The following is a 115343-nucleotide window of genomic DNA, read 5'->3' as shown; positions in this document are numbered from 1 at the left end:
CGGGGCCGAGGGTGATGTGCACGGCCTGCTGGTCGGTGTAGAAGTCGATCGAGCGGTAGCCGCCCTCGTGGCCGAGGCCGGAGGCCTTGACGCCGCCGAACGGGGTGCGGAGGTCGCGGACGTTGTTCGAGTTGAGCCACACCATGCCGGCCTCGATGGCCTGCGAGAAGTTGTGGGCGCGCTTGAGGTCGTTCGTCCACACGTACGCGGCGAGGCCGTACTTCACGCCGTTGGCGAGCTCCAGCGCCTCTTCGTCGGAGTCGAACGGGGTGATCGCGACGACCGGGCCGAAGATCTCCTCCTGGAAGATGCGGGCGTCGGGTGCGACGTCGGCGAACACCGTCGGACGCACGAAGTTGCCGCCGTCGAACCCGTCGGGGCGACCGCCGCCGGCCACCAGCCGCGCCTCGCCCTTGCCGATCTCGATGTAGCTCATCACCTTGTCGTAGTGCTCGGGGTGCACGAGCGCGCCGACCTCGGTGGCGGGGTCGTGCGGGTACCCGACGACCACGCGCTCGGCCTGGGCCGCGTAGCGCTCCACGAACTCGTCGTAGACGGCGCGCTCCACGAGGATGCGCGAGCCGGCGGTGCAGCGCTCGCCGTTGAGCGAGAAGACGCCGAAGATGGTCGCGTCGATCGCGGCCTCGAGGTCGGCGTCGGCGAACACGACGGCCGGGCTCTTGCCGCCCAGCTCCATCGACAGGCCCTTCAGGAAGGGGGCGGCGTTGCCGAAGATGAGCTGACCGGTGCGGCTCTCGCCGGTGAACGAGATGAGCGGCACATCGGGATGCTTCACCAGGGCGTCGCCGGCGTCTTCGCCGAGGCCGTTGACGAGGTTGAAGACGCCCTGCGGCAGCCCGGCCTCCTCGAAGATGCCCGCCCACAGCGAGGCCGACAGCGGCGTGAACTCGGCGGGCTTCAGCACGACGGTGTTGCCCGTCGCGAGCGCGGGGCCGAGCTTCCACGACTCGAGCATGAACGGCGTGTTCCACGGCGTGATGAGGCCGGCGACGCCGATGGGCTTGCGGTTGACGTAGTTCATCTGGCGGCCGGGCACCTTGTAGGCGTCGTCGGCCTGCGCCACGATCAGGTCGGCGAAGAACCGGAAGTTCTCGGCGGCGCGACGCGCCTGCCCGAGCGCCTGGGTGATCGGCAGCCCCGAGTCGAACGACTCGAGCTCGGCCAGCCGGGCGTCGCGGGACTCGACGATGTCGGCGATGCGGTGCAGCACGCGCGAGCGCTCGCGGGGCAGCATCCGCGGCCAGGGCCCCTCGGTGAACGCGCGCCGTGCGGCGGCGACGGCCCGGTCGATGTCGGCCTTCTTGCCGGCGGCGGCCTGCACGTAGGTCTCGTTGGTGACGGGATCGAGCACGTCGAACGTGTCGCCGTCGGCCGAGTCGACGAACTCGCCGTCGATGTAGTGCTGGATGCGGGTGGGGAGGCCCTCGGGCAAGTGCCGCGTCGCCGCGGCGGCGTCAGGCGCTTCGCTTCCGGGACGGGTCGTGGTGGTGTCGGTCATTGCTTGCTCCTTCGTCGGAGGTCGTGGTCCGGATGCCGGGGGCGCCGGCATCCGGAAGGTTCAGAACGCCGGGAGGCCGAGGGCCTCGTCGGGGTGCTCGTGGATCATGTAGGCGTCGAGGGTCGCCGAGCGATGGCGTCGCGCGGCCTTCTCGATCTCGCCGAGGGGAGCGCCGGTCTCGATCAGCTGCAGGATGTTCTCGTGCTCGCGCACCGACTCGGCGGCGCGGCCCGGCACGAAGCTGAAGGTCGAGTCACGCAGGTGGCCCAGCCGGCCCCACTCGGCGTCGACGAGCTCGAGCATCCGCGGGTTCGCGCACTTCGTGAACAGCGCCGCGTGGAACTCCTGGTTCAGCCCGGTGAACGCCCGCGGGTCGAAGTGCTCGAGGGTCTCGATCATGAGCTCGTTGATCCGCCGCGCCGCGCGGATGTCGTCGGGCGTGAGTCGGCGCGCCGCCAGCGCGGTGGCCGCTCCCTCGAGGATCGACAGCGCCTGCATGCTGAACCGGTACTGCGAGTCGTCGACCATCGACACCCGCGCGCCGACGTTGCGCTCGAACGTGACGAGTCCCTCGGCCTCGAGCTGGCGGATGGCCTCGCGCACCGGCACGACGCTCATGTCGAGCTCGCCCGCGATGCTGCCGAGCACCAGCCGGTACCCCGGGGTGAACACCTGGTTGGCGATCCGCTCCTTCACCCAGCGGTACGCGAGCTGCGACTTGCTGAACGTCGTGGCGGTGTCGGGAGTCATCGTCCGGCCTCCCGGTCTTCGACCGCTGCAGTTGCCTGCGGCCGCTGCGTCTGGGTCGCCGGGCGTTCGCCGGAAACTGCCGCGCTCGCCTCTCGCGACGCCTCGAACTGCGCCCGCCATTCGGCGTTCATCGGGAAGAGCCCGTCGACCGGATGCCCCTCCGCGACGCGCTCGGCGATCCACGCGTCCTCGTCCTCCTGGGCGAGCGCCGCGTCGACGACCTCCTCGACGATCGCGGGCGGGATCACGACGACCCCGTCGGCGTCGCCGACGATGACGTCGCCGGGCTGCACGGTCGTGCCGCCGCATGCGATCGTCAGGTCGGCGTCCCACGGGACGTGCTTGCGGCCGAGAACTGCGGGGTGCGCGCCGGACGAGTACACCGGGATGCCGACTGCCGCGACGGCTGCGGCATCCCGCACCCCGCCGTCGGTGACGATGCCGGCGGCGCCCCGCGCATGCGCGCGGATCGCCAGGATGTCGCCCAGCGTGCCCGACCCGGCCTCGCCGCGTGCCTCGATCACGACGACCTCACCGTCGCCGACGGCGTCGAACACGCGCTTCTGCGCGTTGTAGCCGCCGCCGTGGGCGGAGAACAGGTCCTCGCGGTTGGGGACGAAGCGCAGCGTGCGCGCCGTGCCGACCAGCTTGGATGCCGGATGCAGCGGCCGCACGCCGTCGATGTGCACGTTGTTCAGCCCGCGCTTGCGCAGCTGCGCCGAGAGCCCGGCGACGGGAACGGCTTCGAGCTTCGCGCGCAGCTCGGGGGAGAGCCCCGCGGTCGTTGAGCGAGCTTGCGAGTCGAAACGCGCTTCGGCTCGGTCGTTCGTCGGTTCCGCGCGGGCTCCGGTCGTTGAGCGAGCTTGCGAGTCGAAACGCGCTTCGCCTCCGTCGCTCGTCGGCTCGGCGCGTTTCGTCTCGCTCGTTCCTCGCTCGCTCAACGACCGCGTCCCTCGCTCGCTCAACGACCGGGCGGCGGCCTCGCGCGAGCCCCACGCCTCGGTGCGCTGCAGGTCGTCGGCCTCAGGGAGCGAGCCGAGGTCGGCGTCGAAGTCTGCGACGCCCTGGACGACCGTCGTCACCAGCCGGCCGGAGGACGGCCCGCCCGGGACGTCGACCTCCACTTCGACGACGTCGCCGGGCTGCGCGACGGACGAGCCGGCGGGGGTTCCGGTGAGGATCACGTCGCCCGGCTCCAGGGTGAAGTGCTGCGACAGGTCGGCGACGAGCTGCGCCAGCGGGAAGAACATGCCCGCGGACGTGTCGTCCTGGACGAGGTCCCCGTTGAGCCAGGTGCGCACGCGGAGCGCGTCAGGGTGCACGAGGCGGGCGTCGATGAGCGCCGGGCCGATCGGGGTGTAGCCGTCGCCGCCCTTCGACCGCACGTTGGAGCCCTTGTCATTGGCGCGCAGGTCGTACAGGCCGAAGTCGTTGGCGGCGGTGACCGCGGCCACATGCGACCAGGCGTCGGCGAGCGCCACGTGCCGGGCCGCCTCGCCGATCACGAGCGCGATCTCGCCTTCGAAGGCGAGCAGCTCGGTGCCGGCGGGGCGCTCGATGGTGCTGCCGGATGCCGCGACCGAGCTCGACGGCTTGAAGAAGTACGACGGATGCTGCGGCCGGCGCCCGCGCTGGTCGGCACGCGACGCATAGCTGAGGTGGACGGCGACGATCTTTCCCGGGCGCGCGGGGAGGGCCGCGAACCGCGGATCCGCCGGGGGATCCGCCGCACCCGACGGGGCGGCATCCGTGATCTCGTCCATTCGAGCTCCCTCACTCTTGCGTCGTATCCGAAATCGTATATGATCGTGCAGCATCCGGCAACCAACCCCGAAACACCGCCGGAGACGACGACGTCAGCCCCCGACACAGGAGTCACCATGAGCACATCGCAACCCGAGGCGGGGTTCACCCCCACCGGAACCATCGCCGCATCCGTCGACCGCCGCCGGGTCGTCTTCGCGACCGTCGTCGGCACCACCGTCGAGTGGTACGACTTCTTCATCTACGCCACGGCCGTCGGCCTGGTCTTCGGTCAGCTGTTCTTCGCGCCGCTCGGTGCGAACAGCGCGATCGTGGCCTTCGCCACCGTCGGCGTGAGCTTCCTGTTCCGCCCACTCGGCGCCTTCCTCGCCGGCCACTTCGGTGACAAGTACGGTCGCAAGGTCGTGCTGATGTGGACGCTGATCCTGATGGGCGCGGCGACCGCGCTGATCGGGGTGCTGCCCACCTACGAGGCCATCGGCATCTGGGCGCCGATCCTCCTGGTGCTGCTGCGCATCCTGCAGGGCATCTCGGCCGGCGGCGAGTGGGGCGGCGCGGTCCTCATGGCCGTCGAGCACGCGCCGCGCACCCGCCGCGGCGCCTTCGGCGCATCGCCGCAGATCGGCGTTCCCCTCGGCCTGCTGCTCGCCTCGGGCGTCATGGCGCTCATGGCGATGATCGCCCCGGGCGACGCGTTCCTCGTGTGGGGCTGGCGCGTGCCGTTCCTCCTCAGCGTCGTGCTCATCCTCGTCGGCTACTACGTGCGCCGCCGTGTCGAAGAGAGCCCCGTGTTCGCCGAGCTGGCCGAGCGCAAGGAGAAGGCGCGGATGCCGATCGTCACGCTCTTCCGCAAGCACGCCCTGCTGGTATTCATCGCCGCGCTCGTGTTCGCGGGGAACAACGCGGTCGGCTACATGACGACGGGCGGCTACATCCAGGGATACTCGACCAACCCCGAGGGTCCGCTCGCGCTCGAGCGGGGTCCGGTGCTCTGGGCCGTCGCCGGCTCCGCGGTGACGTGGCTGCTGTCGACGCTGGCCGCCGGGTTCGTGTCGGACCGCATCGGCCGGCGGACGACGTACATCATCGGCTGGATCATGCAGCTCGTCGGCGTCTTCCTGCTGTTCCCGCTCGTGAACACGGGGAACATCTGGCTGCTGTTCCTCGGCCTTGCGATCCTCACTTTCGGCCTCGGCTTCACGTATGGACCGCAGGCGGCGCTGTACTCCGAGCTCTTCCCGGCATCCATCCGCTTCTCGGGGGTCTCGATCTCGTACGCGATCGGCGCGATCCTGGGCGGCGCGTTCGCCCCGACCATCGCGACGGCGCTCGTGCAGGCGACCGGCTCGACGCTGTCCGTCACGTGGTACCTCGCCGGCATGACGGTCGTCGGCCTGCTCGCCACGCTGCTGCTGCGCGATCGCTCCGGCATCCCGCTCGGCCCCGACCACGAGGCGGAGCAGTCGGTCAGCCCGATCTACGGCATGGCGAAGGCCTGACCTTCTCCGTCCCACTGCTCGCCTGTCACGAAGTGCGGCCCACGCCCACCATTCGTGACAGGTGAGCGGTTGGGCCTCGGGCCGGGCGTCAGCGGGTGCGCATGCCGTCGAGGGCGACGGCGACCACGTCGTGCGCGAGGCGGTCGCGGTCGACCGGGCCGGTGGGGCGGTACCACTCGACGATCGAGTTCACCATGCCGAAGAGCAGGCGGGTGGCGACGGCGCCGTCCACGTCGGCGCGCACCTGACCCGCGCGCTGAGCCTCGACGACGAGCGCGGTGACCCGGTGGTCGAATGCGCGCCGCCGCTCGAGCGCGGCGCGCTCCACGTCGCTGTTGCCGCGGACGCGGAGCAGCAGGGTGACGTGGGGCAGCTTGTCGACGAGCACCCGGACCGCACCGCGCAGCACCGCACCGAGCCGCTCGGCGGGGTCGTCGACGGCGGCATCGGGGGCGTCGAGCACTCCCTCGAGCCCGTCGAGGGCCTCGTCGAGCGCAAGGGCGAGCAGCTGCTCCTTCGAGTCGAAGTGGTGATAGAGCGCCGATTTCGTGAGGCCGAGCCGTGAGGCGAGGTCGGCGACCGACGTGGCGTCGTAGCCCTGCTCGTTGAACAGCGTCACGGCGACCGTCAGCACCTGGTCGCGGTCGTAGCCCGGGCGCCCGCGGCGGGCGGGGAGGGGCTCGGCGGTCGCGGACATGCGCCCAGTCTGGCACCGGTCTGCACAGGATCCGCGCAACGGAGGGATATTACTGAACGATCGGTCAAGTATTATGGTCGCGACCGCGATGGAGCGGATCGAGAGGATGCCGATGCCAGCGTCGAGTGCAGGGCCGCTGCAGATCCAGCGCCGCGCGGACCGCGTCGTCGCCACGCTGACGCGACCCGAGGTGCGCAACGCCATCGATCAGGACATGATCGACCGGCTGCACGAGCTCTGCGGCGAGCTGGAGCGCGAACCCCGCACCCTGATCCTGACCGGCTCCGACGGCGTGTTCGCCTCGGGAGCCGACATCGCACAGCTGCGCGAGCGCCGCGCCGCCGACGCCCGCCGCGGCATCAACACCCGCGCGTTCCAGCGGGTGCGCAGCCTCCCGATGCCGGTGATCGCCGCGATCGACGGCTACGCGCTGGGCGGTGGGGCCGAGCTCGCCTACGCGGCCGACATCCGCATCGGCACGCCCGCACTCCAGATCGGCAACCCCGAGACCGGCCTCGGCATCATCGCCGCCGCGGGTGCCACGTGGCGCCTGCCCGAGATCGTCGGCGAAGCGCGGGCAGCCGAGATGCTGCTGACCGGACGGATACTGGATGCCGGCACCGCCGTCGCCTGGGGACTCGTGTCGTCGCTGTACGAGCCGGCCGATCTGCTCGCGGCCGCCCACGCGATCGCCGACCGCATCGCGCGCAACGATCCGCTCGCGACGCGCTACACGAAGACCGCCCTGCGGGCGCCGCGCACCGCGCACCCCGAGATCGAGCTCGAACTGCAGGCGAAGCTCTTCGAGAGCCCCGAGAAGGAGCGGCGCATGGCCGCGTTCCTCGAGAGCCGCAAGCGATGAGCGTGCCGGAGCGCGTCGGCGTGATCGGCGGCGGCCGCATGGGCGCGGGCATCGCGCACGCGTTCGTCCTCGCCGGCGCCGAGGTCGTCGTGGTCGAGCGTGACGCCGAGGCGGCGGCTGCGGCGTCCGCTCGCCTGCTCGACACGGTGCGGCGCAGCGTCGAGCGCGGCGCAACCGACCGCGACGTCGACGCGCTCGCCTCGGCGATCGGGACGGCGACGGATGCCGCAGCTCTCGCCGGCTGCCGGCTGGTGGTCGAGGCGGTGCCGGAGGAGCGCGACGCGAAGGTCGCGGCCCTCACGCGCGCGGAGCAGGTTCTCTCGCCCGATGCCGCGCTCGCCACCAACACGTCGTCGATCTCCATCGACGACCTCGCGTCGGTGCTGGCCCGGCCGGAGCGCTTTCTCGGGCTGCACTTCTTCAACCCCGTGCCCGCTTCGCAGCTCGTGGAGGTCGTGACCGGGGCCGCCACCGAGCCGGACCTCGTCGACGAGGCGAGGACGTGGATCGAGGCTCTCGGCAAGACGCCGATCGTCGTCCGCGACAGCCCGGGCTTCGCGTCGAGCCGCCTCGGCGTCGCGCTCGGCCTGGAGGCCATCCGGATGCTCGAGGAGGGCGTCGCCTCGGCCACCGACATCGACGCGGCGATGGAGCTCGGCTACCGGCATCCGGTCGGGCCGCTGCGCACGACCGACCTCGTCGGCCTCGACGTGCGGCTCGGGATCGCCGAAGAGCTGCACCGACGGCTGGGGGAGCGGTTCGCGCCGCCGCTGCTGCTGCGGCGCCTCGTCGCCGAGGGACATCTCGGCCGCAAGAGCGGCCGCGGCTTCTACGAATGGAGTGAACAGCGATGATCGAGCAGACAGGGACCGTCGAGCGGCCGGGCGCCATCGAGCCGTCCCCGACCGGCATCCTTCCCAGCTATCTCCGCGACGAGTGGTGGAGTCCCGACACCGGCGACGATGCGACCCCGGTGCTCGATTCGTCGACGGGTGAGGTCGTCACGTATCTGAGCACGCAGGGCGTCGATCTCGCGGGCGCGATCGCCCATGCCCGCACGGTCGGGCAGGCGGGCCTCGGCGCGCTGACGTTCCACCAGCGGGCGCTGCTGCTCAAGCAGTTCGGCATCGCGCTCACCGCGCGCAAGGAGGAGCTGTACGAGCTCTCCAAGCGCGCCGGCGCCACGGTGCGCGACTCGCTCAACGACATCGACGGCGGCATCGGCGTGCTGTTCACGTATTCATCGAAGGGGCGACGTGAGCTGCCCAACACGCAGGTGTACCTGGACGGCCCGGTCGAGTCGCTGTCGAAGGACGGCTCGTTCCTCGGCCGCCACGTCTACACGCGGCTGCCGGGTGTCGCCGTGCAGATCAACGCCTTCAACTTCCCGATGTGGGGCGCGCTCGAGAAGTTCGCCCCGGCCTTCCTCGCCGGCGTGCCGACGATCGTGAAGCCCGCGTCGCCGACCGCGTACGTCGCCGAGGCGTGGGTGCGCATCCTCGTCGAGACCGGACTCCTGCCCGCCGGGTCGCTGCAGCTGGTGAGCGGCGCGGTGCCCGGCCTGTTCGACCACCTCGGGCTGGGCGACCTCGTCGGCTTCACCGGCAGCGCGTCGACGGCCGAGCGGCTGCGCGCGCAGGCCGCGCCGGGGCTGCGGTTCACGAGCGAGACCGACTCGATCAATGCGTCGGTGCTCGGGCCCGACGCGGTGCCGGGCACGCCGGAGTTCGACGCGTACGTCACGCAGCTCCTGGTCGAGCTGACGACGAAGGCCGGTCAGAAGTGCACCGCGATCCGCCGCGCCATCGTCCCGTCCGACGCGGTCGCCCCGCTCGTCGAGGCGCTGCGGCAGAAGATCGCCGAGCGCGTCGTCGTCGGCGATCCCCACGCGGAGTCCGTCACGATGGGACCGCTCGTCTCCCCTGCGCAGCGCGACGAGGTGCTGCGCGCCGTCGACGCGCTCGAGGCCGCCGGCGGGCGGATCGTGCTGGGAACGACGGACGCGCCCGACGTCACGCGCGCGGACGGCTCCACGGGGCCTGCCCCGGACGGCGCGTTCGTCGGCCCGATCCTGATCGGGTTCGACGGTGAGGCGGCCGCGCTGCCCGACGCGGTCCACGACGTCGAGGCGTTCGGCCCGGTGGCGAGCGTGCTGGCGTACCGGACAGTGGAGGAGGCCGCCGACCTCGTCGGTCGCGGCGGCGGATCGCTCGTCACGAGCATCGCGACGTCCGACCCCGGCGTGGCGGCGACGCTCCTCGCGCGCACCGCCGCGTACAACGGGCGACTGCTGTTCCTCGACCGGGACGACGCCCGCACCTCCACGGGGCACGGCGCGCCCGTGCCGCACCTCGTCCACGGTGGGCCGGGCCGCGCCGGCGGAGGGGAGGAGCTCGGCGGCATCCGTGCGGTGCTGCACCACATGCAGCGCACCGCGGTGCAGGGCTCGCCCGCGATGCTGACGGCGCTCACCGGCGTCTGGCACCAGGGGGCGGCATCCCGCTCCGACCGCCACCCGTTCCGCAAGTCGCTCGCCGAGCTGGCCATCGGCGACCAGCTCGCGTCGCCGTCGCGCGCGGTCACCCTCGACGACATCGAGACGTTCGCGAACTTCACGGGCGACCGCTTCTACGCCCACATGGATGAGGAGGCGGCGGCCGCCAACCCGTTCTTCCCCGGTCGCGTGGCGCACGGCTACCTGCTCGTGTCGTGGGCGGCCGGGCTCTTCGTGGACCCGGATCCCGGTCCGGTGCTGGCGAACTACGGGCTCGAGAACCTGCGCTTCATGACGCCGGTGTCACCCGACGACGAGATCCGTGTCGTGCTGACCGCGAAGCAGATCACCCCGCGCGAGACCGACGACTACGGCGAGGTGCGGTGGGACGCCGTCATCCTCAACCAGCGCGACGAGATCGTCGCGACCTACGACGTGCTCACGCTGGTCGCCAAGACCGCGGAGGGCGCCGCGGCAACCGGAGATCCCGTACCGGCAGAGGTCGGAGCGTGAGCGAGCCTACCGACCACTTCGCCGGGGAACGGAGCATGCTGCAGCGTGACCGCGCATCGGCGGCGCTGGGCATGGTGGTCGAGCGCGACGTGCCGGGCGAAGCCATCGTGTCGATGCGCGTGCGCGACGACATGACGAACGGCTTCGCGATCACGCACGGCGGAATGGTGTTCGCGCTCGCCGACACGGCGTTCGCGATGGCGTGCAACGCCGTGGTCACGGGTGAAGAGGGCGCGGATGCCGACATCACGGTGGCGGCCGGCGCCGACATCTCGTTCCTCAAGGCGACGCGCGCCGGGCAGACGCTGACCGCCCACGCGCGCCGCCGCGCGCTCGCCGGCCGCAGCGGGCTGTACGACGTGACGGTGACCGACGAGACCGGGGATGTCGTGGCGGAATTCCGCGGGCGCTCCTTCACCACGCGGCCGTCGGGCTCCGACCGCCCCGGCGCCGCCGGCTGACGGTGGCCGCGGTATCCGTCCTGGGTTAGACTTACTGAACGAACGGTCTGTAATCCTTCGACAGGCTCAGGAGCCGCGGAGGACAGGCTCACGAACCGGAACGGAGTCGATGATGACGACCGATGTGCTGATCGACGAGGCTGCCGAGCAGGCGGCCTTCGACGCGATCATCGAGGCGGATTCGCGCATCGAGCCTCGCGACTGGATGCCGGCCGCGTATCGCAAGACCCTGATCCGGCAGATCTCGCAGCACGCGCACTCCGAGATCATCGGCATGCAGCCCGAGGGCAACTGGATCACCCGTGCGCCGAGCCTGAAACGCAAGGCGATCCTGATGGCGAAGGTGCAGGACGAAGCCGGTCACGGGCTGTATCTGTACTCCGCCGCGCAGACCCTCGGCATCACCCGCGACGAGATGACCGAGCAGCTCATCGAGGGCCGCGCGCGCTATTCGTCGATCTTCAACTACCCGACGCCGACCTGGGCCGACATGGGGGCGATCGGCTGGCTCGTCGACGGCGCGGCGATCTGCAATCAGGTGCCGCTGTGCCGTGCCTCGTACGGCCCGTACGGCCGGGCGATGGTGCGCATCTGCAAGGAGGAGTCGTTCCACCAGCGGCAGGGATTCGAGATCCTGCTGACGCTCATGCAGGGAACGCCCGCGCAGCGACGGATGGCGCAGGATGCCGTCGACCGCTGGTACTGGCCCTCGCTCATGATGTTCGGGCCTCCCGACGACGAGTCGCCCAACTCGGCGCAGTCCATGGCGTGGAAGATCAAGCGGTTCTCGAACGACGACCTGCGGCAGCGCTTCATCGGGATGCTGGTGCCCCAGGCCGAGGTGCTGGGCGTGACGCTCCCCGACCCCGAGCTGCGGTGGGACGAGAAGGCGGACCGCTGGCACACGAGCGAGATCGACTGGACGGAGTTCCACGAGGTGCTCGCCGGCCGCGGGCCGATGAACGTCGAGCGCATCCGGCACCGCCGGACCGCGCACGAGGACGGCGCCTGGGTGCGCGAGGCGGCCGCCGAGTACGCGCGCAAGCAGGCCGGCATCCGGTCGTTGAGCGAGCGAGGAACGAACGGGAACGAGGTGGCGCGATGACGACGTCAGGCGCCTCGCCGCGCGAGTCATGGCCCCTGTGGGAGGTGTTCGTCCGCGCCGGACGCGGCCTCAGCCACGTGCACGCGGGCTCGCTGCACGCACCCGACGCCGACTTCGCGCTCCGCAATGCCCGCGATGTCTACACGCGCCGGAGCGAGGGCACGTCGATCTGGGTGGTTCCCGCCGATGCGATCACGACGAGCGACCCCGACTCCAAGGGCGCGTTCTTCGAGAGCCCCGCCGGCAAGAACTACCGCCACGCCACGTACTACACGGCGTCCGAGGGGGTGCCGCACCTGTGATCCACGTGCATCCCGACGGGCGGGGAGTTTCGTCTCCGCGTTTCGACTCGCAGGCTCGCTCGACGACCGCAACACCGCCGGTCGTTGAGCGACCGAGGAACGAGGCAGACGAAACGTCGCGACCCGATCTCCGAGACGACGCGCACGGCGAGGTGACCGTCGAGCGCGTGGAGCTGTCGGCCGAGCTCGCGGGGGGTGAGGGCCGCGCCGCCACGCCTGACGTCGCCGAGTACGCGCTCTGGCTGGGCGACGACGCGCTGATCCTCTCGCAGCAGCTCGGCGTGTGGATCGCACGAGCCCCCGAACTCGAAGAGGACGTGGCACTCGCCAACATCGCGCTCGACCTGCTCGGACACGCGCGCTCGTTCCTGCGCTACGCGGGCACCTACGACGACCGCACCGAGGACGACCTCGCGTACTGGCGCGAAGAACCGGAGTTCCGCTGCGCCTGGCTGTTCCAGCAGCCCAACGGAGACTTCGCGCAGACGATGGCTCGCCAGCTGGCGGCATCCGTCTACCTCTTCGAGCTGTACACCGCGCTGCAGAACTCGTCCGATGAGACGCTCGCCGCGATCGCGGCCAAGGCGGTCAAGGAGGTCGAATACCACCGCGACCACGCCGTGCAGTGGACGCTGCGCCTGGCCGGCGGTACCGACGAGTCCCGCCGCCGCATGATCCGCGCGGTGGGCGACGTCTGGCCGTACGTCGGCGAGCTCTTCCGCGACGAGCCGCTCATCGACCGGCTCGACGACGTCGCGGTACGGCCGTCGACCCTGCAGCCGGCGTTCGACGCCGTCATCGCCGCGGTGTTCGCGGACGCGCAGCTCGAGCTCCCGTCCGCACCGATGTCGTCGGCGGGCGGTCGCCACGGTTCGCACTTCTCGACCCTGGGGTACCTCCTCGCCGAGATGCAGGTGCTCGCCCGGCAGCATCCGGGGGTGACATGGTGACCGGCTCCGCAGCTTCCCCCGCCCGCCTTGTACCGTTTGCAGGATCGGCGGGCTCGGCGGCGCGCACATCCGCGGAATCCCGCGGGTCCGCATCGGCGCCGGCGGTGGCGATCCTGCGCACGGTACGCGTGGAGGCCCAGACAGGGGGAGCCGAGGATGCCGCTGATCTCAGGGCGCGCGCGTGGGCGGTGGCGGCATCCGTTCCCGATCCCGAACTGCCGGTGCTCACCATCGAGGATCTCGGGGTGCTCCGTGACGTCGTGGTCGACGGCGCACACGCCACGGTGACGATCACGCCGACGTACTCGGGATGCCCGGCGATGGACGCGATCCGCGACGACGTCATGCTCGCCCTGACCGCGGCCGGATTCGACGACGTCGACGTGCGGCTCGTGCTCGCACCCGCCTGGACGACGGACTGGATGACGGATGCCGGCAAGCGCAAGCTCGTCGACTACGGCATCGCGCCGCCGACCGGGCGTGCCGGGGCCACCGGCCCGATCCGCCTGGCGCTGTCGGTACGGTGCCCCCGCTGCGGTTCGCTCGACACCCGCGAGATCGCCCGATTCGGCTCCACCTCGTGCAAGGCGCTGTACGAGTGCCGCGCCTGCCTCGAGCCCTTCGACCACTTCAAGGTGCACTGATGGATCGAGACCATCCGCCAGGGTCGAACCACGGGGTCTCGGCGGGGGAGAACCAGCGCATCGCCGAGACGCTGCTCACGACCGCGGTGGGCGGTCCGCGTGGCAGCCGGCACCGTGCGCGCTTCCACACACTGCGGGTGGCCGCCGTCAGGCCGCTCACCGACGCCTCGGTCGAGGTGACGTTCGCGATCCCGGAAGAGGTGCGCGGCGAGTTCGACTACCTGGCGGGACAGCACGTGGCGCTGCGCACGATGCTCGACGGCCACGAACTGCGCCGCTCGTACTCGCTGTGCCGAGCGGAGGATGCGGGCGGCGGCGGCGACGGTCCCCGCACGATCAGCGTCGCGATCAAGCGCGATCTCGGCGGACGCTTCTCGACGTGGGCGCAGACCGAGCTGCACGCGGGCGACGAGATCGACGTGATGAGCCCGCAGGGCACGTTCACCTCGAAGCTCGCCGACCTCGACGGCGCGCACGTCGCCGGCATCGCGGCAGGGTCGGGCATCACGCCGTTGATGGCGCTCGCCGCGACGGTGCTCGCGCGGTCCGACACCTCGCAGTTCACCCTCGTCTATACGAACCGCTCGAGCCTCGACGTGATGTTTCTGGACGAGCTCTCGGACCTCAAGGATCGCTACCCGACGCGGCTCGCCCTGCACCATGTGCTGTCGCGCGAGCAGCGCACCGCACCACTGCTGTCGGGCCGCATCGACGAGCCGCGCCTGCGGCGCATCCTCGAGGAGCTCGTGCTGCCCGACACCGTCGACGAGTGGTTCCTCTGCGGGCCGTTCGAGCTCGTCCAGCTCTGCCGCGACACGCTCGCCGACATCGGCGTCGATCCCGCGCACGTGCGCTACGAGCTGTTCACGACCGGCGAGGGGGAGCGGGCCGAGCCCGCGGCCGGCCGGCCGGTGGTGGTCGCCGAGGATGAACCGGTGCGTCGCATCGAGTTCACCCTCGACGGCCAGTCGCAGGCCGTCGACAGCCCGGTGGCCGCGCACGAGTCCATCCTCAACGCGGCGCTGCGCGTGCGCCCGGACGTGCCGTTCGCGTGCGCCGGCGGCGTCTGCGGCACCTGCCGCGCACGGCTGCTGCAGGGCTCGGTGACCATGACCGAGAACTACGCGCTCGAGCCCGACGAGCTCGAGCGCGGTTACGTGCTCACCTGTCAGTCCCATCCCACGACCGACACCGTCGTGGTCGACTACGACGTCTAGGAGGACGAGTTGATCGAGCTTTCCATCGCCGGCGATGTGGCCGAGGTCGTGCTCAATGCGCCTGAGAAGCTCAACGCCCTGTCGCTGCGCGAACTGGGAGAGATGGATGCCGCCTACCGCGCGGCCGAAGACGCCGGCGTGCGGGCTCTACTGCTGCGAGCCGAAGGCCGGGCCTTCTGCGCCGGTCGCGACATCGCCGGCGTCGACCCCGAGACCGACGATGTGCCCGAGTACCTCACGGGCGTCGAGACGCTCATGCGGCGGATCGCGGCGTTCCCCGCTCCGACGTTCGCGGCTGTGCACGGCGCATGCCTCGGAGTGGGGCTGGGACTCGCCATCGCGACCGACGTCGTCTACGTCGCCGACGACGCCAAGATCGGATCGCCCTTCGCGAGCCTCGGCGCGATGCTCGACTCGGGCGGTCACGCGCTCCTCTACGAGCGGCTCGGAGCGCATCGCGCGCTCGACCTGATCTATACCGGCGAGCTCATGAGCGGCGCCGAGGCCGTCGCGGCCGGACTCTTCAGCCGCGCCATGCCGGTCGAGGAGGTGTTCGACTTCACGCAGCAGCGGGCGTCGGTCGCGGCATCCGGCCCCACCGCCGCCTTCGTGGCGTCGAAGCGCCTCATCGCGCGTCTGCGGGGTGAGCGCCTGTGGGATGCCGTCTCCGAAGAAGCACGCGGGCAAGAGGCGCTGCGCACCACCGCCGACTACCGCGAGGGGTTCCAGGCCTTCCAGCAGAAGCGCCGCCCCGACTTCCGCGGTGAGTGACCCTCACGATCCGGCGTCCAGGGGGTCGCGTTGCGTGGGTTCGCTCGGTGGGATGCCGCGTGTCGTGACACCTGAGCCGCGGGACGGGGGAATCGGGGGTCGCGTTGCGTGGGTTCGCTCGGTGGGATGCCGCGTGTCGTGACACCCGAGCCGCGGGGTCGAAGGATCACGCGACGTCGAAGGATCACGCGAGGTCGGAGCTCGTCCGCTCGGCGATGAGTGCGGCAACCCCCGCCAGCAGGCGCTCGATGCCGAAATGCAGCGCTGCGTCGCGGTCGCCGTCGCGCGCGGCGTCGGCGAAGGCGGCCGACGTGCGCGGATAGTCGGCGGAACGCGCCGCCAGCACCGGCCCCAGCTGGGCGGCGAGATTCTGCTCGGGATGGGGTCCTTCCGCCTGCTGCCGCACCATCGACTGCGCATGGCCGGCCAGGAGCGCCAGCAGGTCGAGTCGCTCACCGCCGCCGAGCGGCAGCTCGCTCATCGCCTCCAGCCCCCGCTCGTACCACGCCAGCTCTCCCGGACCGGGAACGTGAGGACGCTGGGCGAGCGTGACCGCCCAGGGGTGCGCAACGGCGCGCTCATGCAACGCCAGCGTCCACGCCGTCAGCGCTGCGCGCCAATCAGCGTCCGATGATGCGGGCGGCCCGCCGAGGGACCGGTCGAGGAGCACCGCGTCGAGCTCGGTGCGTCCCGGAACGTAGCGGTACAGCGCCATCTTGGCGGTTCCGAGCCGTTCCGCGACGCGCTGCATCGTGACGGCATCGAGTCCGTCCTCGTCGGCGATCGCCGTCGCCGCGGCCACGATCGCGTCGATCGTGAATTTCGGTCGCGGGCCGCGCCTGCCCACGGCCGGCTCGTGCCACAGGAGCTGCACGGATGCCGCGACGCCGTCCTCATGGGATGCCATGCCGACCTCCTTCGAGTATTGCGTCCAGCGTACGCGAATAGATACTGTGTCTAAAGGACGCAATTAATCAGGAGTCAGGAAAGAGACATGACCAACAGGACAGTGCTCATCTCGGGAGCGAGCATCGCCGGACCCGCCCTTGCCCGCTGGCTCGGCCGCAACGGATTCGACGTCACCGTCGTCGAGAAGGCGCCGGCCGTGCGCCCCGGCGGTCAGGCGGTCGACTTCAAGGGCCGCACCCATCGTGACGTGCTGACGCGCATGGGGGTGCTCGCCGACGTGCAGGCCGCGCAGACCGCGAGGACGGACTGGCGGATGGTGGATGCCGAGGACCGCGTCAGCGCCGTCGTGCCGGGGGAGTTCATCGGCGGCGATCTCGAGATCCTGCGTGGCGACCTCAGCGGCATCCTGCACCGCGACTCGGTCGGCGACGCGGAGTACATCTTCGGCGACGAGATCGTCGCGACGACCGAGACCGCGACCGGAGTCGATGTCGCATTCGCCGGACGCGCCGCTCGGCGCTTCGACCTGGTGATCGGCGCGGATGGCGTGCACTCCGCGGTGCGACGACTGGCCTTCGGCCCGGAGGAGGACTTCGTCGAGCCGCTCGGCTGCTACTACGCCGTCGCGAGCGGGGAGGTGCCGCTCGACGGCCTCGAGACACGGCTTCCCGATGGCCGCTCAGTGGCGTACGGCTACAGCACGCCCGGGCGCCTGGCTCTCCTCGGCGGGCAGAAGGCGCCGAACCTCTTCGTCTTCCGCGCCGAGCGGCCGGACTACGACCGGCGCGACACGTCCTCGCAGCGGCGCTTCCTGACGGACGCCTACGCCGGCGTCGGCTGGCGCGTTCCCGCGGCGCTCGAGGCAGTGGCCACGGCATCCGACTTCTACCTCGACGCTCTGAGCCGTACGCGCATGTCGACGTTCACACGCGGACGCACGGCGCTCGTCGGCGACGCCGGCTATGCGAATACGCTCGGCGGGTTCGGGACGGGCCTCGCCATCGTGGGCGCCTATGTCCTCGCCGGCGAGCTGGTGGCGGCACGCGGAGACCACGAGACGGCATTCGCCGCGTACGACAGGCGGATGCGCAAGCCGACGAAGATCGCGCGGACGGGTGACGCGGGGCCCTTCCTGGCACCGACGTCGACGTGGCGCATACGCATGCGCGACTGGTCGTTCCGCAACGCGCTGATGTATCGGATGATGCTGTGGATCACCGACGCGTTCGCCACGGACGCCGGTCTGCCGGACTACGACCTGCGCTGAGCGGCGGTGGCCGGTGGCCGGTGCACGACGCGGCGGCAGGAGGCATCCGCTCTCCGCCCGCGGGAGCAGCGCTCAGGAGTTCACGCGGATGATCTCGCGCTGGTACGGCGCCACGACCGTGCCCGAGATGCGGCAGTCCAGCACCAGGAACGGGCGGGATGCCGCGGGCTCGGTGACCCACGTCGCCAGGCGCTCCAGATCGTCGAGGCCGCGCACGACCACGCCCTCGGCGCCGACGCCCGCTGCGAGGGCCGCGAAGTCCACCTCGGGGATGAGCATGGGCTCCTGCGCGAGGCCCTTGAGCCCGTAGAGGTTCACTTCGGCGCCGTACGCGGCATCGTTCCAGACGACCGCGAGTCCACGCCCGCCCGCGACCCGCACCGCGGACTCGAGGTCGGCGAGGGCCATGAGCCCACCGCCGTCTCCGGTCGTGAGCACAACGGTGGCCGACGGCTTCGCGAGTGCCGCGCCGGGGACTGACGGCCAGCCCAGCCCGATCGACTGGAACGCCGTCCCGACCATAATCATCCGATCGGGGGAGGCAACCGGCCAGTACATGTTCGCCCAGCCGATGAAGTGCCCGCCGTCCGACACGACCACGCGGTCCTCGGGCAGCAGCTCGCCGATCCGGGTCGCGACCGATCGGGGGTCGAGCCGACCGTCGGGTGCCACGCCCACGCCGGGGTCGTATGCGCGAAGCGGCATGATGTCCACGGCCTCGCGCCAGCCGCTCGGCCCGGCGCTCCGCCCCTGCAGCCCTTGCGCGACCGCGCGCGCGACCGTCGCGGCATCCCCGCGCACATATCCGCCTACGTGCGGGTGGGTCGCCGCCGGCGCCACATCCACCTGGAACACGCGCGTGCCGGGCGCGAAGAGGTCGCCGAACCGCATCGTGAACTGGTTGAGGGACGCCCCGAACACGACCGCCACGTCGGCCTCGCGCACCAGCTCCATGGCACCTTCGGCGCCGAAGCCTCCCGTCACGCCGAGGTCGAACTCGCCGCGGGGGAAGATGCCCCGGCCGAGCGCGGTCGAGGCGGTGATGGCGCCGACGGCATCGGCGACCTCACCCAGCGCCTCACCCGCGCCCGATATCCAGGCGCCGTGACCGGCGAGCAGGAACGGGCGCTCGGCCGACGCCAGTGCCTCGACGATCCGCTCGACGGCGCTCTCTGCGAACGGTCCGGCCGGCACCAGCGGCCCGGGCAGGCGGGGCTCGGGAGCCTCGGGCACCGGGCCCGCGTCGCGCGCCGCCACGTCGTACGGGATCGCGAGCACCGTCGGCACACGGTAGGTGAGCGCGTGCTCGATCGCGATGACCGTCGTGGCTGCGGCATCCGCTCGCCCGACGGTGTACGTCCGCGCGCCGACGGCCGACGCGAGGGCGATCTGGTCGACGTCCCACGGGCGCGGACCCGATGTCGGCTCGTCGCCGACGACGAGCACGAGCGGAACATGCGCCTGCACCGCCTCGGCGAGGGCGGTGAGCGTGTTCGTGAAGCCGGCGCCGTACGTCGCGGTCGCCGCCGCGAGCCGGCCCGAGGCGCGGTGGTAGGCGTCGGCGGCCACGACGCCGCCGGCCTCGTGGCGCACGGCGGTGAAGTGCACCTCGGTGGAGCGCTCGAGCGCGTCGAGGAAGTAGGCGTTGCCATTGCCCATGACGCCGAAGACGTGGTCGATGTGACGCGCTAGGGTGAGGGCGACGTGGGCCGAGACGGTGCTCATGGCGGGGGTGGCGGGCACGGCGATGCCTTTCGAGACGGAACGGATGATGAGGCCGTATGTGTCTCGCGCGTGCGCGCTGCGTGCCCATTTTTCGAGCACCGGCGGGCGTCGATGCCGCCGGACGTGTCGAGTATAGGTCTTCCGCCAAGATGGGAGTCATGAAGACGATCCAGCTGCGCCGGTACACGCTCGTCGACGGGGAGTACGACGCCTTCGTCGCCTGGTGGAACGAGTGGATGCCGAAGGTGCGGCCCGCCGCCGGTTTCGCCATCGAGTTCGCCTACGGCCTGCCCGAGACGAACGAGTTCGTGTGGGCGGTCAGCGCCCCCGGCGACGCGGAGGCATTCCTCGCCCTCGAGACGGAGTACCTCGCGTCCGAGGCGCGCGCGGAAGCCTTCGCGGGTGTGCCGCAGCGTGTCGCCGAGCACAACATCCGCCTGGTCACCGAGTACCCCACGACGGCGTAGCCGAATCCGCGGCCTCGTGAGCCCTGCCGTCCAGGAAACGCAGGTTCCGGGCATCCCGAACCTGCGAAACCTGGACCGCATTCGGGGTGTCGCGGCCTCGTGAGCCCTGCCGTCCAGGAAACGCAGGTGCCGGGCATCCCGAACCTGCGAAACCTGGACCGCATCCCCGGGATCAGCCGCCGAGCGCGTCGCGGATCGCGGTCGCCGACTCCGTCAGCCGGGCCGCGATCTCGTCGTCGCTGTGCGCGCTGGCCACGAACACGACGGCGACCGCCGCCGGTCCGCGTCCGCGCACGGCGAGCGGCACCGCGACGGCGCGCAGGCTCGGGATGACCTCGTCGTGGCTGGTCGCGAAGCCGCGGGCGGCGGCATCCCGCACCTCCGCCGCCAGCGCGGCCGACACATCGCCCGGCCACGACGGCTCGGGCAGCAGCGACAGGATCGCCTTGCCCGGCGCGCCGCGCGTGATCGGATGCCGTGTGCCCGGCCGCTGCGCGACGGGGTTCACGGCGTGCCGCGGCTCGACGCTCGAGAGCGTCACGCACTCGTCGTGGTCGAGCACGGCGAGGAAGCAGGTCACGCCCAGGTCGCCCGCGACCGCGGTGAGCTCGGGGAGGGCCTCTGCCTGCAGATCGTGCGCCACGCCCGCGGCGAGGGCGGCCATCCGCGCACCGAGCTCGACGCGGCCGGCGGGATCCCGCTCGACCAGCCCGTGATCCTCGAGCGTGCGCAGCAGCCGGTAGGCGACCGAGCGGTGCACGTCGAGCCGCTGGGCGATCTCGTCGATCGACAGCGGCCCGCGCGCCTCGGCGAGCACTTCGAGGATCCGGATGCCGCGGCTCAGGGTCTGCGAGGCGGGAGCGGTGGAGGTGGCAGGGGACACGGGGCTCGCTGTCTCGTCGCACGGCAGTCTTGCCGCGTCGACGCGGGTCGTATACGATCTGTTCAATAGTAGAACGGCGTGTTCGAATATAGAACACGGCGATCCTCAATACAAGCTCCCAGGCCACAAGCCCTCGACACCGTCGTCCGAGGAGGACACCGATGCAGTTCCACCACCACGGCTACGTCTCGGCCGACCCGCGGGTGCAGGATGCCGCCGGCACCGGCGTCGATCGCCCCGCCGCACTGCCTGACGAGGTGGACGTGCTGATCGTCGGATCCGGCCCCGCCGGCATGCTGCTCGCCGCCCAGATGTCGCAGTTCCCCGGCGTCACGACCCGCATCATCGAGCGCCGCGAGGGACGCCTGGTGCTCGGCCAGGCCGACGGCATCCAGCCGCGCAGCGTCGAGACGTTCCAGGCGTTCGGATTCGCCGAGCGCATCGTCGCCGAGGCGTACAACATCGCCTACATGAACTTCTGGGGCCCCGACCCCGAGAACCCGCGCAACATCATCCGCACCGCGCGCACCGAGGACTACGCCTTCAAGATCAGCGAGTTCCCGCATCTCATCGTGAACCAGGCGCGCGTGCTCGACTACTTCGCCGAGGCCGCAGCCCTCGGCCCCGGCCGCATCGTCCCCGACTACGGCATCGAGTTCGTCGGCCTCACCGTGCACGACAACGCAGGCGAGGGCGCCGACGCGCACCCGGTCGAGGTGCGCGTGAAGTACGCCGCGGGTGAGCGCGCCGGCGAGGAGCGCACCGTGCGCGCCAAGTACGTCGTCGGCTCCGACGGCGCGCGCAGCGGGGTGCGCGAGGCGATCGGCCGCTCGCACGTCGGAGCGTTCGCGGCACACGCGTGGGGTGTCATGGACGTCCTCGTCAACACGGACTTCCCGGACTGGCGCACCAAGTGCGCGATCAACTCCGAGGCCGGCAACATCCTCCACATCCCGCGCGAAGGCGGCTACCTCAGCCGCATGTACATCGATCTGGGCGAGGTGGCCAGCGACGACGACCACCGCGTGCGTCAGACGCCGATCGAGGAGATCATCCGCCGCGCCAACGAGATCCTCCATCCGTACACGATCGACGTGAAGCAGGTCGCGTGGCACAGCGTGTACGAAGTGGGCCATCGCGTCACCGACAAGTTCGACGACGTCGACGTCGACCAGGGCCACGACCCGCGCGTGTTCCTCACCGGCGACGCCTGCCACACGCACAGCGCCAAGGCTGGACAGGGCATGAACGTCTCGATGCAGGACGGCTTCAACCTCGGCTGGAAGCTCGGGCACGTCCTCACCGGCCTCAGTCCTGCCTCCCTGCTCTCGACGTACTCGGCCGAGCGTCAGCCCGTCGCGCAGCAGCTCATCGATTTCGACCGCGAGTGGTCGGCGCTCATGGCGCGCAAGCCCGAGGAGATCTCCGACCCGCAGGAACTCGCCACGTTCTACCTCGGCACCGCCGAGTTCCCCTCCGGGTTCATGACGCAGTACGGCCCGTCGATGGTCGTGACGGATGCCGCGCACCAGCAGCTCGCCGAGGGCTTCCCGCTGGGCAAGCGCTTCAAGTCCGTCGAGGTCGTCCGGGTGTGCGACGGCAACGCCATGCACCTCGGTCATCACGCCAGAGCCGACGGCCGCTGGCGCGTGTATGCCTTCGCCGACGCCCGGGCGGCGGGGGAGGCATCCGTTCTCTCGGACTGGGCGGAGTTCATGGCGTCGCCGCAGTCGCCCGTGCACCGCTTCACGCCGGAGGGCGCCGACATCGACGCCGTCTTCGACGTGAAGGTCGTCTACCAGCAGCGCTTCGACGACGTCGACATCTCACGGGTACCCGAGCTGTTCCTGCCGCGGACGGGACCGCTCGGACTCATCGACTGGGAGAAGGTCTACGCGGCGGCGCCCAGCGCCTGGACCACCGACGACATCTTCGAGGAGCGCGGGCTCTCGCGCGACGGCGTCGTCATCGTGGTCCGCCCCGACCAGTACGTCGCCGCCGTGCTCCCGCTCCAGGCGACCGACGAGCTCGCCGCCTTCTTCGCCCAGGTCTTCCTGCCCCAGCACGAGCCGGCGACCGTCGCCGGCTGAGTGCGTCCGCGGCGGCGAAACAACACACAGAGCTGTACATCGCGTATATCGGCCGCTGCGGCGGCGGCGGGCAGAATTGGCCCGGTAGACATCGACAGAACGGATGCCGTGAGCTGCGGCGTCCGTGAGACGACAAGGGAGTCCCCGTGACCACGACGATCACCGAAACCCGTGAGTCCGAGCTGCTGGCGTCCGTGCCCGACGGGCTGTTCATCGGCGGGCAGTGGCGCGCGGCCTCCGGCGACAGGACGCTGAAGGTCTACGACCCCGCCAGCGGCGAGGTCGTGAAGGAGATCGCCAACGCGTCGCCCGAGGACGGCAAGGCCGCGCTCGATGCGGCGGTCGAGGCGTTCCCCGGGTGGGCGGCGACGCCGGCGCGCGAGCGTGCCGAGATCCTGCGTCGCGCGTTCGATCTGCTGCAGGAGCGCAAGGAGGACTTCGCGCTGCTGATGACGATCGAGATGGGCAAGCCTTTGGCGGAGGCGCGCGGCGAGGTCGCGTATGGCGGTGAGTTCCTGCGCTGGTTCAGCGAGGAGACGGCCCGGGTGCAGGGCCGCTACGGCGCGAACCCCGAGGGCGCCGGTCGCATGATCGTGTCGCAGCATCCGGTGGGTCCGTGCTTCCTGATCACGCCGTGGAACTTCCCGCTGGCGATGGCGACCCGCAAGATCGCGCCGGCCCTGGCCGCCGGCTGCACCGTGGTGATCAAGCCCGCCGAGCTCACGCCGCTGACCACGCTGTTCTTCGCGAAGCTGCTCGAGGACGCGGGCCTGCCCAAGGGCGTCGTCAACGTGTTCACCACGTCGACCTCGGGCGCCGTGTCGGAGCCGATCATCCGCGATCCGCGCCTGCGCAAGCTCTCGTTCACCGGGTCGACGCAGGTCGGTCAGCGGCTGCTCGAGCAGGCCGCCCAGGGCGTGCTGCGCACGTCGATGGAGCTCGGCGGCAACGCGCCGTTCGTGGTTTTCGACGACGCCGATCTCGACAAGGCGGTGGACGGCGCGATGCTTGCGAAGTTCCGCAACATCGGCCAGGCCTGCACGGCCGCGAACCGGTTCATCGTGCACCGCTCGGTCGCCGACGAGTTCGCGCGCCGCGTGACCGAGCGGGTGAATGGCTTCACGATCGGCCGCGGCACTGAGGAGGGCGTGACCATCGGCCCGCTCATCGATGACCGTGCGGTCGCCAAGGCGTCGCAGCTGGTGCAGGATGCCGTCTCGCGCGGTGCGAGGGTCGCCACCGGCGGCAATGAGATCGACGGGCCGGGGACGTTCTACGAGCCGACCGTCGTCACCGACGTGCAGCCGGGATCCGACATCCTCCGCGAGGAGATCTTCGGACCGGTGCTCGCCATCATCCCGTTCGACACCGAGGACGACGCCGTGCGCCTCGCGAACGACACCGAGTACGGTCTCGTCTCGTACGTCTTCACCGAGAGCCTCGCCCGCGGGCAGCGCATGATCGAGCGCCTCGAGACCGGCATGATGGGCCTGAACATGGGCGTCGTCTCCAACGCCGCCGCGCCGTTCGGCGGCTGGAAGATGTCGGGCCTGGGCCGCGAGGGCGGCGCCGAGGGCATCCACGAGTACCTGCAGACGAAGTACACCCTCACACCCAACCCGTTCTGACCCCGCCTGAATCGAAGACACGAGATGAGCGGATGCCCGGGGAGGGGCATCCGCTCATCTCTCTGTTCGCTTCGGCGCGTGGGGCGTGAAGATCGGACGCCGCTGAGCCGTCCCGTGTCCAGGCCTCCGACTACCCTGGGCGCAGACAAGCGAAGGAGCTCCCATGGGCGAGTCGACGAGCGGATCGGGCTGGATCACCCCGGCCGAGTTCCACCGAGCGCCGGGGGTCTCGGACTGGCGCGTCACAGGCAGAGGCCCCCAGGCCGTCTTCACCTCGACATCGCTGTCCCACGCGGCAGGGCTCCTCGCCCCGGTCATCACCGCCGCCGAGCGATTCGGGGTACTGCCCGACGTCGACGTGCGTCCCGAGGGTGTCGTCGTGCGCATTCCTCACCGCGGCCCGGAGGGGATGCCCGCGACCGCCGTGGAGTTCGCCGCTGCCGTCTCCCGAGCCGCCGCCGACCTGCAGCTGACGCCCGATCCCTCGCTCGTGCAGTCGATCGGCATCTACGTCGCCCAGCACTCCCAGGCCGATGTGCGGCCGTTCTTCACCGCCGCGCTGGGCTACGAGGCGTTCGGAGACACGGACGCAGTCGACCCGCTTCGCTGCGGGCCGCAGCTCGCCTTCAACCCGATCAGCGGCGACACTCCGGCGAGGGGCCGGACTCACTTCGACGTCTTCGTGCCGGCCGACCAGGCCCGCGCGCGGGTGGATGCCGCGCTCGCCGCCGGCGGCAGACTGGTCGACGACTCGCACGCGCCCGCGTGGTGGTCGCTCGCATCGCCCGACAACCACGGCGTCGACATCGCGGCCTGGACCGACACCCACGACTGACCTGCACCCGTCGCCGTGGAGTCCACGGCTGCCATCGATGCCGTTCCGAGCCTGATCGACCGCGCCGGCTCGGCGCTCCCGCGCGCCCTGGCTAACGCGCTCCTCGAAGGTCGGAAGGGAGGCCGCGCGATAGTACGCGCCGTCGCCAGCCGTGTCCATCCCGGTGCCGACGTCGGATCAGGACCACAACGTAGAGGCCACGTCCACGTCGGAAAGGAACCTCATGTACTTCCACCTCCAGAATCTGATCAACCCCATCGAGCAGGACGAGCCGGATCCCGCCGCGGCGAACGCGCTGCAGGAGGGTCTGGGTGGTCAGTTCGGCGAGATGCGCACGATGATGCAATACCTGTTCCAGAGCATCAACTTTCGCGGCACCAGCGCGAAGCCCTACAAGGACCTCATCCAGGGCATCGGCACCGAGGAGATCAGTCACGTCGAGTTGATCGGCACGACGATCGCGCGGCTGCTCGACGGCTCTCCTGCATACCAGGGTCAGAAGGGGGACCCGCTCGACCTACCGGGTGCGGGCGGCGCGACCCCGCTGAGCATCGCGCTGGACCACGGCAACATCCACCACTATCTGGTCGGCGCTCAGGGCGCGCTGCCGGTGGACGCGGTCGGAAACCCGTGGAGCGGCAGCTATGTCTACAACTCGGGCAACCTCGTCCTTGATCTGCTCTACAACCTCATGCTCGAATCCACCGGTCGCCTGCAGAAATGCCGGCTGTACGAGATGACTGACAACAAGACCGCGCGATCCACGATCTCGTACCTGATCGTGCGGGACCAGGCGCACGAGAACGCCTACGCCAAGGCCCTCGAAACGCTGGGCGTCAACTGGAGGAGCACCCTTCCGATCCCCAAGACCAACGCCGAGCGCTTCCCCGAGGTGAAGCGGCTCCTCGACCTGGGCCTTCAGAGCAAGCAGTTCTCCTTCGACCTCGGGGACCAGTCGCAGGCCGGAAAGATCTTCCAAGGCATGTCGCCGTCCGGAGACGGCACGAACCTCGACGCCAGCGAGCAAGCGCCCGAGGGCGTGCCCATCGAGATCGCGCCGGAGCGGCCCGAGGAGTTCTCTCCCGGCGCCGACCAGGACCTCATCGCGCTCATCGAAGCGACGGCGGCGATGGAGATGGCCGACATCGATGCCACCTTCGGCCGACTCGGCTGAGCTGGGCGCTTATTCAGAGCGAGGAGAGCGGATGCCGCGAGCCGCGCATCCGCTCTCCCGCATGTCATCGGGGATCAGAGCACGACGAGGAAGCCCAGCACCGCACTGGCTGCCGAGAGCACGGCGAGGACGATCGACGGCGTCGCGTTCTCCTTGCGACGGGCGTGGACGACGATCGCGCCGACCATGACGATGGTGAGCGCCGCGGCGGCGATCGGGGTGAGGATCGGCGCGATGCCCGTGAGCAGCGGGAGGATCAGGCCGAGGCCGCCGATGAGTTCGGCGGCGCCGATGAGCTTGACGGTAGGGTCGGCGAAGTCGTCGGCCCAGGTCATGCCGCTCGCGACCAGGGCGGGCTTCGGACGGGCGATCTTCATCGAACCGGCCGCGATGAACGCGAGCGCGAGCAGGCCGTTGAGGATCCAGAGGGCGATGGTCATGGGTGCTCCAGGGAGAGATCGTGGGGTCTGTTACTGTTTGTAAGCAACCCCATGATGCGTCACTCGAAAGACGCGTACAAAAGGCACACGGATGTAAGTAGGTGACATCGGATGGCGAAGGCACTCACCGTCGAGGTCGCGGGTACGCCCGCGCTCACCGGGTACGAGCGTTCGTGTGAGGGTGACCCGTCCGGCACGGATCACGGGCGCGCGATCCGCGATGTGCTCGACCGCATCGGCGACAAGTGGTCGCTGCTCGTCATCGGCACCCTGCGCGGCGAGCGTCTGCGGTTCACCGAGCTCCAGCGCCACATCCCGGGCATCTCGCAGCGCATGCTGACGCTCACGCTTCGCCAGCTCGAGCGGGACGGGCTCATCACCCGCACCGTCCACGCCGAGGTGCCGCCGCGCGTCGAGTACGAGCTCACCGAGCTCGGCGGCACCCTCATCCAGCACGCCAGGGCGCTCGCAGACTGGGCGATCGAGAACCAGTCGAGCATCGAGGAATCCCGAGCGGCCTACGACGACGCACATCAGCGCTGACCACCCGATCGCGGACACCGCACGTCCGCGGCCTGCGCCATGATGGGCGGATGGACGCAGCCTCGACCACGCGCGACAAACGGCTCCGGTCCCATCGGCTGAGCGCTCCCGCGCGGAGCGTCGCGGACGCCGCGCGCCACATGCTGGCGACGCAGGGCCAGGAGTTCTGGGGCGGGCGCTGGGCGCTGGCGGCCCGCACGAGCGGCCGGACCACGATCCGCGACGTCGACGCGGCGTTCGACCGCGGCGAGATCGTGCGGTCGTGGACCATGCGGGGGACGATCCACGTCATCCCCGCCGAAGACCTCGCGTGGGTGCTGTCCATCACGGCGGAGCGGCAGCGTCGGCAGGCGGCGGCGGTGCACCGCGCCGAGAGCATCGACGGGCCGGAGCTCGACCGCGCCGAGGCGTCGGTGCGCGCCGCGCTCGGCGGCGGCAACCGCCTGACGCGCAAGGAGCTCTTCGAGGTGCTCGAGCTCGCGGGTGTCACGACCGCCAAGCAGCGCGGCTACCATCTGCTCGTCGCGCTGTCGCTGCGCGGAGTGGTGTGCCAGGGACCTGTCGTGCCACGCGAGAGCGGTCCGACCCGCGAGCAGTACCTCGTGCTCGTCGACGAGTGGGTGCGCGAGCCGGCGACGCCGGCGGATCCGCTCGCAGAGTACTTCTTCCGCTTCATCGCCTCGCACGGGCCGGCAGGCGCCCGGGACTTCGCGTGGTGGTCGTCGCTGCCGCTCGGGACCGCCCGCAGCGCGGCGGAGGCGGCATCCGATCGCCTGGTCGTCGTGGGCGACGAACCCGAGCCGCAGTACATCATCGCGGGCAAGCGACCCCGGCTCGTGCCGACCGCGCCCCAGGTCGTCGCGCTCCCGCCGTTCGAGGAGTACTACATCTCGTACGCCGATCGCACGGTCCCGTGCGCGCCGGAGTTCCTGACCGCCATCGGTCCGAGCATGAACGGGATCGTGCGGCCGATCATCGTGGCCCGCGGCCAGATCGTGGGTGTCTGGACCCACTCGGTCGCCGTCGGACGCCACGCCGACGATCCGATCCCCGAGCTGTTCACCGCCGAGCTGTCGACCGACGAGGAAGTCGCGGCCGCGCTCGACCGCTACCGCGACTTCATCACCGCCTAGCGCCCTTCGACAGGCTCAGGGACCGGGTTCCCGTCAGGCGTGGCGGTCGAGGAAGTCGTAGACCTCGTTGTCGTCGACGCCGGGGAACGCCCCGCGGGGGAGCGGCGAGAACATCTGCATGTGCACCCGCGCGCTCGGCCATGCCTTGCCCGACCAGCGCTCCGAGACGTCCGAGGCGACGCGTCGACAGCACGACTCGTCGGGGCAGGTGGAGGTGGCGCGCTTCTGCGTCTCGCGTCCGCGGAACCACCGCGCGTCGTCGAAGGGCACTCCGACGGTGATCGAGAACTCGCCCGCCGAGGTGCTGCCGGTCTGCGTCGAGCACCAGTAGGTGCCCGCGGGGGTGTCGGTGTACTGGTAGTGCTCGGTCGTGCGGTTCTGCTCCGAGAACGCGGCGCGCGCCGAGAACCTGCGGCAGGCGATCTGCCCGTCGACGGCGCCGGTGACGTCCATCGGCAGGGGCAGGTCGTCGTTCTCGTAGACGCGCGAGATGGCTCCCGAACCGTCGACGCGGAGGAAGTGCAGCTTGATCCCCAGGTGGTGCGTCGCGAGGTTGGTCAGGCGCATGCCCGCCGCCTCGTGGGTCACACCGAACGCGTCGCGGAAGTCCTCGACCGCGAGGTTGCGGTCCTTCTTGGCCTGCTGGAGGAACGCGACCGACGCGGTCTCGGGCATGAGGCAGCACGCCGCGTAGTAGTTGATCTCGAGCCGCTGCTGCAGGAAGTCGGCGTAGTCGGTCGGGCGCTTGTGCCCGAGCAGGCGGTGGGCCATCGCCTGAAGCGCCATCGATCGCAGGCCATGACCGCCGGGGATGGATGCCGGGGGCAGGTAGATGCGGCCGTGCTCGAGGTCCGTCACCGAGCGGGTCGAGTGCGGCAGGTCGTTGACGTAGATGAGCTCGAAGCCGAGCTTCTCGGCCATGATGCTGACGGTGCGGTGGGTGAGCGCACCCGAGACGTGCCCGGCCGACTTGAGCTGCTTCTCGGCGAGCTTCTCGATCTCGGGCAGGTAGTTGTCGCGCGCGCGCATCATGAGACGCAGCTCGGTGTTGGCGCGACGCGCCTCTTCGGGGGTGGCGATGGCCTCGCGCTCCCGGCGCTGCAGCTCGCGGTGCAGGCCCAGGACCGACTCGAGCGTGTCGTCGCTCATGCCCTTCGACACCTTGATCGGCGGCACGCCCAGCTGGCGGAAGACCGAGCTGGTCTGCGCGCGCTCGAGCTCGATCTCGAGCGCCGCCCGCCGGTTCGGCGGCTCGGTCGACAGGAGCTCGGCCACATCGACGCCGGTGGCGGTGGCGATCGCCTGGAGGAGCGAGAGCTTCGGCTCGCGCTTGCCGTTCTCGATGAGGCTGAGCTGGCTTCCGGCGACGCCGACCAGGGCTCCGAGCTCATCCAGGGTGTAGCCGTGGGCCAGACGCTGATGGCGGATCCGGTGGCCCAGGGTCGACAGTTCCAGGGAGGTGGGGGGCATTCCTTGATCGTAGCGAAAGAATCGCGACTCTTGACGCGAGGTTTCGTGGGAAGAGGCATCCATCAGGGTCGAAAGTAGAGGAAGAGCACGAATCTGCATCGTCGAAACCATCCGACGGTCGAATCAACGAGGAGCGACACCATGGCCCTTGCCGACATCTTCACCCGGACCGAAGGCTCCGCTTCCACCGCGCATCCCACTGCCACATCGAACGGCACCACGCGGACGTATGGCGAACTGCCGACCGTTCAGGGCGAGGGCATGGTCGCACTGCGCGCCTGGGTCGACGAGATCGCCGCGCTCACCCGGCCCGCCCGCGTGCACTGGGTCGACGGTTCGCGTGCCGAGAACGACGCGCTGCTGCGCGAGATGGTCGACGAGGGGAAGCTCATCAAGCTCAACCCCGAGTGGCGCCCGGGCTCCTACCTCGCACGGTCGCACCCCAGCGACGTCGCTCGCACCGAGGGGCGCACCTTCATCGCCTCCGAACGCGAGGAGGACGCCGGCCCGACCAACAACTGGGCCGCGCCCGACGAGATCCGCGCCACCATCACTCCGCTGTTCGAGGGCTCGATGGTCGGCCGCACGATGTACGTCGTGCCGTTCTCGATGGGCCCCGTCGGCGGGCCGCTCTCGCACATCGGCGTGCAGGTCACCGACAGCGCCTACGCCGTCACCTCGATCGGCATCATGACGCGCGTGGGCACCGACGTGCTGCGCGAGATCGCCGGCGGAGCCCCCTGGGTCAAGACGGTGCACTCGGTGGGCGCGCCGCTGCAGCCCGGCCAGGCCGACGTCGCGTGGCCCTGCAACGACGAGAAGTACATCGTGCACTTCCCCGACACCCTCGAGGTCTGGTCGTACGGGTCGGGCTACGGCGGCAACGCGATCCTCGCAAAGAAGTGCTTCGCCCTCCGCATCGCCTCGGTCATCGGCCGCGACGAGGGCTGGCTCGCCGAGCACATGCTGCTCATCCGGGTGATCGACCCGGCAGGACGCGCCTACCATCTCGCCGCAGCCTTCCCGTCGGCATGCGGCAAGACGAACCTCGCGATGCTCCGCCCGACGATCCCCGGCTGGCGCGTCGAGACCCTCGGCGACGACATCGCGTGGCTGCGTCCGGGTGAGGACGGCCGCCTGTGGGCGATCAACCCCGAGGCGGGCTTCTTCGGCGTCGCGCCGGGTACCGGCGCCTCGACCAACGTGACCGCGGTCGAGACGCTCTGGGGCAACACGATCTTCACCAACGTCGCGCTGCGTCCCGACGGCGACGTCTGGTGGGAGGGCCTGACCGACGAGCCGCCGGCAGAGCTCACCGACTGGGAGGGCAACCCGTGGACACCGGCATCCGGTCGCCCCGCCGCCCACCCGAACTCGCGCTTCACCGTCGCCGCCGCGCAGTGCCCGCAGATCGCCGACGACTGGGACGCGCCGCAGGGCGTGCCGCTCGACGCTATCCTCTTCGGCGGGCGCCGCGCCACCAACGTGCCGCTCGTCGTCGAGGCCACCGACTGGACCCACGGCGTCTTCATGGGCTCGAACGTCTCGTCCGAGCGCACCGCGGCCGCCGAGGGCACCGTCGGCGAGCTGCGCCGCGACCCGTTCGCGATGCTGCCGTTCTGCGGCTACAACATGGCCGACTACTTCGCGCACTGGCTGAAGGTCGGGCAGAAGCTGCGGTTCGACCGCGCGCCGCGCGTGTTCCAGGTGAACTGGTTCCGCAAGGGCACGGACGGACGCTTCCTGTGGCCGGGCTTCGGCGACAACTCGCGCGTGATCGACTGGATCATCCGTCGCATCGAGGGTGAGGTCGGCGCCGTCGAGAGTCCGATCGGTCGCCTTCCGCGCGCCGAGGACCTCGATCTCGAGGGCACCGACGTGTCGAAGGCCGATCTCGACGAGCTCTTCGCCGTCGACCCGCAGCTGTGGTTGCAGGAGGCCGACCTCACCGAGGAGTTCTACCGCACCTTCGAGGGACGCGTCCCCGCTCCACTGTGGGCCGAGCTCGCCGCCCTGCGGTACCGCCTGCAGCGCGCCTGACCTCGGCGGACTCCCGCTCCACGAAGAGCGGATGCCCCGGCCTCACCTGTGCGGTGGCCGGGGCATCCTTCGTCGTGCACCTCTACCGAGCTCCCCGCGCGCTCGGTCCGTGTTCACTTGCGCTGAACGTACGTCGACACGCGGTCCGGGCGTACGTTCAGCGCAAGTGAACCGGTTCATGTGGGCGCCGAGGGGGGCGGCGATGAGCAGCGGGCCGCGACGGTGGTGGCAGGATGACGCACATGGCCGATTCCGAGATCATCCTGTGCTGCCTGCTCTGGGCTCACCCCGGTGCTGAAGACGCGCTCGTCGCCTACGAGGACGGCGTGCTCGCTCTGCTGCCCGACCACGGGATCGTGCTCGACGTCCGTGCCGTCGGCGACGGGATGCAGGGCCGCCCGCTCGAGACCCAGGTCTACCGCATCCCGAACCAGGCCGCGCTGGACGCTTACCTGGCCGATCCTCGCCGCACCGCGAACGCCGCCGAGCGCGACCGCGTCATCGCGCGGACCGAGCTGTTCCCCGTGACGCTGCGCTGAGGCTCAGACCAGCAGCTGGTGCTTCGCGAGGTCGCGGTAGAGCGGCGTCGTCCGCACCAGTTCGGAGTGCGTGCCCTGCCCGACGACCTGGCCGTGGTCCATGACGACGATGTGGTCGCTGTCGACGACGGTCGAGAGGCGATGGGCGATCACGATGAGCGTGCGGCCGGCGGCGACCGCGTCGATCGCCTCGCGCATCCGCTGCTCGTTGAGCCCGTCGAGCGACGAGGTCGACTCGTCCAGCAGCAGGATCGGGGGAGCGGCCAGCAGCGCCCGCGCGATCGCGAGACGCTGGCGCTCGCCGCCCGAGAGCATGACGCCCGACTCGCCCACCGGAGCGTCGACGCCGAGCGGGTTGCGGTCGAGCACGTCGCCGAGATTCACGGCGCGCAGCACCGCTTCGCACTCGGCATCCGACGCCTCGGGCGACGCCAGTCGCAGGTTGTCGCCGATCGTCCCGGCGAGGGTCGGGGCGTCCTGCTCGACGTAGCCGAGCTGTGCGCGCAGCGCGTCGCGGTCGAGAGCGCGCACGTCGGTGCCGTCCAGCAGGATGGCGCCGTCCGTCGGGTCGTAGAAGCGCTCGATGAGCGCGAGGGTCGTGCTCTTGCCGGCGCCCGACGGGCCGACGAGCGCGACGCGCGCACCCCGCGGCACCGAGAACGACACGCCCCGCAGCACGTCGGCATCGGCGGAGGCGGATGCCGCGGCATCCGTCCGTCCTTCCGCGTGAGCCACCGCAGACTCGTCGCCGAGCGCGATGGTGGACGTGTCGACGTGGGCGCTCTCGAGCACCGCGCGCGCCTCGGACTCCGCCTTGCGACGCGCCTCGACGACGTTCTCGGGGTAGCGGAACCGTACGTCGCGGAACTCGATCGCCGCCTCGGCGGCGGCATCCGAGCCAGACGGCGTCTCGGCCGCGCGCACCCGTGCAGCGACCTCGGCGTCGCTCTGCGACTCGGTCGGCAGGTCCAGCACCTCCTGGATACGGCCCAAGGCGCCGAGCGCCTGGCTCACCGACGTGATCGCGCCGAAGAACGAGCCGAGAGGCGCGATCAGCATGAACAGGAACATGATGAAGGTCACGAGGCTGGCGATCGACAGCGCACCGGTCGCGACGCGGAAGCCGCCGAGACCGATCACGACCAGCAGCGAGACCTGCAGCGCGATGCCGGCGATCGGCACGACGAGCGCCGACACCTTGGCGATGCGGACGCCGACGGTGTAGGCATCCGTCGCCTGCGCGGTGACCGACTCGACCTCGCGGTCCGTCGCACCCGACGCGCGCACCGTGCGGATCGACCCGACGGCGCGCTCGACACCCGAGGCGAGCGCGCCCACCTTCTCCTGCTGCTCGGTGGACGCGGTGCGGATGCGGCCGCTCAGAGTCACGACTCCGAGCACCGAGATGCCGATCACGAGCACGATGATCCCGAGCAGCACCGGATCGATGAGCGCCATCGCGATCAGGGCGCCGGCGAACAGCAGTGCGTTGCCGATGGAGTCGGCGAGGCCCTGGGTGAGCGCGGCGTAGAGGAGGGTCGTGTCGCTGCCGACGCGCGAAACGATGTCGCCGGTGCGACGCGCGTCGAACTCGCTGATCGGCAGATGCAGGATGCGGGCGATGAGCCGGCGTCGGCTGGAGTACACGACGGCAGTGCCGGTGCGCTGCAGCAGGTAGTGCTGCCAGCCCGAGATGAGCGACGAGAGCAGCACGAACCCGACGAGCGCCCAGATCAGAACGCCGAGGTCGAGATTGTCCTGCACCCGGGTGATGACCTCGCCCACGAGCAGCGGCTGCACCAGCGACGTGCCCGCGCTCAGGATGCTGAGCACGACCACCACAGCGAGAGTGCGCTTGTGCTCGAAGAGGTAGGGCAGCAGCTGCGCGAAGCTCGCGCGCGGGCCTTCCTGGTTCTTGCCGCGCCGCCCGCGTCCGCGCGATGGGCGCGGCGAGGACGCCGCGGGGGATGCGGCGGCGGGGGCTTCGTCGAGTTCGGCGGAGGGCATGGGTGTACCTCGTTCGTGAAGGGGGCTTACCTTCGACCGTACTTCTTGTGGACGGCCTGTCTGCTCACGCCCAGGGCGCTCGCGATCGCCTGCCACGAGAAGCCGAGGTTGCGGGCCTTGCGCACCTGCACCTCTTCGGCGCGAGCGAGCTCGCGGCGGACCTCGGCGAGACGGTGCAGTTCGGCGAGCGGCTCGCGCGCGTCCGATGCGCCGATCAGGGTGCGCAGGTCGTCACCGCTCATCGCATCGCCTCTCTGGTGGCCGCCCATCGGAGGATGAGCTGTCGGGTCACGGACGCTGCGGGTGCGGCATCCGTCGTCAACCGTAGTTGACACGTCTCGCGACGTCAACTCACGTTGACGCATCCTGCGCCGTCCGTCCCGGCCTCACCATCCCGGTTCACTTGCGCTGGACGTACGCCGCGCGCGGCGGGTCGCGTACGTATAGCGCAAGTGAACGGGTCGGTGAGGGGAGCAGTCGGCGCGCTGTGCGGTGTCGGAGCGGGGGGTTAGTGTGGTGCGGTGCCTGCCCCCGTGATCACCGCTGAGAACCTCGTCAAGGCCTACAAGGTCAAAGGCAAGCCCGACTTCCTCGCCGTCGACGGCCTGTCGTTCGAGGTCGCGCCCGGAGAGTCGTTCGGCCTGCTCGGCCCCAACGGCGCCGGCAAGTCCACGACGATGAAGATGGTCGGCGCTGTCTCGACCCGCACGGGCGGCGCGCTGTCGATCCTCGGGCTCGATCCCGACCGCTACGGACCCGAGATCCGCTCGCGCCTGGGAGTCGTGCCGCAGCAGGACAACCTCGACGGTGAGCTCAACGCGCGCGAGAACCTCTACATCTACGGCCGCTACTTCGGGCTGCCCGGCAAGGTGTGCCACCAGAAGGCCGACGAGCTGCTGGCGTTCGCCCAGCTCGAAGACAAGGCGAAGAGCAAGGTCGAGCAGCTCTCCGGCGGCATGAAGCGCCGCCTCACGATCGCGCGCGGCCTCATCAACGACCCGCGCATCCTCCTGCTCGACGAGCCGACGACGGGCCTCGACCCGCAGGCGCGCCACGTGCTGTGGGACCGCCTGTTCCGGCTGAAGGAGCGCGGCACGACGCTGGTGCTCACGACGCACTACATGGACGAGGCCGAGCAGCTCTGCGACCGGCTCATCGTCGTCGACAAGGGCCGCATCATGGCCGAGGGCACCCCCGCCTCGCTCATCCGCGAGCACTCCAGCCGCGAGGTGCTCGAGGTGCGCTTCGGCTCGGAGCGCAACGAGCAGGTCGCACCGCAGCTCGAGGGCATCGGCGAACGCGTCGAGGTCCTGCCCGACCGCATCCTGGTCTACGCCCACGACGGTGAGGCGGCCCTCGAGACGGTGACGCAGCGAGGGCTGACGCCGATCACGTCGCTCGTGCGGCGCTCCAGCCTCGAGGACGTGTTCCTGCGCCTCACCGGAAGGTCGCTGATCGAATGACCTCCGTTCCCGAAGACGCTCCGCCCGCCGGCGAGCCAGGCGAGTCACGGATGCCGCGGCCCGGCGGCGCGCCGGCCGCCACGTCCACGCAGCTCTCGCTCGACGAACTGCGCGCCGAGGCGATGCAGTGGGGACGCAAGCCCCGCGCATTCGGCACGTGGTACGTCACCGAGCACATGGTGCGCGCGATGCGCGCATACGGCTGGACGATCGTGGTCGGCGCCCTCGGGCAGCCGATCCTGTACCTGCTGGGCCTCGCGGTGGGACTTGCCGCCCTCATCGACGCGCCCATCTCGCAGAACGGCGTCGAGGTGTCGTACCTCGTGTTCGTCGCGCCGGCGCTGCTGATGACTGCGGCGATCTCGGTGGCGTCCGAGGAGTTCTCGTACCCGGTGATCGCCGGTTTCAAGTGGCGTCGCTACTTCTTCGGCTTCAGCGCCTCGGCGCTGTCGCCGGGGCAGATCGCCGGCGGCGTCGTCGCCGGCGCGTCCGCGCGCATCATCGTCGTCGTGGTCGCCTACTACCTGTTCCTGTGGCTCTTCCAGGCCGTGCCGGACCCGGCGACCGGCTGGCTCACGATACCGATCGGACTGCTCGCGGGCCTCGCCTTCGGCATCCCGTACATGGCCTACGCCGCGTCGATCACCGACGACAAGGGCCAGGTCGCGCTCGTGCAGCGCTTCATCTTCATGCCCATGTTCCTGTTCTCGGGCACCTTCTACCCGCTGGCCACCCTGCCGCTGTGGCTGCAGTGGATCGGTTGGGTCTCGCCGCTGTGGCACGCGACCGAGCTCGGCCGCATCGCCACCTACGGCATGCCGGTCGATCCGTTCGCGATCGTGATCCACGTCGGGTATCTGCTGGTGCTGTCGATCGGCGGGTACGTCATCGGTCGCCGCATCTTCCAGAGGAGGCTCGGCGCATGACCGTCGCGACCGGAACCGAGACCGCGGTCACCCGTGCCGGCGGCGTGCGGGCGCTCTGGGCGGGCAACCCGCAGTCCGTCGTGCAGCGCGGTCTCATCGCCGCGCGCTCGTCGAGCTGGGCGGTCGTGCTGTCGGGCTTCTTCGAGCCGGTGTTCTACCTCGCCTCGATGGGGATCGGTCTCGGAGCCCTCATCGGCGACGTGCAGACCTCCAGCGGCATCGAGGTGCCGTACGCGGCCTTCATCGCACCCGCTCTGCTCGCCGTCTCGGCCATGAACGGCGCGATCTACGACTCCACGTGGAACGTGTTCTTCAAGCTCAACTACGGCAAGCTCTACGAGGGCATGCTCGCGACCTCGCTGGGTCCGCTCGACGTCGCGCTGGGAGAGATCCTCTACGCGCTGCTGCGCGGTCTGCTCTACGCGACCGGCTTCATGATCATCATGCAGATCCTCGGGCTGAACCTGGCCTGGACCGCCATCCTCGCGCTGCCCGCCGTGCTCCTCATCGCCTTCGGTTTCGCGAGCCTGGGCATGGCGGTCACGAGCTACATGAAGACGTTCCAGCAGATGGACTGGATCAACTTCGTGCTGCTGCCGATGTTCCTTTTCTCGGCGACGCTGTACCCGATCACCATCTATCCCGAGTGGGTGCAGCACATCATCATGGCGTTCCCGCTGTGGCACGGCGTCGAGCTGGTGCGCGGCCTGACGACCGGCATCCTCACGCCCGAGATGTGGTGGCACGTGCTGTACTACGTCGTCATGATCGCGATCGGCCTCGTGTTCACGACGAAGCGCCTGCGCGCCCTGTTCCTCGACTGAGGTACACAGCCCCGAACGACGGATGCCGCAGCCCACGTGGGCTGCGGCATCCGTCGTCTTGGGTACCGAGGTCAGAGCGAGCCGGTCGCCCCGACGCCGAGGTCGGCGTCGTAGTCGATGTCCTTCGTCTCGGGCGCCAGGATCAGCGCGATGAAGGTCAGCACACTCATCGCCGAGAGGTAGAGACCGACCAGCACCGGGCTGCCGCCGGCGGAGGCCCACAGCCACACCGCGACGATCGGCGCGAGCGCGGCACCGAGGATCGACGACACGTTGTACGAGATCGCCGAGCCCGAGTACCGCACGTTCGTCGGGAAGAGCTCCGGGAGCACCGCACCCATGGGTCCGAAGGTCGACCCCATCAGCATGAAGCCGAACACGAGGAACGCCTGCACCAGCGCGCCGGTGAACTTCGGGTCGACCTGCGGCAGCAGGAAGATGTTGAAGGTGAGACCGAACACGATGATGAGGCCGGTCACCCACAGCAGCAGCCGTCGACGCCCGATCGCGTCGGCGATCGGGCCCGACAGCAGCGTGAAGATGCCGAAGAACACGACGCCGATGATCTGCATCACCACGAAGTCGGTGTAGCCGAAGCCCAGACCCGGGTAGAACTGCGCGGCGAAGGCGGTGGCGTCGAACGGGTTGCCCGCGGCCTCGGCGGCGGCCTGCGCGGCGGCGGACGCCGTCTCGAGGTCGGCAGCCTTCGTGCCGTACGAGAGCGTGAAGTTCGTCATCAGGTAGAAGAGCACGTAGGTCGCCAGCATGATGAACGTGCCGAGGATCAGGTGCCACCAGTGATGGCGGAGGACGGTGGCGAGGGGGAACTTGCGGATCGCGCCCTTCTCCTCCGCCTTGACGAAGGTCTCGGACTCCACGAGGCGCAGTCGCACCCACAGGCCGATGATGACCATGACGGCCGAGAACAGGAACGGCACGCGCCAGCCCCACGCCAGGAACTCCTCCGATCGCTGCCCGGCGCCGTCGGGGTGGGGGAGCAGGTAGTTGATCGCGAGGAACACCGAGTTGGCGATGATGAAGCCGAGCGGCGCGCCCAGCTGCGGGAATGTGCCGTACCAGGCGCGCTTGCCCTTCGGGGCGTTCTCGGTCGCGACGAGCGCCGCGCCCGACCATTCGCCGCCGAGCGCGAAGCCCTGCGCGAGGCGCAGCACCAGCAGCAGCACGGCCGCCCACACGCCGATCTCGTTGTAGGTCGGCAGGCACCCGATGAGGAAGGTCGCGATGCCCATCGTGAGCAGCGACGCGACGAGGGTGGCCTTGCGGCCGAAGCGGTCGCCGAAGTGGCCGAACACGATCGCGCCGAGCGGGCGGGCCACCATCGCGGCGCCGAACACGCTGAACGACAGCAGCAGCGACGTGGTGTCGTTCCCGGTGGGGAAGAAGAGGATGGGGAAGACCAGGACGGCGGCGGTCGCGTAGACGTAGAAGTCGTAGAACTCGATCGTCGTGCCGACGAGACTGGCGAGGATGACGCGGGAACGGGGATTTGCGGGGGCCGCGGGGATCGCGGTGGTGGTGGGGGAGGTCAATTTTCACCTGGGCATGCGCGGAGCGGGGCATCCTGGTGGGATGCGGCGGTGGGCGTCCGCATGGCGCAGGGTGACGCGTCAGGCGGCACTGCACTGGATCACCGTGAGCGCGGACGGTGTCGCCCGGCACGGAGAACCAGCCTACTCCCGCAGCGGCGCACCGAGACCCGGATACGGAAAGCGGATGCCGCGGCCGGGGCCGCGGCATCCACTATCGACGTTCTCAGGGCGTGCGTCAGCGCCAGATCACGGCGATCGCGGCGTTGGTGAGCGTCAGCACGCCGACAGCCCAGAACATCGCCGGTGGGAGCGACCCGGTCTTGCGCTGGCGGCCGCGGCCGATGCCGAGGAGGGCGCCGATCACGAGCAGGATCACGAGCTTGACGCCGAGCTTGACGTAGTTGAGCTCGTACTCGATGCCCCACGGCGCGGCGAGGATGAGTCCGGCCACCGCGGCGATCGCGAGACCCCAGTCCATGACCCGGGTGAATCGCCGCTTGCCGTTCACCGCCTCGACCACCCAGGCGCCGAACAGCACGGCGAAGCCGACGAGGTGGATGAGCACGACGATGTGGCGAAGGATCTCCATGCCATCAGTCTAGCTGAAGGTCAGCCGATCACCAGGCGTTTGGTCTCGCTTCGCTCGCCCAACGACCGACCTGCGTCAGCCCCGAAGTTCCCTCAGCACGAGGGCGGTGCGGATCGCCGCATCCGCCGCCTCGAAGCCCTTGTCCTCCACCGAGCCCTCGAGGCCGGCGCGGGCGATGCCCTGCGCCTCGTCGTCGAGCGTCAGCACGCCGAACCCGACCGGCTTGCCCGTGTCGAGCGCCACGCGCGTGAGCCCGTCCGTCGCCGCGTTCGAGACGAACTCGAAGTGAGGCGTCCCGCCGCGGATGATGACGCCGAGGGCAACGACCGCGTCGGCGCCGGCATCCAGTGCCGCCTTCGCGACGACGGGCAGCTCGAACGAGCCGGGCACCCGCACGATGCGATGCGAGGCACCGGCGGCCGTCACGGCGCGCTCGGCGCCGGCGATGAGGCCGTCGGTGATCGTCTCGTGCCACGTTCCCGCGACGACGACGACATCGAGTCCCGTGCCGTCGACCGTTCCGGTGACCAGGGGCGCGCCCTTGCCGCTCATCGTTCTGCTCCCTCGTGCATCTGGGCGAGTGCGTCGGCGAGGTCCGCCTCCGCGATGAGGTGACCCATGCGGTCGCGCTTCGTCGCCAGGTACTGGTGGTTGTTCGGGCCGACGCCGACCAGCAGCGGCACCTGCTCGACGATGTCGAGACCCAGTTCGCGCAGCTGGTTCACCTTGTCGGAGTTGTTGGTCAGCAGCCTCACGCGCTCGACGCCGAGATCCGACAGGATGCCGGCGGCGGCCGCGTAGTCCCGCGCGTCGGCCGGGAGGCCGAGCGCCAGGTTGGCGTCGACCGTGTCGAGGCCGCGCTCCTGCAGCGAGTAGGCGCGGAGCTTGTTGATGAGTCCGATGCCGCGGCCCTCGTGACCGCGCATGTAGATCACGACGCCGCCGTCCTGCTCGATGGCGTCGAGGGCGGCCTCGAGCTGCGGGCCGCACTCGCACTTGAGCGACCCGAAGGCCTCGCCGGTCAGGCACTCGGAGTGCACGCGCACGAGCGGCGCGTCGCCGAGCTCGCCTGAGACGACGGCGATGTGGTCGGTGCCGGTGACGCGGTCCTTGTACGCCAGGAACCGGAACGCGCCGTGCGAGGTGGGCACGTTCGCCTCGGCGCGCAGGCTCACGCGGCGCTTGTGGGCGCCCCGGATCGCGGGGTCGCAGGGGGCGTTCTCGTCGAGGTAGGCGATGAGGAGCTCGATCGTGATGACCGGGATGTCGTACTCGGCGCCCAGCTCCTGGAGCCCCGGCAGCCGCATCATGCTGCCGTCGTCGGCGACGACCTCGCCGATGACGCCCACCGGTGCGAGCTCTGCGAGCTTCATGAGCTCGACCGCGGCCTCGGTGTGACCGGCGCGCTCGCGCACGCCGCCGTCGACGGCGCGCAGCGGCAGGATGTGGCCAGGCCGGATGACGCTCGTCGGCGTCGACTCGGGGTCGGCGAGCACGTTGAGCGTGTGGGCGCGGTCGACGGCGCTGATGCCGGTCGAGATGCGGTCGGCGGCGTCGACGCTCACCGTGTAGGCGGTGCCGCGCGCGTCCTGGTTGTTCTCCACCATCGGCGGCAGATCGAGTCGGTCGGCCCAGTCCGAGGGCATCGGGGCGCACAGGAATCCGCTCGTCCAGCGGACCGTCCAGGCGACCCACTCGGGAGTGGCGAGCTGGGCCGACAGGATGACGTCGCCCTCGTTCTCGCGATTCTCATCGTCGGCGACGATGACCGGCCGCCCGGCGCGCAGCGCCTCGAGGGCCTCGGGGATCGTGGAAAGGCTCATTTCGAGCCTCCTTCCGTCGGTGCGGACGCGTCCGCGGGGAGTTCGGGTGCGGCGTCCGGAGCCGCGAAGGCAGCCTCGCGGAGCGCGGGTGCGTCCGGAGCTGCGACTGCAGCCTCGCGGAGCGCGGGTGCGGTCGGAGCCGCGACTGCAGCCTCGCGGAGCGCGGGTGCGGCCGGAGTCGCGAAAGACAGCAACCGCTGCACGTGGCGCGCCAGGATGTCGGTCTCGAGGTTGACGCGGTCGCCCGGCACGCGGGCACCCAGGGTGGTGGCCGCGAGCGTCTCGGGGATGAGCGACACCTCGAACCAGGCCTCGGTCGCGGGAGCGGGGCTCGCGGCGCTGACGGTGAGCGAGACGCCGTCGACGGCGATCGAGCCCTTGTCGACGACCAGGGGGGCGAGCTCCGCCGGAAGCGAGATGCGCAGCACCTGCCACTGTGCGCCGGGGCGCACCTCCAGGACGGTGCCGGTGCCGTCGATGTGGCCTTGCACGATGTGCCCGCCGAGGCGGCCGTGTGCCGCGGTCGCGCGCTCCAGGTTCACGGCTCGGCCGGCGGCGACGCCGTCGAGCGTCGACATGTCGAGCGTCTGCTTCATGACGTCGGCAGTGAACCAGCCATCGCCCTGGCCGACGACGGTGAGGCAGACCCCGCTGACCGAGATCGAGTCGCCGTGTCCGGCATCCGACACGGCCTTCGGCCCACGCACGGTCAGGCGCACGCCGTCGCCCGAGGGTTCCACGGCGGTGACCTCGCCGATCTCCTCCACGATTCCGGTGAACATCACTCGTCTCCTTCCGACGACGGTTGATCCACGCGCGCGGGTGCTCGCAGCGCGTCGGCGGCGGCGGGCGGCGTGGGGTGGGCGACGTACAGCAGGTCGTCGCCGAGTGGGGTGACGGATGCCACGACCAGGCGCTTCGCCTCGCCGATGGTCGTGACGCCGATGTCATGCAGCGCCAGGCGGTCGCCGCCCAGGAGCACCGGTGCGACGTACACGAGCAGCTCGTCGGCGAGCCGCTCGCGCAGGAACGAGGCGGCGACGGCGGGACCGCCCTCGACGAAGACGCGCTGGACACCGCGCGTGCGCAGGTCCTCGAGCGCTGCGGCGAGGCCCCCCGACGCTGGATCGCCCGGGTACTGCAGGAACGGGTGGGGATGCCGGCGCAGGGTGGCATCCTCGGGCACCGGTCGCGCGCCGACGACGACGGGAACCGGCTGGTGGGACAGGAGCGTCCCGTCCTCGGCTCGCGCGGTGAGCGCCGGGTCGTCGGCCAGCACGGTGCCCGTGCCGGCGACGATCGCGTCGGCCTCCGCGCGCCGGCGGTGGACGTCGGCGCGCGCCGCCGGTCCGGTGATCCACTGGCTGGTGCCGTCGGGTGCCGCCGCGCGGCCGTCGAGGCTCTGCGCCCACTTGACGGTGACGTGCGGACGGCCGAGGCGCTGGACCGTGAGCCACGACTCGAGGAGCGTCGTCGCCTCATCGGCGAGAAGGCCCGCCTCGACGTCGACCCCGGCGGCGCGCAGCCGCGTGCCGCCACCGGAGGAGTGGTCGCCCGGATCCGCGATGGCGTACACGACACGCGTCACGCCCGCGGCGATGAGGGCCTCGGAGCAGGGGCCGGTGCGGCCGGTGTGGTTGCAGGGCTCGAGCGTGACGATCGCCGTCGCTCCACGCGCCTCACCCGGCGCGAGCTTCGAGAGGGCGTCGACCTCGGCGTGCGGCGTGCCCGCGCCGCGGTGCCAGCCTTCGGCGATGATCGAGCCGTCGCGGCCGAGCAGCACAGCGCCCACCTGCGGGTTCACACCGCGCGGACCGCGCTGTGCGATCGCCAGTGCCCGACGCATCGCGTCGTGTTCCGCCGTGCTCGCCATCCCGCCCCTCGTCTCGTCGTTCTCGACGCTCCGGGGCAGGGGAAGCGGCGACGCCTGTGGCGTCGCTGGTGTGCTGCCTCCCATCCGGACTAGCGACCGCGCTCCCGAAGGAACCCTGTCGCATCACCGTCGGTTCCGGAATTCCACCGGATCGGCCGCGGCGTCATCCGTCACGGATGCTGAAGCCTTGGCTCGCGGACTGTCACCGCCGGTTCGGATTCTCACCGACCCCGGAGCACGTTGATGCTCTCGAGTGTAGTCAACGCGGCATCCGGCCATTCATTCCATGTCTTCGCATGAACCCGCGCCCCGTGCGCACCGGGCGTCGCTCGGCCCGATGTCGTGGCACCGACGTAGCCTGGGAAGGGATGGTGAGGCGATGAACACGGCGGGATCGATGCGGGCATTCGAGGAACTGGCGGCGCGGCCTTATGCGGACGTGCTGATCATCGGCGGCGGGATCAACGGGCTCGCGACGTTCCGTGACCTCGCCATGCAGGGCGTCGACGTCGCGCTCGTGGAGCGAGACGATTTCGTCAGCGGCGCGTCGGCGGCGTCGTCGCACATGATCCACGGCGGCATCCGCTACCTCGAGAACGGCGAATTCCGGCTCGTTCACGAGGCGGTGACCGAGCGCAACGCGCTGATGCGCATCGCCCCGCACTACGTACGGCCGCTGCAGACGACGATCCCGATCTTCTCCACCTTCTCGGGCGTGCTGTCGGCGCCGCTGCGCTTCCTGCGGCACGGCGGGGGCAAGCCGCGCGAGCGCGGCGCGGCGCTCATCAAGATCGGGCTCGTGATCTACGACTCGTTCTCGCGAGGCGGGGGAGTGTTCGGCGGCGGGACCGTGCCGCGTCACACCTTCCATGGACGCAAACGGTCGCTCGCCCAGCTGCCGCTGCTCAACCCCGCCGTCCGATACACGGCGACCTATTGGGACGCGTCGCTGCACGACCCCGAGCGGCTCGCCCTCGACGTGCTGCGCGACGGCCGGACGGCGGGCCGCGACCGGGCGCGCGCCGCGAACTACACCGCGGCGGTGGGCATCGATGCGGGCCGGGTGGTGCTGCGCGACGCGGCCACCGGCGCAGAGACGCCGTTCGCGGCATCCGTCGTCGTGAACGCGAGCGGTCCCTGGACCGATGAGACCAACCTCGCGCTGGGGGATCCGACCCGCTACATGGGCGGCACGAAGGGATCGCACATCGTGCTCGACCACCCGCAGCTGCTCGGGGCGACGGGCGGCAGGGAGCTGTTCTTCGAGAACGAGGACGGCCGGATCGTACTCATCTATCCGCTCAAGGGCCGGGTTCTCGTGGGCACCACCGACCTCGAGCACGACCTGGGCGAGCCGATCGTGTGCACCGAGGCCGAGGTCGACTACTTCGTCGAGCTGATCGGCCAGGTCCTGCCCTCCATCCCGGTGGAGCGCTCGCAGATCGTCTACCGGTTCGCCGGCGTACGTCCGCTGCCCGGCCATGGCGAAGTCTCGCCGGGGTTCGTCTCGCGCGATTACCGCGTCGAATCGGCGCCGCTGGTCGGCGGTGACACCACGGTGCTCAGCCTCGTCGGCGGCAAATGGACGACCTTCCGCGCGTCGGCCGAGCACCTCGCCGACCTCGTCCTGGAGGCGCTCGCCCTGCCACGCCGTCGGTCGACGCGAGGTGTGCCGATCGGCGGCGGCCGGGGCTTCCCGACGACCGAGCGCGCGCGCCAGCAGTGGATCACCGCGCACGCCGTCGATGTGCCGGCCGCGCGCGTCGCGACGCTGCTCGACCGCTACGGCACGGTGGCCGAGGCCGTGGTCGACGCGATCGCCGCCGATCCCGAGGACGCCCCACTGGAGCACCTGCCCGGCTACAGCTCGGGGGAGCTGCGTCACCTCGCCGCGACAGAGGATGTGGAGCACCTGGACGACGTGCTGCTGCGGCGCACTAGCATCGCCTTCATCGGCGCCGCGACAGACGAGGCGGTGGCGGAGGTCGCCGCGGCGATCGCCCCCGTGCTCGACTGGGATGCCGCACGCTCGGCCGTGGAGGTCGCACGCGCGCTCGAGCGCGTCCACGCCGCCGATCCCACGTGGGCGCCGGCGTCGGCGCGATAGCCTGACCGCACCCGGGCGCAGCCCGCGGCACCGAGGGCGATGCCGCCCACCGACGAAGGAGACGACGTTGCCCGACCACGTGCTGTCCATCGATCAGGGCACGACTTCGACGCGTGCGATCGTGTTCGACGCCGAGGGCGCGGTCGTTGCCGTGTCGCAGCGCGAGCACGAGCAGATCTTCCCCCGCGCGGGATGGGTCGAGCACGACCCGGTGGAGATCTGGACCAGCGCCGAATGGGTGATCGCGTCGTGCCTGACGCGCGCCAGGATCAGCGCCGAAGAGGTGGCCGCCATCGGCGTGACGAACCAGCGCGAGACGGCCATCGTGTGGGAGAAGCGCACCGGCCGACCTGTCCACAACGCGCTCGTCTGGCAGGACACACGCACCCAGCCGCGCATCGACGAGATGACCAGCGACGGCGGCGCCGACAGGTTCGCCGACACCACCGGCCTGCCGCTGGCCACGTACTTCTCGGCGTCGAAGGTCGAATGGATCCTGGATCACGTCCCCGGCGCCCGCGCCGCGGCCGAGGCGGGGGAGCTGCTGTTCGGCACTCCCGACACCTGGGTGGTGTGGAACCTCACCGGCGGCGCGCGGGGCGGCATCCACGTGACCGATGTGACCAACGCGTCGCGGACGCTCCTGATGGACCTGCGCACTCTCGACTGGTCCGACGACCTCCTGGCCGCCTGGCGCATCCCGCGGGCCATGATGCCCGCCATCCGCTCGTCGTCCGAGGTCGTCGGGCACTCGCAGCTGCCGTCCGTCCTCGACCGCGTCCCGATCGCCGGCATCCTCGGCGACCAGCAGGCGGCGACGTTCGGGCAGGCCGCCTTCGACGCGGGCGAGTCGAAGAACACGTACGGCACCGGCAACTTCCTCCTCGTGAACACCGGCACCGAGATCGTGCGCTCGGGCAGCGGCCTCATCACGACGGTCGGCTACCGCATCGGCGACGAGCCGGCACGGTACGCGCTCGAGGGGTCGATCGCGGTCACCGGCTCGCTCGTGCAGTGGCTGCGCGACAATCTCGGCATCATCCACCGCTCGGAGGACGTCGAGACGCTGGCCGCCAGCGTCGACGACAACGGCGGCGCCTACTTCGTGCCCGCTTTCTCCGGGCTGTTCGCTCCCTACTGGCGGCCGGATGCGCGGGGTGCGCTCGTCGGACTCACCCGCTACGTGAACAAGGCGCACATCGCCCGCGCCGCGCTCGAGTCGACCGCCTTCCAGACCCGCGACGTCATCGAGGCCGTGGTCGAGGACACCGGACGCACGCTCGACGAGCTGCGCGTGGACGGCGGCATGACGCGCGACGACCTGCTCATGCAGTTCCAGGCCGACATCCTCGGCATCCCGGTCGTGCGTCCGAAGGTCGTCGAGACGACGGCACTCGGCGCCGCCTACGCCGCCGGGCTCGCGACCGGTGTCTGGGGCGGGCTGGACGAACTGCGCACGCACTGGCGCGAAGACGTCCGCTTCGAGCCGCGGATGCCGGAGGACGAGCGCGAGCGGCGCTACCGCCAGTGGCGCAAGGCCGTGTCGAAGTCGCTCGACTGGGTCGACGACGACGCCCGCCTGCTCATGGGCACGACGAGCGACTGACGCGTTTCGGGCGTGAGCCAACGTCCCGCCGGTGCGGACACCGGTCGTTGAGCGAGCGAGGAACGCGGTCGTTGAGCGAGCTTGCGAGTCGAAACGCAGAGACGAGACGCCCCGAGCGCTCCGATCTACTTCAGCAGCCGCGACAGGCGCCGGTCGGCGAGGATCTTGCCGCCGGTCTGACAGGTCGGGCAGTACTCGAGTGAGTTGTCGGCGAAGAAGACGCTGCGCACCTCGTCGCCGCACACCGGGCACGTCTCGCCGCGGCGTCCGTGCACCTGCATGCCCCGTCGTTTGGCGTCCTTCAGCTCGGCCGGCGGCTTGCCGGATGCCTCGGCGACGGCATCCGTCAGCGTCTCGGTCATCGCGTCGAAGAGCCGGGTGACCTCGTCGTCGGTCAGCGAGGTCGCGAGGGCGTAGGGTGACATCTTCGCCGCGTGCAGGATCTCGTCGGAGTAGGCGTTGCCCACCCCCGCGATCGTCGCCTGGTCGCGCAGCACGCCCTTGATCTGGGTGCGACGGCCCGCCAGCAGCCCCGCCAGCGTGTCGCGTGTGAAAGCCGGGTCGAGCGGGTCGGGCCCGAGTCGTGCGATGCCGGGCACGTCGGCGGGGTCGCGCACGACGTACACGGCGAGCGACTTCTTGGTGCCCGCTTCGGTGAGGTCGAACCCGGCGCCGTCCGACAGGGCGACGCGCAGCGCGATCGGCGTCTTGCCCGGCCGGATGACCGTCTTCGGCAACTCGTCGTACCAGCGCAGCCATCCCGCCTTGGCGAGATGGAACACGAGGTGAGGGCCGGTCGTCGACAGGTCGACGAACTTGCCGTGGCGCGAGGCGCCGGTGATCTCGGCATCCGCCAGCGCCTCGATCGGCGGGTCGTACGTCTTCAGCGCCGCGATGTTGGCGATGGTCGCGCGTGCGATGCGCACGCCGGTGAGCCGCTCGCGGAGGAAGTCGACGAGTCCCTGCACCTCGGGCATCTCGGGCATGCGCTCATCCTGCCACGCAGCGGCGACACGAGGGCCGCGCCGTCACCCACCGGTCCAGCCGTCTGCGGTGGGGTCGGTGGGCGAGAACCTCCCCGCCGAAGCTGCCGGCAACGCGTTCCGTACTCAGGAACGAACCGGGCGCCGGGCGCCGGCGCCCGCGGATTTCCGCGATCAGTCTGCGGCCGCAGCATCCGTGATCCTGAGTACGGAACGGACTGCTTCCTCCCCAGGCAGGGCCCCGGCGCAGAGGGGGAGGAGTTGTGCACGGATCCGGAGCCGACGGCTGAGAAGCCGTGCGCGAACGCAGCAGTGTGACTGGTCATGTGGGAGATGCACCGGACGCGTGCGGACCTGTTCGCCGACGGAATGACTCGCCGCGGGATCACCGCTGCGGTGAGAGCGGGAGACCTCATCCGCGCCCGACGTGACCGTTACCTGGCGCCCGATGCGCCGGATGCCGTTGTCCGCGCGGTGCGAGTGGGCGGGCGGCTCACCTGCGTGTCGCTTCTGCAGCTGCTCGGAGTCTTCGTGTTGGCGAACTCGAGCCTGCACGTGCACCTCACCGCGCAGTCGAGCCGCCTGCGGTCGCCACATGATCGAAGGAAGCTACTGAGCCGCCGGCGCAGGCATGGCACATGTCTGCACTGGACAAGCCTGCCGGAGCAGCCTGGGGCGGCGACGTGCGTCGGCATCGTCGCCGCCCTCGCGCATGCCGTGCGATGCCAGGCGCCTGGTGCGGCGGTGGCATCCATCGACAGCGCGCTGAACAAGGGATTGATGGCCGTAGACCAGGTCAGCGACATCTTCGACCTGCTTCCGTCGAGGTACGGCGTGCTGCGCGGATTGATCGATGGCCGTGCGCAGTCCGGCCCGGAGACGCTCGTGCGCCTGATGGTTCGCAAGCTCGGAAGCACGGCAGAACCGCAGGTCGAGTTCGACGGTGTGGGCTTCGTCGACATGGTGGTCGACGGATGGCTGGTCATCGAATGCGACAGCAAGGCTCATCACAGCGATTGGGAGCAGCAGCTTACGGACTACCGTCGCGACCTGAAGCTTGCGCAGCGCGGCCTTGTCGTGCTCCGGCTGGCCGCAGAGGACATCATGTACGACCCGGATTCGGTGTTCCTCGCCGTACGCGGAGTCCTTGCCGCACGTTCCCGCCGCTGAAGGCGGTCGACCCGTCGGGCCCGCCGCTCGTTCCGAACTCAGGATCGCTTGATGTGCCGCCCGGGACCGCAGCGTAGTTCCGCGGATTCTCCGCCCACGTGCTCCGCGGTTCCTGAGTTCGGAACCAAGCCGAGCGTTGCTGTCCGGCAACATCGGTTCCGTACTCAGGAACGGCTCGGCGGCTGCACGAGCGCTACCGCAGAAATCCGCCTCACCGTGCGCCCGGGTGGGTTGGTGTTCCTGAGTTCGGAACGGGCGACGAGGAGCAGCAACAGCCGCGACACAAGAGGGAGCCACGACCCGCAGGACAGGTGACGCAGTGCGCCGGATGGATGCCGCGGCAGCGGCGGCGGGTTCCGTCCGACGAATCAGCGGCGGCGGGATCCGTCCGCCGACTCAGCGGGTGCGGCGGAGGAGGCCGACCTTGTCGTACACGTCGGCGAGCGTGCGGTTCGCGACGGACTCGGCCTTCGCGGCGTTCGCGGCGAGCACGCGGTCGAGCTCGGCGGGATCGTCGAGCAGCTCCAGGGCGCGCTGGCGCACCGGCCCGAACTCGTTCACCACGACCTCGGCCAGGCCCTTCTTGAAGTCGCCGTAGCCGCGGCCGGCGTACTCGTCCTCGATCGCCGGGATCTGTCGGCCCGTCAGGGCGGCGTAGATGACCAGCAGGTTCGAGACGCCGGGCTTGGCCTCGCGGTCGTAGCGCACCGACCCCTCGGAGTCGGTGACGGCGCGCATGATCTTCTTCGCCGACACGGCCGGGTCGTCGAGCATCCACAGGACGCCGGCATCCGACTCCGCCGACTTCGACATCTTCGCCGTCGGATTCTGCAGGTCGTAGATGCGGGCGGTCTCCTGCTGGATGACCGGCATCGGCACCGTGAACGTCTCGCCGAAGCGGCTGTTGAAGCGTTCGGCCAGGTCACGGGTGAGCTCGACGTGCTGCTTCTGGTCGTCGCCGACCGGCACGATGTCGGTCTGGTACAGCAGGATGTCGGCCGCCATCAGCACCGGGTACGTGAAGAGCCCGACCGAGGCGACTTCCGCGCCGTAGCGCTGCGACTTGTCCTTGAACTGCGTCATGCGCCCGGCCTCGCCGAAGCCGGTGACCGTCGACAGGATCCACGCCAGCTCGGTGTGCGCCGGCACGTGCGACTGCACATACAGCGCCGACTTCGACGGCTCGATCCCGGCGGCGATGTACTGCGCGGCGGTGCGGCGGGTCTTCTCGCGGAGGTGCTCCGGGTCCTGCGCGACAGTGATGGCGTGGAGGTCGACCACCGAGAAGAACGCGTCGTACGACTCCTGCAGATCGCGCCACTGCATGAGGGCCCCGATGTAGTTGCCGATCTGGAGCGAGTCGGCGGAGGGCTGCATGCCGGAGTACAGGCGCGGTTTGCTCATCCGGCAAGTCTATAAAGCGGATGCCGCGGCGCGCGCCGCGCGGGAGCGACCGCCGCGCGGGAGCGACCGCCGCGAGAGCCTCGCACGGAAGCCGCGGGCGGGCGGGGCTGCGCACGCCATGCCTCGCGCCCGGTTCAGCCGGCGCGCCGTTCGAGCCCTTCGAGGAGGATGTCGAGGGCGAACTCGAACTCGGTGCGGTCGTCGCACCAGCCGAGCGTTCCGGCCTCGTCGTCGTGGACGACGTCCTGCAGCATCGCCTGCACGTTCGGCATGAGCCTGCCGAGCTCGGCAGCGGCGGTGGGGTCGGGCACGCCGTCCGCACCCTGCGGATCGTCGAGGATGAGCTCCTGTGAGAAGCCGAACTGGCGGCTGCCGAGCGTGTGCATCGCGTGGTGGATCAGATCCCACGACAGCCCGCCCGACCCCATGACGGCGACATTCGTGTCGACCCAGCCGGCGAACGCCGGCGTCATCGTGCCTCGGGATTCCAGAGCGCGCGGCACCCACGGATGATCCAGGAGCACCTCGCGGGCAGCGAGGATGCGCGCACGCAGGTGCTCGCGCCACGACGACGGAGGTGGAGTCGTCGCCGCTGCGGCACGGCGCGCGACGTCTTCGAAGACGAGGTCGAGGGCACCGGTGACCACGGCGTCCTTGCCGCGCACGTGGTAGTAGATCGACATCGGCTCCACGCCGAGCTGCTGCGCGAGCCGGCGCATCGTCAGCGCGTCGATGCCGCCATCGTCGGCGAGGCGGATGGCCTCGCGCAGCACCCGTTCGCGTGACAGGGGCTCCCGGCGGGACGCCGTCGCGACCGTCGTCATGTGCCACCTCCTCGGTCCACGGTACCGCCCGTCACCGCGCGGCGGCCGCGCGGCGGCCCGAGCGGTCGAGTTCGCGGCGGGTCTGGACAGCACGCGCGAATCGGGATACCTTACGTCGTAAGTCATACAGTGTAAGGCTATGCCGATGGAGGACGACACATGAGCACGACCGAGAAGAGGGCGCTCCGTTCCGAGGGGTCAGCCGGGGGAGTCGTCGGCGACGCCACGACCATGCGTGCTGCCGTGTACGACCGCTTCGGCGGACCCGACGTGGTGTCGGTCGAACGCATGCCGCGCCCGACGCCCGCCGAGGATCAGCTGCTGGTGCGCCTGCACGCCGCCAGCGTGAGCGTCGCCGATCACCGGGTGCGTGCGCGCGACGTGCCCCGGGGGCTTCGACTGCCCACGATGTTCGCGCTCGGCTGGCGGCGGCCCAAGCACCGCGTGCTCGGAATGGACGGCGCCGGCGTGGTCGAGGCGGTGGGTGCCGGCGTCGCCGACTTCGGCGTCGGCGATCGCGTCGTCCTTCTCAGGGGTGCCGCGTTCGGCTGCCACGCCGAGTACGTCGCGGTCCGTGCCGCCGGCGCGGTCGCGCGGATCCCCGATGAGCTCGCGTTCGTCGACGCTGCGGCTCTGCCGTTCGGCTTCGGCACCGCCCAGGTGTTCCTGGAAGCGGGAGGCGTCGGGCAGGGCGACGACGTGCTCGTGAACGGCGCGTCGGGCGCGGTGGGGTCGGCCGCCGTCCAGCTCGCGAAGCGCCTCGGGGCGCGCGTGACGGGCGTGTGCAGCGCGGGCAACGCAGAGCTGGTGCGCTCGCTCGGCGCGGACCGCGTCGTCGACTACGCCCGCGAGGACTTCACGTCATCGGGCGCACGGTACGACGCTGTCGTGGAGTGCGTCGGCAATGCGCCGTACCGCCGGGCGCGTCGCGTGATCCGTCACGGGGGAGTGCTCATGCTCGTCATCGCCGACCTCGCCGGGATGCTCGGATCGAAGCTGCGACCGGTCCGCCACGGCATCCGTCGCGTGCAGGACACCGGCGGCGTGACCGGCGCGCATCTCGCGGAGTTCGCCCGACTCGCCGCGGCGGGCGACGTGCGTCCGGTGATCGACCGCGTGTACCCGCTCGATCGGATCCGCGAGGCGCATGCCTACGTCGACAGCGGGCGCAAGCGGGGGAATGTCATCGTCAGCCTGGCGGATCCGTCGTGAGGCCCCGCGGCTGACGCGTCGCCCTGCGTGCAGCTCGCGGGCCGCTCAGCGCTCAGCCCCGGGCCGCTCAGCGCTCAGCGTCCGAGCGTGTAGTCGGCGACGACGGGGGAGTGGTCGCTCCAGCGGGTGTCCCACGACGGGGCCCGTACGACGCGGTAGTCGACCACCCGGTCGCCGAGCTCGGGCGTCGCGAGGTGGTAGTCGATCCGCCAGCCGGCGTCGTTGTCGAACGCACGTCCGCGCATCGACCACCAGGTGTACGGGCCGTCGACGTCGCCGTGGAAGCGGCGACCGATGTCGACCCAGCCCAGTCCCGGGCCCCGAGATCCGTCGGCACCGGTCACCTCGGTGCCCTCCTCGCCGAAGAAGCGGTCGAAGTACGCACGCTCGCGGGGGAGGAAGCCGGCCTTCTTGACGTTGCCCTTCCAGTTGCGGATGTCGAGCTCGCGGTGGCCGACGTTGAGGTCGCCCATCACGAGCGCCAGCGGCGACGCGGCCTTCAGCTGCGGCATCCGCCTCTCCATCGCGTCGAGGAAGGCCCACTTCGCATCCTGCTTCGGGGTCTCGGCCTCGCCGGTGTGCACGTAGGCGCTGACCACGATGAGCCGCTCGCCGTCGATGTCGAAGTCGGCCTCGATCCAGCGGCCCGCGCTGTCGAGCACCTCGGCGGCGTCGTCGGCGGCCGCGCCGAGAACCCGTCGCACCTCGATCGAGGGGACGCGGCTGGCCACCGCCACGCCGGCACGACCTTTGGACAGCGCCTCGTCGTTGACGATCTCCCATCCCGGGAGGGCCGCACGCAGTTCCTCTTCGGTGGCCCGCACCTCTTGCAGTGCCATCACGTCGATGTCGGCGGCATCGAGCCAGTCGATCATGCCCTTGCGTGTGGCGGCGCGGATTCCATTGACGTTGACAGAGGCGATGCGAACACGGCGAGACACGACGGCAAGACTATCCGGCACCGCCGACACTCACTCGAACAGGCTGCCGGCCTTCTTCTTCGGAGCGGGCGGGGCGGCCGCCTCGACCTGGGACAGCTCCTGCTCTGCGTCCTTCAGTGCGCGGTCGGCCGCCCATCGCCGATACCAGGGGGCCGTGTCGCGCGACTCCTGCGCGGTGCGCAGCCGCACCCGCGCCGCCACCAGCAGCGCCGCGTGTTCGGCGGCGAGGCGCTCAGCCTCGGTCTGGGGAAGCAGCGGGATCTCCTCGTCCTCCGCCGCGACGGCGATCCACGCCGCGGCGACCAGCATGATGATGCCGATGATGCGGAACCAGAGCAGGAGGCCGACGAAGATCGCGAAGGTCGCCAGCAGGGCGTTCGTGGGCGTGTAGATGAACAGCCAGCCCGTGAAGAGCTGCAGCACGGTGATCGCGCCGCCGCCGAGGAGCGCCCCCGGCCAGATCCGGCGCCACGGCAGCTTCGTGCCGGTGAGGAAGCGGATGAGCCCTCCGAGAGCCGCGCTGTAGATCACGAAGGAGATGATGATCGTGCCGATGCTCGCGGTCGCGCCGATCCAGCTGGACGCGTTGCTCCAGCCGAAGAACGCGAACGCCCAGTTGAGCGCCCAGGTGCCGATCGACGTGGCGGCGAAGCCGACGACCAGGGCGAGTGCGAACATGCCGGCGCCCACCAGATCGCGCGCCTTGAGATAGATGTAGCTGCGGAGGTCGGGCGGCAGCCCGAAGATGTCGCGCACGGCGCGACGGGCGAAGGTCACGAACCCGATGGCGGTCCAGATGAGGGTGCCGAGGGCGATGATGCCCGTGATGCCGAGGACACCGGCGCTGCTCGTGGCGATGTCGGTCACCTGATCGGGGGTGAAGAGCCCGCCTTCGTCGGCGATGAGACCAGGGATGTAGAGGTTGATCAGGTTGATCAGCCCGTCAACGGCCTCCGCGCTGCCGCCGAGCCAGAGCCCGGTGATCGCGAACGCGACGTAGATGGCGGCGAAGGTCGCGAACAGCGCCTGGTAGCTGACGCCCGCCGCGAGCAGGAATCCGTTGTGCTGGAGGAAGTGGCGCCACACGCGCACCGGGAACCACGCCATCGTGCGCTGCGTGAGCGCGGTCGCCCTGCTGAGGGGCTGGTCGAACCGCTCGCGCAGGTTCTCCTGCGTCGCTTCCCAGCGAGCCCTGAGCGACTCCTCTTCGCGTTGCGCGGCATCCGCCTGATCGCGCGCCTCGTCGTGCTCCTGCGCACGCGCGCGGTCCTGCCTGCGCGCGTCGTCCCGTTGGCTCACGGAAGCCAGAGTATCGACTGCCGGATGCCGCACCCCGCCGCGCCGCGGCATCCGCGCGGCGAATCGGGCAGAGCGTCTACGCGCGTCCGCGCAGGACGGCCTGCTTGACCTCGGCGATCGCCTTCGTCACCTCGATGCCGCGGGGGCACGCCTCGGTGCAGTTGAAGGTGGTGCGGCAGCGCCACACGCCTTCCTTGTCGTTGAGGATGTCGAGGCGGACGTCGCCGGCGTCGTCGCGCGAGTCGAAGATGAAGCGGTGCGCGTTGACGATCGCGGCGGGGCCGAAGTACTGCCCATCGGTCCAGAACACCGGGCACGACGAGGTGCACGCCGCGCACAGGATGCACTTCGTGGTGTCGTCGAAGACCTCGCGGTCGACGATCGACTGGATGCGCTCCTTGCCGGGCTCGGGCTTCGAGTTCGCGATGAGGAACGGCTGCACTTCGCGGTACGACGCGAAGAACGGCTCCATGTCGACGACGAGGTCCTTCTCGAGAGGCAGGCCCTTGATCGCCTCGACGTAGATCGGCTGCGAGATGTCGAGATCCTTGATGAGGGTCTTGCACGCGAGCCGGTTGCGGCCGTTGATGCGCATCGCGTCCGAGCCGCAGATGCCGTGGGCGCACGAGCGACGGAACGTCAGCGACCCGTCGACCTCCCACTTGATCTTGTGCAGGGCGTCCAGCACGCGGTCGGTCGAGTACAGCTCGACGTCGTAGTCGACCCAGCGCGGCTCTTCGTCGACCTCCGGGTTGAACCGGCGGATGATGAACGTCACCAGGAACGACTGGATGCCGGTGTCGTTCGTGATCTCCTCCGCGCGGGTAGGGGCATCCGCGTCGGTGCGCTCGATGACGTCGGTGACCGAGGTCGACATCAGTACTTCCTCTCCAACGGTGGGTAGCGCAACTCGCCCGCCTCGTTCTTCGTGAAGACGACGGGTTTCCAGTCGAGGCGGATGTGGTCCTCGGAATGCGAGGACCCGGCATCGCCCGACAGGTACGCCATGGTGTGCTGCATGTACTTCTCGTCGTCGCGCTTCGGGAAGTCGTCGCGCATGTGGCCGCCGCGGCTCTCCTTGCGGTTCTTCGCGGTCACGACGACGACCTCGGCGATGTCGAGGAGGAAGCCGAGCTCGACGGCCTCGAGCAGGTCGGTGTTGTAGCGCTTGCCCTTGTCATCCACGTGCACGTTCTTGAAGCGCTCGCGCAGCTCTTCGATGACCTCGAGCACCTCGCCGAGTGACTCGTCGGTGCGGAAGACCTGGGCCTTGCGGTCCATCTCGTCCTGGAGCGTCTTGCGGAGCACGGCGATCCGCTCGGTGCCCTGGTTGTCGCGCAGGCCCTCGATGAGTCCGCGCACCTCGGCGGCGGGGTCCTCGGGGAGGGGCACGAAGTCGGCGGTCTTGACGTACTCGACCGCGTTGCGCCCGGCGCGCTTGCCGAACACGTTGATGTCGAGCAGCGAGTTCGTGCCGAGGCGGTTCGAGCCGTGCACCGAGACGCAGGCGCATTCGCCGGCGGCGTACAGGCCCGGCACGACGGTGGTGTTGTCGCTCAGCACCTGCGCGTCATTGTTGGTCGGGATGCCGCCCATCGCGTAGTGCGCGGTGGGCATGACCGGCACCGGCTCGACCACGGGGTCGACGCCGAGGTAGGTGCGGGCGAATTCGGTGATGTCGGGGAGCTTCGTCTCGAGCACCTCGGCGCCGAGGTGCGTGCAGTCCAGCAGCACGTAGTCGCGGTGCGGGCCGGCGCCCCGGCCTTCGGCGACCTCCTGCACCATGCAGCGGCTGACGATGTCGCGCGGCGCGAGGTCCTTGATGGTGGGCGCGTAGCGCTCCATGAAGCGCTCGCCCGAGACGTTGCGCAGGATCGCGCCCTCGCCGCGGGCTCCTTCGGTGAGCAGGATGCCGAGCCCGGCGAGTCCGGTCGGGTGGAACTGGAAGAACTCCATGTCTTCCAGCGGGAGGCCCTTGCGCCAGATGATGCCCACGCCGTCGCCGGTGAGGGTATGCGCGTTCGAGGTCGTCTTGAAGATCTTGCCGAAGCCGCCGGTCGCGAAGATCACGGCCTTCGACTGGAAGACGTGCAGCTCGCCGGTGGCCAGCTCATAGGCCACGACGCCCGCGATCTGCTTGTCCGTGCCCTCGCCGACCGTGATGAGGTCGAGCACGTAGAACTCGTTGAAGAAGTTGATGCCCAGCTTCACGCAGTTCTGGAACAGCGTCTGCAGGATCATGTGACCCGTGCGGTCGGCGGCGTAGCAGGCGCGGCGGACCGGGGTCTTGCCGTGGTCGGCGGTGTGGCCGCCGAAGCGCCGCTGGTCGATCTTGCCCTCGGGCGTCCGGTTGAACGGCAGGCCCATGTTCTCGAGGTCGATGACCGCGTCGATGGCCTCCTTGGCGAGGATCTCGGCCGCATCCTGGTCGACGAGGTAGTCACCGCCCTTGACGGTGTCGAAGGTGTGCCACTCCCACGAGTCCTCTTCGACGTTGGCCAGCGCCGCCGCCATGCCGCCCTGCGCCGCACCGGTGTGCGAACGCGTCGGGTACAGCTTCGAGATGACTGCCGTCCTCGCACCCGGCCCGGCCTCGATGGCCGCGCGCATGCCGGCCCCGCCGGCTCCCACGATGACGATGTCGAACTGGTGGTAGTGGACGCCGTCCTTGACGTAGCTTGCAGTGCTCTCGGTGCCGGTAGGGGTCTCAGTGCTCACGCTGGATGCTTTCGGTGGTCGATGCTCGGGGGGCGCCCGAACGCTATGCGCAGATTCCGATGATGAGGTCGGAGGCGGTCTCGGAGTCGAAGCCGATGCACGGGTCGAAGGTGAACACGACCAGCGTGCCCAGCACGATGAGGAACGCCGCGGCGAGCCACAGCACCCACACCAGCACGCGACGCGTCGTCGGGTGCGTCACGTAGTCGTTGACGATCGTGCGCATGCCGTTGGCGCCGTGGATCAGCGCGAGCCACAGCATCAGCACGTCCCACCACTGCCAGAACGGCGATGCGTACTTGCCCGCGACGAAGGCGAAATCGATGCCGTGGATGCCCTCGCCGAGCATGAGGTTGACGAACAGGTGGCCGAAGATGAGGACCACGAGCAGCACGCCCGAGGCGCGCATGTAGATCCAGCCCCACTTCTCGAGGTTGGGGCCCTTGCGCCGGACCGGGGAGTACGGGGCGCGGGGGTCGGCGATCGTGGTCATCAGTGACCTCCTCCCGGAGCGAAGGCGAGCATGAGATGACGCGGCGTGAAGCCGAGCATCGTCACGACCCACAGCCCGAGGACGCCCCACCATAGCTGGCGCTGGTGGCGGGTGGCCCACGACCAGAAGTCGACCAGGATGATGCGCAGTCCGTTATAGGCGTGGTACGCGATGGCGCCGACGAGTGCGACCTCGCCGAGGGCCATCACCCAGTTCTTGTAGGTGCCGATGACCGCGTCGTACGCCTCGGGCGAGACCCGGATGAGGGCCGTGTCGAGGACATGGACGAGCAGGAAGAAGAAGATCGCGACGCCGGTGATGCGGTGCAGTACCCACGACCACATGCCTTCGTTCCCGCGATACAGCGTGCCGCGGGGAACTCGGGAGGTGGTCTCGGATACCGACGGTGTGACGCGTGCTGGTGCAGACACGGCCGTCCTCCTTGGATCGAAACACGGTGGGGCTGACCTCTGACTGCGAGGACGGCCCCCGAAGAGGGCCCGTAACGGTGCGCTTCGGGCCGTCGGCGTCACGCGGGCGCTGCGACCATCCTATTCCCGTCGCGCTGCAGTGGGAGATTAGGTGGTCCTAACTTCTCTCGACGTCGAGAGATCTCGGAGCGCGTCGGCGGTCCCGTGGAAAACGCACCGAAACCTTTTGCCCTGCCCCAAAGCGCCGCCTAGCGTTTGTTGTACGCAAGAACATATGTGCCGCTCCGGCGATGCGTATGACCGACAACGATGTCAGGAGTTCCCCATGCGCCGATCTGTCCGATCACTTCTGGTGGCCACGGCCGCCGCTGCCCTCGTACTGCCTCTCCTGGGCGCGACGGCAGCGAATGCCGAGCCGCCCGGGTACAGCCACGCCGACAAGGACACCCTGCGCAACCAGGCGCCGCGCGATCTCGCCATCGGCAGCGCCGTCTGGGGCCAGCGGGACCTCGTCGACTACGACCGCAGCGCCCCCACCGAGTACCAGCAGGTCCTCAGCGCCCAGTTCTCGTCGCTCACGCCCGAGAACGACATGAAGTGGGATGCCGTCCACCCGGCTCCGGACGTATACGACTTCGCGTCCGCCGACGCGCTGGTCGCCTTCGCCAAGGCCAACCACCAGCAGGTGCGCGGGCACACGCTGCTGTGGCACAGCCAGAACCCGGCGTGGGTCACCGCGGCGAGCCAGACGTGGACGTGCGACCAGGCACGTGCGGTGCTCGAGGACCACATCCGCACCGTGGTGGGCCACTTCAAGGGCGAGATCTACGAGTGGGATGTCGCGAACGAGATCTTCCAGGACACCTGGGACAACGGCGGGGTGCGGCTGCGCACCGAGGCGAACCCGTTCCTCAAGGCCTGTGCCGCCGACCCGATCGCGCTCCTCGAGGACGCGTTCCGCTGGGCGCACGAAGCCGACCCCGAGGCTGTGCTGTTCCTGAACGACTACAACGCGGAGGGCATCAACGAGAAGACCGACGCGTACTACGCGCTCGCACAGCGGATGCTGGCCGACGGCGTGCCGCTCGGCGGTTTCGGCGCCCAGGGCCACCTCAGCCTGCTCTACGGCTTCGACACCTCGATCCAGGCGAACTTCGAGCGCTTCGCCGCGCTGGGACTGAAGGTGGCGGTGACCGAGGCGGACGTGCGCATCCCGCTGCAGGAGGGTGAGACCGGCCCGACGCCCGAGCAGGTCGCCGTGCAGGCCGAGCGCTACGACGCCATGCTGACGGCGTGCCTGAATGTGACCGCCTGCTCCTCGTTCACGGTGTGGGGATTCCCGGACGCCAACTCGTGGGTTCCCGACGTGTTCCCCGGTGAGGGCTGGGCGACGATCCTCGAGGACGACTACTCGCCGAAGCCCGCTTTCGACGCGATGCTCGAGTCGCTGCGCCAAGCGACCCCGGGCACTTCTCCGCGGCGCGGCTGAATCGGGTGCGACGGCGGCCGGCCGCGAGGTCGGCCGCCCTCGCGCGCGCGGGTTCGGCGGTAGCCTCAGAGGCATGCCAGGACCCATCGACGACTTCTACGCCGTGATTCCCGCAGGCGGCATCGGCAGCCGGCTGTGGCCGCTGTCGCGTGCCGACGCGCCGAAGTTCCTCCACGACCTCACCGGCTCGGGGCGCACCCTGCTGCGCGACACCTGGGACCGGCTCGAGCCGCTCGCCGGCCCCGACCGCATCGCGGTCGTGACGGGCCGCGCGCACCGCGCGGCGGTGGAGCGGGAACTCCCCGGCATCGCCGACAAGAACGTCTTTCTGGAATCCGAGCCCCGTGACTCCACGGCCGCGATCGGCCTCGCCGCCGCGATCCTCTCGCGCCGTGAGCCGGACGTCATCATCGGCTCGTTCGCCGCGGACCACGTCATCCGCGTGCCGCAGCTGTTCGAGTGGGCGGTGAACCAGGCGGTGGCCACCGCGCGTGAGGGGTACATCTGCACCATCGGCATCCAGCCGTCCGAGCCGTCGGTGGGGTTCGGCTACATCAAGAAGGGCGACGCGCTGTCGATCGACGGCGCGCCCGAGGCCGCGCTGGTGGAGAGCTTCGTGGAGAAGCCCGATCTCGACACCGCGAAGGAGTACTTCGCCGACCGCAACTACCTCTGGAACGCGGGCATGTTCATCTCGCGCGCCGACGTGCTCCTCGGCGAGATCGCCGAGAACGAGCCGCAGCTGTATGCGGGGCTGATGGACCTCGCCGAGGCGTGGGACGACCGCGAGGAGCGCGGACCGGTCGTCGACCGGGTGTGGCCGACGCTCAAGAAGATCGCGATCGACTACACGGTCGCCGAGCCGGCGGCCGCGAAGGGCCGCCTCGCCGTCATCCCCGGCCACTTCGACTGGGACGACGTCGGAGACTTCGCGAGCCTCGCCAAGCTCAACTCGCACGGCCGCAAGAACGACCTCGCGATCCTCGGCGAGAACGCGCGCATCCTGTCCGACGCCGCCAGCGGCATCGTGGTCAGCCAGACGCGACGCGTCATCAGCCTGATCGGCGTGCGCGACATCGTCGTCGTCGACACCGAGGACGCGCTCCTGGTCACCACGAGCGAGCACGCGCAGCGCGTGAAGGGCGTCGTCGACGCACTCAAGCTGAGCGGGCGCGGCGAGGTCCTCTGACCGGCCGCGCATTCGCGCGCACCAGCCGTCAGCAGGCGCGCGGACACCGGCGTGCACGGCAGGGCTGGGGCGGCGGCATCCGCTCTCCTCATCGCCCCCAGATTGCGTCTTTGTAACCTTTCGCGAACAGGGGCCTCTGGAGTACGCAAACGCGCCGTCACAGTGGGTAACTTTGTGCAGTCCCCGTGAAGGACGCGGGGGAACGTAGTGGAGGCTGAGTTGACCATCTCACGCACCAAGAAGCTCGTCGGCGTCACAGCCGCCGCGGGCCTGCTGATCGCCCTCGCGGGCTGCGGCTCCGCCCCTGAGGAGACGGACCCCACGGGCGACGCCGGCAACGTCGTCGAGGGCTTCACCCCCTGCCTCGTCTCGGACGACGGCGGGTTCAACGACAAGTCGTTCAACCAGTCCGCGCTCGAGGGCATGGAGCGCGCCGCCGACGAGCTGGGCGTCGAGGCCATCGAGGTCGAGTCGAGCTCGGCCAACGACTACGCCCCGAACCTCGAGAACCTGATCGCCGAGGGCTGCACGTTCATCGTGTCGGTCGGCTTCAAGCTGTCCGCCGACACGATCGCCTCGGCGAACGCGAACCCCGAGGTCAGCTACGCGATCATCGACGACTGGGCCGACAACACCGGCGCCACCGACGACGACGGCAAGGACATCGGCGACGGCACCACCGACGCCCCCAACATCAAGCCGCTCATGTTCGACACGGTCCAGGCCGCGTACCTCGGCGGCTACGCCGCGGCCGCGTGGTCCGCGAACGCCGGCGTCAACAAGGTCGGCACGTTCGGCGGCATCCCGATCCCGCCGGTCACGATCTTCATGGACGGCTTCGTCGACGGCGTCGAGAAGTACAACGAAGACAAGGGCGCCGCGGTCGAGACCTACGGCTGGGACGTCGAGGCCCAGCAGGGCTCGATGACCGGTGGCTTCGCCGCCAACGACACCGCCAAGCAGACCGCGCAGGGCATCCTCGACCAGGGCGTCGACGTGATCCTCCCGGTCGGTGGCCCGATCTACCAGAGCGCGCGCGACGCCATCACCGACGGTGGCACGGGCACGGTCATGCTGGGCGTCGACTCCGACCTCGCGGTCGCCGACCCGTCGGTCGCCGACATGGTGCTGGTGTCGATCATGAAGCGCATCGACGAGGCCGTCTACCAGGCGACCCTGGAGGCCTCCACCGGCGAGTTCGACGTGACCCCGTACGTCGGCACGCTCGAGAACGAGGGCGTCGGCCTGTCGGGCTTCGGCTCGTTCGAGTCGCAGCTTCCCGAGGGTCTGGCCGACGAGCTCGCCACGCTGCAGGAGCAGATCATCTCGGGTGAGCTCGAGGTGACCTCGCCCAGCTCGCCGTAAGGCAGCAGGAGACACAGCACGCGGCCGGGTGGACGAGACTCCACCCGGCCGCGTTCTTCCGAGCCCACCGGCGCGCACACCTGATGGCGCCATGGCCGACTGGATATATAGGGTGCAGATATGAAGCTCGAGCTCCGTGGGATCACGAAGCGTTTCGGGTCCCTCGTCGCCAACGACCACATCGATCTCGTGGTCCAGCCCGGTGAGATCCACGCTCTCCTCGGCGAGAACGGCGCCGGCAAGTCCACGCTCATGAACGTGCTCTACGGCCTCTACCAGGCCGACGAGGGGGAGATCCTCCTGGACGACGTCGTCCAGCACTTCCGGGGCCCCGGCGACGCGATGAACGCCGGCATCGGGATGGTGCACCAGCACTTCATGCTCATTCCCGTCTTCACCGTCGCCGAGAACGTCATGCTCGGCCACGAGGACACGAAGGCGCTCGGAGCGCTCGACCTGGGCAAGGCCCGCCAGCACGTCCGCGCGGTCGCAGAGCGATTCGGGTTCGAGGTGGATCCCGACGCGATCGTGGGCGACCTGCCCGTGGGCGTGCAGCAGCGCGTCGAGATCATCAAGGCTCTCTCGCGCGACGCGAAGGTGCTCGTCTTCGACGAGCCCACAGCGGTCCTCACCCCGCAGGAGACCGACGAGCTGATGGCGATCATGCGCCAGCTGCGCGACGAGGGCACCTCGATCGTCTTCATCACCCACAAGCTGCGCGAGGTCCGGGCGGTCGCCGACCGCATCACGGTCATCCGGCTGGGCAAGGTCGTCGGCGAGGCGTCGCCGACGGCGTCCAACGCCGAACTGGCGTCGCTCATGGTCGGCCGCGCGGTCGAGCTCACCGTGCACAAGGACGCGCCCAAGGTCTCCGACGCGGGCGGCCTCGAGGTGCGCGACCTCCGCGTCGTCACCGCCGACGGCACCGTCGTCGTCGACGACATCAGCTTCGACGTGCGCCCGGGGGAGATCCTGGCCGTCGCGGGCGTCCAGGGCAACGGACAGACCGAGCTGATCGAGGCGATGGTGGGTCTCGCCGACCGCGTGAGCGGATCGATCGAGCTCAGCGGGGTCGAGCTCGTGGGCAGGAGCGTGCGCGCCATCCTCGACGAGGGCGTCGGTTTCGTTCCCGAGGACCGCACCGAGGACGGACTGGTCGGCAGCTTCTCCGTCGCGGAGAACCTGATCCTCGACCGGTCGGGCGACAAGGCCTTCGTGTCGGGCGGCACCATCCGCCGCGGAGTGCTCGACGACTTCGCGAAAGCGCGCATCGCCGAGTACGACATCCGGACCCAGGGAGCCGACGTCCCCGCCGGAACGCTCTCGGGCGGCAACCAGCAGAAGGTCGTGATCGCCCGCGAGATGAGTCGCGATCTCAAGATCCTGGTCGCGGCGCAGCCCACGCGCGGCGTCGACGTCGGCTCGATCGAGTTCATCCACAAGCGCATCGTCGAGACGCGGGATGCCGGCATCCCCGTCGTCGTGGTCTCGACCGAGCTCGACGAGGTCGCGGCGCTCGCCGACCGCATCGCGGTGATGTACCGCGGCGCGATCGTGGGCATCGTGCCCGGTGACACCCCCCGTGACGTTCTCGGTCTCATGATGGCCGGCGAGAAGCCAGAGGAGGCGGCCCTGTGAGCGGTCAGATCCCCGCCGCGAGCGGCGACCCGCTGAAGGGCCTGCCTCCCGAACAGCTCCCGCCCGTCTCCGGCCCCCTCACCGGATCGCCCGACATCCCGGCACCGACCCCCGAGGCGCCCGGCGCCGTCGATGGCGAGGTGCCGCCCCCGCCGCGGCAGAACGTCTTCATCAAGGACCTGCTGCGCAGCAACTGGGTCACGACGGTCCTCGCGATCGTCGTCGCCATGATCGTGGGCGGCATCCTGATGGCGCTCACCGACGAAGACGTCCAGGAGTCCGCCGGCTATTTCTTCGCCCGGCCGGGCGACACGTTCGCAGCGATCTGGAGCGCGGTCTACGGCGGCTACGAGGCGATGTTCCGCGGCGCGGTGTTCAACCCCCGCGCCAACGACTTCGCGACGCAGATCCGTCCGCTGACCAACACCCTCGGCTTCGCCGCCCCACTCATCGCCGCCGGTCTCGGCGTGGCGCTGGCGTTCCGCGTGGGCCTGTTCAACATCGGCGGCCGCGGCCAGATCCTCATCGCGTGCGCGACGGCGGCGCTGCTGACGTACAACCTCGACCTTCCGATGTTCCTCCAGCTCCCGCTGACGCTCGCCGCGGGCATCGCCGGCGGCGCGATCTGGGGTGGCATCGTCGGTGTGCTCAAGGCCCGCACGGGTGCGCACGAGGTGATCCTCACGATCATGCTCAACTACGTCGCGTTCTATCTCGTGACGTGGATGGTGCGCACCCCCGGCATCCTGCAGCGTCCCGCGGGCGACCAGCCGATCTCGGCGGCGACGCCCGCGAACGCGCAGTTCCCGGACCTCCTCGGGCCCCGCTTCCCGCTCCTGGACTGGGGCTTCATCATCGTCATCGCGGCCACGGTGTTCGTGTGGTGGCTCGTCGAGCGCTCGAGCCTCGGCTTCCGCCTGCGCGCGGTCGGCGAGAACCCGCATGCCGCACGGGCATCCGGAATCTCGGTGCAGCGCATGTACATCTACGCGATGCTCTTCGCCGGCGGCCTCGCCGGCCTCGCCGGCATGAACCAGATCCAGGGCTCGGTCACCGCCGGGTTCGACGGGCTGATCGATGCCGGCATCGGCTTCGACGCGATCACCGTCGCGCTGCTCGGCCGCAGCCGGGCATGGGGCGTGTTCGCCGCGGGCATCCTGTTCGGGGCGCTGAAGGCGGGATCGTTCACCATGCAGGCCTCGCAGGGGATCCCCGTCGACATCGTGCTCGTCGTGCAGTCGCTGATCGTGCTGTTCATCGCGGCGCCGCCGCTCGTCCGCACGATCTTCTTCCTGCCGAAGACCGACGCAGAGAAGGCCGCGAAGGCGAGAGCCAAGGCTGCGAAGAAGGCGGTGTCCGCATGACCGCGCTTGCTTCGGCTCCCGTGCCTGACAGCACGATCCAGCTCTCCACGGTGAAGGTGCGCCACCTCAAGCTGCCCGTGACCCTCGCGATCGCCACCGTGCTGCTCGCGCTGCTCTTCCTGTTCGTCCCGCGCAACGGCGTCTCGACGTTCCGGCTGGGCGACCCCGGATCGTCGATCGCACTGCCCAATGTCAGCGTTCCGACCGCGCTGACCTGCTGGATCGTGGTCGCGCTCCTGGTGCTGCTGACGTTGTGGGCGTTCTGGGACGCCGTCTCGTATCGCCGTACCGGGATCTGGCTGCCGATCGTGTTCGGATTCCTCGCCATCTTCGCGTTCCTGGTGTGGGCCTCGGCAGGCGGTCTGGTGCCGGTCACCGGATTGCTGTTCGGGTCGCTGTCGCTCTCGGTGCCCCTCATCTTCGGTGCGCTCGGAGGTGTCATCGGCGAGCGCGTCGGTGTCGTCAACGTGGCGATCGAGGGGCAGTTCCTCTTCGGCGCGTTCAGTGCCGCGCTGCTGGCGAGCATCACGCACAACCCCTTCGTCGGGCTTGTCGGAGCGATGATCGGCGGCGTCCTGGTCGCATTCGTCCTGGCGGCGTTCTCCATCAAGTACCTCGTCGACCAGGTGATCGTCGGTGTCGTGCTCAACGTCCTCGTCACGGGTCTCACCGGTTTCCTCTACGGTGCGCTGCTCGTTCCGAACGAGGCGGAGCTGAATCGGCCGGTGCGCTTCACGCGCTGGGAGATCCCGGTCCTCAGCGAGATCCCCATCATCGGGCCGGTGCTCTTCAACCAGACGTTCATCGTCTACCTCATGTACATCACCGTGGCCGTGGTCGCGTGGGGTCTCTACCGCACTCGCTGGGGTCTGCGTCTGCGGGCAGTGGGCGAGCACCCGCAGGCCGCGGACACCGTGGGTATCAAGGTGAACATGAGCCGCTTCTGGAACGTCTCGCTCGCCGGGGCGATCGCCGGGATCGGCGGTGCCTACTTCACGCTGGTGTCGGTCGGACAGTTCACCAAGGAGATGACCGCAGGTCTTGGCTTCATCGCTCTGGCCGCCGTGATCTTCGGCCGGTGGGACCCCGTGCGTGCGACGCTCGCGGCATTGCTCTTCGGCTTCGCGACGAACCTGCAGAATCTCCTGACCGTGCTGCGGACCCCGATTCCCAGCGAGTTCATGCTGATGCTGCCGTACTTGGTGACCATCATCGCCGTCGCCGGCTTCGCCGGGCAGATCCGCGGCCCCGCCGCCGCGGGCAAGCCCTACATAAAGGGGTGACCGTGCCCGCCGCGACCGTGACGAGCGACGGATGCCGAGCCGCGGCATCCGGACCCGCCGCCGCCGACCCTCCGGATACCCGGACAGTCGGGCGGACGGTCCGGTGGGCTCGACGCAACGGCAGGGGACCCCTGTGACGCTTTCCCTCACCGTGAACGGAGTCCTGAAGTGACCGATATCGACTGGGACGAGCTGCGCGCCGCCGCGACCGATGCCATGCAGCGCGCGTACGCACCGTACTCCCGCTACAAGGTGGGAGCCGCCGCGCTCGTGACCGACGGGCGCATCGTCACCGGCTGCAACGTCGAGAATGCGTCGTACGGCGTGGGGCTGTGCGCGGAGTGCGGCCTCGTCAGCGAGCTGCAGATGTCGGGCGGAGGAGGCCTCGTGGCCTTCGTGTGCGTGAACGGCCACGGCGACACGATCATGCCCTGCGGACGCTGCCGGCAGCTGCTCAACGAGTTCGCCATCCCGGGCATGCTGCTCGAGACCGTGTCGGGCATCCGCACGATCGACGAGGTGCTGCCCGACGCGTTCGGCCCGCGGGATCTCGAGGAGGCGGCGCGATGACCGGTGACGCTGTCGAACCGTTCGACGCGGTCGACGTCATCCGCGGCAAGCGCGACGGCGGCGCCGTGGCGGAGCCGGCCCTCCGCTGGATGGTCGACGCGTACACCCGCGGCTACGTCGCCGACTCGCAGATGGCGGCGTTCGCGATGGCGGTGCTCCTCAACGGGATGACGCGCGACGAGATCCGCGTCATGACCGACGCGATGATCGCGTCGGGGGAGCGCATGAGCTTCGCCGGACTCGGCAAACCCACCGTCGACAAGCATTCGACCGGCGGCGTCGGCGACAAGATCACGCTGCCGCTCGCCCCGCTGGTCGCCTCGTTCGGCGTGGCGGTCCCACAGCTCTCGGGCCGAGGGCTCGGTCACACCGGCGGCACGCTCGACAAGCTCGAGTCGATTCCGGGGTGGCGCGCGGCGCTGTCGAACGACGAGATGTTCGCGCAGCTGCGCGACGTCGGCGCGGTCATCTGCGCCGCCGGCTCCGGGCTCGCGCCCGCCGACAAGAAGCTGTACGCGCTGCGCGACGTCACCGGCACCGTCGAGGCGATCCCGCTCATCGCGTCGAGCATCATGTCGAAGAAGATCGCCGAGGGCACCGACTCGCTCGTGCTCGACGTGAAGTTCGGCTCGGGGGCGTTCATGCGCGACGTCGACCGCGCGCGCGAGCTGGCCCGCACCATGGTGGCGCTCGGCACCGACTCGGGCGTCGCGACGACCGCGCTCCTCACCGACATGAACACGCCGCTCGGGCTCGCCATCGGCAACGCGAACGAGGTGCGCGAGTCCGTCGAGGTGCTCGCCGGCGGCGGCCCCGCCGATGTCGTGGAGTTGACCGTCGCGCTCGCCCGCGAGATGCTCGCGCTCGCGGGGCAGCCGGACGCGGACGTCGAGGCGGCACTGCAGAACGGCCGCGCGATGGACGCCTGGCGCGCCATGATCAGCGCGCAGGACGGCGATCCGGATGCTGCGCTGCCCGTCCCGAACGAGACCCACACGGTCACGGCAACGCAGGCCGGATACGTCACCGGCATGGAGGCACTGCCGTTCGGCATCGCCGCGTGGCGCCTCGGTGCCGGTCGCGCGCGGGCGCAGGACCCGGTGCTGCATGCCGCGGGCATCGACCTCCACGTCAAGCCAGGCGATCAGGTGGCTGCCGGCCAGCCGCTGTTCACCCTGCTCGGCGAGGATGACTCGCGCTTCGAACGCGCCCTCGACGCCGTCGACCGCGCGTGGCAGATCGGCGCCGAGGCGCCGGCTGCCGCTCCTCTCGTCCTGGAACGCATCACCGCCTAGGCTGGGTCAGTCCCGCGCCGGGATCCGGCGCGGCGCCGGGTCGCGGCATCCGTCCTCCACCCCCACTCGCGATCGCAATCGAGGAGAAATCCATGCCCATCGACCAGCACGGCGACGCCATTCTCGACGGTCTGTCGCTCCGGAGCCTGCCCAAGGTGTCGCTGCACGATCACCTCGACGGCGGCGTGCGGCCGGCGACGATCATCGAGCTGGCCGATGCGATCGGGCTCGATGTCCCGGAGTCCGAGCCGGACGACCTGGCGGACTGGTTCGCCGAGAAGAGCGATTCGGGTTCCCTCGTGGAGTACCTGAAGACGTTCGACCTCACGACCGCCGTGATGCAGACCCGCGAGGGCCTCACGCGCGTCGCGCGGGAGTTCGTCGAGGACCTTGCCGCCGACGGCGTGATCTACGGCGAGGTGCGGTGGGCGCCCGAGCAGCACCTCGCGCGAGGGCTGTCGCTGGACGAGGTCGTCGCCGCCGTCCAGGAGGGCATCGAGGAGGGTGAGGATGCCGCTGAACGTCGGGGCAACGACATCCGCGTCGGTCAGCTGATCACCGCGATGCGTCACACCGACCGGTCGCTGGAGATCGCTCGCCTTGCCGTCGAGTGGCGCAACCGCGGCGCGGTCGGCTTCGACATCGCCGGCCCCGAGGACGGGTTCCCCGCCTCGAACCACCGCGATGCCTTCGACTACCTCGCGTCGGAGTTCTTCCCCGCGACCGTCCACGCCGGTGAGGCGGCCGGGCTCGAGTCGATCCGCTCGGCACTCATCGACGGCCGTGCGCTGCGGCTCGGCCACGGCGTGCGCATCGCCGAGGACCTCGAGGTCGTCTCCCGCGCCGGCGAAGAGGTGCTGGTGCAGTTCGGCGACCTCGCCCGCTGGGTGCGGGACCGCGAGATCCCGCTCGAGCTGTCGCCGTCGTCCAACCTGCAGACGGGTGCGATCGAGCGCTGGGGCACGACGATGGAGGACCACCCCTTCGACCTGCTGTACCAGCTCGGCTTCTCGGTGACCGTGAACGTCGACAACCGCACCATGAGCCGCACGTCGCTGACACGCGAGCTCGCGCTGCTCGTCGAGACCTTCGAGTACGGGCTCGACGACCTCGAGGCGTTCCAGCTCAACGCCGCGGCCGGCGCCTTCCTCCCCGTGGAGGAGCGCGAGGAGCTCATCGACCTCATCGCCGAGGGCTTCGACGCGTAGTCGCTTCGCAATCGGAGAGCGGATGCCTCGCTCGGGGCATCCGCTGCTCAGCGGCGTCCTGGTTGCCGGATCCTGCACTCCTCGACCGCGCCGAGCATCGGTCGGCCTGGCGACGCGGTCCAGGATTCGCGCCTTCTGGGCGCGGGGAGCCCGGGATTCCTGGACCGGACCCAGGTGCGAGCCGGTGTGCCGAGGTATGCGGTCCAGGTTTCGCAGGTTCCGGAGGCCGGGTCCCTGGGACTCCTGGACCGGACCCAGGTGCGAGCCGGACCGCCGACCGCACGCGCGCCGTGCGACGCCGTCGGACCGCGCCTCCTCCACAGCGAGGTGAACTGTGGCGATGCGCACAGATCAGGTCAGCTGGGACCAGACCGCGCGGCCGCTGCGCTGGACTCGGGTGCGTGACGACAAGGGAATCCCCGTTCGGCAGCGAGCCGTTCCGGGTCGGCGACGCCATTGCCCGCGGGGTCGGGCGCGGAGCGCTCGACGGACCGCTCTTCGAGCGACCTTTCCACGGAGTCCGCGAGTGGCGGCACGTCGACGAACTCGACGCCCGCCCCTCGGCGCAGCTCTCGCGGAGCGAGCTTCGGTTGCGCGCTTTCCGAAGGCGCGGCAGGCAGTTCGCTACGCGCATGCACGAGAGCGACTTCTTCAGTCACTCCACCGCGCTGATCCTCCACGGGGCACCGACGCCCGACGTGTGGGACGAGGTGATTCACGTCTCCGCGATCAGACCGCGGAATCCCGCCCGTACGAAAACCGTCGTATCGCACCGGCTGGCGACGCGAGAGCCCGCCTCGCAGCGGGTGGCGGGACTGCGCCTCGAAGCGCCGGATCGGGCCTGGGTGCAGGCATCGGCTCATCTCTGCGATGTGGAGCTCATCGTTGCAGCCGACTTCCTCGTCGCGCTCCGCCGGCGGCTGGCCACGATCGATCAGCTGCGCGCCGAGACGTCGAGGGCGCGATGCGCCCGACTGCAGCCGCTGCTCGACCGGGTACGCGAGGGTTCGGAGTCGCCGCGGGAGACGAAGCTCCGCTTGGAGCTGACCGATGCGGGACTGCCTGAGCCGGAGTTGGCGCTGGAGTTGATCCGGCCCGATGGCAGCCTCGCCGCGCGCCTCGACCTGGCGTACCCGGCGTACCGTGTCGCCGTCGAGTACGACGGTCGACAGCACGCCGAAGATGTCTACCAGTTCGCCCGCGATGCCGACCGGTGGCGAGACATCGCCGAGCTCGATTGGCAGCTGGTCAGAATCCTCCATCACCACCTGACGCCCGACCCGAGCGTCGCCATCGACCTCGTCCGCCGGGCATTGGTGCGCGCGGGATGGCGTCCTTAGCTGTCGCGACATCGGAAGTGGCCCGGATACGCAGGCGCGACCGAGTTGAGTGCGGTCCGGGTTGTGCAGGTTCTGAGTCCCGGAAACCGGAGATTCCTGGACCGAGCGGCTGAGAACGGCGGATGCCTCGGCTCGGGGCATCCGCTGCTCAGCGGCGTGCGACGCCGGGATGCGTGGCCAGGTACGCCTCGAACGCCTCGGCGGACGTCTTGCCGGGCGTGTAGCCGAAGTCCTGCTTGAGGGCGCGGTTGGCGAGCACCGGACGATGGCGCAGGAAGCCGACCTGCTCGGGGCCGTGGACGGTGAGGCGCAGCATCCGCCCCACACGGAGGCCGAAGCCGAGGACGCCGGCGGGCACGGTCACGACCGGCTTGCCCAGGCGCTGCGCGATCTCCGGCACGGTGACGCGGCCGTCGCCGGCGACGTTGTAGACCCCAGGGGGCCCGTCGGTGGCCGCGCGCGCCATCGCGGCGGCGACGTCGTCGACCCACACGAAGACGAACGGCGACTCCGAGCCGCGCACCCTGAGCAGCGCCCGGCCGTCCCAGAGCGCGGTGATCTGGTTCTGCACCGTGGGACCGAGGATCGTGCCGATGCGGAACACCACCTGCTCGAGCTCGGGGTGCGCGGTGCGGTAGCCGGCGAGCAGCTGCTCGACGAGGCGCTTGTGCTTGGAGTACGGGAACTCGTCGTTGCCGCGCACGGGGTCGGACTCGCGCAGCCACTCGGGATTGTCGGCGTGGTAGCCGTACGCGGCTCCTGACGACGACACCACGACGCGCCGCACGCCGGCCTCGACACACGCCTCGAGCACGTGGCGCGAACCGTCGACGTCGACGCGGTACTCGAGGTCGTGGTCGCGCCCGGGATTGACGATCGCGGCGAGGTGCACGACGACGTCGATGCGGTGACGCTCGAGCAGTGGCACCAGTCCGGCGGCGCGCGTCACGTCGCAGTCGTCGTACACGACCCCCTCGATGGGATGCTCGGGACGCCGCACGTCGCCCGCCACGACCAGGTCCACGTCCGGGTGCGCGACGAGCGCTGCGGCCACGTGCGACCCGAGGAAGCCGGCGCCGCCCGTGACCAGCACCCGCACGCGCTCGTGGCGGACGCGGTGCGCAGCGGGATCGGTAACGGTGATCGGCTGCGTCGAGAGGCTGCTCAGCGCGGCGGCAGCGCGCGCCGCGCTGGTGTGCCCGGCGCGGCTCATTCCGGTGCTCCCGCCGAGGCGCCGGGTTCCGCGGCGCCGGACCGGGGGTTCCCGCTCCGCACCGCGTGGCGCGAGGCGTCGCCCTTCGCCGACCCGGTGCGCCGCCTGGTGTGGCGGGCCCAGAGGGCGGCGACGGCGAGACCGGCGATGATGTCCCAGATGCCCCACCAGCCGGCCACGATGGCCATGCCGCCGAGGCCGCCGAAGAACGCGAAGACGAGGCCGAGGCCGAGACCCGCATTGCGGATGCCGACCTCGAACGTCATCGCCTTGCGCTCCCGCGTGCCGAGGCCGCCGACGACGGCGGTCGTGTAGCCGATGCCCAGCGCCACGGCGTCGTGGATGGTGACGACGAGGACGATGATGCCGAGGAACGCCACGAAGTAGGCCCAGTTGCCCGCGAGCGCGGCCACGATGAACCCGACCAGCGCGATCAGCGAGAACCACTTCACCCACGGCTGGACTCTTCCCGCGAAGACCGGGAACCGGTTGCGGATGAACAGGCCGAGGGCGAACGGCACGCCGATGATGAGCAGGATGTCGCCGAGCATCGACCACGGGTTGAGCTCGACCGCGACGAGCAGGTCTCGCGCCGTGGGGTGGAGCGACCCCCAGAACGCGACGGAGAGCGGCAGCACGAAGATGTAGAGGAGGTTCGACACCGCCGTCATCGACACCGACAGCGCGACGTTGCCCCCGGAGCGGTGCGTGAGCACCTGCGAGATATTGCCGGGCGGGCAGCAGGCGACGAGGATCATGCCGAGCGCCATGGACGGTGTCACGGGCAGGATCAGGGTGAGCCCGAAGGTCACCGCCGGCAGCACGACGAGCTGAGCCAGGATCGCGATGACGAAGGGCTTGGGCTTGCGGGCGACGACCTTGAAGTCGTCGATGGTGGTGTCCAGCGCGATGCCGAACATGATGAGCCCGAGCACCACGTTGAGGATGACGAGCGTCCCGGGAATGAAGTTGAGCAGGACGTCGTCCGGGTTCATGCCGTCACCTTCTTCTCGGCGGTGTGCGGCTCACTGCCCTGCACGCCGATGCCCTGCCGCGCCGAGCGGGCCCGCCGCGACGGCCGGGTGGCGGCATCCGTCCTCAATGCCTGCGTGGCAGCGCGGACGGCGCGGCGGTAGGCGTCCTTGTTGACGTAGTACGACATGCGTTCGAGGCCGAGGTAGTGGTACCCGCCTGTCAGGTCCGGCCAGGGTTCGCTGATGACCCTCGTGCGGAAGGCCGCGGCGCGGTCGGGGTGGCGCTCGAGCGCCGCGAGGTAGGCCGCGATGAGCTCGGCCTGCTCGTAGCGCCCCTGCCAGCCGATTCCGGATGCCTCGATCATGCCCATCACGTAGAGCCCGTTGAACGACGGGGTGAACGCGTTGAGGAAGAGGCGCGGTGCCATGCCGTTCCAGGCGAGCGCGCTGCGATCGACGAACGGGTAGTCGAGCTTGTACCCGGTGGCGAGGAGCACGGTGTCGTACTCGCCCGACGAGCCGTCGCGGAAGCGGACGGTGCGGCCGTCGAAGCGGTCGATGTCGGGCACGATGCGCAGGTCGCCCTGGCCGAGGTGGTTGAGGATGAGCGTGTTGACGATCGGGTGCGACTCGTAGATCTTGTAGTCGGGCCTGGGGAAGCCGAACCGCACCGGGTCGCCGGTGAAGGCGCGCAGCACCCGCGCGTCGACGAACTGCTTGAGACGAGCGGGCAGCGGCCGCCCCTGGTTGAGCGTGTCGGACGGCTTGCCGAAGAGATACCGCGGCACGAAGTAGTAGCCGCGACGCACGCTCATGTCGACGGATGCCGCGTGATGCACGGCGTCGACGGCGATGTCGCAGCCGGAGTTGCCGGCGCCGATGATGAGGACGCGCTTGCCGGTCAGCTGGGTCGCGGACTTGTAGGCGCTGGTGTGCAGGAGCTCGCCGCTGAACTCGCCGCGGAACGCCGGGACGTTCGGCTCCGCGAGCGTGCCGTTCGCGAGGATCACCCCGTCGTAGCGCTGCTGCGTCGCCTCGCCCGTGCCGCCGGCGTCACCGGCGGTGCCGGTGGCCCGCAGCATCCAGCCGCCGTCTTCCGTGCGGTCGAGCGACGTGACCCTCGTGTCGAAGCGGAAGTGCTCGGTCAGCCCGAAGTGGTCGGCGAAGTCGCGGAAGTATGTGATCAGCTCACGGTGGCTCGGGTAGTCCGCCGTGGTGCGCATGGGGAACTCGGAGAACTCCGTCGTGGTCCGCGACGAGATGAGGTGCGCCGAATCGTACATCGTCGAGCGCGGGTTCTCGATGTCCCAGAGGCCGCCGACGCCGCGTGACGCCTCGAACCCGTCGAAGTCGATCCCGGCCTTCTGCAGGGCGCGGGCTGCCGACAGCCCCGATGGCCCGGCGCCGATGATGGCGTAGCGGTGGTCGCTCATTGATCCTCACGTTCGTCGATGCGCACGTCCTCGTGCCGGCGTGACGATTCCGCCGACAGAACACTAAGCGTGAAGCGGCATCAACCGAAATCGGTGCGCGGCCCCGGTGTACCAGGCGCCACCGCCGACCGCCGGACGTCGGCAGTCGTCACATGAACACTGCCAGGATGCCGCGCACCAGCACCACCGTCGCACCGGCCCAGGCGAGCGCGAGCATGGCTGCCCGGGCGATCCGCGGTGAGACGTTGCGGGAGAGGATCGTGCCGATCGCGATGCCGGCGATGGTCGCTACGACGAGGGTGCCGACATCCTCGACGGGGGAGACGGGAAGCCCCCGGAGCGCCACCGAGACGATCCCGAACACGGCGAAGATCAGCTGCGCACTGGCCGCGAAGCTACGCTGCGGCCAGCGGTCGCCGACGGCGTAGGCCGCCAGCGGTGGACCGGACAGGCCGCTCGCGACGTGCATGAAGCCGGCGGCGGAGCCGGACACGACGGCGCCCATGCGGCCGGTCAGCGACGCGGAGAGCGCGGAGATGCGCCCCGCCAGCAGCGCGAGATACGCCATCGCGGCGATGAGCAGCAGCAGGGCGGCATCCGGGAGGAGGTGCACGAGCAGGGCGCCGAACGGCGCGGCCACGATCCCGGGCCAGATGAGCCACCACGAGCGTGCCCAGTCGATCTGGCGCCACACCAGCGGGATCGCGGTCAGTGCGGCGACGAGCGCCAGCAGCACACCGAGGGTGACGCCCTCCACGGGTCCGTAGAGGAGCACGATGGGGCCGACGAGCACGAGCACGAAGCCGAGCCCGGTGATGCGCTGGATGACCGCAGCGACGAAGGCCGCGATCGCCGCGAGGATGACGGTCACGGGATTCCAGTCTAGGCGGGAGGTGCCGGTCGTTCAGCCCGGCCCGTCGGCTCGGGGCGTTTCGTCTCGGTCGCCGGCGCTCCCTCGCTCACGACCGGGACGTGGGCTATCCGGTCGTTGAGCGAGCCAGGAACGAGCGAGTCGAAACGCGCAGGATGCGGTCGAGACGCCGGCCCGGCGGCCTGTCGGTTCGGGGCGTTTCGTCCCGGTCGCTGGCGCTCCCTCGCTCAACGACGGGGACGTGGGCTATCCGGTCGTTGAGCGAGCGAGGAACGAGCGAGACGAAACGCGCTGGACGCGGTCGAGACGCCGGCCCGGCGGCCTGTCGGTTCGGGGCGTTTCGTCTGGGTCGCTGGCGCTCCCTCGCTCAACGACGGGGACGTGGGCTATCCGGTCGTTGAGCGAGCGAGGAACGAGCGAGACGAAACGCGCTGGATGCGGTCGAGACGTCAGTCCGCTTCGCCTTCGGGCGCGAGCGCCCTCCGCTCAGCGACCGGCGGTGGCGAGGGCGAAGGGGCCGACGAGGTCGGTGAGCTGGTCGCGCATGTCGTCGTCCGAGATGGTCGGGGTGCCGTCGCCGGGCTGCGGGCCGTAATCGCCGAAGGACGCGTGGCTCGCGCCCTCGATCTCGTGCATCTCCGCGTCCTGGGGCAGGAGGGGCCTCGCGTCGGCGATCTTCTCCGGCGTCGACAGCCCGTCCTCGCTGCCGGCCACGCTGATCACCGGCAGGCCCGACGCCGACAGGTCGTTCGCGCAGTAGGAGCCGAACAGGGCGAGGCCGTCGGCGTCCGTCGCCAGCTGGCAGGCGCGCACACCGCCGAGCGAGTGCCCGCCGACGAGCCAGGTGTCGATGCCGGGCGCGAGGCCGGTGAAGGCCGACAGCGGCCGCAGATCGAAGAACGCGAGGTTCAGCCAGGGCTTCGTGATGACCACCGTGACGCCGTCATCCGCGACGAGTCCCGAGAGCTTGTCGGCATACGCCCAGGGGTCGACCTTCGCGCCGGGCACATAGACCAGGCCGACGTCGGCCGACTCGCCCGCAGGCGAGAGCACGATGCCCGCGTCGGTGTCGGTGATCTCGATGGCGGTGTTCGACCGCACGTCGGCGAGGGGCTCCGACTCGGCGGCCATCACGCCGACCTGGCTCCAGATCACGATGCCGACGATGCCGAGCACGATGACCGCCGCCAGGGAGCCGAGGATCCACCACAGGACGCGCAGGCCCCGCCGGCGGGGCTTCGGAGTCGCTGAGGCGGTTGCGCCCGATCCCCTCTCGGCGTCGCGTGCGGGCTCGGCGGAGGGGGCGCTCGGGGTCACCGGATGAGCGTAGCCCGACCGTGCGGCTCAACCTGCGAACACGCTCAGCCCGCGAGCTCGGCCTGCCGTGCAGCGACGACCGCCTCGACCTTCGGGAACAGCGGATGCTCCGGCTCGAGGCCCGTGACGGATGCCGTGAAGCCGGCGGCATCCTGCTCCCGCAGCATCCGCTGCAGGTCCACCGACTGGGCGTCCTCCGTGTCGTCGAACGCGAGCGCCGCACCCATCGCGGCGACCAGTGCGTCGACGCCGAGACCGCGCTCGGCGGCTTCGGCGGCGGGGCCGACGAACCGCTCGTGCCGCGACAGCTTGCGCAGCGGCTGGCGGCCCACGCGCCACACCGTGTCGGGGAGGGCGGTGTTGCGGAAGCGGCTGAGGATCGTGGCACGGTATGCCGCCAGCGACTCGGCATCGAGTCCGTGCTTGGCCTCGAGCAGCGCCGAGGTCTCTTCGAGCGCAGCTTCCACCCGCGCCGCCAGCGCCGGGTCGGAGAGAGCCTGCGCGATCCCCTCGACGCCGGCCTGGGCGCCGAAGTACGCCGTCGCGGCGTGCCCGGTGTTGACCGTGAAGAGCTTGCGCTCGATGTACGGCTCGAGGTCGTCGACGAAGTGGGCGCCGGGGATGCGGGGAGGGTCGTCGCCGAACGGCGGCCGCTCGATCGCCCACTCGAAGAACGGCTCGACGGTGACGTCCACGCCGCCGCCCTCGGGCTGGCCGGGCACGATGCGGTCGACCGCCGTGTTCGCGAACACGGCGCGTGAGGCGAGTGCGTCCCAGGCATCGCCCGCGAGAGCCTTGATCTCGTCGCGGAGCAGATCGGTGGCGTTGATGGCGTTCTCGCACGCCATGATCTGCAGCGGAGGGCTGGACGGATCGCGGAGGGCGAGCCCACCGACGATATGCGGCGCCACGAACTTCAGGATCGTCGGTCCGACGGCGGTCGTGACGACGTTGGCGCCCGCGATCTCCTCCACGACGAGCTCGGGATGCTCAGCGCTGTTGATCGCCCGGAAGCCGGTGACGACCGTGTCGCGGCCGCCGTCGCCCACCTCGTGCACCGTGTAGCGGGACGCGTGGTTGATCGCGTCGACGAGCGGTGCGGCGACATCCGAGAACACGAGCTCGTACCCGCCCTCGTGCAGGAGCAGCCCGACGAAGCCGCGGCCGATGTTGCCCGCGCCGAAGTGGACGGCCTTCATCAGACGCCCGACGCAGACACCAGGCCGAACAGCTCCTCGGGCGTCTGCGCCTGCTTGAGGCGGGCGACGTCGTCCTCGTCGGAGAAGAGGATGGCGATCTGGGAGAGGATCTCGAGGTGCTCGTCGCCCTTCCCGGCGATGCCGACCACGAACGTCACGGGGTTGCCGTCCCAGTCGACGCCGCGGTCGTAGCGGACGACCGACAGCGCGGACTCGAGGATCTCGCCCTTCGTCTCGTTCGTGCCGTGCGGGATCGCCAGCTCGTTGCCCATGTAGGTCGACACGGTCTGCTCGCGCTGCAGCATGGCGTCGTAGTACGCGCCGGTGACGGCGCCGGCGGCCTGCAGGATGTCGGCGGCCTCCTTCATCGCCTCGTCGCGCGTCGCGCTCCCGGAGTGGATGCGCACCTGGCCGATGCTCAGAACCTCGCGTGCCATGTCTTCGCCTTTCGCCGTTGTCTCGTTCTGTCGTCGTCACTCGTCCTGCCCGGGGGACGGATGCCGCCCCCGGCGTTCCCGCCGGCCGCGGCGTGCGCGCGACCGGAGCGAGGGCGGTGGGGCCGGGGGCATGAAGCGCCCGCCCGGCCCCACCGCGGTCTCAGCTACGCACCATCCTCGTGCTGCGACCGCACCAGGTCCACGACCTCGTCGTATCTCGGCGAGTTCATGAAGTTGTCCACCGACACGTGCACCGCGGTGGGCGTCTTCTGCCGCGCCCGGTCGGTGAGCTGGTTCTGCGTGATGACCAGGTCGGCCGAGGCATCCAGGTTCGCGATCGCCTTGTTGACGACCGTGACGTCCTCGATGCCCGCCTTCTTGATCTTGTTGCGCAGCACGCTCGCGCCCATCGCCGACGAGCCCATGCCCGCGTCGCACGCGAACACGATGCTCTTGATCTCGCGCTCGGTCATGGTCGCCGGCTCGATGCCGCCCTCGGCTCCGGTGGCGGCGCCGCCCCGCAGCCCCGAGAGCGCGTCCGAGGACTTGCCCTTGGCGGCCTCGGTCTGCGTGATCGCCGCGCCGAAGGCGTCGTCGGTCGCCGCCATCGCCGCGAGGTCGCGCTTGCGCGAGGCCCGGAGGATGAGTGCGGCGATCAGGAAGGTGACGGCGGCCGACAGGATGACGGACAGGATCACTGCGAAGTAGGCCCCCTGCGCCGTCTGTGCGAGCACCGCGATGATGCTGCCCGGTGCCGCCGGAGCGCGGAGCGCACCGCCCAGCAGCATGTTCGTCGTGACGCCGGTCATGCCTCCGCCGATGAGGGCGAGGATCAGGATCGGCTTCATCAGCGCGTACGGGAAGTACACCTCGTGGATGCCGCCGAAGAACTGGATCACGGCCGCGCCCGGTGCCGAGGCGCGTGCCGCGCCGAGCCCGAAGAACGTGAACGCGAGCAGCAGCCCGACACCGGGGCCGGGGTTGGCCTCGAGCAGGAACAGGATCGAGGAGCCGGTGTCGGCGGCCTCCGAGACGCCGAGCGGCGTCAGCACGCCGTGGTTGATGGCGTTGTTGAGGAAGAACACCTTCGCCGGCTCGATGATGATGCTGGTGAGCGGCAGCAGGTTGTAGTCGACCAGCCAGTTCACGGCGTTGCTGAGGACCTGCATGATGCCGTTGACGAGCCAGGCGATCGGGTAGAACCCGACGATGGCCATCACGAAGCCCCAGATGCCGGCCGAGAACATGTTGACGAGCATCTCGAAGCCCGCCTTGATCTTGCCCTCCCAGAGGCTGTCGAGCCACTTCATCGAGTAGGCGGCGATCGGGGCCATGATCATCGCGCCGATGAACATGTGCACCTGGCCGAGCTGGTTGTCGGCGGGCAGGTCCGCGTTGATCTGCGCGATCAGCAGGTCGGAGCCGGCGATCGCGCCCATCGTCGCGATCGACGCCACGACGCCACCGCGGATGCCGTAGATGATGCTGCCGCCCGTGTAGGCGATCAGCAGCGGGAGCAGGTAGTGGATGAACGGGCCGACGATGGTCGCCAGGTCCGCGTTGGGTGTCCACCCGACCCCGATGAAGAACGCCGTGAAGATGCCCCACGCGATCAGAGCCGGGATGTTCGGCATGATCATGCCGGACAGGAACGTGCCGAAGCGCTGGACTCCGACCCGTGCCTTGCTGGTGCCCGATGCGGGCACAGACGCCGTTGTCATTTTGCTGTCTCCTTCTTCTGGTTGTGCCGCAGCTGCGGGCGGCCTATCGGGTGGCCGCCGTCTGGGCGGTTGTGCGTGCGCTGCCGGCCGCGGCCTGCTGCGCCGCGATCCGAGCGGATCCCGCGTCGGACGCGGCGAGGGCGGCTGCGGCGATGTCGCGCGCCTGGCCGATGGTGTGCTGCAGCAGGGTGGCGCGCACGTCGGCGAGCGCCGTGGGCGCCATCGACAGGCTCGTGGCGCCGAGGCCCACGAGCACCACGGCCAGGAGCGGATCGGCTGCCGCCTCGCCGCAGATGCCGACGGGCTTGCCGTGCGTCCGGCCGGCGTCGCCGACCTCCCGGATGAGCCGCAGCACCGCCGGATGCCACGGGTCCTGGAGCGACGCGACCGAGCCGAGCAGCCGGTCGGCGGCCATCGTGTACTGCGTGAGGTCGTTGGTGCCGATCGACGCGAAGTCGGTGTACGACAGGATCCGGTCGGCCAGCAGCGCGGAGGAGGGCACCTCGACCATGACCCCGGCGGTCTTGATGCCGTAGTCGCGGGCGATGTCGGTGAAGTACTCCGACTCCTCGACGGTGGCGACCATCGGCGCCATCACCCAGAGGTCCGCGTCGGTGGCGGCATCCGCTTCGGCCAGCGCGGTGAGCTGCTCGCGCAGGATGTCCTCGCTCGCCCGCAGCGCCCGGATGCCGCGGAGCCCGAGCGCCGGGTTCTCCTCGTGGGCGTCGTTGAGGAACGCCAGCGGCTTGTCGGCACCGGCGTCGAGCACGCGCACGACCACCTTCTTGCCGGGGAACGCCGAGAGCAGCTTCGTGTACGCCTCGCGCTGCTGCTCGACGGTGGGTGCCTGCGCCGAGCTCAGGAAGAGGAACTCGGTGCGGAAGAGCCCGACCCCCTCGGCGCCGAGCGCCACCGCGTCGATCGCGCCCTCGGGCTTGCCGAGATTCGCGAGCAGCGGCACCGGCGTGCCGTCGGCGAGGGCGCCGTCGGTGATCGGCGCGGACGACGCGGATGCCCGGTCCTCGGCGCGGCGCTCCGCCCGCTCGAGCTCGTCGGGCGTCGGCGCCGTCGTGACGACGCCGGCGGCGGCATCCACGATCACCGTCTCGCCGTCGCGCAGGTTCTTGGCGTCGACCGCGCCGACGATGGCGACGATCGACTTCTCGCGGGCGAGGATCGCCGTGTGCGACGTGGGGCCGCCCTCGGTGGTCACGAGCGCCAGCACCTTGTCCAGGTCGAGGAGGGCGGTGTCGGCCGGCGCGAGATCCTTCGCGACGAGGACGAACGGATGCCCGGGGTCGGGCACGCCGGGCGCCGGCTCGCCGCGCAGCCGCGCGATGACGCGCTGGGCGACGTCGTCGAGGTCCGCCGCGCGCTCGCCGAGGTACCCGCCGAGCGCGGTGAGCTGGTCGCGGAACGACGCGAACGCGTCGAACACGGCGAACTCGCCCGTGCGGCCCTGGGCCAGCCGGGTGCCGACTTCGTCGGCGAGGGTCGGGTCCTCGGCCATCATCGCCTGCGCCTCGAGCACTTCCTGCGCGGCGCCGCCCGCCTGCGCCCCGCGGGCTTCGAGCTCACGGGCGACGGCGGCCACGGCATCCGTCACCCGCGCCTTCTCTGCGTCGACGCTCAGCGTGCTGGGCGCGTCGGCCGGCGCCGGTGCAGGCTCCGCCATCCGCGCGACAGGTCCCTGGGCGACGCCCAGGCCGATTCCGACACCACGCAGCTCGGTCATCTCAGGCCTCCGCGTCGTGGTCGGTGGTGAGCAGCTCGGCGAGGGTGTCGAGCGTGGCGTCCGCGTTGTCGCCGTCCGCTGTGAGGGTCACGTAGTCGCCCTGCTCCACGCCCAGCGCGATCACGCCCAGGATGCTGGCCGCGTTGACCGGGCCGCCGGCATCCTTCGCGATCGTGATCGGGATGCCGGCATCCTTCGCCGCCTGCGCGAAGAGCTTCGCGGGGCGCGCGTGCAGCCCGTGGGCCGATCCGATCCGGACGGTGCGGGAGATGGGTGGCATGTCGTGACCCCTTTTCTTGGATCTGGTTCAGGAGTTCTGCTGGATCTCGTTCAGGACTGCGCTGTCGTGAGCTCGTGGTCCGGGGACGGTCAGTCGGGGGCGTCGTGCGCGCCCGCGTCCGCGGCCGGATGCGGCCCCCCGGGGCTTCCGGTCGCGGCGCGGACCAGCGCGAGGGTGCGGGTTCCGTCGCGATCTCCGAAGATGTCGGATGGCAGCAGCACCACGGTCGTGCCCCGTGCGGCGGCATCCCGCTCGATGCGCTCCAGCGCGTGAGCGAGATGCGGCCCGACCAGGACGACGTCCGCGGCATCGAGATCGATGGGCAGGGACTGCTCGGTGCCGGCGAAGGCGGAGTAGTCGAGCCCCTCGGCATGTGCCGCGTGCCGCACGCGCTGAGCGACGAAGGTGCTCGAGGCACCCGCTCCGCAGACCACAAGGATCCTCATCGACCCGCCTCCTCACTGGCCATTCTTGTGAGAACGCTGAGAGGGGACAACCACTCCTTCTTCCGCAGGGGCGGAAGCGCGCTGCGTCGTGCGGCGGGTTCGGGGCGTTTCGTCTCGGTCGCGGGCGCGCCCTCGCCCAACGACCGGGACTGGACTCCCGGCGCTGGTTCCGGTCGTCGGGCGAGCGAAGCGAGACGAAACGCCTCGGGCATCAGTCCGGCGTGCACGGGTTCGCCGCGTTCCCCTTGCCCAACGACGGGTTCCGGTCGTTGAGCGAGCGAGGAACGAGCGAGACGAAACGCAGTGAGGCTGCGGAGGACCTCGGTGACACCGGCGTGGTTGACTGGGCAGGTGACCCGGGCCCGGCAAGATCGCGTGCTCGGACTGCTCCTGCGCGACGGCGACTGGGTCACGGCATCCGCCCTCGCCGACGCCCTCGGTGTGACTCCGCGCAGCATCCGCTCCTACGTGACCGCGGCCAACGCGCGCGTCGCACCGGGCACCGCGGTCGAATCGGGGCCGCAGGGCTATCGGGCCGGGGCCGAGGCCGCTGCCGCCGTGCGAGCGGGCGGCGACGCCGGCACGCCGCGCGACCGGCTCCACACCGTGGTCCGGGCGCTCCTCGACGCCCCCGACGGCATCGACGTGTTCGAGACCGCCGACGCGCTGCACGTCTCACCCGCGACGCTCGACGCCGACCTTGCGCGGGTGCGCGGGCTGCTCGGCGGGACCGAGCTCACCCTCGAGCGCTCGGCGTCGCGCGCCCGCCTGCGCGGCACCGAGGGTGCCCAGCGGCGGCTTCTCAGCAAGCTCGCCCACGACGAGATGGATGCCGGATCCTTCGACCTCGCCGCCCTCCGGCGCACCCTCGGCGAGGGATCGGTCGGGGCCGAGGCCTTCGGTCCGTTCAAGACCGAGCTGGTGGCGCGCCTGGGCGCGCTCGGGTGGTTCGTCAACGAGATCGGCATCGCCGACGTCGTCATGCACATCGCGATCGCCGCCGACCGCACCGCGCGCAACCGGCCCCTCGACGCGATCGGCTCGGACGCCGGCGAGCGCCCCACGCAGACGCAGGTGGCGGCCATCATCGAGGAGCTCTCGGAGCGGCACCTCGGCGTGCGGCTCGGCAGCGCCGACCTGCAGCACTTGGCGACCCTCGTGCTCACCCGCGTCGTCGCTCCCGACGGACTTGCGGGAGCGGCATCCGCCACCGCACCCTCGACCCTCGACCCCGAGGTGGAGGCCGCGGTGCGCGACGTCGTGACCGCCGCCGCCGAGGAGTTCCTCGTCGACATCGCCCACGACGACTTCGTGGTCCGCCTGGCGCTCCACGTCCAGAACCTGCTGCACCGCGCGCGGGAGCAGGCGTGGTCGCGCAACCCGCTCACGCGCTCGCTCAAGTCGACGTATCCGATGATCTTCGAGGTGGCCGTGTTCATCGCGAGCCGCCTGCAGCAGCGCCTCGGCATTCCGCTGCCCGACGACGAGATCGCCTACATCGCGATGCACGTCGGCGGGCGCCTCGAGCGCAGCCGGCGTGCCGACCAGCTGCTGACCGCGACCATCGTGTGCCCGGGGTACTACGACCTGCACGAGCTGCTGCGCTCCAGTGTCGATCGTTCGCTCGGGCAGGCCATCGAGGTCGTCGGCGTCGAGACGCGCGTCGATCCCGACTGGGCGTCGATCGACACCGACCTCGTGCTCACCACCATCGACCCGCCCGTGACCAAGGAGCGGATCGTGCGCATCCAGCCGTTCCTCACCGACGCGGACGTCGAGCGCGTGCAGGCCGCGGCAGGCCGCATCCGTCGCTCGCGGCGGCTCGCGAGGCTGCGCGCCGAGCTCGAGCGCTACTTCGAGCCGTCCGCCTTCGTACGCGGGCTCGACGATGCCGCGGCCTCCGGCGAGGAGGGGGTGATCCGTGCGCTCGGGGCGCTCCTCCTCGAGCGCGGGGTGATCGACGCTGCATACGTCGAGCGCACGATCGAGCGCGAACGGCTCTCGTCCACCGCGTTCACCGACGCCCTGGCGGTGCCGCATGCCCTCGAGATGACGGCATCCCGCACGGCCATCGCGATCGGGATCGCCGACCCCTCGATCGCGTGGGGCGACGGGCGGGTGCAGGTCGTCGCGCTCGTCGCGTTCTCGGAGACCGATCGCGAGGCGTTCCAGACCGTGTTCGAGCAGTTCGTCGAGGTGTTCAGCGAGCGCGACAGCGTGCAGCGGATCGTGCGCCGCGGCACCGACTTCAACGCCTTCCTCGACGAGCTCGTCGCCGTCATCGACGGCTGACCCGCGGCATCCGGCGTTCTTCTCGGGTTTGGGGCGCACGGCGGGGCGGGGGGCTTCGGGTTGGGGCGCACGGCGGGGCGGGGGCTTCGGGTTTGGGGCGCACGGCGGAGGGGCTTCGGGTTTTGGGGCGCACGGCGAACGTTCGGGGCGTGCGCCGTGCGCCCCGACTGCGCGCGGTGCGCCCCAACTAGGCGCCGTGCGCCCCAACCGTGCACGGTGCGCCCCAAACCCGGAACGTCCGGGCGGGGAGGGGGAGGAACGATGGATGCCGCGGACCACGGCGAACCGCGGCCGCAGCGGCCGGGTCAGCCGCGGGCGAGGCGCTCGGTGAGGCCGAGGCGCACCGCGGGCCACTCGTGGGGGAGGATCGAGAACACGACGGTGTCGCGGAGCGTGCCGTCGGGACCGAGCCGGTGGTTGCGCAGCACGCCGTCCTGCCGGGCGCCGAGCCGGGCGATCGCGGCGCGGGACTGCAGGTTGTGCCAGTGCGTGCGGAATTCGACTGCGATCGCGTCGCACGCCTCGAACGCGTGGCCCAGCAGCAGCAGCTTCGATGCCGTGTTGACCGCGGTGCGCTGCGCCTCCCGGCCGAGCCAGGTGTGCCCGATCTCGACGTGGCGATTCGGCTGGTCGATGTTGCAGAAGGTCGTCGTGCCCACCACGCGCCCGGTGTCCAGGCGGCGGACCGCCCACGGGTTCATGTGGCCCTCGTCGCGCCACGCCAGCCGCTGCGCGATGTCGGCGGCGACCCCGTCGGGACGCGGCACCGACGTGTACCAGGTGTGCTCCAGGCCGACCGCGGCCGCGGCGAGGTCGGCCTCGTGCTCGGGGGCGAGCGGTTCGAGGCGCACGTACGCGTTCTCCAGCGCGATGGGCAGGGTGAGCAGCATCCTCCGAGCCTAGGGCTCGATGTGCTTGTCGCCGCGTCGACATACTTCGCAATTGTTCGGCCGATCGGAGCCTCCCGCTCGGGGGCCGACCTAGGCTCGAACGGTGCGTTCATTCGGGCGCATGCACAGCGAAGAGGACTCGAACCACGATGAAGACCCAAGAGCTCGTAAAGACGAGACGGCGAGTGATCGCCCCCATCGCACTGGCACTGGCGGCGACCATCGGACTGGCGGCCTGCGCGCAGGGCGAAGCGGCACCCGAGACGAGCAGCGCCGAGGCGACCGGACAGTTCACCTACGCGATCGCGAGCGACCCGACATCGCTCAACCCGATCAACGTCGGCGACCGCTGGGGCCTGACGGTCACGAACCTCGTGCACTCGCCGCTCGCGCGCGTCGAGGGCGACGGCACGGTCGTCAACGAGCTGGCCGAGTCCATCGAGCCCGCCGACGACGGCCTGTCGGTCACCGTCACCCTGAAGGACGGCCTGACCTGGTCCGACGGCGAGCCGCTCACGGCGGACGACGTCGTCTTCACCTACACGAACAAGGCGGTCCGCGAGAACGGCAACGCCGACCTGCTGTGGATCGGCGACCAGCCCATCACCGCCGAGGCCACCGACGAGCGCACCGTGGTCTTCCACCTGCCCAGCGTCAGCGCGGCGGCCCTCAGCAACATCGCCACCGAGACGTACATCATCCCCGAGCACGTGTACGGCGACGTCACCGACTTCTCGGTCTCGGAGCTCGACCCGATCGCGGTCGGCTCGGGCCCGTACAAGCTCGCCGAGTACGAGCGCGGCCAGTACCTCACGTTCGAGGCGAACGAGAACTACTACGGCGAGGCGCCGAAGATCCCCGAGGTGACGCTGCGCATCGTGTCGGACGCCGACACGGTCAAGACGGCGCTGCAGACCGGTGAGGTGGACGCCTCCTTCGCGACCCCCGACCAGGTCGCCGAGCTCGAGGGTGCCGGGCTGAACGTGAACCCGTACGCCGAGGGCCGCGTCGCCTACCTCGGTCTCAACGCCGCGAAGCTCACCGACCCGAAGGTGCGCCAGGCGATCTTCTTCGCCCTCGACCGCGACGAGATCAACACCGGCGCGTTCCTCAGCGAGGACTACTACGAGAACGCCTACACGATCCTTCCGCCGAGCAACGCCTACGCGACGGAGGACGTCGAGCAGTACCAGCAGGACGCGGATGCCTCGGCCGCCCTCCTCGAGGAGGCCGGCGTGTCCGACCTCACGCTCACGCTGGCGTACGCGAACTCCGATCCCGCGCAGACGACCGAGGCGACGCTGATCCAGCAGCAGCTGCAGGATGCCGGCATCACCGTGGAGCTCGCGGGCATCGAGCCGGCCGCGGTCTTCGAGGAGATCCAGAAGGGCGCCGACTCGCAGTACGACGCGTTCCTCGGTGGCTACATCATGGGCCAGGACCCCGACGCGTACAGCCTGCTGTACCGCACGGGCGCCTCGGCGAACTACTTCTCGTACTCGAACCCGGCGACGGACGCGCTGTTCGACCAGGGCGCCGTCGAGCTCGATCCCGACGCGCGTGCGTCGATCTACGCCGATCTGCAGGCGCAGATCGCCGAGGACGCGGTGGTGTTCCCGCTCGCCGACAACCTCAAGATCCTCGCTGTGAACCCGCGGATCGGCGGCGTCGAGGACGCCAAGCTCGTCCCGATCTACACCTTCGAGAACTTCGGGCTTCTCACCGAGCAGTGAGCGACGGACGTCACGGGCACCCGCCACGGGTGCCCGTGACGTCGTCATGTTCGGCGGGTCGCTTCCGGCGACCCGGCTGCGCCGAGTCCGAGCATCCGTCGCCCTCGTGGGGAAAGGAGAACGATGGCGGTCTACATCCTGCGCCGCCTGCTGCAGGTCATCCCGATGCTGCTCCTGGTGACATTCGTGGTCTTCCTGCTGCTGCACGCGGCGCCCTACGACGTCGTCGACGCGATCACGACGCCCCAGATGTCGGAGGAGACCGAGGCGGCGATGCGCGCCCGCTACGGACTCGACCAGCCGATCGTCGTGCAGTACGGGCTCTGGCTCGTCAACGTGCTGCAGGGCGACCTGGGGTACTCGCTCGTGAGCCGGCACTCGATCGCCGAAGAGCTCGCCGCCCGCATCCCGAACACGATCATGCTGGTGGCGCCGGCCTACCTCGCCGCCCTCGTCATCGCCGTGGTGCTCGGCCTGATCGCCGGCTCGCGTCGGGGCACGATCGTCGACAAGACGATCGACGGGCTCGCCGGCATCGGCATCGCGACGCCGTCGTTCTGGTTCGCGCTCCTGGTCATCTACGTCTTCGGCTACCAGTTGCGCTGGTTCCCGATCATCGGCATGCACTCCGTGGGCAAGCAGGGCGATCCGGTCGACTTCCTGATGCACTTCGTGATGCCGTTCCTGGTGCTCGTCGTCGCGTTCTTCCCCGAGTTGGCCCGGTACGTGCGCTCCGCGACCATCAGCCAGCTCTCGCAGGACTACGTGCTGGTGCAGCGCGGCTTCGGCGCCTCGCGCCGTCAGGTGCTGACCCGCCACGTCGGCCGCAACGTGATGCTGCCGATCATCACGCAGCTGGGTCTCGCACTTCCGATCCTCGTCACCGGCGCCATCGTGACCGAGTCGATCTTCGGCTGGCCCGGCATCGGCCCCTACTTCCTCACGGCGACGCGAAGCCTCGACTACCCGGTTGTGCTCGCGGTGCTGCTGCTGTCTGCGGTGCTCGTCATCGTCGGTAACCTCATCGCCGACATCCTCTACGTCGTCGTCGACCCGCGTATCCGGATCGGAGCGGGCTCATGACCGCCACCACTCCCAACGTCGCCGCCGCCATCGATGCGAACACCCTCGTGCATCGCGCGCGGTCGTTCCGCTCGGTCGCGGCCCTGCTGGCCATCGCGTTCCTCGTCGTCGTCGGTGCGGTGTCGCTGCTCGCCCCGCTGCTGCCGCTGGATCCGACCTCGACCGACCTCGCGATCCGCTGGCAGCCGCCGAGCGCCGCGCACTGGTTCGGCACCGACGAGCTCGGGCGCGACTACTTCTCGCGTGTCGTCTACGGCGGACGCATCTCGCTGACCGTCGGCATCCTGGCGATGATCGCGGCCACCGCGATCGGCGTCGTCGTGGGCCTCGTCGCGGGGTACGCCGGCGGCCGGATCGACGACCTGCTGATGCGGTTCGTCGACTTCCTGTCGTCGATCCCGTGGATGGTGCTCGTGATCGTCGCCAGCGTGTTCCTCAAGCCGGGGCTCTGGACCATCATCTTCGTGATCGGCGCGTTCTCGTGGATGGCGACCGCCCGCCTGGTGCGCGCCGAGACGCTGACGCTCCGCGAGCGCGCGTTCGTGCGCTACGCGCGCTACATCGGCGTGCGGCGCGAGCTCGTGATGTGGCGGCACGTGGTGCCCGACGCCGCGCCTACGATCATCGTCGCTGCGACGGCGAGCATCTCGACCGCGATCCTCACCGAGTCGGCGCTGAGCTTCCTCGGCCTCGGCATCCAGCCGCCGATGGCGTCGTGGGGAAGCCTCCTCGAATCGGCGCAGGGAAGTCTGCAGACGGCGCCGTACCTGGCGCTGATCCCCGGCATCCTCATCCTGCTCACGGTGCTGTCGTTCAATGTGCTCGGCGATGCGCTGCGGCAGTCGGTCAGTGAAGGGGGTGCGTCATGACGGTCCCCGCGACGACTTCCCCCGGCGGTGACGTGCTGCTGAGTGTCGAAGGCCTCGACGTCGACCTCGCCGACCGCACCGGCGGTCGCGTGCGCGTGCTCGACGACGTGTCGTTCGAGGTGCCGCGGGGCCGCGCCGTCGGCATCGTCGGCGAGTCCGGGTCGGGCAAGACGATGCTGCTCCGCGCGCTGATGGGGATCCTTCCCGAGGGTGCCACGCGCGAGTGGCGCCACGTTCTCCTCGACGGCCGCGACGTCACCGCGGCGATGTCGCGCGAGCGGCTGCCGGCGGCGATGGTCTTCCAGGACCCCATGACCTCGTTCAACCCGCTCGTGCGCATCGGCGCGCACCTCACCGAGGTCGCGCAGAGGTTCCAGCGCGTCGGGCGGCGGCAGGCGACGGCGCTCGCACGCGAGGCGCTCGTGGCGGTCCGCATCCCCGACCCCGACCGCGTGCTGTCGCGGTACCCGCATGAGCTGTCGGGCGGCATGCGCCAGCGCGCGATGATCGCGATGGCCCTCCTCGCGAGGCCGGAGCTGCTGCTCGCCGACGAGCCGACGACCGCGCTCGACGCGACGATCCAGGCGCAGATCCTGGCGCTGCTGCGCGCCCTGCAGGCCGAGCGCTCGCTGACGGTGCTCATCGTGACGCACGATCTCGCGGTCGTGGCGGCCGTCTGCGACGAGGTGCTCGTGATGAAGGACGGTCGCATCGTAGAGTCCGGTGACGTCGAACGCGTCTTCCGCGAGCCGCAGCATCCGTACACGAGGGAGCTGCTGGATGCCGCGCCCGACGCGCCATCGGCAGGGGAGGGGGACGCATGACCGGGCAGCCGACGGACGATCTCGTCCGGGTCGAGGGACTCGTGAAGACCTTCCCGCTGCGCAACGCCTGGGGCCGCACGACCGGCACGGTGCGCGCCGTCGACGGCGTCGACCTCACCATCCGCCGCGGTGAGACGCTCGCCCTGGTGGGGGAGTCGGGGAGCGGCAAGTCGACCCTGGGGCGCTGCATCCTGCAGATGGACGAGCCTACCAGCGGCACCGTCACGTACGACGGGGTCGAGCTCACGACGCTCGCCCGTGCCCGGCGCGCGCCCTACCACCGGTCGATGCAGGTCATCTTCCAGGATCCGTTCTCATCGTTGAACCCGCACCGCACGGCGCTTCAGAACGTCTTGGAGCCGCTCACGGTGCTCGCCCCCGACGCGGATCCGCGCGCGCAGGCGATCGAGGCGCTCGCCGCCGTCGGGATCGACGGCGACGCCGTCCACCGTCGTCCGCGCGCGTTCTCGGGCGGTCAGCGACAGCGCATCGTGATCGCGCGGGCCATCGCCGTGCGTCCGGGATTCGTGGTGTGCGACGAGCCGCTCTCGGCGCTCGACATGTCGATCCAGGCGCAGGTCACCGAACTGCTGCTGCGCCTGCAGCGCGAGCTCGCGCTGACGTACCTGTTCATCTCGCACGACCTCTCCGTCGTGCGAGAGATCGCGACGCGCACCGCCGTCATGAATCGCGGCCGCATCGTCGAGCTCGGCCCGACCGCCGAGGTGTTTGCGTCGCCGCAGCACCCCTACACGCGCCATCTCCTCGACGCCGCGCTGTCGACGGACCCCGTGCAGGCGCGACGCCGTCTGGAGCGCATCTCCACGCGACCGGAGCCGGTCGGCCTCGAGCCCGACGGCACCGCGCTCGCCGAGATCACGCCCGGCCACTTCGTGCTGCGCTGACGAGGCGCTGAAGTCTTCGCGATCGTCCGGCGCGTTTCGGCTCGCTCGTTCCTCGCTCGCTCAACGACCGGGGGCACAGTTCCGGTCGTTGAGCGAGGGAGCGCCAGCGACTGAGACGAAACGCGGCGAAGTCTTCGCGATCGTCCGGCGCGTTTCGTCTCGCTCGTTCCTCGCTCGCTCAACGACCGGGGGGCGAGGTTGCGGCCGTTGAGCGAGGGAGCGGCGGCCGGCGACCGAGCGAAACGCGCCGAAGTCTCTGCGATCGTCCGGCGCGTTTCGTCTCGCTCGTTCCTCGCTCGCTCAACGACCGGGGGTGGCGAGGTTGCAGTCGTTGAGTGGGGGAGCGGCGGCGACCGAGTCGAAACGCGCCGGAGTCTCTGCGATCGTCCGGCGCGTTTCGTCTCGCTCGTTCCTCGCTCGCTCAACGACCGGGGGCGGCGAGGTTGCGGTCGTTGAGCGAGGGAGCGCCAGCGAGCGAGACGAAACGCGCCGGAGTCTCCGCGATCGTCCGGCGCGTTTCGTCTCGCTCGCTCAACGACCGGAGGCGGCGCGTCAGCCGCCGTACTCGACGAGCAGCGCCCGGGCGCCGTCCGCGAGCGCGGCGACCCGCGCGGCGGCGTCGTCGCGGGACTCGCCGCGCACGTCGAGGTAGAGCTTGAGCTTGGGCTCGGTGCCGCTCGGCCGCACGATCACGCGGGAGCCGTCCGCGAGCCAGAGCCGCAGGACGTCCCCCGGCGGGAGGTCGTCGAAACCCTCCTGCAGATCGTCGATGCGGTCCACCGCGACATCCCCGACGGATTCCGGATGCCGCGCCCGCAGCGCCGCCATGATGCTCGAGATCTGCGACACGTCGTCGACGCGGATCGACACCTGGTCGCTCGCGAAGGCGCCGAACTGCTCCTCGAACTCGGCGAGGAGATCGCCGAGCGTCGCGCCACGACCGCGCGCCTCCGTCACCATGCCGAGCATCGCCACGGCGGCCGAGATGCCGTCCTTGTCGCGCACGGTGCCGGGGTTCACGAGATAGCCGAGCGCCTCCTCGAATCCGAACACGATGCCGGGGGCGCGGGAGATCCACTTGAACCCGGTCAGCGTGGCGTGGAAGTCGAGGCCGTAGTGCTCGGCGACGGCCTGCAGGCCGGGGGAGGAGACCAGCGAGCAGGCGAGCGATGCGCCGTCGGGGGCCGGGCCGTCGGCCGTCGCGAGCTGCGCGGCGCGCCACCCCAGCAGCAGGCCGATCTCGTTGCCGGTCAGCCGTCGCCAGCCGCCTTCGGCGGAGTCGTCGGGCAGGGCGACGGCGAGCCGGTCGGCGTCGGGGTCGTTGGCGATCACGAGCTCGGCGCCGGTCTCGCGGGCGGCGTCGAAGGCGAGATCCATCGCGCCCGGTTCCTCGGGGTTCGGGAACGCGACTGTCGGGAAGGTGCCGTCGGGTTCGAGCTGCGCCGACACCGGCACCGGCGCCGGGTAGCCGGCGGCCTCGAGGATGCGCGACAGCGTCTCCCACCCGACGCCGTGCATCGCGGTGTAGACCCAGGTGAGACCGTCCGCTCCGGCCGGCGCCGGGGCGACGGCGGCGGTCGCCGCGATGTAGTCGTCGACGACGCTCTCGGCGGCCACCTCGAAGGCGAGCGAGCGGGGGAGCGTGCTGATGTCGCCGGCCTCGGCCACCCGTGCGATGTGCGCGGCGATCTCGGCGTCGGCGGGCGAGACGATCTGCGAGCCGTCGTCGGCGCCGCCCAGGTACACCTTGTAGCCGTTGTCGTCGGGCGGGTTGTGGCTCGCGGTCACCATCACGCCGGCCGCGGCGCCGAAGTGCCGCACCGCGAACGCGAGCACGGGGGTCGGGAGCAGGCGGGGGAGCTGGATGGCTCGCAGACCCGCGCCGGCGAAGATCTCGGCGGAGTCGCGCGCGAACACGTCGGAGTTGCGACGACCGTCGTAGCCGATCACCACGATCGGGGCCTCGTCGAGGATGCCGGGAACCTCCGGCCCCTCCGCCTCGAGCGCATCGGTGGACGGCGGCTCGGTGAGCTCCGGTGCATCGGGCATCGCTGCGGCGGCGGCATCCGGTGTCTCGGCCCCCGCCTCGACATCCGCGGCGGCGTCCGGTGTCTCCGCTGCGCCCTCGGCGCCAGCGTCCGCTGCGCCCTCGGCGGCGGCGGCATCCGCTGCGCGCTCGGCGGCGGCATCCGCTGTGCCTTCGGCGACAGCCGCGTCAGCGCGCTCCGGGTCCGCCGACGTGTCCTGCGCCGCAACGTCGCCGTCGGCATCCGCCTCCGTGCCGGCATCCGTCGTGGCGGACGGCAAGGGCGCAAGCCCGGTCTGCTCGCGCACGTACGCGGCGAGACCCGCGGCCGCCTGGGCGACGAGCACGCGGTTCATGCGGTTGCTGCCGGCGCCGAGCGCGCCCCGCAGGCCCGCGGTGCCGAACGCCAGGCGCGTCGAGAAGCGGTCCGCCAGCTCGTCCGCGGCCGCCGGATCGCCGGACTCGGCGGCCTCGATCAGCGCTCGCAGCTCGTTGCGCGTCTCGCCGTCGGGGTCCTGCGCGAGCCATGCGTGCGCGCGCTCGAGCACGTCGGTGGCGGCATCCGACCCGGCCGGAACCTTCTCGGGTGCCGGCTCCTGCACGTCCGGGCTCGCGGCCGGAACCTCCGCGCCGCTCACAGCGCGCCGATCACACGGGCGAGGAGCGACGAGATGACGGGCTCGGCCTCGCGGCCGGCGTCGAGCACCTCCTGGTGGCTGAGCGGTGTCTTCTGGATGCCGGCGGCCATGTTGGTGATCAGCGAGAAGCCGAGGATCTCCATGCCGGCCTGGCGCGCGGCGATGGCCTCGAGCGCCGTCGACATGCCGACGATGTGCCCGCCGATCGCCTTCGCCATCTGCACCTCGGCCGGGGTCTCGTACTGGGGTCCGCGGAACTGGCAGTACACGCCTTCGTCGAGGCTCGGATCGATCGATCGCGCCAGGTCGCGCAGGCGGAGCGAGTAGAGGTCGGTGAGGTCGATGAACGTGGCACCCTCGAGCGGCGAGTCGCCGGTGAGGTTGATGTGGTCGCTGATGAGCACCGGCCGACCCGGCGTCCAGGTGTGCTTGATGCCCCCGGCGCCGTTGGTGAGGACCATCGTGCGGGCTCCGGCCGCGGCGGCCGTGCGCACACTGTGCACCACCCGTCGCACGCCGTAGCCCTCGTAGTAGTGGGTGCGGGCGCCGATCACCAGCACGCGGCGGCCCTTCGGTGTGACGATGCTCCGCAGCGTCCCGACGTGACCGCTGAGCGCGGGAGCGCTGAAGCCGGTCACCTGCGTCGCGGGGAACGTCGCGGTCGTCTCGCCGAGGAGCTCCGCGGCCTTGCCCCAGCCGCTGCCGAGGGTCAACGCGATGTCGTGACGCTCGACGCGGGTGATGCGGGCGATGTCCTCCGCGGCGGCGGCGGCGACCTCGAAAGGGTCGGCCGTGGGGTCGTCGAGAGGATTGCCGGTGGTGTCTGACATGTCACCACTTTAGGAACCGCCGGGCACAAGGGCCAGCGAGTGCGCTGCGCCGGGTCTTCGGGAGTGTCGCCGTATGTGTCGTCGCCGCGGCATCCGGCAGGGGAGAATGGAATCCATGTCGATCAGCTTCGAGACCACCCAGAGCGTCGCCATCCTCGGTGGCGGACCCGGAGGCTACGACGCGGCGCTGGCCGCCGCCCAGCTCGGAGCCGAGGTGACGGTGGTCGAACGGGCCGGCATCGGCGGCTCGGCCGTGATCACGGACGTCGTCCCGTCCAAGTCGCTCATCGCTACCGCCGACGCGGCCGTCGCGATCGCCGGAGCCGGTGACCTCGGTGTGCAGCTCTTCGCGAAGGGCAAGGACGGCAAGCCCCTCAAGCCCGAGATCGCGATCAACCTGAGCGCCGTGAACAAGCGCCTGCTCACGCTCGCCCGACAGCAGTCCGATGACATGCGCGCGTCGCTGGTCGAGGCGGGTGTGAGGATCATCTCCGGCCACGGACGGCTCGAGGGCGACCACGCCGTCGTGGTGTCGACCGGCCCCGGCGGCACCGACTTCGACCGCATCGAGGCCGACACGCTCGTCGTCTCGACCGGCTCGTCGCCGCGCGAGCTCGCCAGCGCCAAGCCGGACGGCGACCGCATCCTCACGTGGACGCAGCTGTACAACATGAGCGCGCTGCCCGAGCACCTCATCGTGGTCGGATCGGGCGTGACCGGCGCCGAGTTCGCCGGCGCCTACATGAACCTGGGCGCGAAGGTGACGCTGGTCTCCAGCCGTGACCAGGTCCTCCCGGGGGAGGACAAGGATGCCGCTGCCGTCCTCGAGCGCGTCTTCAAGCGCGGCGGCATGAAGCTGCTGTCGAAGTCGCGGGCCGAGAAGGTCGAGAACACCGGTGAGGGCGTCGTCGTGACGCTGTCGGACGGCCGCACCGTCGAGGGCAGCCACTGCCTGATGGCCGTCGGCTCGATCCCCAACACCACGGGCATCGGCCTCGAAGAGGCCGGTGTTCAGATGACCGAGTCCGGCAACATCCAGGTCAACCGCGTCGCGCGCACGTCGGTGCCGAACATCTACGCCGCCGGCGACTGCACCACCTTCGTGCCGCTTGCGTCCGTCGCCTCGATGCAGGGCCGCACCGCGATCTTCCACGCGCTCGGCGATGTCGTCATCCCGCTCGAGCGCCGCCGCATCACCTCCAACATCTTCACCGCCCCCGAGATCGCGACGATCGGCTGGCAGGAGAAGGACATCGAGGACGGCCACATCAACGGCGTCGTGCACAAGCTGCCGCTGGCCGCCAACCCGCGCGCGAAGATGATGGGCGTCAAGGACGGCTTCGTCAAGCTCATCGCCCGCGAGGGCAGCGGCACCGTCATCGGCGGCGTGATCGTCGCCCCCCGCGCCTCGGAGCTCATCTACCCGATCGCGATCGCGGTCGAGCGCCGCCTCACCGTCGACCAGGTCTCCCGCGTCTTCGCGGTCTACCCGTCGCTGTCGGGCAGCATCACCGACGCCGCCCGCGCGATGCACGTCGTCGACCACAACGTCTACGGCGGCTGACCCAGGCTGACGGATGCCGCGGGCGCGCGGCATCCGTCCCGCCGGCGGCACCCGTCATCGCCGCTTCGCCGGCGATGCTGCGCGCCGCGTCCGTGGCCCGCCCGGCGGCATCCGCCCGGCTCGCGGCGCGGGTGACGTCATCGGAAATGTCGCCTCGTCGCACCTTCAACAGGTCAACCGCGGCTCCACAGGACTTCTGCGAGCCGGGTCTCCTGTAGAGGCACGGTTGACCTGTTGAAGGCGAGCGCATCAGCGCACTCATCCGCGGGTGAGGATCGGGGGGAACGGCGGGCGACGACCGGTGGAATGACGCGATGGACTGACGGATGCCGTGGGCAGCCTGCATCCGTCATCGCGCCGTCAGCCGAGTCCGCTGTTCGCGCGCCACAGTTCCGCGGCCCGGTTCGCGCCGGCGTCGACGACGGCGCGCAGCTCGGGACGGTCGGGCATCGCGAACGAGACGTATGGCCCGCGTCCGCCGGCGACCGGGCGGCCGTAGGCCATCCTTCCCCGCCGCGCCCGCAGACACCCTCTGCGGGGGTCGATGAACTTCCGGCTCACACTTCCGGTGCGGTGTGTCTGCTTCGCTGAACTTCCTGCTCACACGGTGTGGGGTGTCGTGTCGGTGAACTTCCGGCGCACACTTCCGGCTCACACAGTGTGGGGTGTCGTGGCGATGAACTTCCGGCTCACACTGCGGTGCGGTGCGGTGCGGTGCAGTGCAGTGCGGTCCGGTGCGGTGCGGTGCGGTGCAGTGCAGTGCGGTCCGGTGCGGTGCGGTGCGGTGCGTGCGCGCCGGTGTGCGGGCTTCGCTGAACTTCCTGCTCACACGGGTGTGGGGGTCGTGCCGATGAACTTCCGGCTCACACGGCGCTCGTGGGCGTGCCGCTGCTCACACGCGTGGGTGACTGCTGTCGCTGAACATGCTGCTCACACTCCTGGCAGGTGGAGCGACGCGTCTCGCGAGGTGTGTGTGAGCCGGAAGTTCATCGGCCGAAAAGGGATGGGTCGCACCCTGGCAGGACGCGCAGGCGCCGAGCGAACCCGCCGGATCAGCTGATCGTCAGCAGCTGGTGACCGGCCGACACCGTGGTGCCGGGGTTCGCGTTGATCGCACCGATGACGCCGTCCTTGTGCGCCTGGATGGGCTGCTCCATCTTCATCGCCTCGAGCACCACGACCAGGTCGCCCTTGACGACCTGCTGGCCCTCCTCGACGGCGACCTTGACGATGGTCGCCTGCATGGGCGACTTCACCGCGTCGCCCGATGCGCCCGCCACCACGGTAGGGGCGTGGGAGCGCCGCGACGGCGGCACGGCGGCAGGGCGACCGGCGACACCGGGTGCGGTGACCACGCGGTCGGGCAGGCTCACCTCGAGGCGCTTGCCCGCGACCTCGACGACCACGGTGTGCCGTGCCTCGGCGGGCGCCGGCGCGTCGAGCTCGCCGTCCCACGGCGGGATGTCGTTCACGAACTCGGTCTCGATCCAGCGCGTGTAGACGCCGAACCGGCCGTCCGCCGCGACGAACGCGGGGTCGCGGACCACCGCCCGGTGGAACGGCAGAACGGTGGGAAGCCCCGACACCTCGAACTCGTCGAGGGCGCGACGCGAGCGCTCGAGCGCCTCGGCGCGGTCGCGGCCGGTGACGATGATCTTCGCGAGCAGCGAGTCGAACGCTCCCGACACGCTGTCGCCGGCGGTGACGCCGGAGTCCAGACGGATGCCGGGGCCGCCGAAGGTCTTGAAGACGTGGATAGGCCCTGGCTGGGGGAGGAATCCGCGCCCCGGGTCTTCGCCGTTGATGCGGAACTCGATCGAGTGGCCGTCGGCGATCGGGTCGTCGTAGCCGAGCTCCTCGCCCTCGGCGAGGCGGAACTGCTCGCGCACGAGGTCGATGCCGGTGACCTCCTCCGACACGGGGTGCTCGACCTGAAGGCGCGTGTTGACCTCGAGGAAGGAGATCGTGCCGTCGGCGCCGATGAGGAACTCGCAGGTGCCCGCACCGACGTAGCCGACCTCCTTGAGGATGGCCTTCGACGCGTCGTAGAGGATGGCGTTCTGCTCGCCCGAGAGGAACGGCGCGGGCGCCTCCTCGACGAGCTTCTGGTGACGCCGCTGCAGCGAGCAGTCGCGCGTCGAGATCACGACGACATTGCCGGCGGCATCCGCGAGGCACTGCGTCTCGACGTGGCGCGGCTTGTCGAGGTACTTCTCGACGAAGCACTCGCCGCGGCCGAACGCGGTGATCGCCTCGCGCGTGGCCGACTCGAACATCTCGGGCACCTCGTCGATCGTGCGGGCGACCTTGAGGCCTCGGCCGCCGCCGCCGTACGCCGCCTTGATGGCGATGGGCAGACCGACCTCTTCGGCGAAAGCGACGACCTCGTCGGCGCCCGCGACGGGGCCAGGGGTGCCCGGTGCGAGAGGAGCTCCGACCTTCTCGGCGACGGCGCGGGCGGTCACCTTGTCGCCGAGGGCCTCGATCGCCTCGGGCGACGGGCCGATCCACACCAGCCCGGCGCCGATCACGGCGCGAGCGAAGTCGGCGTTCTCAGCGAGGAATCCGTACCCGGGGTGCACGGCGTCGGCCCCGGAGCGGCGGGCGACCGACAGGATCTTGTCGATCGACAGGTACGTCTCGGCGCTGGTAGAGCCTTCGAGCGCGTACGCCTCGTCGGCGAGGCGGGCGTGCATGGCGTCGCGGTCCTGGTCGGCGTAGACGGCGACAGACGCCTTACCCGCATCGCGGGCGGCGCGGATGACGCGAACGGCGATCTCGCCGCGGTTGGCAATGAGAACCTTGGCGATCTGGGGCATGGATGCCAGCCTACCGACGGCACCACCGGGGCTTTTGACCGGTTCATACAAGAACCGACGAGAAACGTGGGATTCCTACTACAACGCCGGTCGCCCGTCGGAGGTGCCTCCTACAGCGTGACCGGATCGGTCTCGGACCGACCGAGCGACGGATCGGACGTGTGCCACAACGCGGTCCACTCCACGCCCACCTCCCGGACGAGCCGGCGCAGCGTCGACACCGACATGCCGACGACGGTCGAGGGGTCGCCCTCGACGCGTTCGATGAAGGCCCCGCCGAGGCTGTCGACGGTGAACGCACCGGCCACGTGCAGCGGCTCGCCGCTCGCGACGTACGCGTCGATCTCGGCATCCGTCACGTCGTCCACGAAGGAGACGGATGCCGCTGCCGTCGCATGCACCTCGCTCGGCGCCTCGCCCGGCTCGATGCGAACGACGGCGTGCCCCGAGTGCAGCACGCCGGTGCGCCCGCGCATCGCCCGCCAGCGGGCCGCGGCGCTCTCGGGCGTGTACGGCTTGCCGAGCACCTCGCCGTCGAGCTCGAACATCGAGTCGCCGCCGATGACGATGCCGTCGAATCCCGGGATGTCGTCGCGCAGCCTCGCGGCCACGTCGGCCGCCTTGCGCCGAGCGAGTAAGAGCACGTGCTCGTCGGGAGCCAGCGCGCGCTGCTCGGCCGCCTCGACCGCGGCGATCACAGCCTCCTCGTCGACGTCGGGGGCGATCGTGAGCGGACGGATGCCGAACTGTCCCAGCAGCATGAGCCGGGCGGGCGAGGTCGAGGCGAGGCAGACGCGCATGCTCCCACGGTACGCGGCCGAGCCGTAGGCTCGACGGATGAGCGGAACCGGCGACCTCCTCGACCTCGACATCACGGGCGTCGCCCATGGCGGCGTCTTCGTCGCCCGGCACGAGGGACGCGTCGTGTTCGTGCCCGACACGATTCCGGGGGAGCGTGTCCGCGTGCGCCTCACCGACACGGCCAAGTCGTCGTTCTGGCGTGCCGAGACGCTCGAGGTTCTCGAGGCGTCGCCGCATCGCCAGCTCCACGTCTGGCGGCAGGCCGATGTCGACGTGCCGCCCGAGCAGCGCCCCGGCGGCGCCGACTTCGGCCATATCGAGCTCGCGCATCAGCGCAGCCTCAAGCTCGAGGTCCTGCTCGACGCCCTTCAGCGCTTCGGCCGCATCGACGCGCCCACGGCGACGATGAGCGCCGTCTCTGCTCCGCCGACGCCGGACGGCACCGAGGGCGGCGCCCAGGACGCCGACGGCGAGACCGTCGACGGCACCGGGTGGCGCACGCGGGTGAGCCTGCACGTCGACGACGACGGCAACGTCGGGCAGTACGCGGCGCGCAGCCATCGCGTGGTGCCGCTCGAGGACCTGCCGCTCGCGACCGCGGAAGTCGAGCGCACCGCGCTCGAGCTGCGCGGCGGCGAGCCCGGCCGCATCGATCTCGTACAGCCCGCGGACGGTCGCGTGCGGGTGCTGCCCCGGCGACAGACGCATCGGGATGCCGCCACCCGGCGTGGGCGCGGTAGCCGCCTGGCACCCGGGCGGCGTTCCGGCAAGACGCCCGCGCCCGAGGTCGTGGTCGAACGCGTCGGCGGCCGGGAGTTCCGCGTCGACGCCGGCGGCTTCTGGCAGGTCCACAGGCTTGCGGCGCACACGCTGACCACGGCCGTGTCGGCCGCGGTGAGCATCCTCCCGGGAGATGCTCCTGCCGTCGACCCCGACGCGTGGCATCTGGACCTCTACGGCGGCGTGGGATTGTTCGCGGCGACCCTCGGTGAGCTCGGCGGGCCGTCGACGCGAGTGACGAGCGTCGAATCCGACGCGCGCGCCACCGAGCACGCGGGCGAGAATCTCGTCGACTGGGTCGGCGCCCGGGCCGAGACTGCCCGGGTCGACCGCTGGCTGGCGCGGCTCGCCGCCGAGGCATCCGCCTCCGAACGAGAGCGCCTGTCCCGGGGAGTCGTCCTCCTCGACCCGCCGCGCTCGGGAGCAGGACGCGAGGTCGTCGAGCACATCACGGCGCTCTCGCCGAAGACGGTCGTCTACGTCGCCTGCGATCCCGTGGCGCTCTCCCGCGACATCGCCACCTTCCGCGCCGGCGGCTACGACCTGGCGAGCGTCGACGCCCTGGATCTTTTCCCGAACTCGCATCACGTCGAAGCCGTGGCGGTTCTCACCCGCGGGTGACGCACGTGGCTAGGCTGGCGGAATGACGCGCGTGGCCTTCATCGACGACCACGAATCGGTACGGCTCGGGCTGGAGGCGGCCTGCGTCCGTGCGGAGGCGATGAACGTCGCCTTCTCGGGCAGCACCGTGACCGAATATGTGGAGTGGCGGGCACGATCGCGCCAGCCGCCGGCTGACGTCGTGGTGCTCGATCTGACGCTCGGCGATGGCACAACGGTGACCGAGAACGTGCGGCGCCTGGTGCTCGACGGGTCGAGTGTCATCATCCACAGTGTCGCCGACCGCCCGGCAGCGGTGCGCGAAGCCCTGGCCGCCGGCGCTGCCGGTGTCGTCAGCAAGTCCTCGCCCATCGGCGACGTGATCGCAGCGGTGCGCACGGTGGCGCGCGGCGAGCCGCTCAACAACGTCGAGTGGGCCAGCGCCGTCGAGGGCGACCGCGCATTCGCCGACGCGCAGCTGTCGGCCCGGGAACGCGACGTGCTGCGACTCTACGCCGCCGGCCTTCCGCTGAAGGTCGTCGCCGACCGCCTCGGGGTCGCGTACTCGACGGCGAAGGAGAACATCACGCGCATCCGCGTCAAGTACGTCGAGGTCGGGCGCCCCGCTCCCACCAAGATCGACCTGCTGCACCGCGCCGTCGAAGACGGCATCCTCGTCGAGCCATCAGCCGACCCAGGAGACAGTGCGCGTGGCCGTTGACGCGCAGACCGGCGTGCTCGACACGGCGTGGGGTCAGATTCCCCACTCGCCGCAGGCGACTGCGGGCGTCGGGTCGTTCACGCGTTCACGCGTGGAGCGGATCATCTCGCTCGTCGGCGGCGCCTTCGGATCGCTGATCCTCGGCGTCCAGGCGTTCCTTGCGGCGCTGGGCTCGACCGACGAGCGGCCCGGGTGGCACGAAGCCCTGATGATCTCGGTGTTCGGCACTCTCGCGGTGATGATCCTCGCGTGCGTCATCGGGCGCGGCGTCCGGGTGGCTGCGGGTGTCTTCGCTCTCGTCTACGTGCTCGCGCTGGTCGCCTGGCCGATCGCCACCGCGGGAGTGACGCCGGCGGGCATCGAAGAGCCGTGGATCTGGTACTTGGTCAACCTCGCGACCCTCGCCGCGGTGCTGGCCTTCCCCTTCCCGCTGCAGATCGGCTGGACGATCCTCGCCCCGGTCCTCTTCGGGCTGGTGCGGATGATGCAGGTCGACTTCGACAGCGACTACTGGATGACCGTCGGACTGGACGTCTCGTTCGCCCTCATCCTCGGCGGCGTGATCCTCACACTGGGCTGGCTGTTCCGCTCGATCGCCGTCAACGTCGACGAGACGCGTGCCCGGGCGGTCGCCTCCTACGCGCAGGCGGCGGCGGCGGATGCCGCGGAGCAGGAGCGCGTGGCCGTCGCAGCCCTCATGCACGACAGCGTGCTGGCAGCGCTGATCGCCGCGGAGCGGGCGAGCACGCCGCGAGAGCGCACGCTCGCGGCATCCATGGCGCGCGAGGCGCTCACGCGGCTCGCCAACACCGAGCAGGATGCGCACGAGGGGACCGACGAGCCGTGGGATGTCGCGGCGCTCGCGGCAGAGATCGACGCGGCCGCCGCCGAGCTGGGTGTCGACGTCGACGTGCAGCGCGAGTTCGACGACGCCGGGTCGCTCATTCCGGGGCGCGTGGCGCGGGCGCTCGCGCTCGCCGCGACGCAGGCGGTGGCGAACGCCCTCCAGCACGCCGGCGGCGCCGGCCTCGGCGTCGCGGTGATGGAGACCCGCGGGCGCGTGCGTGTCGAGGTGCACGACGCCGGCGAGGGCTTCGACCTGGATGCCGTCCCGGACGACCGGCTGGGCATCCGCGCGTCGATCATGGCCCGTGTCGCCGCCGTGGGCGGGCATGCGGATCTCGAGACCGGTCCGCACGGCACCGTCGTGCGGCTCACCTGGCAGGAGTCCGCCGCATGATCAGCGTCAAGAACGTCCTGGTCGTGCTCGCCGTCGCCTTCACGGCGTACCTTGCCGCGCGAGGCCTCTCGTGGACCGGACCCATCACGCAGCCCCTCGTCGTCGTGGTCACTCTCGCGTTCTATCTCGCGACCACCTGGCTCTGCATCTTCTGGGAACCCGCATCGACGCGATCCACGCCGCCTCCTGCCCCGTCGCCCGCGACGGGCGCACACGCGGAGGACGACGCGAAGACGGCGGTGGACGGCATCCGCGGTCCTGTCCGGCTCCCGCCGATCGCGCAGGTCCTGGCTCTCGCGTGTGCGGTCATCGTGCCGAGCGCGATCTCGGTCTCGGTGGGAGCCGACGCGCGCACGGCACCGTTCGCGACCTGGTACCTGGGCGGGATCGGCGCGCTCATGACCATCGTCATGGTGCGCCGTCGCCCATGGACGGCATGGACGGGCATCGTCGCGCTCACCGTCGCGTCGATGCTCTGGATGGGACCGGTGAATGCGCTCGCGCTCGGGCTCGTCGGCTCCATCGTCTGGGTGACGTGCGCGCAGCTGCTGGTGTTCTCGATGGACCGGGCCGCCCGCGACACGTCCCGCCTCACGCGGCTGCAGCGCGCGGCGACGGGATGGCAGACCTCGCAGATCGTGCGCCAGCGGGAACGCCGGGTGCAGGTGCAGAAGGCGCTCGCAGTGGCGGGGCCCGTGCTCACGCGCACGGTCGCTCACGCAGGAGTGCTCAGTGATCCCGACCGTCTGGAGGCGCGGATCGCAGAGGGCAAGCTGCGCGATGAGATGCGCGGACCCCGCCTGCTCGACGACGAGGTGCGCGCCGAGCTCGAACGTGCGCGGCGTCGTGGCGCGAACGTCACGGTCCTCGACGAGGGCGGGCTCGACGACGTCGACGACGAGCAGCTGGGCGTCATCCGCGCGCAGCTGGCCGACGCGCTGCGGTCTGCCACATCCGACCGGCTCTACATCCGCACCTCGCCTGACGAGCGGGTGGCGGTCACGGTCGTGGGACGCTCGCCGTCCGTCGCCGGGCCCAGCGACGAGGACTCCGTCGACCTCTGGCTCGAGATCCCGCACCCCGGCCGGGCCTGACCGCTCTGGCGGGCGCTTCCGATGGTGCTCGCGGCTCGCGGCTCGGGGCTCGCATGGCGCTGATCGGCGACCGCTGAGCCAGTCGGGATGCCGTCGCATCACGCGAACGAGTCGGATGCGTTCGGTCAGCGCAGCGCAGCGCCGCAGCCGCCGCACGGGGACACGAGCACGGATGGCGTACTCGCTCCCCGCCAGGAGGGGGAGGAACCAGGCGGGGAACGGAGAAGAAGGAGGCGAGGGGCGGCGAAGCCGCCCGCCCCTCGCCTGCGCGGACGGTTACCCGAAAACCGTCCGCATGGCCAGATCCGGGGATACCGCAGTGCGGAGTCGGACCGACCGAACGCAGAAGCGTTCCAGCGGATCAAGTATCTCCAGGTATCAAGGGCTGTGTCTGTAGGTATTTCGGGGGACAAGACCCACGAGCCCGGCGCAAGCGCTTTGGAGGCCTCCGACGAGGGCGGCGTGATCAGCCGAAGCGACCCCAGCCCAGGTCGCGGTCGAGCGGCTGCCGCCGGGCGCGCTGCGAGAGCTCCCAGCCCGTGCGGCGCACGCGGTCCTCGGCGACGGCCTCTGCCGCCTCGCCGGTGTAGGCCTCGCTCACGACGGCGATGAGCGCTGCGAGCTCCTCCTCCGTGGGCGTGCCGCGACGCATGTCGATCGTGACGCTGTCGGGCGCGGCGGAATCCCCGCCGGCCTCGGCAGGGACCGCCTGGTCGTCCGCGAGGCTCACAGCGGGATGTTCCCGTGCTTCTTGGGGGGCAGGCTGGCGCGCTTGCCGCGGAGCGCCCGCAGGGCCTTCGCGATGGAGACCCGCGTCTGCGCCGGCTCGATGATGCCGTCGAGCTCGCCGCGCTCGGCAGCGAGGAAGGGTGAGGCGACGTTGTACGTGTACTCGTTGGCGAGGCGTGTCCGCACGGCGGCGACATCCTCGCCCGCCTCTTCTGCGCGCTTGATCTCGCCGCGGTAGAGGATGTTCACGGCGCCCTGGCCGCCCATAACGGCGATCTCGGCCGTCGGCCACGCCAGGTTCACATCGGCGCCCAGCTGCTTGGAGCCCATGACGATGTAGGCGCCGCCGTAGGCCTTGCGGAGGATCACGGTCACCAGCGGGACGGTCGCCTCGGCGTACGCGTAGAGCAGCTTCGCGCCGCGGCGGATGACGCCGGTCCACTCCTGGTCGGTGCCGGGCAGGTAGCCCGGAACGTCCACGAGGGTGACGATCGGAATCGAGAAGGCGTCGCAGAAGCGCACGAAGCGGCTCGCCTTCTCGCCGGCCTCGATGTTCAGCGTGCCCGCCATCTGCGAGGGCTGGTTGGCGATGATTCCCACGGAGCGGCCCTCGATGCGGCCGAAGCCGATGACGATGTTCGGTGCGAACAGCGGCTGCACCTCGAGGAAGTCCTCGGCGTCGACGATCCCGCGGATCACCTGGTGGATGTCGTACGGCTGGTTCGGCGAGTCGGGGATGATCGCGTTCAGCGCGCGGTCGGCATCCGTGGTTTCGAATTCGAAACCGCTCTCGTAGACGGGCAGCTCGGCCATGTTGTTGTCGGGGAGGAATCCGAGCATCGAGCGGACGTAGTCGATCGCGTCGTCCTCGTCCTCGGCGAGGTAGTGCGCGACGCCCGAGCGGGTGTTGTGCGTGTACGCGCCGCCGAGCTCCTCCATGCCGACGTCCTCGCCGGTCACGGTCTTGATCACGTCGGGACCGGTGACGAACATCTGGCTGGTCTTGTCGACCATCACGACGAAGTCGGTGAGGGCCGGGGAGTACACGGCACCACCGGCAGCCGGGCCCATGATGATCGAGATCTGCGGGATGACGCCCGATGCTCGGGTGTTGAGGCGGAAGATCTCGCCGTACTTGCCGAGGGCGACGACGCCTTCCTGGATGCGGGCGCCGCCGGAGTCCAGGATTCCCACGATCGGGATGCCGGAGCGGAGGGCGAACTCCATGACCTTGATGATCTTCTCGCCGGCGACCTCGCCGAGCGATCCGCCGAAGGTCGAGAAGTCCTGCGAGTAGACCGCCACCGTGCGGCCGTGGATCGTACCGACGCCGCTGACGACGGAGTCGCCGTAGGGGCGGGAGCGGTCCATGCCGAACGCCGTGGTGCGGTGGCGCACGTACTCGTCGAGCTCGACGAAGCTGCCGGTGTCGAGGAGCATGTCGATGCGCTCGCGGGCGGTGCCCTTGCCCTTCGCGTGCTGCTTCTCCTTCGCGACCTCCTCGGGATCGAGGACGGCCTCCTGGAAGCGTGCGCGGAGGTCGGCGATCTTGCCGGCGGTCGTCGAGAGGTCGGGCTGATCGGTCACGGATTCCACCCTATCGGCGGGCTCAGGGGATCTGTTGGAGGGTTCACACAAGGGGTCGCGGCATCCGCTGTGGGTCCCCGGCGGGAAGGGCGGCCGCTCGAGCGGCGCCGACGCGGGGAGGCGCGTACGGTGAGCATCATGTCGTACTCGTCCGAGGGGTTCCCGCTCGCGGCAGCCGTGAGCCCGCGCGTCCAGGTCGTGGAGACCACCGACTCGACCAATGCCGACGTCGTGCGGCACGTCGTCGACGCCCCGCACGAATGGCCCCATCTGTCGCTGCTGCTGACCAGAGACCAGCGCGCGGGTCGCGGCCGCCTGGACCGCACGTGGGTGACGCCGCCCGGATCCGCCCTCGCCGTCTCGGTCGTCATCGATGCCGCGGCGATCCCCGCAGCGGCCAGGGGCTGGATCCCGCTGCTGGCGGGCGCCGCGATGACGCGTGCGATCGGTGCGCAGCTCGCAGGCTCTGCGCATACCGCGACGCTCAAGTGGCCGAACGACGTGCTGATCGACGGCGGGAAGGTCTGCGGCATCCTCGCCGAGGTCGTGCCCGGCCACCCCGATGTCGTCGTCGTCGGATCGGGCGTGAACACACGGATGCCGCGCGCCGACCTCCCCGTCGACACCGCGACCTCGTTCGCGGTCGTGGGTCTGACGTGCGACGAGGATCGCCTGCTGGCGGACTACGTCGCCGCCCTCGACGAACAGCTCACCGCGCTGGCCGCCGCCGGCGGGGATGCCGCCGCCTCGGGCGTGCTCGCAGAGGTCGAGGCGCTCTGCAGCACTCTGGGAAGCGACGTCGCGGTGTCGCTGCCCGACGGCCAGACGCTGTGGGGCCGGGCCCAGCGCGTCGACCCCGACGGGCGCCTCGTCGTCGTACAGGACGGCGAGTACGAGAGCGTCGTGTCGGCCGGCGACGTCGTGCACGTGCGAGCCCGTCCCCGCTCCTGAGCCCCGTTCGCTGAGCGAGCGAGGTACGAGCGAGACGAAACGCCTGCGCACGGAGCACCCGCCGGCCCCCAGGCATCCGAGCCCCGGTCGTTGAGCGAGCGAGGTACGAGCGAGACGAAACGCCTGCACCCGGCGCACACGCCGGTCCCGAGGCATCCGAGCCCCGGTCGTTGAGCGAGCGAGGTACGAGCGAGACGACACGCGCGCGGATGACGTAAAACGGCGGGTTCACCCGGGACTGTCGGCGGCTCGCCGCACAATGGGGACATGACGCAGCCGACGAGCTACGGTGGCAGGCCGCTGACGCCGGCCCCCGGCGCGCCCACCCCGGAGCTGCTCGTCGCGCGCTTCCGCCCCCATGCGCGCCGGCTCACGTGGTCGGCCCTCGTGCTCATCGCCGTCGCCGGTGCCTGCGGGTACTTCTACGGCAACCTGCCGGCGCCGTTCGAGAACTGGATGCTGCTCGCCGCGGCCGCCGCCGTGGTGCTCCTGATCGTGGTCCTGCCATACCTCGCGTGGCTGGGGCACGTGTACACGATCACGACGCGGCGGGTGATGGAGCGTCGCGGAGTGTTCTCGGCGAAGCGCAGGGAGCTGGCACATGTCCGGGGCTACACGCTGAAGGTCCATCGCGGCCTGCTGCAGCGCATGTGGGGTGCGGGCACGATCACGCTCGCCAACGGCGTCGACGAGCCGCTGCGGCTCGCCAACATCCCCAGCGCCGAGCTCGTGCACGAGGCGCTGGTCGATCAGGTCGAGGTGAATCAGATCCTCGCGCACCGCGACGCCCAGCCGCTGCCGCCCGGTCCGCCGCCTGCTGTTCCGCCTCGGCCGCCCCTGCCGCAGTCCTGACCGGCTCGTCCGCCATTCCGGTGTGCGGGATGATGGAGGGAGTCTTGAGTCGAGAGGGAGTGGCATGGCGCTGCGAGTCGGAGTCGTCGGAGGTGGCCAGCTGGCCCGCATGATGATCGCGCCGGCGGTCGAACTCGGAGTCGAGCTGCGCGTGCTCGCCGAAGACGAGGGGATGTCGGCATCCCTCGCCGCCACGGCCGTCGGCGACTACCGCGACGCCGCCACCGTGCTCGCGTTCGCGCGCGACGTCGATGTCGTGACCTTCGACCACGAGCATGTGCCGCAGGACGTCCTGGCCGCGCTCGTCGGCGAGGGCATCGCCGTTCATCCCGGCCCCGATGCGCTCAAGGTCGCGCAGGACAAGCTCGTCATGCGGGCCCGTCTTCAGGAGCTCGGGATGCCGCAGCCCGACTGGGCGGCGGTCACCGACACCGAGGAGCTGCAGGCCTTCATCGACGACCACGGCGGGCGAGCGGTCGTGAAGACTCCCCGCGGGGGCTACGACGGCAAGGGCGTCCGCGTGGTCTCGGCGGGCACCGAGGCCGAGGACTGGTTCGCGACGCTCGCCGAGGACGCCCGTGGCGGCGCACTCCTCGTCGAGGAGCTCGTCGACTTCACGAGAGAGCTCGCCCAGCAGGTCGCCCGTCGTCCGTCGGGCGCCATGAAGGCCTACCCCGTCGTCGAGACGGTCCAGCGCGACGGGGTGTGCGCCGAGGTGATCGCACCGGCCCCGCACTCGAACGAGCGACTGCAGCGGGTGGCGTCCGAGATCGGCGTCGCGATCGCCGAAGGACTGGGCGTGACCGGGATGCTGGCGGTCGAGCTGTTCGAGACCACCGACGAGCGGCTGCTCGTGAACGAGCTGGCCATGCGCCCGCACAACAGCGGTCACTGGAGCCAGGACGGTGCGGTGACCAGCCAGTTCGAACAGCACCTGCGCGCCGTGCTCGACCTTCCGCTCGGCGACACCGATCCGGTCGCGGGGTGGGCCGTGATGGTCAACATCCTCGGCGGGCCGGCGGACGACCCGCTGGACGCGCGTTTCGCGGCCGCTATGGACGAGCACCCGCAGGCGAAGGTCCACACCTACGGCAAGGCACCGCGTCCGGGGCGCAAGGTCGGGCACGTCAACGTCGTCGGCGACGACCTCGACGACGTGGCCTACCAGGCGCGCGCCGCGGCATCCTTCTTCCTCGACGGTCGCTGAGCGAGCTCGCGAGTCGAAACGCAGAGACGAAACGCGCTGAGCCGACGTGGTCCGTGGCGCGGGCACATTCGTCTCGTTCCTCGCGCAACGACCGGACCTGCCGCGCCGTTGCGGGGATCTTCCAGCCTTCGCCCCTAGCCTTGACGAGTGACTGCGCCCCTTCATGCCTCGGACGCGCCCCTCGTCGGCGTCGTCATGGGCTCCGACTCCGACTGGCGGGTCATGAGCGACGCCTCGCAGGCGCTCACGGACTTCGGCATCCCGCACGAGGTCGAGGTCGTCTCGGCGCACCGCACGGTCGACAAGCTCATCCGCTACGGGCGTGAGGCTCGCGCACGCGGCCTCCGGGTCATCATCGCGGGCGCCGGCGGAGCCGCGCACCTTCCCGGCATGCTCGCCTCGGTCACCGCGCTCCCGGTCATCGGCGTGCCGGTGCAGCTCGCGACGCTCGACGGCATGGACTCGCTGCTGAGCATCGTGCAGATGCCCGCCGGCATCCCCGTCGCGACCGTCTCGATCAACGGCGCGAAGAACGCGGGGCTCCTCGCAGCCCGGATCCTCGGTGCCTCGGACGATGCCATCGCGGACCGCGTCGAGGCTTACGCCCGCGATCTCGAAGCGCAGGTCGAGCAGAAGAACCGGCGGCTCAAGGAGTCGCTGTGAGCGTGATGAGCCCACCGAGCGCCAAGGTACGTCCGGTCCGACCGGGCGTCGTCGAAGAGCGCCCGATGCGGCACCCGGATGCCTCGTCCCGCGCCGTCATGACGCGCCGCGGGTGGTGGCTGGTCGGGCTGAACTTCCTCATTCCCGGGTCCGCGCAGGTTCTCGCGGGCAACCGGAGGCTCGGTCGATTCGGAATCGGCGCGACGCTCGTGATGTGGGTGCTCCTCGTGATCGCGCTGCTGTTCGCGCTGCTCGCCCCGACTGCGGGACTCAGCATCGTGACGAGCGCATGGCTGCCCGACTGGCTCGGACTGCTTCGTCCGCTGCCGCTGCTCATCGCGCAGGGGTTGCTGATCGCGTATGCCGTGCTGTGGATCGTGCTCACGATCGACACACTGCGGCTCGTGCGCCTCGTCAAGACCGGGCGTGGCGCGCGCTTCGCGATCGCTGTGGTGGCCGTCGGGCTCATGGTCGTCGCCAGCGGCACCGCCGCCTACGCATCGACCGCCGTCGGCGCCGCGCGCAGCACCATCAGCACGATCTTCGGCGCGAGCGGCCCGACCGTCCCGCCGTCGGACGGCTACTACAACATCCTGCTGCTGGGCGCCGACAGCGGCGAGGGCCGCGACTCGATGAGGTTCGACAGCATCTCGGTCGTGTCGGTCAACGCCGCGACCGGTGCGACCACGATCACCGGCATCCCGCGCGACATGCCCCACTTCCCGTTCGCGGAGGGTCCCATGCAGGACACCTACCCGAACGGGCACGAGGGTCACGCCGACCCGACCTGCGGGTGGGGGAGCGGCATCAACCAGCTGCGCACCGAGGTCGAGGTCTGCCAGGACGGCACCACGCTCTACCCGGATGCCGAGGCGAACGGCTCCGAGCCGGGCATCGAGGCGACGAAGGACGCGGCCGAGGGGATCCTCGGCATCGAGATCCCGTACTACGTCTTCGTCGACATGCACGGGTTCGCCTCTCTCGTCGATGCGCTCGGCGGCGTCGACATCACGGTCACCGAGCGCCTTCCGAAGGGCGGCGGGCCGTCGTATCCGGGTGAGCCCGCTGAGGACTGGGCCATCGGCTGGATCGAGCCCGGTGCGCAGCACATGGACGGCGACACCGCCCAGTGGTATGCCCGCTCGCGGTACACGACAGACGACTTCTCGCGCATGAAGCGTCAGCGTGAGCTGCAGGCGGCGATCCTCGCGCAGTTCACGCCGCAGGTCGTCCTGACGCGCTTCCAGGAGGTCGCCACCGCGGGCTCGGACCTCATTCAGACGGATCTGCCGCAGTCGCTCATCCCGACGCTCGTCGACCTCGCGCTGAAGGCCAAGGAGCAGCCGGTGCAGACGCTCGAGCTCACCCCCGCCGAGGGGATCGACGAGTTCAACCCCGACTACGCGTACATCGCCGACCTCGTGCAGACGACGCTCCACCCGCCGACCCCGACGCCCGAGGGCTGAGCCGTGGTCGCCACCCTGCGCGTCGTGCTCGACCAGCTCGTCGCACCCACCGAGCCCGAGATCGCCGAGGCGTCACGCGAACTCGCCCGGGCGCTCGTGCTCGGTGTGCCCTCCGGGTGCGAGGTCGAGGCGATCGCCCCCGCTGGTGGGCCGGACGGGGCTCTGGACGCGGTGCCGGGTCTGGTCGGCGTGCGTCGCACGGCCCTGCCCCGGCGCGAGCTCGCGGCCGCACTGCAGCTGGGCGTCGGCACGGGGATCGGCGGCGGCATGATCCACTCGCCGTCGCTCTTCGCGCCGCTCGTGCGCCACGACCGGGTGCACGACCACGACCAGACCGTGGTGACCGTGTGGGACCTCCGCCCTTGGGAGTCGCCCGCCGAGCTGCCCCGCGCCGTCGTCGCCTGGCACAAGGCGATGCTGAAGCGCGCGGTCAAGCACGCCGACGCTGTGGTGGTGCCGACCCACTCGCTGGCGGCGCGGCTGCTCGAGATCGCGCCACTGGGCGACCGCGTGCGGGTCATCGCCGGCGCGTCGCCGCTGACGTTCTCGGTGCCGGTGGATGAAGTGGGCCGTCGCCGCGAGCTGGGGCTGCCCGAGGGGTTCATCCTTTTGGCGGGCGGGCCGCTCGGCTCGGAGGGGCTGGATGCCGGACTCGCCGCGGTCGCGGCATCCGGTGTCGACCTCCCCATCGTGGTGATCGACGTCGAAGAGGGCCACGAGCCCGCGGTGGCCGATCTCGCGTCAGCTGCCGGAATTCCGGAACGCGTGCTGCACGTGCGCGGCGTGCTGTCAGCGATCGATCGTGCCGCGGTGTTCGGCGCGGCCGTCGCCTTCGTCGCGCCGTCGCGTCGCGCGGCGTTCCCGTGGCGCGTCGTCGACGCCCTGACGCTCGGCGTACCGGTGTTCGCGGCGGCGTCGACGGTGCAGGACGAGGTCGTGTTCGACGGGGGAGTGCTCGTGGCTTCGTCGAGTGTGGCGGAGCTCTCGGAAGGGCTCGGTGCGGCTCTGGCTTCGGGGCTCGGCTCCACCGCGGCGGCGGAGCGGCTCGGTGTGCTCGCGGGGGATCGCGGGCGGGCGTTCTCGTGGCGCGAGGCCGCCGACAAGGTCTGGATGCTGCACGCCGAGCTGTGACGGCGGCTCGATAACCGCGCAGATCGGGCTATTCCTTCGGCGAGGCGCCGCGTTAGCATGTGTCCCATGCGTCACACTGTTCACGTGGCTGCAGGTTACAGGGGGGAACGTCGCGCGCCTGCGCGACGCCGAGTCGGTGTCGCCGCGACGGTGTTGAGCCTGATCGCGGCCCTGCTCTTTGCGCCGGGGGTGGCGTCGGCAAGTCAGGTGGCGATAGAGAGTCCGCCCGCGGTTGCTGCAGGCGCGGTCCCCAGCGGGGTTGTGAAGACGGCGGACCTCTCACAGTTCCAGGCCGGGTACATCATCAGCGATGCGAAGTTCTTCGATCGTTCGACGATGGGCGAGGCGCAGATCCAGCAGTTCCTCCAGTCGAAGGTTCCGAGCTGTCAATCCGGTCATGTGTGCCTGAAGGACTGGTACGACACGTCGCGCGCGACTAGCGCCGACGCCATGTGCGGTGCCTACCCGGGCGGAATGCGTGAGCGCGCCTCGACGATCATCTACAAGGTTGCGCAGGCATGCGGCATCAACCCGCAGGCGATCCTCGTGATGCTGCAGAAGGAACAGGGGCTGGTCACGCACACTTGGCCGTCCGATTGGCGCTACACGATCGCGATGGGGCAGGGCTGCCCTGACACCGCAGCGTGCGACACCAGGTACTACGGCTTCTTCAACCAGGTGTACGGCGCAGCGTGGCAGCTGAAGCGGTACGCCAACCCGCCAGGGACTAGTCAGTACTTCACGTGGTACGCGCCGGGCAAGACATGGAACGTGCGCTGGAACCCCGATGCCGCGTGTGGTTCGTCCCCCGTCTACATTCAGAACCAGGCCACGGCGAACCTCTACTACTACACGCCCTATCAGCCCAACGCCGCAGCGCTGCGTGCGGGCTACGGCGAGGGCGACGCGTGCTCGAGCTACGGCAACCGGAACTTCTTCCAGTACTTCACGGACTGGTTCGGCTCGACGACGGGCGGCGGTAATCCGTTCGGCAATGTCGAGTCCATGATGGGCGACTCCGGCTCCATCCGCGTGACGGGTTGGGCCGCGGACCCCGATACCACCAGCCCTATCGAGGTGCACATCTACGTCGGGTCGGTCGGCACCGCGTTCGTGGCCGCCGACGAACGTCCAGACGTAGGGGCCGCCTATCCGGCCGTGGGCTCCAAGCATGGTTTCAACGTCCGGGTCAAGGTACCCGCTGCCGGCACGCACACGGTGTGTGCCTACGCCATCAACGCGGGCGCGGGAACGAATAAGCTGCTGTCGTGCGGCACCGTCTCCGTGACCGGCCCCATCGACGGAGGCAGCGCCCCGATCGGTTACCTGGAATCGCTGACCGTGTCGGGCACAACGGCTACTGCCTCCGGCTGGGCCATCGACCCCGATACCGCTTCGCCAATCAAGGTACGACTCGCGGTCGGTGGCTCCACCACCGAGGTGACCGCTGATCGCACCCGACCCGACGTGGGAGCTTCATATCCTTCCGCCGGCTCCAACCACGGGTTCTCAGCACAAGTCTCGTTGCCGACCGGCACCTCGACGATGTGTGCGGTCGCCGTGAACACGGCCGTCATCGGCGGCAACACCGACATCGGCTGTCGTACTGTGACGGTGGCTGCGCCGACCCCTGCGGTCAATAAGGCTCCGTTCGGCAACTTCGAGTCGGTGGGTGTGTCATCGGGGAACCTGACGATCGCTGGTTGGGCGATCGACCCGAATGTCACGGGACCGATCCAGGTGCACG

98 protein-coding genes, 3 pseudogenes and 1 riboswitch (1 of these 102 running past the window's edge) are annotated in these 115343 nt (G+C 70.4%); of the genes and pseudogenes, 56 read left to right on the top strand and 45 right to left on the bottom strand.

Going from position 1 to position 115343, the window contains the following annotated elements; translation table 11 throughout:
• From hpaE to MRBLMI12_RS20205, 3 genes and pseudogenes are all read right to left on the bottom strand, one after another.
• Positions 1–1519: the 5' portion of a 5-carboxymethyl-2-hydroxymuconate semialdehyde dehydrogenase gene (hpaE, locus tag MRBLMI12_RS20215; protein ID WP_363357967.1), read on the bottom strand. 29 nt of this gene lie to the left of the window's left edge; the window shows 1519 of its 1548 coding nt (coding positions 1–1519); the start codon lies at positions 1517–1519; the stop codon falls past the left edge of the window.
• A gap of 60 nt (positions 1520–1579) precedes the next feature.
• Positions 1580–2269, bottom strand: a complete 690-nt coding sequence (locus MRBLMI12_RS20210) for a GntR family transcriptional regulator (RefSeq protein ID WP_363357966.1) — start codon at positions 2267–2269, stop codon at positions 1580–1582.
• 92 nt (positions 2270–2361) lie between these two features.
• Positions 2362–4032 (bottom strand): annotated as a pseudogene (locus tag MRBLMI12_RS20205) (fumarylacetoacetate hydrolase family protein); the annotation flags it as partial.
• 117 nt (positions 4033–4149) lie between these two features.
• Between MRBLMI12_RS20205 and MRBLMI12_RS20200 the strand changes: the two are divergent.
• A complete protein-coding gene (locus MRBLMI12_RS20200; protein ID WP_363357964.1) occupies positions 4150–5532 on the top strand; it encodes an MFS transporter in 1383 nt (460 codons plus the stop codon).
• Positions 5533–5620: 88 nt separating this feature from the next.
• Here MRBLMI12_RS20200 and MRBLMI12_RS20195 read toward each other — a convergent pair whose 3' ends face one another.
• Positions 5621–6229 (bottom strand): TetR/AcrR family transcriptional regulator, encoded by a 609-nt coding sequence (locus MRBLMI12_RS20195; protein WP_349426687.1) that lies wholly within the window; start codon positions 6227–6229, stop codon positions 5621–5623.
• A gap of 112 nt (positions 6230–6341) precedes the next feature.
• On the opposite strand from MRBLMI12_RS20195, the gene MRBLMI12_RS20190 reads away from it, so the two are divergent.
• From MRBLMI12_RS20190 to MRBLMI12_RS20145, 10 genes are all read left to right on the top strand, one after another.
• Positions 6342–7091, top strand: a complete 750-nt coding sequence (locus MRBLMI12_RS20190; RefSeq protein WP_404908957.1) for an enoyl-CoA hydratase/isomerase family protein — start codon at positions 6342–6344, stop codon at positions 7089–7091.
• Positions 7088–7945: a 3-hydroxyacyl-CoA dehydrogenase family protein gene (locus tag MRBLMI12_RS20185; RefSeq protein ID WP_363357962.1), complete on the top strand. Its 858-nt coding sequence runs from the start codon at positions 7088–7090 to the stop codon at positions 7943–7945. Before MRBLMI12_RS20190 ends, MRBLMI12_RS20185 begins: the two co-directional genes overlap by 4 nt.
• The gene (gene paaZ / locus MRBLMI12_RS20180; protein ID WP_363357961.1) at positions 7942–10098 is read left to right on the top strand and encodes a phenylacetic acid degradation bifunctional protein PaaZ; all 2157 of its coding nucleotides are present in this window, start codon (positions 7942–7944) and stop codon (positions 10096–10098) included. Before MRBLMI12_RS20185 ends, paaZ begins: the two co-directional genes overlap by 4 nt.
• A 35-nt stretch (positions 10099–10133) precedes the next feature.
• Entirely contained in the window at positions 10134–10559 is a 426-nt protein-coding gene (locus MRBLMI12_RS20175; RefSeq protein WP_414686242.1) for a hotdog fold thioesterase, read from the top strand.
• A 112-nt stretch (positions 10560–10671) separates the two neighbouring features.
• Positions 10672–11664 carry a 1,2-phenylacetyl-CoA epoxidase subunit PaaA gene (paaA, locus tag MRBLMI12_RS20170; protein WP_363357959.1) on the top strand — a complete coding sequence of 331 codons (993 nt, stop codon included), beginning with the start codon at positions 10672–10674 and terminating at the stop codon, positions 11662–11664.
• Positions 11661–11966, top strand: a complete 306-nt coding sequence (paaB, locus tag MRBLMI12_RS20165) for a 1,2-phenylacetyl-CoA epoxidase subunit PaaB (RefSeq protein WP_363357958.1) — start codon at positions 11661–11663, stop codon at positions 11964–11966. Before paaA ends, paaB begins: the two co-directional genes overlap by 4 nt.
• Positions 11967–12118: 152 nt before the next feature.
• Entirely contained in the window at positions 12119–12916 is a 798-nt protein-coding gene (gene paaC / locus MRBLMI12_RS20160; RefSeq protein WP_404908969.1) for a 1,2-phenylacetyl-CoA epoxidase subunit PaaC, read from the top strand.
• Between the two features lie 128 nt (positions 12917–13044).
• Positions 13045–13560: a 1,2-phenylacetyl-CoA epoxidase subunit PaaD gene (gene paaD, locus MRBLMI12_RS20155; protein WP_363358243.1), complete on the top strand. Its 516-nt coding sequence runs from the start codon at positions 13045–13047 to the stop codon at positions 13558–13560.
• On the top strand, positions 13560–14777 hold the full coding sequence (gene paaE, locus MRBLMI12_RS20150; protein WP_363357957.1) for a 1,2-phenylacetyl-CoA epoxidase subunit PaaE: 1218 nt from the start codon (positions 13560–13562) through the stop codon (positions 14775–14777). Before paaD ends, paaE begins: the two co-directional genes overlap by 1 nt.
• Positions 14778–14786: 9 nt before the next feature.
• Positions 14787–15548, top strand: coding sequence for an enoyl-CoA hydratase/isomerase family protein (locus tag MRBLMI12_RS20145; protein WP_363357956.1), 762 nt, complete (start codon positions 14787–14789; stop codon positions 15546–15548).
• Positions 15549–15732: 184 nt separating this feature from the next.
• On the opposite strand, the gene MRBLMI12_RS20140 is transcribed toward MRBLMI12_RS20145, so the two are convergent.
• Positions 15733–16455 (bottom strand): TetR/AcrR family transcriptional regulator C-terminal domain-containing protein, encoded by a 723-nt coding sequence (locus MRBLMI12_RS20140; RefSeq protein WP_363357955.1) that lies wholly within the window; start codon positions 16453–16455, stop codon positions 15733–15735.
• An 87-nt stretch (positions 16456–16542) separates the two neighbouring features.
• On the opposite strand from MRBLMI12_RS20140, the gene MRBLMI12_RS20135 reads away from it, so the two are divergent.
• Positions 16543–17724 carry an FAD-dependent monooxygenase gene (locus MRBLMI12_RS20135; protein WP_363357954.1) on the top strand — a complete coding sequence of 394 codons (1182 nt, stop codon included), beginning with the start codon at positions 16543–16545 and terminating at the stop codon, positions 17722–17724.
• A 72-nt stretch (positions 17725–17796) separates the two neighbouring features.
• Here MRBLMI12_RS20135 and MRBLMI12_RS20130 read toward each other — a convergent pair whose 3' ends face one another.
• Positions 17797–19449 carry a thiamine pyrophosphate-binding protein gene (locus MRBLMI12_RS20130; RefSeq protein ID WP_363358242.1) on the bottom strand — a complete coding sequence of 551 codons (1653 nt, stop codon included), beginning with the start codon at positions 19447–19449 and terminating at the stop codon, positions 17797–17799.
• Positions 19450–19607: 158 nt separating this feature from the next.
• Here MRBLMI12_RS20130 and MRBLMI12_RS20125 point away from each other — a divergent pair, with 158 nt between their 5' ends.
• The gene (locus MRBLMI12_RS20125) at positions 19608–19916 is read left to right on the top strand and encodes a hypothetical protein (protein ID WP_363357953.1); all 309 of its coding nucleotides are present in this window, start codon (positions 19608–19610) and stop codon (positions 19914–19916) included.
• 172 nt (positions 19917–20088) lie between these two features.
• On the opposite strand, the gene MRBLMI12_RS20120 is transcribed toward MRBLMI12_RS20125, so the two are convergent.
• Positions 20089–20799: an IclR family transcriptional regulator gene (locus tag MRBLMI12_RS20120; RefSeq protein ID WP_363357952.1), complete on the bottom strand. Its 711-nt coding sequence runs from the start codon at positions 20797–20799 to the stop codon at positions 20089–20091.
• A 161-nt stretch (positions 20800–20960) separates the two neighbouring features.
• On the opposite strand from MRBLMI12_RS20120, the gene MRBLMI12_RS20115 reads away from it, so the two are divergent.
• The 4 genes from MRBLMI12_RS20115 (at position 20961) to MRBLMI12_RS20100 (ending at position 26526) form a co-directional block, all read left to right on the top strand.
• Positions 20961–22889 (top strand): FAD-dependent monooxygenase, encoded by a 1929-nt coding sequence (locus MRBLMI12_RS20115; RefSeq protein ID WP_363357951.1) that lies wholly within the window; start codon positions 20961–20963, stop codon positions 22887–22889.
• Between the two features lie 158 nt (positions 22890–23047).
• Positions 23048–24517 carry an NAD-dependent succinate-semialdehyde dehydrogenase gene (locus MRBLMI12_RS20110; RefSeq protein ID WP_363358241.1) on the top strand — a complete coding sequence of 490 codons (1470 nt, stop codon included), beginning with the start codon at positions 23048–23050 and terminating at the stop codon, positions 24515–24517.
• Between the two features lie 163 nt (positions 24518–24680).
• Positions 24681–25352 (top strand): VOC family protein, encoded by a 672-nt coding sequence (locus MRBLMI12_RS20105; protein WP_363357950.1) that lies wholly within the window; start codon positions 24681–24683, stop codon positions 25350–25352.
• A 223-nt stretch (positions 25353–25575) separates the two neighbouring features.
• Positions 25576–26526, top strand: coding sequence for a manganese catalase family protein (locus MRBLMI12_RS20100; protein ID WP_363357949.1), 951 nt, complete (start codon positions 25576–25578; stop codon positions 26524–26526).
• A gap of 74 nt (positions 26527–26600) precedes the next feature.
• Here MRBLMI12_RS20100 and MRBLMI12_RS20095 read toward each other — a convergent pair whose 3' ends face one another.
• Entirely contained in the window at positions 26601–26966 is a 366-nt protein-coding gene (locus tag MRBLMI12_RS20095) for a DoxX family protein (RefSeq protein WP_363357948.1), read from the bottom strand.
• Positions 26967–27077: 111 nt separating this feature from the next.
• On the opposite strand from MRBLMI12_RS20095, the gene MRBLMI12_RS20090 reads away from it, so the two are divergent.
• The gene (locus MRBLMI12_RS20090) at positions 27078–27509 is read left to right on the top strand and encodes a winged helix-turn-helix transcriptional regulator (protein WP_363357947.1); all 432 of its coding nucleotides are present in this window, start codon (positions 27078–27080) and stop codon (positions 27507–27509) included.
• Between the two features lie 50 nt (positions 27510–27559).
• Positions 27560–28642: a winged helix DNA-binding domain-containing protein gene (locus MRBLMI12_RS20085; protein ID WP_363357946.1), complete on the top strand. Its 1083-nt coding sequence runs from the start codon at positions 27560–27562 to the stop codon at positions 28640–28642.
• A 33-nt stretch (positions 28643–28675) separates the two neighbouring features.
• On the opposite strand, the gene MRBLMI12_RS20080 is transcribed toward MRBLMI12_RS20085, so the two are convergent.
• On the bottom strand, positions 28676–30112 hold the full coding sequence (locus MRBLMI12_RS20080; protein ID WP_363357945.1) for a helix-turn-helix domain-containing protein: 1437 nt from the start codon (positions 30110–30112) through the stop codon (positions 28676–28678).
• A 141-nt stretch (positions 30113–30253) separates the two neighbouring features.
• On the opposite strand from MRBLMI12_RS20080, the gene MRBLMI12_RS20075 reads away from it, so the two are divergent.
• Positions 30254–32152, top strand: coding sequence for a phosphoenolpyruvate carboxykinase (GTP) (locus tag MRBLMI12_RS20075; protein ID WP_363357944.1), 1899 nt, complete (start codon positions 30254–30256; stop codon positions 32150–32152).
• Positions 32153–32394: 242 nt separating this feature from the next.
• Positions 32395–32691: a hypothetical protein gene (locus MRBLMI12_RS20070; RefSeq protein ID WP_363357943.1), complete on the top strand. Its 297-nt coding sequence runs from the start codon at positions 32395–32397 to the stop codon at positions 32689–32691.
• A gap of 3 nt (positions 32692–32694) precedes the next feature.
• Here MRBLMI12_RS20070 and MRBLMI12_RS20065 read toward each other — a convergent pair whose 3' ends face one another.
• Together MRBLMI12_RS20065 and MRBLMI12_RS20060 are read right to left on the bottom strand one after the other, a co-directional pair.
• Positions 32695–34698, bottom strand: a complete 2004-nt coding sequence (locus MRBLMI12_RS20065; RefSeq protein WP_363357942.1) for an ABC transporter ATP-binding protein — start codon at positions 34696–34698, stop codon at positions 32695–32697.
• A gap of 26 nt (positions 34699–34724) precedes the next feature.
• Positions 34725–34940: an AsnC family protein gene (locus tag MRBLMI12_RS20060; protein WP_331911830.1), complete on the bottom strand. Its 216-nt coding sequence runs from the start codon at positions 34938–34940 to the stop codon at positions 34725–34727.
• A 279-nt stretch (positions 34941–35219) separates the two neighbouring features.
• Here MRBLMI12_RS20060 and MRBLMI12_RS20055 point away from each other — a divergent pair, with 279 nt between their 5' ends.
• Genes MRBLMI12_RS20055 through MRBLMI12_RS20045 form a run of 3 tightly spaced genes read left to right on the top strand, consistent with a single transcriptional unit; the run spans position 35220 to position 37911 of the window.
• Positions 35220–36161: an ABC transporter ATP-binding protein gene (locus tag MRBLMI12_RS20055; protein ID WP_363357941.1), complete on the top strand. Its 942-nt coding sequence runs from the start codon at positions 35220–35222 to the stop codon at positions 36159–36161.
• 50 nt (positions 36162–36211) lie between these two features.
• On the top strand, positions 36212–37087 hold the full coding sequence (locus MRBLMI12_RS20050; RefSeq protein ID WP_363358240.1) for an ABC transporter permease: 876 nt from the start codon (positions 36212–36214) through the stop codon (positions 37085–37087).
• Positions 37084–37911 carry an ABC transporter permease gene (locus tag MRBLMI12_RS20045; RefSeq protein WP_363357940.1) on the top strand — a complete coding sequence of 276 codons (828 nt, stop codon included), beginning with the start codon at positions 37084–37086 and terminating at the stop codon, positions 37909–37911. The genes MRBLMI12_RS20050 and MRBLMI12_RS20045 overlap by 4 nt, the downstream gene beginning before the upstream one ends.
• A 71-nt stretch (positions 37912–37982) precedes the next feature.
• Here the strand turns inward: MRBLMI12_RS20045 and MRBLMI12_RS20040 are convergent, their stop codons facing one another.
• From MRBLMI12_RS20040 to ribD, 6 genes and pseudogenes are all read right to left on the bottom strand, one after another.
• Positions 37983–39461, bottom strand: a complete 1479-nt coding sequence (locus MRBLMI12_RS20040; RefSeq protein ID WP_363357939.1) for an MFS transporter — start codon at positions 39459–39461, stop codon at positions 37983–37985.
• A gap of 235 nt (positions 39462–39696) precedes the next feature.
• Entirely contained in the window at positions 39697–40050 is a 354-nt protein-coding gene (locus tag MRBLMI12_RS20035) for a Fe-S protein (protein ID WP_363357938.1), read from the bottom strand.
• Positions 40051–40125: 75 nt separating this feature from the next.
• Positions 40126–40602 carry a 6,7-dimethyl-8-ribityllumazine synthase gene (ribH, locus tag MRBLMI12_RS20030; protein ID WP_363357937.1) on the bottom strand — a complete coding sequence of 159 codons (477 nt, stop codon included), beginning with the start codon at positions 40600–40602 and terminating at the stop codon, positions 40126–40128.
• Positions 40599–41873 carry a GTP cyclohydrolase II gene (gene ribA, locus MRBLMI12_RS20025; protein ID WP_363357936.1) on the bottom strand — a complete coding sequence of 425 codons (1275 nt, stop codon included), beginning with the start codon at positions 41871–41873 and terminating at the stop codon, positions 40599–40601. Before ribA ends, ribH begins: the two co-directional genes overlap by 4 nt.
• Before the next feature lie 167 nt (positions 41874–42040).
• Positions 42041–42655, bottom strand: a pseudogene (locus tag MRBLMI12_RS20020) (riboflavin synthase); the annotation flags it as partial.
• Entirely contained in the window at positions 42655–43746 is a 1092-nt protein-coding gene (gene ribD / locus MRBLMI12_RS20015) for a bifunctional diaminohydroxyphosphoribosylaminopyrimidine deaminase/5-amino-6-(5-phosphoribosylamino)uracil reductase RibD (protein WP_363357935.1), read from the bottom strand. The gene ribD and the pseudogene MRBLMI12_RS20020, both read right to left, overlap by 1 nt.
• 68 nt (positions 43747–43814) lie before the next feature.
• Positions 43815–43987: riboswitch (FMN riboswitch) on the bottom strand.
• A gap of 138 nt (positions 43988–44125) precedes the next feature.
• Here ribD and MRBLMI12_RS20010 point away from each other — a divergent pair.
• Together MRBLMI12_RS20010 and glpK are read left to right on the top strand one after the other, a co-directional pair.
• The gene (locus tag MRBLMI12_RS20010) at positions 44126–45853 is read left to right on the top strand and encodes a glycerol-3-phosphate dehydrogenase/oxidase (RefSeq protein ID WP_363357934.1); all 1728 of its coding nucleotides are present in this window, start codon (positions 44126–44128) and stop codon (positions 45851–45853) included.
• Between the two features lie 67 nt (positions 45854–45920).
• Positions 45921–47459 (top strand): glycerol kinase GlpK, encoded by a 1539-nt coding sequence (gene glpK, locus MRBLMI12_RS20005; RefSeq protein WP_363357933.1) that lies wholly within the window; start codon positions 45921–45923, stop codon positions 47457–47459.
• 125 nt (positions 47460–47584) lie between these two features.
• On the opposite strand, the gene MRBLMI12_RS20000 is transcribed toward glpK, so the two are convergent.
• Positions 47585–48445 (bottom strand): Fpg/Nei family DNA glycosylase, encoded by an 861-nt coding sequence (locus MRBLMI12_RS20000; protein WP_363357932.1) that lies wholly within the window; start codon positions 48443–48445, stop codon positions 47585–47587.
• Between the two features lie 321 nt (positions 48446–48766).
• On the opposite strand from MRBLMI12_RS20000, the gene MRBLMI12_RS19995 reads away from it, so the two are divergent.
• Entirely contained in the window at positions 48767–49612 is an 846-nt protein-coding gene (locus MRBLMI12_RS19995; RefSeq protein ID WP_363357931.1) for an endonuclease domain-containing protein, read from the top strand.
• A gap of 396 nt (positions 49613–50008) precedes the next feature.
• Here the strand turns inward: MRBLMI12_RS19995 and trpS are convergent, their stop codons facing one another.
• The gene (gene trpS, locus MRBLMI12_RS19990) at positions 50009–51016 is read right to left on the bottom strand and encodes a tryptophan--tRNA ligase (RefSeq protein WP_349426719.1); all 1008 of its coding nucleotides are present in this window, start codon (positions 51014–51016) and stop codon (positions 50009–50011) included.
• Between the two features lie 134 nt (positions 51017–51150).
• Entirely contained in the window at positions 51151–51840 is a 690-nt protein-coding gene (locus tag MRBLMI12_RS19985) for a TetR/AcrR family transcriptional regulator (protein ID WP_363357930.1), read from the bottom strand.
• 159 nt (positions 51841–51999) lie between these two features.
• Between MRBLMI12_RS19985 and MRBLMI12_RS19980 the strand changes: the two genes are divergently transcribed.
• Positions 52000–53052: an NAD(P)-dependent alcohol dehydrogenase gene (locus MRBLMI12_RS19980; protein WP_363357929.1), complete on the top strand. Its 1053-nt coding sequence runs from the start codon at positions 52000–52002 to the stop codon at positions 53050–53052.
• A gap of 74 nt (positions 53053–53126) precedes the next feature.
• Here the strand turns inward: MRBLMI12_RS19980 and MRBLMI12_RS19975 are convergent, their stop codons facing one another.
• From MRBLMI12_RS19975 to sdhC, 6 genes are all read right to left on the bottom strand, one after another.
• Positions 53127–53993, bottom strand: coding sequence for an exodeoxyribonuclease III (locus MRBLMI12_RS19975; protein WP_363357928.1), 867 nt, complete (start codon positions 53991–53993; stop codon positions 53127–53129).
• A 30-nt stretch (positions 53994–54023) separates the two neighbouring features.
• Positions 54024–55292, bottom strand: coding sequence for a YihY/virulence factor BrkB family protein (locus MRBLMI12_RS19970; protein WP_363357927.1), 1269 nt, complete (start codon positions 55290–55292; stop codon positions 54024–54026).
• Between the two features lie 76 nt (positions 55293–55368).
• Positions 55369–56169, bottom strand: a complete 801-nt coding sequence (locus MRBLMI12_RS19965; RefSeq protein ID WP_363357926.1) for a succinate dehydrogenase iron-sulfur subunit — start codon at positions 56167–56169, stop codon at positions 55369–55371.
• A complete protein-coding gene (sdhA, locus tag MRBLMI12_RS19960) occupies positions 56169–58010 on the bottom strand; it encodes a succinate dehydrogenase flavoprotein subunit (RefSeq protein ID WP_363357925.1) in 1842 nt (613 codons plus the stop codon). The genes MRBLMI12_RS19965 and sdhA overlap by 1 nt, the downstream gene beginning before the upstream one ends.
• Before the next feature lie 43 nt (positions 58011–58053).
• Positions 58054–58503, bottom strand: coding sequence for a succinate dehydrogenase hydrophobic membrane anchor subunit (locus tag MRBLMI12_RS19955; RefSeq protein WP_349426726.1), 450 nt, complete (start codon positions 58501–58503; stop codon positions 58054–58056).
• Complete coding sequence (sdhC, locus tag MRBLMI12_RS19950) at positions 58503–58934, bottom strand: succinate dehydrogenase, cytochrome b556 subunit (protein ID WP_349426727.1); 432 nt, start codon at positions 58932–58934, stop codon at positions 58503–58505. The genes MRBLMI12_RS19955 and sdhC overlap by 1 nt, the downstream gene beginning before the upstream one ends.
• Before the next feature lie 325 nt (positions 58935–59259).
• On the opposite strand from sdhC, the gene MRBLMI12_RS19945 reads away from it, so the two are divergent.
• The 10 genes from MRBLMI12_RS19945 to MRBLMI12_RS19900 all read left to right on the top strand — a co-directional run bounded on the left by MRBLMI12_RS19945 (position 59260) and on the right by MRBLMI12_RS19900 (position 71675).
• Positions 59260–60423: an endo-1,4-beta-xylanase gene (locus tag MRBLMI12_RS19945; protein WP_363357924.1), complete on the top strand. Its 1164-nt coding sequence runs from the start codon at positions 59260–59262 to the stop codon at positions 60421–60423.
• A gap of 73 nt (positions 60424–60496) precedes the next feature.
• Positions 60497–61612 (top strand): mannose-1-phosphate guanylyltransferase, encoded by a 1116-nt coding sequence (locus tag MRBLMI12_RS19940; RefSeq protein WP_363357923.1) that lies wholly within the window; start codon positions 60497–60499, stop codon positions 61610–61612.
• Positions 61613–61831: 219 nt separating this feature from the next.
• Positions 61832–62977, top strand: a complete 1146-nt coding sequence (locus tag MRBLMI12_RS19935; protein ID WP_349426730.1) for a BMP family lipoprotein — start codon at positions 61832–61834, stop codon at positions 62975–62977.
• A gap of 120 nt (positions 62978–63097) precedes the next feature.
• Positions 63098–64615, top strand: coding sequence for an ABC transporter ATP-binding protein (locus MRBLMI12_RS19930; protein WP_363357922.1), 1518 nt, complete (start codon positions 63098–63100; stop codon positions 64613–64615).
• On the top strand, positions 64612–65979 hold the full coding sequence (locus MRBLMI12_RS19925) for an ABC transporter permease (RefSeq protein ID WP_363357921.1): 1368 nt from the start codon (positions 64612–64614) through the stop codon (positions 65977–65979). The genes MRBLMI12_RS19930 and MRBLMI12_RS19925 overlap by 4 nt, the downstream gene beginning before the upstream one ends.
• Positions 65976–67262, top strand: a complete 1287-nt coding sequence (locus tag MRBLMI12_RS19920) for an ABC transporter permease (RefSeq protein ID WP_363357920.1) — start codon at positions 65976–65978, stop codon at positions 67260–67262. Before MRBLMI12_RS19925 ends, MRBLMI12_RS19920 begins: the two co-directional genes overlap by 4 nt.
• 168 nt (positions 67263–67430) lie before the next feature.
• On the top strand, positions 67431–67832 hold the full coding sequence (locus MRBLMI12_RS19915; protein WP_163620590.1) for a cytidine deaminase: 402 nt from the start codon (positions 67431–67433) through the stop codon (positions 67830–67832).
• Positions 67829–69127: a thymidine phosphorylase gene (locus MRBLMI12_RS19910; RefSeq protein WP_363357919.1), complete on the top strand. Its 1299-nt coding sequence runs from the start codon at positions 67829–67831 to the stop codon at positions 69125–69127. Before MRBLMI12_RS19915 ends, MRBLMI12_RS19910 begins: the two co-directional genes overlap by 4 nt.
• A gap of 92 nt (positions 69128–69219) precedes the next feature.
• Positions 69220–70335, top strand: a complete 1116-nt coding sequence (locus tag MRBLMI12_RS19905) for an adenosine deaminase (protein WP_363357918.1) — start codon at positions 69220–69222, stop codon at positions 70333–70335.
• Positions 70336–70967: 632 nt separating this feature from the next.
• Positions 70968–71675 carry a hypothetical protein gene (locus MRBLMI12_RS19900; RefSeq protein WP_363357917.1) on the top strand — a complete coding sequence of 236 codons (708 nt, stop codon included), beginning with the start codon at positions 70968–70970 and terminating at the stop codon, positions 71673–71675.
• Positions 71676–71823: 148 nt separating this feature from the next.
• On the opposite strand, the gene MRBLMI12_RS19895 is transcribed toward MRBLMI12_RS19900, so the two are convergent.
• From MRBLMI12_RS19895 to MRBLMI12_RS19845, 11 genes are all read right to left on the bottom strand, one after another.
• Positions 71824–72888: an SDR family oxidoreductase gene (locus MRBLMI12_RS19895; RefSeq protein ID WP_363357915.1), complete on the bottom strand. Its 1065-nt coding sequence runs from the start codon at positions 72886–72888 to the stop codon at positions 71824–71826.
• Positions 72885–73883, bottom strand: a complete 999-nt coding sequence (locus MRBLMI12_RS19890) for a bile acid:sodium symporter family protein (protein ID WP_363357914.1) — start codon at positions 73881–73883, stop codon at positions 72885–72887. The genes MRBLMI12_RS19895 and MRBLMI12_RS19890 overlap by 4 nt, the downstream gene beginning before the upstream one ends.
• Positions 73880–75295 (bottom strand): flavin-containing monooxygenase, encoded by a 1416-nt coding sequence (locus MRBLMI12_RS19885; RefSeq protein ID WP_363357912.1) that lies wholly within the window; start codon positions 75293–75295, stop codon positions 73880–73882. The genes MRBLMI12_RS19890 and MRBLMI12_RS19885 overlap by 4 nt, the downstream gene beginning before the upstream one ends.
• 148 nt (positions 75296–75443) lie before the next feature.
• The gene (locus MRBLMI12_RS19880; RefSeq protein ID WP_363357911.1) at positions 75444–76166 is read right to left on the bottom strand and encodes a TSUP family transporter; all 723 of its coding nucleotides are present in this window, start codon (positions 76164–76166) and stop codon (positions 75444–75446) included.
• Positions 76167–76652: 486 nt separating this feature from the next.
• Complete coding sequence (locus MRBLMI12_RS19875) at positions 76653–77483, bottom strand: alpha/beta hydrolase (RefSeq protein ID WP_363357909.1); 831 nt, start codon at positions 77481–77483, stop codon at positions 76653–76655.
• 44 nt (positions 77484–77527) lie between these two features.
• The gene (locus tag MRBLMI12_RS19870; protein ID WP_363357908.1) at positions 77528–78682 is read right to left on the bottom strand and encodes a mannitol-1-phosphate 5-dehydrogenase; all 1155 of its coding nucleotides are present in this window, start codon (positions 78680–78682) and stop codon (positions 77528–77530) included.
• Entirely contained in the window at positions 78682–79119 is a 438-nt protein-coding gene (locus MRBLMI12_RS19865; protein ID WP_349426741.1) for a PTS sugar transporter subunit IIA, read from the bottom strand. The genes MRBLMI12_RS19870 and MRBLMI12_RS19865 overlap by 1 nt, the downstream gene beginning before the upstream one ends.
• A 164-nt stretch (positions 79120–79283) precedes the next feature.
• A complete protein-coding gene (locus tag MRBLMI12_RS19860; RefSeq protein ID WP_363357906.1) occupies positions 79284–80840 on the bottom strand; it encodes a PTS mannitol transporter subunit IICB in 1557 nt (518 codons plus the stop codon).
• A 43-nt stretch (positions 80841–80883) separates the two neighbouring features.
• On the bottom strand, positions 80884–82575 hold the full coding sequence (gene ptsP, locus MRBLMI12_RS19855) for a phosphoenolpyruvate--protein phosphotransferase (RefSeq protein WP_363357905.1): 1692 nt from the start codon (positions 82573–82575) through the stop codon (positions 80884–80886).
• 1 nt (position 82576) lies between these two features.
• Entirely contained in the window at positions 82577–82855 is a 279-nt protein-coding gene (locus tag MRBLMI12_RS19850; protein WP_308868269.1) for an HPr family phosphocarrier protein, read from the bottom strand.
• Positions 82856–82944: 89 nt separating this feature from the next.
• Positions 82945–83301, bottom strand: coding sequence for a PTS sugar transporter subunit IIB (locus MRBLMI12_RS19845; protein ID WP_363357904.1), 357 nt, complete (start codon positions 83299–83301; stop codon positions 82945–82947).
• Positions 83302–83652: 351 nt separating this feature from the next.
• Between MRBLMI12_RS19845 and MRBLMI12_RS19840 the strand changes: the two genes are divergently transcribed.
• Entirely contained in the window at positions 83653–85593 is a 1941-nt protein-coding gene (locus tag MRBLMI12_RS19840) for a BglG family transcription antiterminator (RefSeq protein ID WP_363357903.1), read from the top strand.
• 305 nt (positions 85594–85898) lie between these two features.
• Here the strand turns inward: MRBLMI12_RS19840 and MRBLMI12_RS19835 are convergent, their stop codons facing one another.
• Positions 85899–86483 (bottom strand): GNAT family N-acetyltransferase, encoded by a 585-nt coding sequence (locus tag MRBLMI12_RS19835; RefSeq protein WP_349426747.1) that lies wholly within the window; start codon positions 86481–86483, stop codon positions 85899–85901.
• A 185-nt stretch (positions 86484–86668) separates the two neighbouring features.
• Between MRBLMI12_RS19835 and MRBLMI12_RS19830 the strand changes: the two genes are divergently transcribed.
• The 5 genes from MRBLMI12_RS19830 (at position 86669) to MRBLMI12_RS19810 (ending at position 91897) form a co-directional block, all read left to right on the top strand.
• On the top strand, positions 86669–88216 hold the full coding sequence (locus MRBLMI12_RS19830; protein ID WP_363357902.1) for an ABC transporter substrate-binding protein: 1548 nt from the start codon (positions 86669–86671) through the stop codon (positions 88214–88216).
• A 123-nt stretch (positions 88217–88339) separates the two neighbouring features.
• A complete protein-coding gene (locus MRBLMI12_RS19825) occupies positions 88340–89299 on the top strand; it encodes an ABC transporter permease (protein WP_349426749.1) in 960 nt (319 codons plus the stop codon).
• Positions 89296–90168 (top strand): ABC transporter permease, encoded by an 873-nt coding sequence (locus MRBLMI12_RS19820; RefSeq protein ID WP_363357901.1) that lies wholly within the window; start codon positions 89296–89298, stop codon positions 90166–90168. The genes MRBLMI12_RS19825 and MRBLMI12_RS19820 overlap by 4 nt, the downstream gene beginning before the upstream one ends.
• Positions 90165–90992 carry an ABC transporter ATP-binding protein gene (locus MRBLMI12_RS19815; protein ID WP_363357900.1) on the top strand — a complete coding sequence of 276 codons (828 nt, stop codon included), beginning with the start codon at positions 90165–90167 and terminating at the stop codon, positions 90990–90992. Before MRBLMI12_RS19820 ends, MRBLMI12_RS19815 begins: the two co-directional genes overlap by 4 nt.
• The gene (locus tag MRBLMI12_RS19810; protein ID WP_363357899.1) at positions 90989–91897 is read left to right on the top strand and encodes an ATP-binding cassette domain-containing protein; all 909 of its coding nucleotides are present in this window, start codon (positions 90989–90991) and stop codon (positions 91895–91897) included. Before MRBLMI12_RS19815 ends, MRBLMI12_RS19810 begins: the two co-directional genes overlap by 4 nt.
• 552 nt (positions 91898–92449) lie before the next feature.
• Here MRBLMI12_RS19810 and MRBLMI12_RS19805 read toward each other — a convergent pair.
• Together MRBLMI12_RS19805 and MRBLMI12_RS19800 are read right to left on the bottom strand one after the other, a co-directional pair.
• A complete protein-coding gene (locus MRBLMI12_RS19805; RefSeq protein WP_414686241.1) occupies positions 92450–94402 on the bottom strand; it encodes a phospho-sugar mutase in 1953 nt (650 codons plus the stop codon).
• A gap of 155 nt (positions 94403–94557) precedes the next feature.
• Positions 94558–95391, bottom strand: a complete 834-nt coding sequence (locus tag MRBLMI12_RS19800; RefSeq protein WP_308868280.1) for a purine-nucleoside phosphorylase — start codon at positions 95389–95391, stop codon at positions 94558–94560.
• 106 nt (positions 95392–95497) lie between these two features.
• Between MRBLMI12_RS19800 and MRBLMI12_RS19795 the strand changes: the two genes are divergently transcribed.
• Positions 95498–96955, top strand: coding sequence for an NAD(P)H-quinone dehydrogenase (locus MRBLMI12_RS19795; protein WP_349426753.1), 1458 nt, complete (start codon positions 95498–95500; stop codon positions 96953–96955).
• Between the two features lie 360 nt (positions 96956–97315).
• Here the strand turns inward: MRBLMI12_RS19795 and MRBLMI12_RS19790 are convergent, their stop codons facing one another.
• The 3 genes from MRBLMI12_RS19790 to MRBLMI12_RS19780 form a co-directional block, all read right to left on the bottom strand.
• Positions 97316–97459, bottom strand: coding sequence for a hypothetical protein (locus MRBLMI12_RS19790; RefSeq protein WP_363357898.1), 144 nt, complete (start codon positions 97457–97459; stop codon positions 97316–97318).
• 548 nt (positions 97460–98007) lie between these two features.
• The gene (locus MRBLMI12_RS19785) at positions 98008–99774 is read right to left on the bottom strand and encodes an acetyl/propionyl/methylcrotonyl-CoA carboxylase subunit alpha (RefSeq protein WP_363357897.1); all 1767 of its coding nucleotides are present in this window, start codon (positions 99772–99774) and stop codon (positions 98008–98010) included.
• Positions 99775–99884: 110 nt separating this feature from the next.
• Positions 99885–100574: a Maf family protein gene (locus MRBLMI12_RS19780; protein ID WP_363357896.1), complete on the bottom strand. Its 690-nt coding sequence runs from the start codon at positions 100572–100574 to the stop codon at positions 99885–99887.
• A gap of 37 nt (positions 100575–100611) precedes the next feature.
• On the opposite strand from MRBLMI12_RS19780, the gene MRBLMI12_RS19775 reads away from it, so the two are divergent.
• Genes MRBLMI12_RS19775 through MRBLMI12_RS19760 form a run of 4 tightly spaced genes read left to right on the top strand, consistent with a single transcriptional unit; the run spans position 100612 to position 105010 of the window.
• Positions 100612–101976, top strand: coding sequence for a class I SAM-dependent RNA methyltransferase (locus tag MRBLMI12_RS19775; protein ID WP_363357895.1), 1365 nt, complete (start codon positions 100612–100614; stop codon positions 101974–101976).
• A 22-nt stretch (positions 101977–101998) separates the two neighbouring features.
• Entirely contained in the window at positions 101999–102676 is a 678-nt protein-coding gene (locus tag MRBLMI12_RS19770; RefSeq protein WP_349426758.1) for a response regulator transcription factor, read from the top strand.
• Positions 102666–103916: an ATP-binding protein gene (locus MRBLMI12_RS19765; RefSeq protein WP_363357894.1), complete on the top strand. Its 1251-nt coding sequence runs from the start codon at positions 102666–102668 to the stop codon at positions 103914–103916. Before MRBLMI12_RS19770 ends, MRBLMI12_RS19765 begins: the two co-directional genes overlap by 11 nt.
• Positions 103913–105010, top strand: a complete 1098-nt coding sequence (locus MRBLMI12_RS19760) for a hypothetical protein (RefSeq protein WP_363357893.1) — start codon at positions 103913–103915, stop codon at positions 105008–105010. The genes MRBLMI12_RS19765 and MRBLMI12_RS19760 overlap by 4 nt, the downstream gene beginning before the upstream one ends.
• A gap of 466 nt (positions 105011–105476) precedes the next feature.
• Here the strand turns inward: MRBLMI12_RS19760 and MRBLMI12_RS19755 are convergent, their stop codons facing one another.
• On the bottom strand, positions 105477–105740 hold the full coding sequence (locus MRBLMI12_RS19755) for an acyl-CoA carboxylase subunit epsilon (RefSeq protein ID WP_363357892.1): 264 nt from the start codon (positions 105738–105740) through the stop codon (positions 105477–105479).
• Positions 105737–107326: an acyl-CoA carboxylase subunit beta gene (locus MRBLMI12_RS19750; protein WP_404909332.1), complete on the bottom strand. Its 1590-nt coding sequence runs from the start codon at positions 107324–107326 to the stop codon at positions 105737–105739. The genes MRBLMI12_RS19755 and MRBLMI12_RS19750 overlap by 4 nt, the downstream gene beginning before the upstream one ends.
• Positions 107327–107464: 138 nt before the next feature.
• On the opposite strand from MRBLMI12_RS19750, the gene MRBLMI12_RS19745 reads away from it, so the two are divergent.
• The 7 genes and pseudogenes from MRBLMI12_RS19745 to MRBLMI12_RS19715 all read left to right on the top strand — a co-directional run.
• A complete protein-coding gene (locus MRBLMI12_RS19745) occupies positions 107465–108277 on the top strand; it encodes a biotin--[acetyl-CoA-carboxylase] ligase (protein WP_363358238.1) in 813 nt (270 codons plus the stop codon).
• 267 nt (positions 108278–108544) lie between these two features.
• Entirely contained in the window at positions 108545–109129 is a 585-nt protein-coding gene (locus MRBLMI12_RS19740; RefSeq protein WP_363357891.1) for a PH domain-containing protein, read from the top strand.
• A 64-nt stretch (positions 109130–109193) separates the two neighbouring features.
• Positions 109194–110336, top strand: a complete 1143-nt coding sequence (locus tag MRBLMI12_RS19735) for a 5-(carboxyamino)imidazole ribonucleotide synthase (RefSeq protein ID WP_363357890.1) — start codon at positions 109194–109196, stop codon at positions 110334–110336.
• A 195-nt stretch (positions 110337–110531) separates the two neighbouring features.
• A complete protein-coding gene (gene purE / locus MRBLMI12_RS19730; RefSeq protein WP_363358237.1) occupies positions 110532–110999 on the top strand; it encodes a 5-(carboxyamino)imidazole ribonucleotide mutase in 468 nt (155 codons plus the stop codon).
• Positions 110996–112465 (top strand): LCP family protein, encoded by a 1470-nt coding sequence (locus tag MRBLMI12_RS19725; RefSeq protein ID WP_414686238.1) that lies wholly within the window; start codon positions 110996–110998, stop codon positions 112463–112465. The genes purE and MRBLMI12_RS19725 overlap by 4 nt, the downstream gene beginning before the upstream one ends.
• A gap of 3 nt (positions 112466–112468) precedes the next feature.
• Complete coding sequence (locus tag MRBLMI12_RS19720; RefSeq protein ID WP_363357888.1) at positions 112469–113596, top strand: glycosyltransferase; 1128 nt, start codon at positions 112469–112471, stop codon at positions 113594–113596.
• A 66-nt stretch (positions 113597–113662) separates the two neighbouring features.
• Positions 113663–115343, top strand: a pseudogene (locus MRBLMI12_RS19715) (hypothetical protein); the annotation flags it as partial.

Origin of the sequence: Microbacterium sp. LMI12-1-1.1, assembly GCF_040676455.1 — a bacterium.
GTDB lineage: Bacteria > Actinomycetota > Actinomycetes > Actinomycetales > Microbacteriaceae > Microbacterium.
Note: the sequence above shows the minus strand (reverse complement) of the source record. Positions and strands in the feature narration are given on the sequence as shown.

Coding starts and splice junctions, on each gene's coding strand:
- MRBLMI12_RS20210 (WP_363357966.1), bottom strand. CDS start 2,269: ATGACTCCCGACACCGCCACGACGTTCAGCAAGTCGCAGCTCGCGTAC.
- MRBLMI12_RS20200 (WP_363357964.1), top strand. CDS start 4,150: ATGAGCACATCGCAACCCGAGGCGGGGTTCACCCCCACCGGAACCATC.
- MRBLMI12_RS20195 (WP_349426687.1), bottom strand. CDS start 6,229: ATGTCCGCGACCGCCGAGCCCCTCCCCGCCCGCCGCGGGCGCCCGGGC.
- MRBLMI12_RS20190 (WP_404908957.1), top strand. CDS start 6,342: ATGCCAGCGTCGAGTGCAGGGCCGCTGCAGATCCAGCGCCGCGCGGAC.
- MRBLMI12_RS20185 (WP_363357962.1), top strand. CDS start 7,088: ATGAGCGTGCCGGAGCGCGTCGGCGTGATCGGCGGCGGCCGCATGGGC.
- paaZ (WP_363357961.1), top strand. CDS start 7,942: ATGATCGAGCAGACAGGGACCGTCGAGCGGCCGGGCGCCATCGAGCCG.
- MRBLMI12_RS20175 (WP_414686242.1), top strand. CDS start 10,134: ATGCTGCAGCGTGACCGCGCATCGGCGGCGCTGGGCATGGTGGTCGAG.
- paaA (WP_363357959.1), top strand. CDS start 10,672: ATGACGACCGATGTGCTGATCGACGAGGCTGCCGAGCAGGCGGCCTTC.
- paaB (WP_363357958.1), top strand. CDS start 11,661: ATGACGACGTCAGGCGCCTCGCCGCGCGAGTCATGGCCCCTGTGGGAG.
- paaE (WP_363357957.1), top strand. CDS start 13,560: ATGGATCGAGACCATCCGCCAGGGTCGAACCACGGGGTCTCGGCGGGG.
- MRBLMI12_RS20140 (WP_363357955.1), bottom strand. CDS start 16,455: ATGGCATCCCATGAGGACGGCGTCGCGGCATCCGTGCAGCTCCTGTGG.
- MRBLMI12_RS20135 (WP_363357954.1), top strand. CDS start 16,543: ATGACCAACAGGACAGTGCTCATCTCGGGAGCGAGCATCGCCGGACCC.
- MRBLMI12_RS20130 (WP_363358242.1), bottom strand. CDS start 19,449: ATGAGCACCGTCTCGGCCCACGTCGCCCTCACCCTAGCGCGTCACATC.
- MRBLMI12_RS20125 (WP_363357953.1), top strand. CDS start 19,608: ATGAAGACGATCCAGCTGCGCCGGTACACGCTCGTCGACGGGGAGTAC.
- MRBLMI12_RS20115 (WP_363357951.1), top strand. CDS start 20,961: ATGCAGTTCCACCACCACGGCTACGTCTCGGCCGACCCGCGGGTGCAG.
- MRBLMI12_RS20105 (WP_363357950.1), top strand. CDS start 24,681: ATGGGCGAGTCGACGAGCGGATCGGGCTGGATCACCCCGGCCGAGTTC.
- MRBLMI12_RS20100 (WP_363357949.1), top strand. CDS start 25,576: ATGTACTTCCACCTCCAGAATCTGATCAACCCCATCGAGCAGGACGAG.
- MRBLMI12_RS20095 (WP_363357948.1), bottom strand. CDS start 26,966: ATGACCATCGCCCTCTGGATCCTCAACGGCCTGCTCGCGCTCGCGTTC.
- MRBLMI12_RS20090 (WP_363357947.1), top strand. CDS start 27,078: ATGGCGAAGGCACTCACCGTCGAGGTCGCGGGTACGCCCGCGCTCACC.
- MRBLMI12_RS20085 (WP_363357946.1), top strand. CDS start 27,560: ATGGACGCAGCCTCGACCACGCGCGACAAACGGCTCCGGTCCCATCGG.
- MRBLMI12_RS20080 (WP_363357945.1), bottom strand. CDS start 30,112: ATGCCCCCCACCTCCCTGGAACTGTCGACCCTGGGCCACCGGATCCGC.
- MRBLMI12_RS20075 (WP_363357944.1), top strand. CDS start 30,254: ATGGCCCTTGCCGACATCTTCACCCGGACCGAAGGCTCCGCTTCCACC.
- MRBLMI12_RS20070 (WP_363357943.1), top strand. CDS start 32,395: ATGGCCGATTCCGAGATCATCCTGTGCTGCCTGCTCTGGGCTCACCCC.
- MRBLMI12_RS20065 (WP_363357942.1), bottom strand. CDS start 34,698: ATGCCCTCCGCCGAACTCGACGAAGCCCCCGCCGCCGCATCCCCCGCG.
- MRBLMI12_RS20060 (WP_331911830.1), bottom strand. CDS start 34,940: ATGAGCGGTGACGACCTGCGCACCCTGATCGGCGCATCGGACGCGCGC.
- MRBLMI12_RS20050 (WP_363358240.1), top strand. CDS start 36,212: ATGCCGCGGCCCGGCGGCGCGCCGGCCGCCACGTCCACGCAGCTCTCG.
- MRBLMI12_RS20045 (WP_363357940.1), top strand. CDS start 37,084: ATGACCGTCGCGACCGGAACCGAGACCGCGGTCACCCGTGCCGGCGGC.
- MRBLMI12_RS20035 (WP_363357938.1), bottom strand. CDS start 40,050: ATGGAGATCCTTCGCCACATCGTCGTGCTCATCCACCTCGTCGGCTTC.
- ribH (WP_363357937.1), bottom strand. CDS start 40,602: ATGAGCGGCAAGGGCGCGCCCCTGGTCACCGGAACGGTCGACGGCACG.
- ribA (WP_363357936.1), bottom strand. CDS start 41,873: ATGAGCCTTTCCACGATCCCCGAGGCCCTCGAGGCGCTGCGCGCCGGG.
- ribD (WP_363357935.1), bottom strand. CDS start 43,746: ATGGCGAGCACGGCGGAACACGACGCGATGCGTCGGGCACTGGCGATC.
- MRBLMI12_RS20010 (WP_363357934.1), top strand. CDS start 44,126: ATGAACACGGCGGGATCGATGCGGGCATTCGAGGAACTGGCGGCGCGG.
- MRBLMI12_RS20000 (WP_363357932.1), bottom strand. CDS start 48,445: ATGCCCGAGATGCCCGAGGTGCAGGGACTCGTCGACTTCCTCCGCGAG.
- MRBLMI12_RS19995 (WP_363357931.1), top strand. CDS start 48,767: ATGTGGGAGATGCACCGGACGCGTGCGGACCTGTTCGCCGACGGAATG.
- trpS (WP_349426719.1), bottom strand. CDS start 51,016: ATGAGCAAACCGCGCCTGTACTCCGGCATGCAGCCCTCCGCCGACTCG.
- MRBLMI12_RS19985 (WP_363357930.1), bottom strand. CDS start 51,840: ATGACGACGGTCGCGACGGCGTCCCGCCGGGAGCCCCTGTCACGCGAA.
- MRBLMI12_RS19980 (WP_363357929.1), top strand. CDS start 52,000: ATGAGCACGACCGAGAAGAGGGCGCTCCGTTCCGAGGGGTCAGCCGGG.
- MRBLMI12_RS19965 (WP_363357926.1), bottom strand. CDS start 56,169: ATGTCGACCTCGGTCACCGACGTCATCGAGCGCACCGACGCGGATGCC.
- MRBLMI12_RS19955 (WP_349426726.1), bottom strand. CDS start 58,503: ATGACCACGATCGCCGACCCCCGCGCCCCGTACTCCCCGGTCCGGCGC.
- MRBLMI12_RS19945 (WP_363357924.1), top strand. CDS start 59,260: ATGCGCCGATCTGTCCGATCACTTCTGGTGGCCACGGCCGCCGCTGCC.
- MRBLMI12_RS19940 (WP_363357923.1), top strand. CDS start 60,497: ATGCCAGGACCCATCGACGACTTCTACGCCGTGATTCCCGCAGGCGGC.
- MRBLMI12_RS19930 (WP_363357922.1), top strand. CDS start 63,098: ATGAAGCTCGAGCTCCGTGGGATCACGAAGCGTTTCGGGTCCCTCGTC.
- MRBLMI12_RS19920 (WP_363357920.1), top strand. CDS start 65,976: ATGACCGCGCTTGCTTCGGCTCCCGTGCCTGACAGCACGATCCAGCTC.
- MRBLMI12_RS19910 (WP_363357919.1), top strand. CDS start 67,829: ATGACCGGTGACGCTGTCGAACCGTTCGACGCGGTCGACGTCATCCGC.
- MRBLMI12_RS19905 (WP_363357918.1), top strand. CDS start 69,220: ATGCCCATCGACCAGCACGGCGACGCCATTCTCGACGGTCTGTCGCTC.
- MRBLMI12_RS19900 (WP_363357917.1), top strand. CDS start 70,968: ATGCACGAGAGCGACTTCTTCAGTCACTCCACCGCGCTGATCCTCCAC.
- MRBLMI12_RS19895 (WP_363357915.1), bottom strand. CDS start 72,888: ATGAGCCGCGCCGGGCACACCAGCGCGGCGCGCGCTGCCGCCGCGCTG.
- MRBLMI12_RS19890 (WP_363357914.1), bottom strand. CDS start 73,883: ATGAACCCGGACGACGTCCTGCTCAACTTCATTCCCGGGACGCTCGTC.
- MRBLMI12_RS19885 (WP_363357912.1), bottom strand. CDS start 75,295: ATGAGCGACCACCGCTACGCCATCATCGGCGCCGGGCCATCGGGGCTG.
- MRBLMI12_RS19870 (WP_363357908.1), bottom strand. CDS start 78,682: ATGAAGGCCGTCCACTTCGGCGCGGGCAACATCGGCCGCGGCTTCGTC.
- MRBLMI12_RS19865 (WP_349426741.1), bottom strand. CDS start 79,119: ATGGCACGCGAGGTTCTGAGCATCGGCCAGGTGCGCATCCACTCCGGG.
- MRBLMI12_RS19860 (WP_363357906.1), bottom strand. CDS start 80,840: ATGACAACGGCGTCTGTGCCCGCATCGGGCACCAGCAAGGCACGGGTC.
- ptsP (WP_363357905.1), bottom strand. CDS start 82,575: ATGACCGAGCTGCGTGGTGTCGGAATCGGCCTGGGCGTCGCCCAGGGA.
- MRBLMI12_RS19850 (WP_308868269.1), bottom strand. CDS start 82,855: ATGCCACCCATCTCCCGCACCGTCCGGATCGGATCGGCCCACGGGCTG.
- MRBLMI12_RS19845 (WP_363357904.1), bottom strand. CDS start 83,301: ATGAGGATCCTTGTGGTCTGCGGAGCGGGTGCCTCGAGCACCTTCGTC.
- MRBLMI12_RS19835 (WP_349426747.1), bottom strand. CDS start 86,483: ATGCTGCTCACCCTGCCCATCGCGCTGGAGAACGCGTACGTGCGCCTC.
- MRBLMI12_RS19825 (WP_349426749.1), top strand. CDS start 88,340: ATGGCGGTCTACATCCTGCGCCGCCTGCTGCAGGTCATCCCGATGCTG.
- MRBLMI12_RS19820 (WP_363357901.1), top strand. CDS start 89,296: ATGACCGCCACCACTCCCAACGTCGCCGCCGCCATCGATGCGAACACC.
- MRBLMI12_RS19815 (WP_363357900.1), top strand. CDS start 90,165: ATGACGGTCCCCGCGACGACTTCCCCCGGCGGTGACGTGCTGCTGAGT.
- MRBLMI12_RS19810 (WP_363357899.1), top strand. CDS start 90,989: ATGACCGGGCAGCCGACGGACGATCTCGTCCGGGTCGAGGGACTCGTG.
- MRBLMI12_RS19800 (WP_308868280.1), bottom strand. CDS start 95,391: ATGTCAGACACCACCGGCAATCCTCTCGACGACCCCACGGCCGACCCT.
- MRBLMI12_RS19795 (WP_349426753.1), top strand. CDS start 95,498: ATGGAATCCATGTCGATCAGCTTCGAGACCACCCAGAGCGTCGCCATC.
- MRBLMI12_RS19790 (WP_363357898.1), bottom strand. CDS start 97,459: ATGGCCTACGGCCGCCCGGTCGCCGGCGGACGCGGGCCATACGTCTCG.
- MRBLMI12_RS19785 (WP_363357897.1), bottom strand. CDS start 99,774: ATGCCCCAGATCGCCAAGGTTCTCATTGCCAACCGCGGCGAGATCGCC.
- MRBLMI12_RS19780 (WP_363357896.1), bottom strand. CDS start 100,574: ATGCGCGTCTGCCTCGCCTCGACCTCGCCCGCCCGGCTCATGCTGCTG.
- MRBLMI12_RS19775 (WP_363357895.1), top strand. CDS start 100,612: ATGAGCGGAACCGGCGACCTCCTCGACCTCGACATCACGGGCGTCGCC.
- MRBLMI12_RS19770 (WP_349426758.1), top strand. CDS start 101,999: ATGACGCGCGTGGCCTTCATCGACGACCACGAATCGGTACGGCTCGGG.
- MRBLMI12_RS19760 (WP_363357893.1), top strand. CDS start 103,913: ATGATCAGCGTCAAGAACGTCCTGGTCGTGCTCGCCGTCGCCTTCACG.
- MRBLMI12_RS19745 (WP_363358238.1), top strand. CDS start 107,465: ATGTCGTACTCGTCCGAGGGGTTCCCGCTCGCGGCAGCCGTGAGCCCG.
- MRBLMI12_RS19740 (WP_363357891.1), top strand. CDS start 108,545: ATGACGCAGCCGACGAGCTACGGTGGCAGGCCGCTGACGCCGGCCCCC.
- MRBLMI12_RS19735 (WP_363357890.1), top strand. CDS start 109,194: ATGGCGCTGCGAGTCGGAGTCGTCGGAGGTGGCCAGCTGGCCCGCATG.
- purE (WP_363358237.1), top strand. CDS start 110,532: ATGGGCTCCGACTCCGACTGGCGGGTCATGAGCGACGCCTCGCAGGCG.